At 66.0% G+C, this 114,048-nt stretch carries 113 protein-coding genes and 2 pseudogenes (1 of these 115 cut by a window edge); 35 read left to right on the top strand and 80 right to left on the bottom strand.

The annotated features are described in order from the left end of the window. Positions 1-853, bottom strand: the 5' portion of a protein-coding gene (locus tag ACLMAL_RS18965) for a cobyric acid synthase (protein WP_412000321.1). Its footprint begins 692 nt before the window's first position; only the first 853 of its 1,545 coding nucleotides appear in the window; it begins with the start codon at positions 851-853; its stop codon lies off the left edge, out of view. A gap of 67 nt (positions 854-920) precedes the next feature. Then, positions 921-1,784 (bottom strand): type I methionyl aminopeptidase, encoded by an 864-nt coding sequence (gene map / locus ACLMAL_RS18960; protein ID WP_412000265.1) that lies wholly within the window; start codon positions 1,782-1,784, stop codon positions 921-923. A 244-nt stretch (positions 1,785-2,028) separates the two neighbouring features. Here map and ACLMAL_RS18955 point away from each other — a divergent pair, with 244 nt between their 5' ends. Continuing rightward, positions 2,029-3,153: a CHAP domain-containing protein gene (locus ACLMAL_RS18955; protein ID WP_412000264.1), complete on the top strand. Its 1,125-nt coding sequence runs from the start codon at positions 2,029-2,031 to the stop codon at positions 3,151-3,153. 102 nt (positions 3,154-3,255) lie between these two features. Beyond that, positions 3,256-4,266: an LLM class flavin-dependent oxidoreductase gene (locus tag ACLMAL_RS18950; protein WP_412000320.1), complete on the top strand. Its 1,011-nt coding sequence runs from the start codon at positions 3,256-3,258 to the stop codon at positions 4,264-4,266. A gap of 74 nt (positions 4,267-4,340) precedes the next feature. Here the strand turns inward: ACLMAL_RS18950 and ACLMAL_RS18945 are convergent, their stop codons facing one another. Then, complete coding sequence (locus tag ACLMAL_RS18945) at positions 4,341-5,090, bottom strand: GntR family transcriptional regulator (RefSeq protein ID WP_412000319.1); 750 nt, start codon at positions 5,088-5,090, stop codon at positions 4,341-4,343. A gap of 138 nt (positions 5,091-5,228) precedes the next feature. Here ACLMAL_RS18945 and ACLMAL_RS18940 point away from each other — a divergent pair, with 138 nt between their 5' ends. From ACLMAL_RS18940 to ACLMAL_RS18910, 7 genes are all read left to right on the top strand, one after another. Then, positions 5,229-6,356, top strand: a complete 1,128-nt coding sequence (locus tag ACLMAL_RS18940; protein WP_412000263.1) for a TIGR03364 family FAD-dependent oxidoreductase — start codon at positions 5,229-5,231, stop codon at positions 6,354-6,356. Between the two features lie 8 nt (positions 6,357-6,364). Then, positions 6,365-7,054 (top strand): phosphonatase-like hydrolase, encoded by a 690-nt coding sequence (locus ACLMAL_RS18935; protein ID WP_412000318.1) that lies wholly within the window; start codon positions 6,365-6,367, stop codon positions 7,052-7,054. Between the two features lie 81 nt (positions 7,055-7,135). Beyond that, positions 7,136-8,206 (top strand): 2-aminoethylphosphonate ABC transporter substrate-binding protein, encoded by a 1,071-nt coding sequence (locus ACLMAL_RS18930; RefSeq protein ID WP_412000262.1) that lies wholly within the window; start codon positions 7,136-7,138, stop codon positions 8,204-8,206. Positions 8,207-8,231: 25 nt separating this feature from the next. Next, positions 8,232-9,476 carry an ABC transporter ATP-binding protein gene (locus tag ACLMAL_RS18925; protein ID WP_412000261.1) on the top strand — a complete coding sequence of 415 codons (1,245 nt, stop codon included), beginning with the start codon at positions 8,232-8,234 and terminating at the stop codon, positions 9,474-9,476. 169 nt (positions 9,477-9,645) lie between these two features. Continuing rightward, positions 9,646-10,551 (top strand): 2-aminoethylphosphonate ABC transporter permease subunit, encoded by a 906-nt coding sequence (locus ACLMAL_RS18920; RefSeq protein ID WP_412000260.1) that lies wholly within the window; start codon positions 9,646-9,648, stop codon positions 10,549-10,551. 3 nt (positions 10,552-10,554) lie between these two features. Beyond that, positions 10,555-11,352 (top strand): ABC transporter permease subunit, encoded by a 798-nt coding sequence (locus tag ACLMAL_RS18915; protein ID WP_412000259.1) that lies wholly within the window; start codon positions 10,555-10,557, stop codon positions 11,350-11,352. A 199-nt stretch (positions 11,353-11,551) separates the two neighbouring features. Beyond that, positions 11,552-12,148 (top strand): DUF4126 domain-containing protein, encoded by a 597-nt coding sequence (locus ACLMAL_RS18910; RefSeq protein ID WP_412000258.1) that lies wholly within the window; start codon positions 11,552-11,554, stop codon positions 12,146-12,148. Between the two features lie 255 nt (positions 12,149-12,403). On the opposite strand, the gene ACLMAL_RS18905 is transcribed toward ACLMAL_RS18910, so the two are convergent. Beyond that, a complete protein-coding gene (locus ACLMAL_RS18905; RefSeq protein WP_412000317.1) occupies positions 12,404-12,763 on the bottom strand; it encodes a DUF4254 domain-containing protein in 360 nt (119 codons plus the stop codon). A gap of 326 nt (positions 12,764-13,089) precedes the next feature. On the opposite strand from ACLMAL_RS18905, the gene ACLMAL_RS18900 reads away from it, so the two are divergent. Together ACLMAL_RS18900 and ACLMAL_RS18895 are read left to right on the top strand one after the other, a co-directional pair. Then, the gene (locus tag ACLMAL_RS18900; protein WP_412000257.1) at positions 13,090-13,290 is read left to right on the top strand and encodes a hypothetical protein; all 201 of its coding nucleotides are present in this window, start codon (positions 13,090-13,092) and stop codon (positions 13,288-13,290) included. Positions 13,291-14,024: 734 nt separating this feature from the next. Next, on the top strand, positions 14,025-14,411 hold the full coding sequence (locus ACLMAL_RS18895) for a VOC family protein (protein ID WP_412000256.1): 387 nt from the start codon (positions 14,025-14,027) through the stop codon (positions 14,409-14,411). A gap of 327 nt (positions 14,412-14,738) precedes the next feature. Here the strand turns inward: ACLMAL_RS18895 and ACLMAL_RS18890 are convergent, their stop codons facing one another. After that, entirely contained in the window at positions 14,739-15,323 is a 585-nt protein-coding gene (locus ACLMAL_RS18890; RefSeq protein WP_412000255.1) for a hypothetical protein, read from the bottom strand. Positions 15,324-15,330: 7 nt separating this feature from the next. On the opposite strand from ACLMAL_RS18890, the gene ACLMAL_RS18885 reads away from it, so the two are divergent. Beyond that, entirely contained in the window at positions 15,331-15,462 is a 132-nt protein-coding gene (locus ACLMAL_RS18885; protein WP_412000254.1) for a hypothetical protein, read from the top strand. 245 nt (positions 15,463-15,707) lie between these two features. Here the strand turns inward: ACLMAL_RS18885 and ACLMAL_RS18880 are convergent, their stop codons facing one another. Together ACLMAL_RS18880 and ACLMAL_RS18875 are read right to left on the bottom strand one after the other, a co-directional pair. Further along, on the bottom strand, positions 15,708-15,830 hold the full coding sequence (locus tag ACLMAL_RS18880; RefSeq protein WP_412000253.1) for a TetR-like C-terminal domain-containing protein: 123 nt from the start codon (positions 15,828-15,830) through the stop codon (positions 15,708-15,710). Positions 15,831-15,979: 149 nt separating this feature from the next. Next, a pseudogene (locus ACLMAL_RS18875) lies at positions 15,980-16,069 on the bottom strand (TetR-like C-terminal domain-containing protein); the annotation flags it as partial. Between ACLMAL_RS18875 and ACLMAL_RS18870 the strand changes: the two are divergent. Then, positions 16,040-16,789, top strand: coding sequence for an SRPBCC family protein (locus ACLMAL_RS18870; RefSeq protein ID WP_412000316.1), 750 nt, complete (start codon positions 16,040-16,042; stop codon positions 16,787-16,789). The pseudogene ACLMAL_RS18875 and the gene ACLMAL_RS18870 sit on opposite strands and share 30 nt — an antisense overlap. Before the next feature lie 325 nt (positions 16,790-17,114). On the opposite strand, the gene ACLMAL_RS18865 is transcribed toward ACLMAL_RS18870, so the two are convergent. Then, the gene (locus ACLMAL_RS18865) at positions 17,115-17,570 is read right to left on the bottom strand and encodes a hypothetical protein (RefSeq protein ID WP_412000252.1); all 456 of its coding nucleotides are present in this window, start codon (positions 17,568-17,570) and stop codon (positions 17,115-17,117) included. A gap of 673 nt (positions 17,571-18,243) precedes the next feature. Between ACLMAL_RS18865 and ACLMAL_RS18860 the strand changes: the two genes are divergently transcribed. Further along, positions 18,244-19,629: a flavin monoamine oxidase family protein gene (locus ACLMAL_RS18860; RefSeq protein WP_412000251.1), complete on the top strand. Its 1,386-nt coding sequence runs from the start codon at positions 18,244-18,246 to the stop codon at positions 19,627-19,629. 150 nt (positions 19,630-19,779) lie between these two features. On the opposite strand, the gene ACLMAL_RS18855 is transcribed toward ACLMAL_RS18860, so the two are convergent. Continuing rightward, positions 19,780-20,214, bottom strand: coding sequence for a hypothetical protein (locus ACLMAL_RS18855; protein WP_412000250.1), 435 nt, complete (start codon positions 20,212-20,214; stop codon positions 19,780-19,782). Positions 20,215-20,342: 128 nt separating this feature from the next. Between ACLMAL_RS18855 and ACLMAL_RS18850 the strand changes: the two genes are divergently transcribed. Together ACLMAL_RS18850 and ACLMAL_RS18845 are read left to right on the top strand one after the other, a co-directional pair. Beyond that, entirely contained in the window at positions 20,343-20,972 is a 630-nt protein-coding gene (locus tag ACLMAL_RS18850) for a TetR family transcriptional regulator (RefSeq protein ID WP_412000249.1), read from the top strand. Positions 20,973-21,106: 134 nt separating this feature from the next. Beyond that, a complete protein-coding gene (locus tag ACLMAL_RS18845; RefSeq protein ID WP_412000248.1) occupies positions 21,107-21,967 on the top strand; it encodes a helix-turn-helix domain-containing protein in 861 nt (286 codons plus the stop codon). Here the strand turns inward: ACLMAL_RS18845 and ACLMAL_RS18840 are convergent. Together ACLMAL_RS18840 and ACLMAL_RS18835 are read right to left on the bottom strand one after the other, a co-directional pair. Continuing rightward, complete coding sequence (locus ACLMAL_RS18840; protein ID WP_412000247.1) at positions 21,964-22,788, bottom strand: ABC transporter permease; 825 nt, start codon at positions 22,786-22,788, stop codon at positions 21,964-21,966. The two genes, ACLMAL_RS18845 and ACLMAL_RS18840, sit on opposite strands and share 4 nt — an antisense overlap. Further along, on the bottom strand, positions 22,785-23,606 hold the full coding sequence (locus ACLMAL_RS18835; RefSeq protein WP_412000246.1) for an ABC transporter permease: 822 nt from the start codon (positions 23,604-23,606) through the stop codon (positions 22,785-22,787). The genes ACLMAL_RS18840 and ACLMAL_RS18835 overlap by 4 nt, the downstream gene beginning before the upstream one ends. 98 nt (positions 23,607-23,704) lie before the next feature. On the opposite strand from ACLMAL_RS18835, the gene ACLMAL_RS18830 reads away from it, so the two are divergent. Both ACLMAL_RS18830 and ACLMAL_RS18825 read left to right on the top strand, forming a co-directional pair. Beyond that, entirely contained in the window at positions 23,705-25,216 is a 1,512-nt protein-coding gene (locus tag ACLMAL_RS18830; RefSeq protein ID WP_412000245.1) for an APC family permease, read from the top strand. Continuing rightward, positions 25,188-25,688 (top strand): hypothetical protein, encoded by a 501-nt coding sequence (locus tag ACLMAL_RS18825; protein WP_412000244.1) that lies wholly within the window; start codon positions 25,188-25,190, stop codon positions 25,686-25,688. Before ACLMAL_RS18830 ends, ACLMAL_RS18825 begins: the two co-directional genes overlap by 29 nt. A 477-nt stretch (positions 25,689-26,165) precedes the next feature. Here the strand turns inward: ACLMAL_RS18825 and ACLMAL_RS18820 are convergent, their stop codons facing one another. Next, positions 26,166-27,467 (bottom strand): TIGR03118 family protein, encoded by a 1,302-nt coding sequence (locus ACLMAL_RS18820; RefSeq protein ID WP_412000315.1) that lies wholly within the window; start codon positions 27,465-27,467, stop codon positions 26,166-26,168. Positions 27,468-27,648: 181 nt separating this feature from the next. On the opposite strand from ACLMAL_RS18820, the gene ACLMAL_RS18815 reads away from it, so the two are divergent. Together ACLMAL_RS18815 and ACLMAL_RS18810 are read left to right on the top strand one after the other, a co-directional pair. Continuing rightward, the gene (locus ACLMAL_RS18815; RefSeq protein WP_328403916.1) at positions 27,649-28,146 is read left to right on the top strand and encodes a peroxynitrite isomerase; all 498 of its coding nucleotides are present in this window, start codon (positions 27,649-27,651) and stop codon (positions 28,144-28,146) included. A gap of 225 nt (positions 28,147-28,371) precedes the next feature. After that, positions 28,372-29,490 carry a BTAD domain-containing putative transcriptional regulator gene (locus tag ACLMAL_RS18810; protein ID WP_412000243.1) on the top strand — a complete coding sequence of 373 codons (1,119 nt, stop codon included), beginning with the start codon at positions 28,372-28,374 and terminating at the stop codon, positions 29,488-29,490. A 71-nt stretch (positions 29,491-29,561) separates the two neighbouring features. On the opposite strand, the gene ACLMAL_RS18805 is transcribed toward ACLMAL_RS18810, so the two are convergent. The 5 genes from ACLMAL_RS18805 to dxr form a co-directional block, all read right to left on the bottom strand. Then, positions 29,562-31,349, bottom strand: a complete 1,788-nt coding sequence (locus ACLMAL_RS18805; RefSeq protein ID WP_412000242.1) for a penicillin-binding transpeptidase domain-containing protein — start codon at positions 31,347-31,349, stop codon at positions 29,562-29,564. A 64-nt stretch (positions 31,350-31,413) separates the two neighbouring features. Next, a complete protein-coding gene (locus ACLMAL_RS18800; RefSeq protein ID WP_412000241.1) occupies positions 31,414-32,277 on the bottom strand; it encodes a GNAT family N-acetyltransferase in 864 nt (287 codons plus the stop codon). Positions 32,278-32,335: 58 nt separating this feature from the next. Then, on the bottom strand, positions 32,336-33,493 hold the full coding sequence (gene ispG, locus ACLMAL_RS18795; protein WP_406231461.1) for a flavodoxin-dependent (E)-4-hydroxy-3-methylbut-2-enyl-diphosphate synthase: 1,158 nt from the start codon (positions 33,491-33,493) through the stop codon (positions 32,336-32,338). A 166-nt stretch (positions 33,494-33,659) separates the two neighbouring features. After that, positions 33,660-34,862 carry a M50 family metallopeptidase gene (locus ACLMAL_RS18790; RefSeq protein WP_412000240.1) on the bottom strand — a complete coding sequence of 401 codons (1,203 nt, stop codon included), beginning with the start codon at positions 34,860-34,862 and terminating at the stop codon, positions 33,660-33,662. A gap of 299 nt (positions 34,863-35,161) precedes the next feature. Beyond that, positions 35,162-36,301, bottom strand: a complete 1,140-nt coding sequence (dxr, locus tag ACLMAL_RS18785) for a 1-deoxy-D-xylulose-5-phosphate reductoisomerase (RefSeq protein ID WP_412000239.1) — start codon at positions 36,299-36,301, stop codon at positions 35,162-35,164. 86 nt (positions 36,302-36,387) lie between these two features. Here dxr and ACLMAL_RS18780 point away from each other — a divergent pair, with 86 nt between their 5' ends. Continuing rightward, entirely contained in the window at positions 36,388-36,657 is a 270-nt protein-coding gene (locus ACLMAL_RS18780; protein WP_412000238.1) for a DUF2631 domain-containing protein, read from the top strand. Between the two features lie 179 nt (positions 36,658-36,836). On the opposite strand, the gene ACLMAL_RS18775 is transcribed toward ACLMAL_RS18780, so the two are convergent. From ACLMAL_RS18775 to ACLMAL_RS18765, 3 genes are all read right to left on the bottom strand, one after another. Then, a complete protein-coding gene (locus ACLMAL_RS18775) occupies positions 36,837-37,130 on the bottom strand; it encodes a hypothetical protein (RefSeq protein ID WP_412000237.1) in 294 nt (97 codons plus the stop codon). Beyond that, positions 37,127-37,675, bottom strand: coding sequence for an RNA polymerase sigma factor (locus tag ACLMAL_RS18770; protein WP_412000236.1), 549 nt, complete (start codon positions 37,673-37,675; stop codon positions 37,127-37,129). Before ACLMAL_RS18770 ends, ACLMAL_RS18775 begins: the two co-directional genes overlap by 4 nt. Before the next feature lie 356 nt (positions 37,676-38,031). After that, the gene (locus ACLMAL_RS18765; RefSeq protein WP_412000235.1) at positions 38,032-38,961 is read right to left on the bottom strand and encodes a LysR family transcriptional regulator; all 930 of its coding nucleotides are present in this window, start codon (positions 38,959-38,961) and stop codon (positions 38,032-38,034) included. Positions 38,962-39,215: 254 nt separating this feature from the next. On the opposite strand from ACLMAL_RS18765, the gene ACLMAL_RS18760 reads away from it, so the two are divergent. After that, positions 39,216-39,629: a DUF5997 family protein gene (locus ACLMAL_RS18760; RefSeq protein ID WP_412000234.1), complete on the top strand. Its 414-nt coding sequence runs from the start codon at positions 39,216-39,218 to the stop codon at positions 39,627-39,629. Between the two features lie 314 nt (positions 39,630-39,943). Here ACLMAL_RS18760 and ACLMAL_RS18755 read toward each other — a convergent pair whose 3' ends face one another. Together ACLMAL_RS18755 and ACLMAL_RS18750 are read right to left on the bottom strand one after the other, a co-directional pair. Next, positions 39,944-41,527 (bottom strand): serine hydrolase, encoded by a 1,584-nt coding sequence (locus ACLMAL_RS18755; protein ID WP_412000233.1) that lies wholly within the window; start codon positions 41,525-41,527, stop codon positions 39,944-39,946. A 114-nt stretch (positions 41,528-41,641) separates the two neighbouring features. Next, positions 41,642-42,064: a TIGR02679 domain-containing protein gene (locus ACLMAL_RS18750; protein ID WP_412000314.1), complete on the bottom strand. Its 423-nt coding sequence runs from the start codon at positions 42,062-42,064 to the stop codon at positions 41,642-41,644. Between the two features lie 241 nt (positions 42,065-42,305). Here ACLMAL_RS18750 and ACLMAL_RS18745 point away from each other — a divergent pair, with 241 nt between their 5' ends. Both ACLMAL_RS18745 and ACLMAL_RS18740 read left to right on the top strand, forming a co-directional pair. Further along, the gene (locus ACLMAL_RS18745; protein WP_412000232.1) at positions 42,306-42,554 is read left to right on the top strand and encodes a CopG family transcriptional regulator; all 249 of its coding nucleotides are present in this window, start codon (positions 42,306-42,308) and stop codon (positions 42,552-42,554) included. After that, positions 42,551-43,012, top strand: coding sequence for a PIN domain-containing protein (locus ACLMAL_RS18740; protein WP_412000231.1), 462 nt, complete (start codon positions 42,551-42,553; stop codon positions 43,010-43,012). Before ACLMAL_RS18745 ends, ACLMAL_RS18740 begins: the two co-directional genes overlap by 4 nt. Before the next feature lie 352 nt (positions 43,013-43,364). Here the strand turns inward: ACLMAL_RS18740 and ACLMAL_RS18735 are convergent. The 3 genes and pseudogenes from ACLMAL_RS18735 to rlmN all read right to left on the bottom strand — a co-directional run. Continuing rightward, a pseudogene (locus ACLMAL_RS18735) lies at positions 43,365-43,676 on the bottom strand (uracil-DNA glycosylase); the annotation flags it as partial. A gap of 25 nt (positions 43,677-43,701) precedes the next feature. Next, complete coding sequence (locus ACLMAL_RS18730) at positions 43,702-44,646, bottom strand: flavodoxin family protein (RefSeq protein ID WP_412000230.1); 945 nt, start codon at positions 44,644-44,646, stop codon at positions 43,702-43,704. Positions 44,647-45,023: 377 nt separating this feature from the next. After that, the gene (rlmN, locus tag ACLMAL_RS18725) at positions 45,024-46,133 is read right to left on the bottom strand and encodes a 23S rRNA (adenine(2503)-C(2))-methyltransferase RlmN (RefSeq protein WP_412000229.1); all 1,110 of its coding nucleotides are present in this window, start codon (positions 46,131-46,133) and stop codon (positions 45,024-45,026) included. Between the two features lie 193 nt (positions 46,134-46,326). On the opposite strand from rlmN, the gene ACLMAL_RS18720 reads away from it, so the two are divergent. Beyond that, positions 46,327-46,665, top strand: a complete 339-nt coding sequence (locus ACLMAL_RS18720; protein WP_412000228.1) for a lipopolysaccharide assembly LapA domain-containing protein — start codon at positions 46,327-46,329, stop codon at positions 46,663-46,665. Positions 46,666-46,669: 4 nt separating this feature from the next. Here ACLMAL_RS18720 and ACLMAL_RS18715 read toward each other — a convergent pair whose 3' ends face one another. From ACLMAL_RS18715 to rpsB, 6 genes are all read right to left on the bottom strand, one after another. Further along, complete coding sequence (locus tag ACLMAL_RS18715) at positions 46,670-47,611, bottom strand: hypothetical protein (protein WP_412000227.1); 942 nt, start codon at positions 47,609-47,611, stop codon at positions 46,670-46,672. A 70-nt stretch (positions 47,612-47,681) separates the two neighbouring features. Continuing rightward, a complete protein-coding gene (locus tag ACLMAL_RS18710; RefSeq protein ID WP_412000226.1) occupies positions 47,682-48,704 on the bottom strand; it encodes a phosphatidate cytidylyltransferase in 1,023 nt (340 codons plus the stop codon). Between the two features lie 152 nt (positions 48,705-48,856). Next, positions 48,857-49,414 carry a ribosome recycling factor gene (gene frr, locus ACLMAL_RS18705; protein ID WP_328403954.1) on the bottom strand — a complete coding sequence of 186 codons (558 nt, stop codon included), beginning with the start codon at positions 49,412-49,414 and terminating at the stop codon, positions 48,857-48,859. A gap of 50 nt (positions 49,415-49,464) precedes the next feature. After that, positions 49,465-50,193, bottom strand: a complete 729-nt coding sequence (pyrH, locus tag ACLMAL_RS18700) for a UMP kinase (protein WP_328403956.1) — start codon at positions 50,191-50,193, stop codon at positions 49,465-49,467. Positions 50,194-50,419: 226 nt separating this feature from the next. Next, positions 50,420-51,244, bottom strand: a complete 825-nt coding sequence (gene tsf, locus ACLMAL_RS18695) for a translation elongation factor Ts (protein WP_412000225.1) — start codon at positions 51,242-51,244, stop codon at positions 50,420-50,422. Positions 51,245-51,348: 104 nt separating this feature from the next. Next, on the bottom strand, positions 51,349-52,221 hold the full coding sequence (gene rpsB, locus ACLMAL_RS18690) for a 30S ribosomal protein S2 (RefSeq protein ID WP_406231499.1): 873 nt from the start codon (positions 52,219-52,221) through the stop codon (positions 51,349-51,351). 390 nt (positions 52,222-52,611) lie between these two features. Here rpsB and ACLMAL_RS18685 point away from each other — a divergent pair, with 390 nt between their 5' ends. From ACLMAL_RS18685 to ACLMAL_RS18675, 3 genes are read left to right on the top strand one after another with little or no spacing between them, the layout of a single operon-like run. Beyond that, positions 52,612-53,004: a hypothetical protein gene (locus ACLMAL_RS18685; protein WP_412000224.1), complete on the top strand. Its 393-nt coding sequence runs from the start codon at positions 52,612-52,614 to the stop codon at positions 53,002-53,004. 7 nt (positions 53,005-53,011) lie between these two features. After that, positions 53,012-53,596, top strand: a complete 585-nt coding sequence (locus tag ACLMAL_RS18680) for a M23 family metallopeptidase (protein ID WP_412000223.1) — start codon at positions 53,012-53,014, stop codon at positions 53,594-53,596. A 54-nt stretch (positions 53,597-53,650) separates the two neighbouring features. Beyond that, positions 53,651-54,175 (top strand): DUF1990 domain-containing protein, encoded by a 525-nt coding sequence (locus tag ACLMAL_RS18675; protein ID WP_412000222.1) that lies wholly within the window; start codon positions 53,651-53,653, stop codon positions 54,173-54,175. Between the two features lie 113 nt (positions 54,176-54,288). Here the strand turns inward: ACLMAL_RS18675 and ACLMAL_RS18670 are convergent, their stop codons facing one another. The 16 genes from ACLMAL_RS18670 to ACLMAL_RS18595 form a co-directional block, all read right to left on the bottom strand. After that, complete coding sequence (locus ACLMAL_RS18670; protein WP_412000221.1) at positions 54,289-54,654, bottom strand: hypothetical protein; 366 nt, start codon at positions 54,652-54,654, stop codon at positions 54,289-54,291. A 349-nt stretch (positions 54,655-55,003) separates the two neighbouring features. Next, positions 55,004-56,905, bottom strand: a complete 1,902-nt coding sequence (locus ACLMAL_RS18665) for an alkyl/aryl-sulfatase (protein WP_412000220.1) — start codon at positions 56,903-56,905, stop codon at positions 55,004-55,006. 51 nt (positions 56,906-56,956) lie between these two features. Beyond that, positions 56,957-57,259 carry a DUF202 domain-containing protein gene (locus ACLMAL_RS18660; protein ID WP_412000219.1) on the bottom strand — a complete coding sequence of 101 codons (303 nt, stop codon included), beginning with the start codon at positions 57,257-57,259 and terminating at the stop codon, positions 56,957-56,959. After that, a complete protein-coding gene (locus ACLMAL_RS18655) occupies positions 57,256-57,621 on the bottom strand; it encodes a YidH family protein (RefSeq protein ID WP_412000218.1) in 366 nt (121 codons plus the stop codon). Before ACLMAL_RS18655 ends, ACLMAL_RS18660 begins: the two co-directional genes overlap by 4 nt. Then, the gene (locus ACLMAL_RS18650) at positions 57,618-58,298 is read right to left on the bottom strand and encodes a DUF3159 domain-containing protein (protein ID WP_412000217.1); all 681 of its coding nucleotides are present in this window, start codon (positions 58,296-58,298) and stop codon (positions 57,618-57,620) included. Before ACLMAL_RS18650 ends, ACLMAL_RS18655 begins: the two co-directional genes overlap by 4 nt. A gap of 130 nt (positions 58,299-58,428) precedes the next feature. Beyond that, positions 58,429-59,160 (bottom strand): acetoacetate decarboxylase family protein, encoded by a 732-nt coding sequence (locus ACLMAL_RS18645; protein ID WP_412000313.1) that lies wholly within the window; start codon positions 59,158-59,160, stop codon positions 58,429-58,431. Positions 59,161-59,357: 197 nt separating this feature from the next. Next, on the bottom strand, positions 59,358-60,278 hold the full coding sequence (locus ACLMAL_RS18640) for a tyrosine recombinase XerC (protein ID WP_412000216.1): 921 nt from the start codon (positions 60,276-60,278) through the stop codon (positions 59,358-59,360). A 327-nt stretch (positions 60,279-60,605) separates the two neighbouring features. Continuing rightward, entirely contained in the window at positions 60,606-61,724 is a 1,119-nt protein-coding gene (dprA, locus tag ACLMAL_RS18635; protein WP_412000312.1) for a DNA-processing protein DprA, read from the bottom strand. Positions 61,725-62,095: 371 nt separating this feature from the next. Further along, positions 62,096-63,604 (bottom strand): YifB family Mg chelatase-like AAA ATPase, encoded by a 1,509-nt coding sequence (locus ACLMAL_RS18630; RefSeq protein WP_412000215.1) that lies wholly within the window; start codon positions 63,602-63,604, stop codon positions 62,096-62,098. Next, the gene (locus ACLMAL_RS18625; RefSeq protein WP_412000214.1) at positions 63,604-63,960 is read right to left on the bottom strand and encodes a YraN family protein; all 357 of its coding nucleotides are present in this window, start codon (positions 63,958-63,960) and stop codon (positions 63,604-63,606) included. The genes ACLMAL_RS18630 and ACLMAL_RS18625 overlap by 1 nt, the downstream gene beginning before the upstream one ends. 136 nt (positions 63,961-64,096) lie before the next feature. Beyond that, positions 64,097-64,402 (bottom strand): DUF2469 domain-containing protein, encoded by a 306-nt coding sequence (locus ACLMAL_RS18620; RefSeq protein ID WP_011210678.1) that lies wholly within the window; start codon positions 64,400-64,402, stop codon positions 64,097-64,099. Positions 64,403-64,448: 46 nt separating this feature from the next. After that, positions 64,449-65,237, bottom strand: coding sequence for a ribonuclease HII (locus ACLMAL_RS18615; protein WP_412000311.1), 789 nt, complete (start codon positions 65,235-65,237; stop codon positions 64,449-64,451). 63 nt (positions 65,238-65,300) lie between these two features. Beyond that, positions 65,301-66,089 carry a signal peptidase I gene (lepB, locus tag ACLMAL_RS18610; RefSeq protein WP_412000213.1) on the bottom strand — a complete coding sequence of 263 codons (789 nt, stop codon included), beginning with the start codon at positions 66,087-66,089 and terminating at the stop codon, positions 65,301-65,303. Between the two features lie 812 nt (positions 66,090-66,901). Next, positions 66,902-67,642 (bottom strand): signal peptidase I, encoded by a 741-nt coding sequence (lepB, locus tag ACLMAL_RS18605; protein ID WP_328413261.1) that lies wholly within the window; start codon positions 67,640-67,642, stop codon positions 66,902-66,904. Between the two features lie 142 nt (positions 67,643-67,784). Continuing rightward, positions 67,785-68,126: a 50S ribosomal protein L19 gene (gene rplS / locus ACLMAL_RS18600; protein WP_029893064.1), complete on the bottom strand. Its 342-nt coding sequence runs from the start codon at positions 68,124-68,126 to the stop codon at positions 67,785-67,787. A gap of 228 nt (positions 68,127-68,354) precedes the next feature. Further along, positions 68,355-68,951, bottom strand: a complete 597-nt coding sequence (locus tag ACLMAL_RS18595) for a hypothetical protein (RefSeq protein WP_412000212.1) — start codon at positions 68,949-68,951, stop codon at positions 68,355-68,357. On the opposite strand from ACLMAL_RS18595, the gene ACLMAL_RS18590 reads away from it, so the two are divergent. Continuing rightward, complete coding sequence (locus tag ACLMAL_RS18590) at positions 68,943-69,455, top strand: RNA polymerase subunit sigma-24 (protein ID WP_412000211.1); 513 nt, start codon at positions 68,943-68,945, stop codon at positions 69,453-69,455. The genes ACLMAL_RS18595 and ACLMAL_RS18590 overlap by 9 nt on opposite strands. A gap of 69 nt (positions 69,456-69,524) precedes the next feature. On the opposite strand, the gene ACLMAL_RS18585 is transcribed toward ACLMAL_RS18590, so the two are convergent. The 4 genes from ACLMAL_RS18585 to ACLMAL_RS18570 all read right to left on the bottom strand — a co-directional run bounded on the left by ACLMAL_RS18585 (position 69,525) and on the right by ACLMAL_RS18570 (position 76,221). Next, entirely contained in the window at positions 69,525-70,403 is an 879-nt protein-coding gene (locus ACLMAL_RS18585; RefSeq protein ID WP_328403995.1) for a hypothetical protein, read from the bottom strand. A gap of 28 nt (positions 70,404-70,431) precedes the next feature. Then, positions 70,432-72,861 carry a Tex family protein gene (locus tag ACLMAL_RS18580; protein ID WP_412000210.1) on the bottom strand — a complete coding sequence of 810 codons (2,430 nt, stop codon included), beginning with the start codon at positions 72,859-72,861 and terminating at the stop codon, positions 70,432-70,434. 97 nt (positions 72,862-72,958) lie between these two features. Further along, a complete protein-coding gene (locus ACLMAL_RS18575; RefSeq protein WP_412000209.1) occupies positions 72,959-74,590 on the bottom strand; it encodes an AMP-binding protein in 1,632 nt (543 codons plus the stop codon). Further along, positions 74,590-76,221 carry an AMP-binding protein gene (locus ACLMAL_RS18570; protein WP_412000208.1) on the bottom strand — a complete coding sequence of 544 codons (1,632 nt, stop codon included), beginning with the start codon at positions 76,219-76,221 and terminating at the stop codon, positions 74,590-74,592. Before ACLMAL_RS18570 ends, ACLMAL_RS18575 begins: the two co-directional genes overlap by 1 nt. A 95-nt stretch (positions 76,222-76,316) precedes the next feature. Between ACLMAL_RS18570 and ACLMAL_RS18565 the strand changes: the two genes are divergently transcribed. Further along, on the top strand, positions 76,317-77,171 hold the full coding sequence (locus ACLMAL_RS18565) for a response regulator transcription factor (protein ID WP_412000207.1): 855 nt from the start codon (positions 76,317-76,319) through the stop codon (positions 77,169-77,171). Positions 77,172-77,283: 112 nt separating this feature from the next. On the opposite strand, the gene trmD is transcribed toward ACLMAL_RS18565, so the two are convergent. From trmD to ftsY, 13 genes are all read right to left on the bottom strand, one after another. Beyond that, positions 77,284-77,967 (bottom strand): tRNA (guanosine(37)-N1)-methyltransferase TrmD, encoded by a 684-nt coding sequence (trmD, locus tag ACLMAL_RS18560; protein ID WP_412000206.1) that lies wholly within the window; start codon positions 77,965-77,967, stop codon positions 77,284-77,286. A 72-nt stretch (positions 77,968-78,039) separates the two neighbouring features. Next, positions 78,040-78,564 carry a ribosome maturation factor RimM gene (gene rimM / locus ACLMAL_RS18555; RefSeq protein WP_412000205.1) on the bottom strand — a complete coding sequence of 175 codons (525 nt, stop codon included), beginning with the start codon at positions 78,562-78,564 and terminating at the stop codon, positions 78,040-78,042. Further along, a complete protein-coding gene (locus ACLMAL_RS18550) occupies positions 78,565-78,807 on the bottom strand; it encodes an RNA-binding protein (RefSeq protein WP_163822793.1) in 243 nt (80 codons plus the stop codon). It lies immediately after the preceding gene. Next, a complete protein-coding gene (gene rpsP / locus ACLMAL_RS18545; protein WP_366527328.1) occupies positions 78,807-79,241 on the bottom strand; it encodes a 30S ribosomal protein S16 in 435 nt (144 codons plus the stop codon). Before rpsP ends, ACLMAL_RS18550 begins: the two co-directional genes overlap by 1 nt. Positions 79,242-79,650: 409 nt before the next feature. Next, the gene (locus tag ACLMAL_RS18540; RefSeq protein ID WP_412000310.1) at positions 79,651-80,343 is read right to left on the bottom strand and encodes a class I SAM-dependent methyltransferase; all 693 of its coding nucleotides are present in this window, start codon (positions 80,341-80,343) and stop codon (positions 79,651-79,653) included. A 229-nt stretch (positions 80,344-80,572) separates the two neighbouring features. Further along, positions 80,573-81,556: an LLM class F420-dependent oxidoreductase gene (locus ACLMAL_RS18535; protein ID WP_412000309.1), complete on the bottom strand. Its 984-nt coding sequence runs from the start codon at positions 81,554-81,556 to the stop codon at positions 80,573-80,575. A 245-nt stretch (positions 81,557-81,801) separates the two neighbouring features. Then, positions 81,802-82,896 carry an amidohydrolase family protein gene (locus ACLMAL_RS18530; RefSeq protein ID WP_412000204.1) on the bottom strand — a complete coding sequence of 365 codons (1,095 nt, stop codon included), beginning with the start codon at positions 82,894-82,896 and terminating at the stop codon, positions 81,802-81,804. A 226-nt stretch (positions 82,897-83,122) separates the two neighbouring features. Further along, entirely contained in the window at positions 83,123-84,697 is a 1,575-nt protein-coding gene (ffh, locus tag ACLMAL_RS18525) for a signal recognition particle protein (RefSeq protein ID WP_328404020.1), read from the bottom strand. Positions 84,698-84,817: 120 nt separating this feature from the next. Further along, entirely contained in the window at positions 84,818-85,132 is a 315-nt protein-coding gene (locus ACLMAL_RS18520; RefSeq protein WP_406231542.1) for a hypothetical protein, read from the bottom strand. Between the two features lie 118 nt (positions 85,133-85,250). Further along, positions 85,251-87,698 (bottom strand): [protein-PII] uridylyltransferase, encoded by a 2,448-nt coding sequence (locus tag ACLMAL_RS18515; RefSeq protein WP_412000203.1) that lies wholly within the window; start codon positions 87,696-87,698, stop codon positions 85,251-85,253. Between the two features lie 88 nt (positions 87,699-87,786). Then, complete coding sequence (locus tag ACLMAL_RS18510; RefSeq protein ID WP_040780799.1) at positions 87,787-88,125, bottom strand: P-II family nitrogen regulator; 339 nt, start codon at positions 88,123-88,125, stop codon at positions 87,787-87,789. A gap of 5 nt (positions 88,126-88,130) precedes the next feature. Then, positions 88,131-89,510, bottom strand: a complete 1,380-nt coding sequence (locus tag ACLMAL_RS18505; protein ID WP_412000202.1) for an ammonium transporter — start codon at positions 89,508-89,510, stop codon at positions 88,131-88,133. 257 nt (positions 89,511-89,767) lie between these two features. Then, complete coding sequence (gene ftsY, locus ACLMAL_RS18500) at positions 89,768-91,291, bottom strand: signal recognition particle-docking protein FtsY (protein ID WP_412000201.1); 1,524 nt, start codon at positions 91,289-91,291, stop codon at positions 89,768-89,770. A 110-nt stretch (positions 91,292-91,401) separates the two neighbouring features. Between ftsY and ACLMAL_RS18495 the strand changes: the two genes are divergently transcribed. Then, a complete protein-coding gene (locus ACLMAL_RS18495; protein WP_328404030.1) occupies positions 91,402-91,791 on the top strand; it encodes a DUF2237 family protein in 390 nt (129 codons plus the stop codon). A gap of 303 nt (positions 91,792-92,094) precedes the next feature. Here ACLMAL_RS18495 and ACLMAL_RS18490 read toward each other — a convergent pair whose 3' ends face one another. Then, positions 92,095-92,895: a TetR/AcrR family transcriptional regulator gene (locus ACLMAL_RS18490; protein WP_412000200.1), complete on the bottom strand. Its 801-nt coding sequence runs from the start codon at positions 92,893-92,895 to the stop codon at positions 92,095-92,097. A gap of 118 nt (positions 92,896-93,013) precedes the next feature. Here ACLMAL_RS18490 and ACLMAL_RS18485 point away from each other — a divergent pair, with 118 nt between their 5' ends. Further along, positions 93,014-93,931, top strand: a complete 918-nt coding sequence (locus tag ACLMAL_RS18485) for an NmrA family NAD(P)-binding protein (protein ID WP_412000199.1) — start codon at positions 93,014-93,016, stop codon at positions 93,929-93,931. Positions 93,932-94,186: 255 nt separating this feature from the next. On the opposite strand, the gene ACLMAL_RS18480 is transcribed toward ACLMAL_RS18485, so the two are convergent. Beyond that, entirely contained in the window at positions 94,187-94,993 is an 807-nt protein-coding gene (locus ACLMAL_RS18480) for a hypothetical protein (protein WP_412000198.1), read from the bottom strand. 87 nt (positions 94,994-95,080) lie between these two features. Further along, positions 95,081-98,692, bottom strand: a complete 3,612-nt coding sequence (gene smc / locus ACLMAL_RS18475) for a chromosome segregation protein SMC (RefSeq protein ID WP_412000197.1) — start codon at positions 98,690-98,692, stop codon at positions 95,081-95,083. 822 nt (positions 98,693-99,514) lie between these two features. On the opposite strand from smc, the gene ACLMAL_RS18470 reads away from it, so the two are divergent. Both ACLMAL_RS18470 and ACLMAL_RS18465 read left to right on the top strand, forming a co-directional pair. Beyond that, the gene (locus tag ACLMAL_RS18470; protein ID WP_412000196.1) at positions 99,515-100,903 is read left to right on the top strand and encodes a hypothetical protein; all 1,389 of its coding nucleotides are present in this window, start codon (positions 99,515-99,517) and stop codon (positions 100,901-100,903) included. Positions 100,904-101,181: 278 nt separating this feature from the next. Further along, entirely contained in the window at positions 101,182-101,304 is a 123-nt protein-coding gene (locus ACLMAL_RS18465; protein ID WP_412000195.1) for a hypothetical protein, read from the top strand. 275 nt (positions 101,305-101,579) lie between these two features. On the opposite strand, the gene ACLMAL_RS18460 is transcribed toward ACLMAL_RS18465, so the two are convergent. Together ACLMAL_RS18460 and ACLMAL_RS18455 are read right to left on the bottom strand one after the other, a co-directional pair. Beyond that, positions 101,580-101,726, bottom strand: coding sequence for a hypothetical protein (locus ACLMAL_RS18460; protein ID WP_412000194.1), 147 nt, complete (start codon positions 101,724-101,726; stop codon positions 101,580-101,582). A 9-nt stretch (positions 101,727-101,735) separates the two neighbouring features. After that, positions 101,736-102,161 carry a DUF1707 domain-containing protein gene (locus ACLMAL_RS18455; RefSeq protein ID WP_328404046.1) on the bottom strand — a complete coding sequence of 142 codons (426 nt, stop codon included), beginning with the start codon at positions 102,159-102,161 and terminating at the stop codon, positions 101,736-101,738. Positions 102,162-102,493: 332 nt separating this feature from the next. Here ACLMAL_RS18455 and ACLMAL_RS18450 point away from each other — a divergent pair, with 332 nt between their 5' ends. Continuing rightward, positions 102,494-104,041, top strand: coding sequence for a long-chain-fatty-acid--CoA ligase (locus tag ACLMAL_RS18450; RefSeq protein WP_412000308.1), 1,548 nt, complete (start codon positions 102,494-102,496; stop codon positions 104,039-104,041). A gap of 73 nt (positions 104,042-104,114) precedes the next feature. Here the strand turns inward: ACLMAL_RS18450 and ACLMAL_RS18445 are convergent, their stop codons facing one another. From ACLMAL_RS18445 to ACLMAL_RS18395, 11 genes are all read right to left on the bottom strand, one after another. Next, positions 104,115-104,564 (bottom strand): DUF350 domain-containing protein, encoded by a 450-nt coding sequence (locus ACLMAL_RS18445; protein ID WP_412000193.1) that lies wholly within the window; start codon positions 104,562-104,564, stop codon positions 104,115-104,117. A 28-nt stretch (positions 104,565-104,592) separates the two neighbouring features. Continuing rightward, entirely contained in the window at positions 104,593-105,756 is a 1,164-nt protein-coding gene (locus ACLMAL_RS18440; RefSeq protein ID WP_412000192.1) for a glutathionylspermidine synthase family protein, read from the bottom strand. Then, on the bottom strand, positions 105,756-106,721 hold the full coding sequence (locus ACLMAL_RS18435; protein ID WP_412000191.1) for a hypothetical protein: 966 nt from the start codon (positions 106,719-106,721) through the stop codon (positions 105,756-105,758). The genes ACLMAL_RS18440 and ACLMAL_RS18435 overlap by 1 nt, the downstream gene beginning before the upstream one ends. A 32-nt stretch (positions 106,722-106,753) precedes the next feature. Next, complete coding sequence (locus tag ACLMAL_RS18430) at positions 106,754-107,059, bottom strand: acylphosphatase (RefSeq protein ID WP_406231563.1); 306 nt, start codon at positions 107,057-107,059, stop codon at positions 106,754-106,756. A 178-nt stretch (positions 107,060-107,237) separates the two neighbouring features. Next, entirely contained in the window at positions 107,238-107,705 is a 468-nt protein-coding gene (locus ACLMAL_RS18425; RefSeq protein WP_328404054.1) for an OsmC family protein, read from the bottom strand. A gap of 262 nt (positions 107,706-107,967) precedes the next feature. Beyond that, positions 107,968-108,675 (bottom strand): response regulator, encoded by a 708-nt coding sequence (locus ACLMAL_RS18420; RefSeq protein ID WP_328404056.1) that lies wholly within the window; start codon positions 108,673-108,675, stop codon positions 107,968-107,970. A gap of 74 nt (positions 108,676-108,749) precedes the next feature. Further along, positions 108,750-111,578, bottom strand: a complete 2,829-nt coding sequence (locus ACLMAL_RS18415) for an ATP-binding protein (RefSeq protein WP_412000190.1) — start codon at positions 111,576-111,578, stop codon at positions 108,750-108,752. Beyond that, positions 111,575-111,745: a hypothetical protein gene (locus tag ACLMAL_RS18410; protein ID WP_412000189.1), complete on the bottom strand. Its 171-nt coding sequence runs from the start codon at positions 111,743-111,745 to the stop codon at positions 111,575-111,577. Before ACLMAL_RS18410 ends, ACLMAL_RS18415 begins: the two co-directional genes overlap by 4 nt. Positions 111,746-112,064: 319 nt before the next feature. Beyond that, positions 112,065-112,502, bottom strand: a complete 438-nt coding sequence (locus ACLMAL_RS18405) for a YbaB/EbfC family nucleoid-associated protein (protein WP_412000188.1) — start codon at positions 112,500-112,502, stop codon at positions 112,065-112,067. A gap of 153 nt (positions 112,503-112,655) precedes the next feature. Then, entirely contained in the window at positions 112,656-112,877 is a 222-nt protein-coding gene (locus ACLMAL_RS18400; RefSeq protein WP_412000187.1) for a hypothetical protein, read from the bottom strand. Between the two features lie 16 nt (positions 112,878-112,893). Continuing rightward, complete coding sequence (locus tag ACLMAL_RS18395) at positions 112,894-113,772, bottom strand: FHA domain-containing protein (RefSeq protein ID WP_412000186.1); 879 nt, start codon at positions 113,770-113,772, stop codon at positions 112,894-112,896. Positions 113,773-114,048 lie beyond the last annotated feature (276 nt).

Below are 114,048 nucleotides of genomic sequence, written 5' to 3'. Positions count from 1 at the left end.
CGGCTACTCCCGGCTCACAAGCGAGAGCCTCGACATCGGTGGAGTTGGAGATGCGCGGCAGCCTGATGGCGGCAACGGTCAGCCATTCGGCGCCGACGGGCGGGCGGGGACGACCGACCGGAGCATCGGCGACGGTGCCGAGTGAGTCCTCGGCGTCGATCCAGAGATCGTCGGCGAAGGGGATCACGCCCAGTGTGGGACGGCCGGTGAGTTCGGAGAGCCGTTCGAGTCCGGGCCGCAGCAGTTCGACATCGCCGCGGAACTTATTGATCACGAAGCCCGAAATCAGTTGCTGGTCTTCGGGATCGAGCACTGCGACGGTTCCGAAGAGGTGGGCGAGCACCCCGCCGCGATCGATGTCGCCGACCACGAGCACCGGCAGCCGAGCCGGCTGAGCCAGTCCCATGTTCGCCAGATCGGTGGCCCGCAGGTTGATCTCCGCGGGCGAACCCGCCCCCTCGCAGATCACCACGTCGAATTCCGCACGCAGAGAGGCGAGTTCGGCCGCAACGACCTCCCGCAGATCCTGTCGGTGCCGGAAGTAGTCGCGCGCTCCCACCGTGCCGACCGCTTGTCCGCGCACCACCAGCTGAGAACGGCGGTCGCTGCCCGGCTTGAGCAGCACCGGATTGAACCGCACGCTCGGTTCCAGCCCGCACGCCTGCGCCTGTAGCGCCTGTGCCCGCCCGATCTCCCCGCCGTCGAGGGTGACGACGGAGTTGTTGGACATGTTCTGCGCCTTGAACGGCGCGACGCGCACGCCGCGGCGCGCCAGCATTCGGCAAAGCCCCGCCACCACAACGCTTTTGCCCGCATCCGAGGTGGTGCCCGCGACGAGCAGTGCGCCTTTCACGCCGCTACCGCGCCGCCCGGGTGTACGCACACCCGCATCGAACCGCGCGGCCCAGCGCAGCCACCTGTCACGGCAGGGTCAGGATTTCAGCGCCCGTGTCCGTGACCACCAGGGTGTGCTCGAACTGTGCGGTCCACTTACGATCCTTGGTGACCACGGTCCATTTGTCGTCCCAGATCTCGTAGTCGATGCCGCCGAGGTTGATCATCGGCTCGATGGTGAAGGTCATGCCCGGCTCGATGATGGAGTCGACGGCAGGCTGGTCGTAGTGCAGGATGACCAGGCCGCTGTGGAAGGTGGGGCCGACGCCGTGACCGGTGAAGTCCCGGACCACGCCGTAGCCGAAGCGGTTGGCGTAGGATTCGATCACCCTGCCGATCACATTCAGGGCACGACCGGGCCGAACAGCCTTGATGGCCCGCGCGGTCGCTTCCTCGGTCCGCTCGACCAACAGCCGAACCTCCTCGTCAACATTGCCCGCCAGGAAGGTCTTGTTGGTATCGCCGTGCACCCCGTCGATGTAGGCGGTGACGTCGATATTCACGATGTCGCCGTCCTCGATCACGGTCGAGTCCGGAATCCCGTGGCAGATCACCTCATTGAGCGAGGTGCAGCACGACTTCGGAAATCCCTTGTATCCGAGGGTCGATGGATAGGCCCCGTGATCACACATGTACTCGTGTGCGATCCGGTCCAGTTCGTCGGTCGTAACGCCGGGCGCGACGGCCTTGCCCGCCTCTTCCAGCGCCTGCGCCGCAATCTTTCCCGCGATCCGCATTTTTTCGATGGTTTCGGCCGTCTGCACCCAGGGTTCGTTGCCCTCGTCGACGGTCTTTTTCCACGCGTACTCCGGACGCTCGATCGAGCGCGGAACTTCCCGAGTCGGCGAGAGGGTCCCGGGAACAAGCGGCTGACGGGTGCGCACTGACATGGCACCAGACTATCTGCCATGCTCTGCGGCCACCTCGCGGCGGTTGACGTGCCGATCGCAGTCGCGAACGATGCCGCCCGAGCCGGATATGGAACGTTACCAATGTCGGGAATGACCGATAATCTGCCGAAGAGAGGGATCCAGCCGCCGGAGCATCCGGCGGTACCGGCCGAGCGAGGTTACAGATGGTGCTCTTAAACCCGATAGCACGCGATATCAGGACAATCGCAGGATCGGAGCAGCAATGAGCACTACCCGCGATGAACTGGTCGGCTTCGTCGACACCCTGTACATTCCCAAGATCGCCAGCGGCTTCACGACGTCGGCCATTCGCGCATCACAGGAGGCCATCGAGACGTCGATTCTGCTGTTCGCTTCGGGCCAGGGTGACAAACAACCCGATCTGGTCGGTTGGATGGAGAAGCAGAAGCTACTCGACACCGCCGCATTCGACAACGCCAAATCCGAGGGACTGATGGTCGACGGCTACAGCACTCGGCAGACCGACGTCGATACGAAGAAAGCCGAGATGGATCAGCAAGGCATGAACGTCAAGGACACCACCTTTTCTACCTTCAACCTCTCGAACGCAACGTATGTGTCGGTCAAGGAACGATTCGGTCAACTCGATCGGGATCTCCGCAGTATCAACGAGCGTCAAGACAAGGACGGAGTGCAACTGCCGCTGACGGTCGGTGAGGAGATCCGCACGCTGCGCTTCGTCCTGCACGCCGTAGACGACGTACACGGCAAGGTCGAGGGCGCGTGGGCCCAGTCCGAAAGTCATGCGCGCACCATCGCCGCCTCGCACCCGAGTCCTTCTGGCGGTTACTCATCCTCGCCGTCCTATTCGACGGCGTTGCCCGCGAGTACGGCCAGCTACAACCCCAAGGGGCATGGCACCGTCGCCGACATCCTCACGCAGGCACAGCGCGAACTGGCGCTCGGGGTCCACGAGCAGGGCGGCAACAACGTCGCAGCGGCCTACGATAAGAACGGCAACCTGGTCAAGAGGCCATACGACATCAACGGGCCGTGGTGTGCCGCCTTTTCCACCTATGTCTGGGATCAGGCCGGGTATGAGGTCAAATGGACCAACCCGAATTTCGTGCCAAGTCTCTGGTCCGACGCCCATAAGATGAATTTGTGGGGGTACACCTCGGCCGCACAGCCAGGCGACATGATCGTCTTCGACTGGAAGAACGACGGGGAACTGGACCATGTGGGCATCGTGGAGTCCATCAACGGCAACAAGATCACCACCATCGAAGGCAACTCCGGCGACGAGCTGAAACGCAACACCTACGACATGGGAGATCGAAGATTGATCGGCGTCATCAAGCCGCCTGCGCAGAGTATCGCGGTCTAGCCCGACCGAAGGCTGTTCCACTGCCCGACGGAATAGTCACGGACCGCGGTCCGTTTACCGTAGTAGTTGACACTGAAACTACTCATGGACGGGACTCCAGCCGTGGAATTGGGACTGACGACGTTTGCCGAGTTGTACGCGGTCGGTGAGCGCCCCGCGCCGAGCGCCGGCGAACGGTTGCGCGAGGTGGTCGAGGAAGCGGTGGCGACCGAGACATCCGGACTCGACGTCTACGGCGTCGGCGAGCATCACCGCAAGGATTTCGCGGCATCCTCGCCCGCGGTGGTATTGGCAGCGATCGCCGCACGAACCGAGCGCATCCAACTGACCAGCGCGGTAACCGTGCTGAGTTCGGACGACCCGGTCCGGGTGTACCAGGACTTCGCGACCCTCGACGGACTGTCCGAGGGCCGAGCCGAGCTGATGGCCGGTCGCGGCTCGTTCACCGAGTCGTTCCCGTTGTTCGGCTACGACCTCGCCGACTACGACGAACTGTTCGAGGAGAAGTTGGCACTGCTGCTGCATCTTCGCGAGGGCCAGCCGGTGAACTGGGCGGGCAAGTTCCGGGCTCCACTGCGGGACGCGGTCGCGTATCCGCGCACCGACAACCGGCCGTTGCCGGTGTGGATTGCCGTGGGCGGCAGTCCCGAGTCGGTCATCCGAGCCGGGTTGCTCGGACTGCCGTTGGCGATCGCTATCATCGGCGGCGAGCCCGCACGGTTCAAGCCGCTGGTCGATCTCTACCACCGCGCTCTCGCAGAAGGCGGACACGATAAGCAACCGGTGGCGGTGCACGCGCACGGCTACATCGCCGACACCGATGAGCAAGCCGTCGCGGATTTCTACGAGCCGTATGCACTCGCGATGAGCACCATCGGTCGCGAACGCGGCTGGGGTCCGATGACAAAGACCCAGTTCGACGGTCTGCGCTCGCAAAGCGGCTCACTGTTCGTCGGCACGCCGGATTACGTGGCGGCCAAGGTCGCCGATATTCGCGACACCCTTGGACTGGATCGGTTCATGCTGCACACCAGCGTCGGCACACTGCCGCACGAGAAGGTGCTGCACAACATCCAACTCCTCGGCGAGAAGGTGGCACCGCAGGTCCGCTGATAGGCGGGAAGCCGCACACCACGCCGGGTGACCAGCATCGCCGGGCACGGCGTTCGATCTCCCGCGGCCGCTGTCTACCTGGAGAGCTGGGCTTCGAAAGCGATCCGGTCGCCGCGATACAGCGACCGGACTCGCTCGATCGGCTCTCCCTTCCCGTCGACACTGCGGCGGTTCAGCAGCAAAAGCGGTAGGGCCGTGGTGCATTCGAGCAGAGCGGCTTCGCGCGGGGAGGCGAGAACCGTCTCGATGCGTTCGGTCGCCCTGCCCAACTCGATACCCGACGCGCGCACTGCCGCGTATAGGGACGTGGTCGGGTCATAGGTGTCGTACAAAGCACGGAAGCGGGCGAGCGGCAGGAAGGTGCTCTCCAATCCGATGCGCTCACCATCGGCGAGCAGCACTCGCTCGAGGTGCATCACCGGAGTGCCGAGCGCGAGCCCGAGCACGTCGGCGGTGTCGGCGTCGGCGGGCACATCCTCCCAATTGACCAGCAGTCGACCAGGCACCCGACCGAAGCTGATCGCGCCTTCGGTATAGGAACGCAACGACAACGGCTGCACCATCTTCGGCCGCGACACCACCGTGCCCCGGCCCTGGCGTCGAATCCTGCCTTCCACCAATAGATCTCGCAGCGCTTGCCGGACGGTTTCGCGGGCGACCTCGAACCGGACAGCCAGGTCGCGTTCAGAAGGGACCGGGTCACCCTCGGACATGTCGCTCAGAATTTCTTCGAGTTCCGTGCGTACCAGATACGACTTGGGCAATCGACTCGGCTGCGCAGAATCAATGCGCCCGCCGTACCTTTCATCGCTGCCGGCTGTCATCGCCGCTGGGGCGTCGACCCCCGCCACGTCCACTCCGTCCATACCGACAGCGTACCCGTGATTGGTCTATACCAATTATTAACCTAGCGTTTGCGCAAGAAACACCCATCGGTCTAGACCATTGCTCACTATGTGTCCATGCGATTGGTCATCATCGGAGGCGGAATCCTCGGCACCGCACACGCCCTGGCCGCGATCGGCCGTGGGCACGAGGTCGTGCAGTTGGAGCGGGAGCCCGAAGCCCGCGGCGCCACGGTACGAAACTTCGGTCTGGTGTGGGTCTCCGGGCGCTCGGCCACGGAGCTCGATCTCACCCTGCGGTCCCGGCAGCTGTGGGAGGAGATCGGCGGCCGGGTCCCCGGCGTCGGGTTCCGCCCCGCGGGATCGATCACGCTGGTGCGCACACCCGCGGAACTCGCCGTCGCCGAGGCCGCCGCCGCAGACCCGAGCGCGCAGGCCCGCGGCTTCGAATTGCTCGAGCCGGAGCAGGTGCGCGCAATCAACCCCGCCCTGCGCGGCAAATTCCTTGCGGGACTGCATTGTTCGACCGACGCCGCAGTGGAGTCGCGCCAGACGCTGCCCGCGCTGCGTGCGCATATGGCGGCCTCGGGCCGCTACACCTTCCACCCGGGCACCGAGGCCAGGTCGGTCACCGACACCGGTTCCGGCGCCACCGTAATCGACGACCAGGGCCGCAACCACGACGCAGATCTGGTGCTCGACTGCCCCGGCGCGGCACACTCCGGCCTGACCCGCGAACTGGTCGGGACCATCCCGGTCCGCCGCGTCCGGCTGCAGATGATGCAGACCGCGCCGCTGGGCGAGCCGCTTACCACCGCCATCGCCGACGGCGACAGCTTCAGGTACTACCCGGGATTCGCGGGCGCCGAGACCGACGCACTGAACCGGGAGCAGTCCCAGACCGCCACCGCCGCCGAGCACAAGATGCAACTGCTGTGCGTGCAGCGTCTGCACGGCGGCCTCACCATCGGCGACACCCATGAATACGAGGAGCCTTTCGCCTTCGACGTGGACGAGGCGCCCTACGAACATCTCACCGCCATCGCCGAGGAAATGCTCGGACGCAAACTGCCGCAGGTGGTTCGGCGCTGGGCCGGTGTCTACAGCCAGAGCATCGACCCCACCGCCATCGTCACCCGAGCCGAGGCCGACGAGCACATCTGGGTGATCACCGGCCCCGGCGGCCGCGGCATGACCCTCGGCCCCGTCCTCGGCGAGGAAACCGCCGACCTACTCAATTTGTGAGGAACGCTGTGCCGGACAAGAACATCCGACTGGCCGTGCTCGACATGGCAGGCACCACTGTCACCGACGGCGGCCTGGTGCTGCGCGCCTTCGACATCGCCGCCACCGCCGCGGGCATCGAAACCGAAGGCCCCGAACGGGACACAGCGCGCAAGTACGTACTCGACACCATGGGCCAGTCGAAGATCGCGGTGTTTCGCGCCCTGCTCGGCGACGAAGACCGCGCCGAGCAGGGCAACCGCGCCTTCGAGGCTGCCTACGAGGCACTGATCGACGAGGCCGACATCACACCGATTCCCGGTGCGGCCGAGGCGATCCGCGCGCTGCGCGCTGGGGGTGTGAAGGTCGCGCTCACTACGGGCTTCAGCCGCAGCACCCAGGACCGGCTACTGAATGCCCTCGGCTGGAACGACATTGCCGATCTGACCCTGGCGCCGTCCGATGCCGGGCGCGGACGCCCCTACCCCGACATGGTCCTCACCGCACTGCTGCGCCTCGGCGTCGACGCCGTCGATCAGGTTGCGGTGCTCGGCGATACGACCAGCGATATCGGCACCGGCCTCGCCGCCGGCGCCCGGATCGTGGCGGGCACCCTGACCGGCGCGCACGACGAAGACCAGCTGCGCGCCGCAGGCGCCACCCACGTGGTGGCGTCGGTCACCGAGTTCGCCGAGCTGGTGCTCGCCGACCGAACCTGATCCGTCACCCCCCACGGAGCCGAGGAAACCACCCGCCCCCTTCGACACCTCACTCGACACGAACCGAAAGTTGCAGCAATCGTGCGTACTTCGAACACACAGGGCCGCCTGACACGCACCATCTCCCGAACCGCGCTGATCATCGCGTCCGTCTCTGCTGTCGCACTCACCGCAGGATGCAGTGGCACCGGCACCGACAGCGGCGACGGCAAGACCGTCACCGTGTACTCCGCCGACGGCGTCGGCAGCTGGTACACCACCCAGTTCGCCGAATTCGAGAAGCAGACCGGCATCTCGGTCAACCTGGTCGAGGCGGGCTCCGGCGAAGTCGTCAACCGGGTGGACAAGGAACAGTCCAACCCGCAGGCCGACGTGCTCGTCACGCTGCCGCCATTCATTCAGAAGGCGAAAAGCGCTGGGCTGCTGCAGGACAGCGGTGTCGACACCACCGCGGTCGCGGCCGCCGACAAGGATCCGGAAGGCAAGTACGTCACCCTCGCGGGCAACTACTCGAGCTTCATCGCCAACCCCTCCGTGGACACCACCAACATCACCTGGGACGACCTGCTGAAGCCGGAGTACAAGGGCAAGCTGCAGTACTCGACCCCCGGCCAGGCCGGCGACGGCACCGCGGTGCTGATCCTGCTGCAGAACCTGCTCGGCAAGCAGGGTGCGCTGGACTACCTCGGCAAGCTGCAGGCCAACAATGTCGGCCCCTCGTCCTCCACGGGCAAGCTGCAAGCCAAGGTCGACAAGGGTGAGCTGGTCGTCGCCAATGGCGATGTCCAGATGAACCTGGCCAACATCAAGGACAAGGGTTCCAAGTTCACCCTCTTCTTCCCCGCCGCTGCCGACGGAAAGCGCTCCACCGTTGCCGTGCCGTACGTGATGGGCATGACCAAGGGCGCCCCGCACAAGCCCGCGGCCGAGAAGCTGATGGAGTTCCTGCTGTCGGCCGATGCGCAGAAGACGCTGCCCGATGCCTTCGCGGTGCCTGCTCGCACCGAGCTGCGCGACGCGCCCGCGACCGGCACCGGACCTTCGGCAGCCGCGACGCTCAAAGGTGTCGAGATCGTGAATGTCGATTGGAACAGGGTGCTTCGAGAACTGGACGGTGACGTTGCCACGTACCAGCAGGCCACCGGTAGCTAGTTCGCCAGAAGTGAGGAGCCGCAACATGTCCGACGGTGACGCGCCCCCGAAATCGTCCCCCATGACCACCACCGCGATCGCAACCGCACCGGCCACCGCGCCCACCGGCGGCGAACCCGCCATCGTGTTCGACCGGGTCGGGGTCAGCTACGGCCGCGGTCGCAAGACCACTGTCGCACTGACCGATTTCACACTGCGCGTCGCCGCCGGGGAGACGGTCGCGCTCCTCGGACCCAGCGGCTCGGGCAAGTCGACCGCGCTCAAGGCACTGGCCGGGTTCGTCCGGCCCACCTCGGGTGCGGTACGGCTATCCGGCCGCGACGTCACCGACCTCTCCCCCGCCAAGCGCGGGATCGGCGTCGTGGTGCAATCCTACGCACTGTTTCCGCATATGAGCGTGCACAGCAATGTCGCTTTCGGCTTGAAGTCACATCGCGTGCCGCGCAAATACATTGATGGGCGGGTAGCCGAGTCACTTGCCATGGTCGGCATGACCGCCTACGCCGAGCGCCTGCCCCGTGAGCTGTCTGGTGGCCAGCAGCAGCGCGTCGCGATCGCTCGGGCACTTGCGATCCGACCGAAGGTACTTCTGCTGGACGAACCACTGGCCGCGCTCGACGCCCAGCTGCGGCAGTCGATGCTCGGCGAGCTCCAGGAGTTGCGAAAGGCGTTGCCGGACACGGCGATGCTGTATGTCACCCATGATCAGTCCGAAGCGTTGGCGCTGGCGGATCGGATCGCGGTGATGCGCGATGCGCGGCTTGTCGATATCGACACCGCCGAGAACCTGTGGCAGCGCCCGCCCACCGGGTTCACCGCCGGCTTCCTCGGCGGCGCAAACCTGTTGCCGTGCACTGTCAATCGAGTGTCCGGCACCTCGGCTCTCGTCACCGTCGGCACGCACACGCTACGCGCCGATGCGCCGCAGCCGGGTGTCGGACGCCCCGGTTGGGCAGTGGATTCGGCTGCACTGCTGTGCATTCGGCCGCACACTGTGCAGATCGGCGCGACTTCGGAGCGCAATGCCGTGCGCGGCACTGTGGTTTCCAGCGTCTGGCGCGGCGCGCTCACGCGCGTGCATCTGACGATCGACGGACTCACCGACGAGATCAGCGTCGACGTACCCGGCCACTTCGATACCGAGGCCGCAGCGGTGCTCGGCGTCCGGTTCTCGGACCCGGCCGGCGTGCTGGTCCCACCGACACTCGGATCCGAATTCGACAGTTCCGCAACCGATTCCGTTGCTGATGTGCTGGGAGCGCAATTATGAGGGGCTGTGCGCTCCCGGACCGGCCGGTCGGCGCGCCCGCGTCCGACCCGGCCGGTGCCCCGACTCTGGCCGGACCGAGCTCGGACTCGCGACGATGCAGTGGACCGGATCTCGGACTCGCGGCGACTGCCGCCATGAACTGGGTCACCGCGGGCGTCCGGTGGCGACCATGAGCGCCTCCGCGATGCTCGAATCCCCTGCCGAGACCGTCGTCGCCACACCGTCGCCTACACAGGGGCGCACCTGGCGGCCGGTGCTCTGGAGCCTGCCGCCGCTGCTGGTGGTCCTGGTCATCGCGGTGTACCCGATCGTGCGAGTGCTCGCCGAATCGACGGTGACCCCGGAAGGCCGCGGCACGGCCGTCTGGTCGCGGGTGCTCGGCTCGGAGTCGTTCCGTGATGCGTTGTGGCGCACCATTTCCATTGCGGTCTTCTCGACGGCCGGGTGCCTGACCCTCGGCATCGTCCTGGCGATCGTGCTGGCGTTCGTCCCTTTCCCTGGTTCCACGCTGGTCGGCCGTCTGATCGACACGATCCTGACCATGCCGTCATTCCTCATCACGCTCGCCTTCACCTTCCTATACGGCACGGCGGGCGCGGTGAACGCACTTGCCACCGAGATCACCGGCCGCACCACACCGCTGCTGGACTTCCTGAGCACCCCGCTCGGGGTGATCCTCGCCGAAATCACCTTCTTCACACCGTTCGTGGTGCGACCGCTGCTGGCCGGTTTCGCCCAGCTGCCGCGCGAGCAACTGGACGTCGCTGCCAGCCTCGGTGCATCGCCATGGCGAGTGTTGCGTCAGGTGGTCATGCCCGAAGCGTGGCCCGCGGTGGCCGCGGGCGGCAGTCTCGTACTTCTGCTGACGCTCAACGAGTTCGGCATCGTGCTGTTCACCGGCGCGAAGGGCGTGACAACGCTGCCCGCCTTGATCTACACCCGCGGCATCGTGACCTTCGATCTGCCGGGCGCGGCGGTGCTCGCCACCGTGCAGGTGCTGCTGTCGCTGAGTCTGTACATCGGTTCTCGGTTGATCTTCGCCCGAGTCACCGGACCGACGAGAAAGGAGCGCTGACCCATGCTGGTGTGGACACGACGCGGACGGGCCATGGTGCTCACAGTCTTCGCACTCATCGTGCTCGTGGTGTTCCTCGCCCCGATTGCCACCGTGGCCGCCGCGGCGCTGGCCGGTAGCTGGACCGGTCCGCTGCCCTCGGATCCGGGTCTGTCGAACTTCCGGCAGGCCTTGTCCGGCCAGGAGGCGGCCAGCTTGTCGGTGAGCCTGCAGACCGCTCTGTTGGCGGGCGGACTCGCCCTGGTGCTGGGCACCTGGGCGGCGCTCGCCGCGCGCGAGGCGCCCGACTGGTGGCGAAAGTTCACCGATGCGGTGTTCCATCTACCGGTCGCGGTGCCCTCCGTCGCCATCGGTCTCGGGGTGCTGATCGCGTTCAACGAGCGGCCGCTGCTGTTGGGGGGCACCAAATGGATTGTCATCGTGGCCCATTCGGTGCTAGTGCTCGCCTACGCCTTCAGTGCCGTCACCGCGGCGCTCGATCGCCTCGATCCCGCCTACCGACAGGCCGCGGAGTCGCTCGGCGCGGGACCGTTGCGGGTGCTAGTGCTGGTGACACTGCCCTTGTTGCTCCCGGCCCTCGGCGCGGCAGCCGGTCTGGCAGTCGCCTTGTCCATGGGCGAGCTGGGCGCGACGATCATGGTCTACCCCGCAACCTGGAAGACATTGCCGGTCACCATCTTCGGGCTCACCGACCGCGGCGAGGTGTTCGACGCAGCCGCCAGCACCTGCTTGCTGCTGCTGGTGACGCTGGTCGCCTTGGTCGCCCTCGGTCGCTTGAAGGGCCGTGCCGCACTGCGCTGAGCATGAGCCGCACAGCGTTATTCCCGATCTGTACAGCGTTGAGCCCAGTCGGCACGGTGTCGAGCAGAACTGCGCGGCATCCGGGGCGGCGGTGAACTTGTCCGGCATCGAACCCCGAACGCGCAGTGTTGACCCCGAGCTGCGCGGCATCGGCCCCAGGCTGTGCGGCATCGAGCCCGAATCGCCCTACGATGACCAAGTGGAAGCACTTCCTCTGATCTTTACCGCAGGCTGGGCGAGCGGGGTCAATGCCTATGCCGTGATCTTCCTGTTGGGCATATTCGGCGCCACCGGCCTCTCCGACGACGTGCCGGAGGCGCTGCAGCGGACCGATGTGCTGATCGCCGCTGCTGTCCTGTTTCTCATCGAGGCCGTGGCCGACAAGATCCCGTACCTGGATTCCTTCTGGGACGCGCTGCACACCATCGTCCGGCCCGCATCGGGCGCCGTCGTTGCCGCGCTGCTGGCCGGCCAGGACGGCTCGCTCCCCCAGCTAGCCGCGGGCGCGGTGGGTGGAACCACCGCGTTGGTAAGCCATTTGGTCAAGGCAGGCACGCGAATGGCGATCAATACCTCGCCGGAGCCTGCGAGCAATATCGTGATGAGCGTGGTCGAGGACACCACCGTCGCCGGCATCGTCACCCTCGCCATCTTCTACCCGATCGCGGCCGCTGTCTGCGCGGGCATCCTGCTGCTGATCGGCGTGATTCTGGTGGCCTTGCTCGCCAGTAGAATCCGTCGCTACCTCGTTCGCCGCAGGCAGCGCCGAGCCGCGAGGCACGCCGCGACGGCTTGAGCACAGGCAGCACTGCAACGAGAGTGGCAGCAGCGAACACAGATCCACAGCGGGCGTGCCGCGCCAGTCGACCACGCGGCACGCCGGGCGGGGCGCCCCGTTGCGCCCGCCGTCACTGCCGGCGACATGAACATCCGAATGGACGCACTGGTCGGATGAATCGACATCCGGGACGTCGCCTTTATGTCAGTGACGCTGTTGGGGCAGTGTCACCAATTCGCTGTGTCGCAAGAACGAGACCGTTGGTCGCGCGGTTCACTGCTCGGGTAAACGGCGGCGGCCCCCGGCCACGTCGGTCACGAGATCAGTGTACCCGTCAACTAGTTCGGCTAGGTGGTACCAATGTTTATGGGTATTGTCGCTGCGCGCACCGTCGACATCGATCGCCTGGTTCGCATCCACCCAGCTGCGAGCCATCCTGTCGACCACCGCACCCAGACTCTCGGTATGCAGTGCTGCGCCGTTGCGATGCTGCGGGATCTCCTGCGCGATCCAATCATTGATGTCGTCAACGAGTTCGCCTCGACGACAATCGATTTCAAATATCAGATGCGCATCGCGCACTTGCCCGCGTCGCGCGTGCAACTCCGCGAGCGCATGCGCGGAGCGGAGCAATTCACGATCTTGGAAACGTCGTCCTTGGAAGGCACACAATATTTGCGGAGCAGTCGGCAGCACCCCTACCGTCGGCGCGCTCATCCCCATACCCCGAATTCACCCGACACCAACGCGCTTTGTACCAACATAATTGGCTCTCGATTCGGTTGTCCCGGTCATCGGATCGGTTGTTCAAAACTAGGCTAGCTGGATCATGCTCTTACAGATGCAAGAACGCAAGAGTGCGTCTGCATTGCTGCGCCTAGCGTGTGCCTACACCTTTCTGATGCCCGTATCCACAGCAGCGCAACAACTTCAACACACCCCGAACGGAGGTGGCGTCCATGGGCGCAAGCGACGTGAACCCGCTGGTCCTGCGGCAAATAACACCCCAGCGCACCCGCGCACGGAACCGTTCAACCCTGCCGATCCCGACGCTGGAACCGCCTCCGGCGAAGGCTGATCCGAGGTTCGTCTACGGCGCGCACACCCTCGACACGCCGGGACGAATCGTCGATCGGGCGATCCTCGATGTCCTCGGATGAGTATCTGGGGACCGGTTGGGCCGGCACGCCGGTAACGCTCGGATCACGCTGCACCGAGCCGAGAACGGCGCGGGGCGCGTCGGGGCGGCCGGCGGTTCCGGCTTCCGCTACAAGTACGCACCCTCGCGGACTGACTGTTGGCACCAAGTGCTCCTACACCGCCCACACCGTGTTGGACATCCTCGGGCCCACCACCCTCGACGAGATAGCCATTCAATTGCCATCTCTGCGCGCATGCGAAGACGAGGTGGTGTCGTGAACGTGTCCCTGACATCGACGCCCGCAGCGTCGGAAGCTGATATCGCGGCAGTGAAGGCGGTCCTGGATCGGTTCAACGTGACCGTCACCGATCTGGTCGCGACTCCGCAATCACGCTCACCGGCACCGACTTTCACCAAGTACACGATGAAGGTGTTCGAGGCGATGAAACCCACCCGTACCCGCGACACCTACAGCTCATACTGGCGCAAGCTCGTCAAGCATTGGCCCGATAAACGCATCGATGAACCCACCGTCACCGACTTGGAGTGGTTGGTCGACACCCCCGCCGCCGAACGCAAAATCCGCCGCAGCGACCGCGGCGGCCACGGCGTGGCCTACGCGGTTGTCAGCTCCCTGCGCTGCCTCTACAAGCACGCGGTCCGTGACGACATCATTGACCGCTTCGCCGCGCTGACAAGGAGAATCGTTGTTCGGAACAATCCCGAACAACCCGCACACGTAATGTCGCATGCATGGCCTGCAGGATCACCGAACTCGTCATCAACTGTGCCGACCCACAACGGCTGGCGGACTTCTGGTGCGAAGTCCTCGGCTACGTCGAACTCGGCTGGGAGGACGGCGCCCTGGAGATCGGCCCGCCCGGAACCGGCTTCGGCGGGCCACAGCCCACACTGGTGTTCAGCCGCGGCACCGAGCCGAAGCGCGGGAAGCTGCCGCTGCACATCGACGTGAACCCCACCGACCGCGATCAGGACGCGGAATTGGAGCGGCTGCTCGCCGCGGGTGCGCGGAAGATCGACATCGGCCAGACCGGCGCCGAAACGTGGCACGTGCTGGCCGACCCGGAGGGGAACGAATTCTGCCTGCTCCGACGCCGAGTCGAGGCGGCGGAGAGCTGAAGGGCGGTCAGCTCACGTCGTCCAGCTGATGGTCTTGGTGAACACCGCTCTTACCGAGGGACACTCGCACGCTACGGCCGGTCTCGATGTTTGGTGATGGTGAAGTTACCGTTCGAAAATCAGCCATCAGTCTATTGTGTTGCCGCACAGTCGATCTTGGACCGAGTGGCGGGTTTTGCCGCGATAAAGACTTGAACCCGCCGATCCGGAAGCACGACGATATTGCGGTGGCCGACAACTAGGCTGACAGTTGGATGTTCGCGGGTTGTCGCCTGGGATCGGCGGGCAGGGCGGGTGAGCAGCCCCGACTGGGCTGGGCTGGATTGTTCAGACGCGTTGAAATCGAGTCGGACCGAGGCGCAGATTTTCGCCTACCCATTGTTCGAGCTCGCTGAGCAGGTGTCGATGCGGCTCGTTGTCGTGGTAAACCTTGGCAATGAGATCGGCCCCGGCAGCCATGTGATGGGCAACGTCACGGACCCCGGAGTCATGGGCAGGGTCGTTTCCGACGGCGGTCAGCAACCTGTAGATCCGCAGCGCCGTAGCGTGAGCGGCTCGTCGCAGCTCGGTGGCGGCGTGATCGTCGAGGTCGGTCGGGGTCAGGAATTCATACAGCGTCTCACCACGGTCGGTGATGACATTGACGGTCCCTTCACCGGCGGCGTCGGTCAGCCACATTTCGGCGTCAGCGGCAATTTCGTAGACCAGGTCGTGCTCACGAACGCAATCAGGTCCGCGCGTGGTGGTGAGCAAGGCCAGGCTGGCTCGCCCGACCGCAAGAAAACCACTCAGTGCGTGTGCGAGCAACTGCTCGGCAGGACCGGATGAGCGGCACGGAAGTCGTTGCCCCACCATCGAAACCCAGCAGGTCAGATGCTCGGCGCCAGTGTCTGTCGCCCGGAATGGCGTCATACCCGGCATGCTACCCCGGACCTACACCGCAACCTGGCAGCAAAACGCGCTGGTGTTCCAGGATCAGCGCTCCCCGAACTCGGCGAAGAAGCCCATCACCCTCAGCAGCAGGTTCGCCATCGGCGAATCATTGCGGTGAAAGCCAGTGCCTCCTTGACGAATTCGACCCGCACGCCGGGCAACCACGGCCATCCGGACCTGGCTCGGGCCATCGCCGATACGGGTTAGCCCAGGTGCCCAGCCGACACCCCCGACGCGCCGCTGGTGACCGGACAGCGAGGCATTTCGTCGACGCCATGAGATTGCGACGTGGCAACTCGCGTGCGCGACCGAATTCGCGGCGATCACGCAGATACAGCCGCTGCGGGCGCTGCTCGGTCGCGGTCAGCGCGCCAGAAGGGTGTTCAGTTCGTCAGCGAACAGGAGGGCCGGGTCGAACTCCATTCCGGAGAAGTGGCCGGCGAGTTCGAGCGAGAGTGCGCCGTGCAATCGGGTCCAAAAAGACACGGCACGGTGCAGGGTCGCGGCCGGCACCGAGTCGCCGTTGGCCAGCGGCGGTGGTTCTCGAGGTGGGCGTCGAACGGCGTCGCTCGCCCTTCCAGGGACAGCGCAGAGAAAGCTTCGATCAGCACCGTCATGATTTCGGATGAGATCTCGGTGGTGTCCTCGGGTGCGTGGTAGCCGGGGACAGGTGTGCCGTAGATGAGGAAGTATCGCTGCGGGTCGCGCAGGGCCCAGTCCCGCACGGTGTAGGCCAGCTTGGCTACGTCGGCACCGGAGTCGAACGCTGCCCGCAGAGTGTCGGCAAGGCTTCGGTAGGCGTCGCGGATAAGTTCGGTGATCAACTCGTCGCGACCGCGGTCGCGCTGACCGCCGTCACCGCGTGCAGCGGCGACAACAACGACATCAGTAGCGGCGGAACCGGTCAGGTCACAACGACCGCCGCCCGCGCCACGGCTCCGCTGACCTGCCACGGAGCAGGCATCGACGATGCTGCTCAGATCAGGTACCGCACCGAGACCTTGATCAACGCGCCGCTGAGCACCATCTGGGAACTGCACACCGACGTGGAACACTGGCCCTCCTGGCAGCAGCCCGTCACGAGCATCAAGCGCGTGGACCAGGGACCACTGCGGGAAGGCTCGCAGTTTCAATGGACAACTCCGGCGCCCGCTACTTCCACAACCCCTGCCACCACCCTGGTCATCACTTCCTCCGTCCAGCAACTGCAGCCGAACAATTGCATCCGCTGGAGCGGTCCCGCGATCGGCGACGGACTGCGCATCGACAACGGCATCCACGTCTGGAACTTCACTGAGGTCGATGGTGGCGTCCTGGTGCGCACCGAAGAGAACTGGACCGGCGCACAGGTCGAGGCCGACGTACCCACCTCCACAGGCTTCCTCGGAACCGGGCTCGAAGCCTGGTCGAAGGACCTGAAGGCCACCGCCGAAGCCGGCCACTGAAGGTCAGGTACGCCAATGAATTCCTCTGCGCCCCATTTTGATCCACCGATTCTCGCCTAACTGGTCGTGAGGCGATGTCTGCGGTACTCGGCAACTGATATGGGTCGTCCTTGCCCGCGCGGCGCCGACCCGGATCAGGCCCGCGCGTGATCGACTGCACGACACCGTGGCCCCATCAGCGGCACGTCTCGCGGCCTCCCGCACCGTCAGGATGCGGGATCGAATCGTAGGTGTGGTTCTACGTGCCGAGCTCATCGCGCGCCACCGGCACGACCGCGCACCCTGGATCAGCACGCCAGCCAAATGGACCGGCGTGCGGGCATTTTCAGGATACGAAAGTCGCGGAGGTGACAGCGACATCGGCGGAGCTGAAATACCACCCGATCCAGTTGTCGACATCCACCTGGATCCCATGACCACTTGCCGGACCGTTGGTGATCAACCACAGCCCGTTTCCGTACCCGGTCGCCGTGCTTACGCTGCCATCCGACCATGCGAACTCGGCCGCACTGGGCGCACCGGGCGCGTTCCACGGAATGGTCACACTGAACCGTCCGGCGCCGATACCCGGGAGCAGCGAACTGACGCACTCTCGCAGGGTGGCCTCCCGCCAGATGTTCCGCCCCGCGCTACCAGTGCCGGGGATCAATCGGCCACTCATCAGGCTGCCCTGCCGACAGCCCCCACTGCCGCCGCCCGGCTGAGCCTGCCCCTGCGGCGCACCCAGCACCGATACCGCACACAGAACCGCCGCCACCAGCACGGCCCGACGAACAGACACGGCAACACCTCCCTGCGACAGGGACAGTAACCCACCACGGCGAGGCAGGACGGACGGACGCCGATGACCTCGCGACGCGCAGCACTGCTTACTTGATCAGCAGTTTAGCGGTCTCGGCGCGGACTCGTGGTTATCGTCGGATGGCCCGCCTTGGCGAAGACCTGAGCGCATCGCCCCGATCGCGAGACACTCGGCATCGGCCGTCATATGCGACACCGATGCCGGCGTGTAGTGCGAGAGCGGACGCGGATGCTCGCGGGAACTTCCAATGCTGAACTGAGATCGTCTGGACCGTTCGGCATGGACTCGGTAGACGTTTTCTGCGACGGCAGCGCGTAATTGATGCATGTCAAGAACTGATGAGTTGCTGCTCGCTCGGTGGCTCGCGATGGATGGCCACCCATATTTCTGTCCGGCGACCAACGGGACTCGAGCCGGGCGCGGATACCGGATGTCTCCGCATCATGAGGAAGCGGATGTGCACCTTGCGATGCACCCCGGTGATGCGCTCTTCGGTTAACGGTCTGTGGCACTGCGGCTTTGCTATAGAATTGCCAGATTCGAGAGTAGGCCGAATCGAAGGCGATTTCGCGCCCGTTGTGTCGAGGGTGCGGCCAGTCGTGCGCCCGGAACAGCGGCCGGGCGCAGAACTCCAACACGAGGACGGCTCTCCATGACAGACGTCGACTATTGCGTGGTTGGTGGGGGATTCGCGGGATTGACGGCCGCCCTGCGGCTGAAACAGGCGGGTCGATCGGTGGCGGTGCTGGAAGCTAGGGACCGACTCGGCGGGCGCACGTTCACCGAAGTGCGCGAGGACGGGTCCTGGATCGATCGCGGTGGCGCCTGGATAGGGCCGGGGCAGGACCGGATCTATGCATTGATGAATGAGTTCGGCGTACCGAGCTACAAGCAGTACACCGACGGTGAGGCCATGATGGTGGTCGATGGCAAGCAGTACCGCTATACGGGCACGATCCCGTGGACGATGAGCCCCTGGGCAGCGCTGAACCTCGGTGCGGTTTTTATCGAGCTGGGACGTATGTGCAAGTCCATTCCCCTCGAAGCTCCATGGACAGCGAAGAATGCCGACAAGTGGGATCAGATCACCCTGGCGCATTGGCTGGATAGCAATATTCTGTCCAAGCCCGCCCATGAGCTGCTCGAGACCGCCATCGCCGGCTGCTACACCTCGGCCGCCTCGGAGGTGTCGTTGCTCTTCGTGCTGTACCAGATGGCGTCGGGGGGTGGGCCGAGCTTCGTCCTCGGAGTCAAGGACGCGGCCGAGGATGCTCGACCCGTCGGCGGCATGGGTGCCATCTACCGGCCGATGGCTGCCGAGATCGGTGACTCGATCCACCTGTCGCAGCCGGTCCGGGACATCCATCAGGATGCCGACGGGGTGACGGTGCGCTCCGAGAAGTTGACCGTGCGCGCACGCCGGGCGATCGTGGCAGTTCCCTTGGCGATTGCAAGCCAGATCCGGTACGAACCGATGCTGCCGGTCGATCGATCGTTCCTGCATCAGCGGATGCCGAGCGGTGCGATCTTCAAGATTGCCGCCGTCTACGACGAGCCGTTCTGGCGTCGCGACGGGTTGTCGGGGCAGTCGGCCGCACCAGGATCGCCCGCAACCGTCACCATTGATGCCTGCACGGACACCGGGCGACCCGGGGTCATGTGCGTCATCACCGAGGGGCCTATCGCGCGGCAGATCGGACAACTCGACGAGGCCGAGCGGAGGGCGGCGATCCTCGATGCCCTCGCCGAGCGGTTCGGCGACACGGCCCGCTCCCCCGTCGACTACATCGAGCAGAACTGGAGTGCCGAGCGCTATTCCGGTGGCGGGATGCTCAGTCACGCACCAACCGGTGTACTTACACAGTTCGGTCATGCCCTGCGCGAACCTTGCGGGCGCATCCACTGGGCCGGAACCGAGAGCTCTGCCGTCATGTGCGGTTGGGTCGACGGAGCTATTCGCTCGGGTGAACGGGTGGCGAGCGAAGTGCTGGAACACGAAACCGTGACCGCACTCGGAGGCAGGCCAACTCATCTTTGAAAGCTGTCGGGCAGGTTTGCTCGTAGGCAGCGAGGCGTTGCTCAGCGCCGCGACGTTCACAGCGGCGCTGGTGGACCGAATCCAGGCGGGTCGATGTCGCCATGAACGGCCCGGTGGATCCCGCGGACCCACCGAGCCGTAAGGATTCCTTCAGGCGGGAGCCAATTCTTCCGAGAGCCGACTGGTGATGGTGGTCAGCACACGGGCCGCGGTGGCCAGATCCTCGGCCGAAACGACACCATAGGCACGGGAGACGATCGCACCGGATTCGGCGCGCACCTTGGCGACCAGTGCGCGCCCTGCCTCGGTGACCTCGACCCGCGCATCGGGCAATTCAGCGACAAGTCCCGTCTCGACCAGTGCGTTCAATGCCGCCTCGACCGCGGCAGGCATCCACTGCGTCATACCGGCGATGCGGACAATGTGCGCGGCCCGCTCGACGGGAGCACCCGCGGCCGCCGCCTGATTCAGAGTGATCCACCGCTTCTCGTCGAGCGTGGTGCCTGCCAGCACACGGTTCAGGATCGCTGTGTGGTGCTTCTCGACCTGGCCGATGATCGACGGGGTCAGTGTGGTTGCGGTCATGTCGAGCTCCTTGATCGGATGGTTCCTCGTTGCAACGCTATTCTGACACTGAGTTCCATTCGTGCGCAAGTCCTATATGGAACTCAGCTTGTTTCGTGTAGGAGAACCAATTGCGGTAGCATTCGAGCATGACCACGACCGGCGACCGCGCACTGCCTCTTCGCGAGCGCAAGCGACTACGCACCCGCCGCGCGCTCGCCGACGCAGCGCTGCGGTTGTTCACCGACAAAGGTTTCGACGCAACCACATTGGAGGAATTGGTCGACGAGGCCGAAGTGTCGCGCAGCACGTTCTTCCGCGCTTTTCCTGCCAAAGAAGCGGTGGCGATCGAGGCGGAAACCGAGATCTGGTCGAATTACCTTGCGGCACTGGCGGATCGCGAGTTGTCAGGCATCCTCATCAGCGATCTGCGTGATGCGCTGACCGAGGCGGCCACCACGCTCGAGCCGGACTGGGACCGTCGCTATATCGCCACTCGGCGGCTGGTCCGGACCGCGCCCGCCCTGCTCGCCTATGTGGAGTACTACCGCACCGGCGTCCAGCAGGAGGTAATCAACTGCCTGGCAAGCAAACTCGAACTGGACTCCGATGACCTGCGACTCCACATCCTCGCCGAGCTGACCACCTCCGCATGGAGCGTCGCGGGCAGGGACTGGGTCCGCAACGACGGGGAAGGCGGGCGTAAGACCCTCATCGAGCGTCTGCACGGCGCGTTCGCGGCAATACCTGCCAGCCTGGAACTGTCGGCACACGACTAGCAGGATCGGTGACGGTAAGCTCAGCCGAAATGACCACACTTTCGGTGTGGATCTGCTGGACTGGGTGGACTCTTACCAATGTGCGAACGCAGTAGTGCGTTCCGAGTAGGACGCCCGGCGAAAGGGTAGATGTCATGGCAGGCAAGCGGACGGTCCTAACTGCGGGACTGCGCCGACTCTCGGTGCTGCTGTTCGATATGCGCGAACAGTCCGGTCTCAGCAAAGAGGAAGTCAGCAGCAAGACCGGGATCAACATCACCACGCTGTACCGCATCGAGACCGCTCAGGCTCGCCCGCAGCGACGCACGCTGATGGCGATGCTCGACCTGTACGGCGTCACCGAGCAGCAGCGCGAGGACGCGCTGGAGTTGCTGTCGGACGCGCTCAAGCCCGGCATGTCGCGGCCGTACGAGGCCAGCCTGACCGACGTGTACGCCGCCTATATCAACTTCGAATCCGAGGCGCTCTCGGCCAGGCACTACCAAACCTCGTTCATCCCAGGGCTTTTGCAGACCGAGCAATACGCCATCGCGGTCATCGATACCTCCATGCCGAAGCTGGAGGCATCGGCATTGGAACGCCGCGCCAGGGCCAGGCTGGACCGGGCCGCGGTACTGACCAAGACCGATCCGCTCGAACTATGGGTGGTCCTCGACGAAGCCGCTATCCGCCGGATGGTCGGTGGACCCGAGGTCATGAACGGCCAGCTCATGCGACTGCTCGAGGAGATCAAGAAGAAGAACGTGATCTTGCAGATCCTGCCGTTCGAAGCGGGCGCGCACCCCGGCATGGCCGGATCCTTCACGCTGCTGGACTTCCCCAACCCGGCCGACCCGGAGCTGGTGTACGTGGAAGGCATCGCGGGCGACGAGCTGATCGAGGGTCACACCGAAATCCGCCGCTTCGGCGTGATCTTCGACCAGTTGCGCGCCATGGCCCTGAGCCCGCGCGACTCTATCGCCCTCATCAACGAGGCCGCGGCGCACATGCGCTAGGCGCGGCTGGCGCGCCGGTAGCCGAGCGCGGCCGGGATCGCGAACACCACGATCGCGCCGACCGACCAGGCAATGGTCGCCAGTAACGGCGTGCGCACGGGGCCGCCGAGCGACAGTCCGCGCATCGCATCGATGGCGTAGGTCATCGGTTGGTGCTCGACGATCGGTTGCGCCCACGCCGGATAGGCGGTCAGCGGCACGAACCCGGTGCAGAAGAACATCATGAGCGATGATCCCAGCGAAACCGCCTCCACCAGAGCGGCTTTCGCACTGAACACCGCTACGGCGGTAACCACCGTCGCGAACGCGAGCCCGAACAGCATCGGTACACCGAACAGCGCGAAACCGGCCGCCACCCCGCGCTCGAACCGGAACCCGAGCGCCACACCGACCGCGAACAACACCAGCGTGCACGACAGGATGCGCACGCCCTCGGCCACGATCCGTGCCGCAAGCCCCGAGGCGCGGTGCACCGGCAGCACCCAGAACCGGGCCAGCAGTCCTTGGTCTCTTTCCCTGCCGAGGGTGATGGCGCCGGCCACCGACCCCGACATCACACCGACCAGCGCGACCATCGGCACCGATCCGTACAGCGCACTGGAGCCGGCGAACGACGAAATCTGACGACCGAGAACAGTGTTGAGCATGATCAGCAGCAGCGCGGGGAAGACAAGCGACTGGACGACGGTCAGCGGATCTCGCCGCCATCGCATCAGCAGCCGTTTGGTCTGAATCATCGTCTGCGGCAGAAACAGTCGCCAGGTCTCGGTGGCGCCTGTCACCTCCGTCAAGGCCACTACCCGCGTCGGCGCGGTTGTCATACCGACCTCCGCATCGCCACGATCGTGGCCGCACCACCGAACACCACGGCAAGACCGAGCGCCCACGCCAGCGGCGGCCCGAGCGTCGACCAGTCCACCGCGCCCGCATTGGGTGTCGAGTCACCCGCCAGCGCGCGCAACCCGTTGACGAACTGCGACACCGGCTGGTTACGCGCGAAACCCTGTATCCAGGCCGGGAATTGGTAGGCGGGCGCAAAGCCCGTCGACACCATGCCGAGGATCAGCTGCGGGAGGATCAGCGCCTGGGCGGTCGCCTCCGGGCTCTTGACGAGGCTGCCGAGCAGGTCGGCGCCGAGACACAGCGCCAAGGAGATCAACAACGCGTAGCCGAGGAAACCCATTGTGTGCCACCACCCTCCATAGAATCTGAACCCGATGACATGTCCGGAGACCAGCGCCGCCGACAAAGCGATCAACGCCCGATACAGCGCCGCGGTGACCCGCGCCGCCAGCGGCGTCACCGCAGGCATCGGCATCGACCCGAACCGCTCATCGAGGCCGTCCTCGGCATCGGTGGCTGAGCGGAAGGCGGCCGAGATCGCACAGAAGGCGACCGCCTGCATCACGATCATCGGCATCAGGAACTGTGCATAGCTGCTCAGCCCGTGGCCGTAGACGGACATCACCAGATTCAGCGGCGTGTAGAAGCCGAGGGTGAACAGCGTCGGCGCCAGCACCGCGGTGAACAGTTCACCGTTGCGCCACAAGGGCCTGATCACCCGCCGAGTCAGCACCCACCACTGCGCTACCGGTGCGGTATGCGGTCGCGGCGCGCCGACCAGCCGATCGCTGCTCATCTGCACACTTCCATCGTGCGTGACACTCGTCCCTCGCGACGGCCAACACGACGCATAACCGCCGACTAATTTGCCGGCCCAACGGGTACATATCAGACATGGCCGGCACCGACGCCCAATCCGGTACGACACAGGAACCCAGTCTGAAGCGGGTGATGGGACCGGGATTGCTGCTGTTGTTCGTCGTCGGAGACATCCTCGGCACCGGGATCTACGCGCTCACCGGCAAAGTCGCGAACGAGGTCGGCGGCGCGGTGTGGGTGCCATTCCTCGTCGCCTTCCTGATCGCGCTCCTGACCGGCATGAGCTACCTGGAGCTGGTCACCAAGTATCCGCACGCCGCGGGCGCCGCGCTCTATACCCACAAGGCCTTCGGCATCCAGTTCCTCACCTTCATGGTCGCGTTCACCGTGATGAGTTCCGGAATCACCTCGGCCGCCACCGCCTCGCGCGCCTTCGCCGCAAACTTCGCCGAAGCCTTCGAACTCGACCTCGGCACCGGTATCGGCATCACCCTGATCGCGCTGGCTTTCATGGCCGTGGTCGCGGCCATCAATCTGCGTGGCGTGAGCGAGAGCGTGAAACTGAACGTCCTGCTCACCTGCGTCGAACTGACCGGACTGCTGATCGTCATCGGCATCGGACTGTGGGCCCTCGGGTTCGGCAACGGCGACTTCGGGCGCATCACCGAGTTCGAGACGGGCAACCGCACCGCACTGGGCGGCGTCATCGTGGCCACTACGCTGGCCTTCTACGCGATGGTCGGCTTCGAGGACTCGGTCAATATGGCCGAGGAGTGCAAGGAACCGAGCCGCATATTTCCAAAGGTCCTGCTCAGTGGTCTGATCATCACCGGGACGATCTATGTGCTGGTCTCGATCACGGCGGTCGCGCTGGTCCCCACCGACCAACTCGGCGCGGGCGATACTCCGCTGCTGAAGGTCGTCGAGATGGGCGCGCCCGGCTTCCCCACCGATATCTTCGCGTTCATCACAATGTTCGCGGTTGCCAATTCGGCGCTGATCAATATGTTGATGGCCAGCCGACTGCTCTACGGGATGGCCCGCCAAGGTGTGCTACCGCCTCCGCTCGGCCGCGTGCACCAACGGCGGCGAACGCCCTACATCGCCATTGCTTTCACCACCGTGCTCGCCCTCGGGCTGATCGCGTTCGTCGGCGAGGTGCCCGAACTCGGGGGCACCACAGCGCTGTTGCTGCTCGCCGTCTTCACGGTTGTCAATGTGGCGGTGCTGGTGTTGCGCCGAGACACTGTATCGCACAAGCATTTCCACACGCCCACCGCGCTGCCGGTCATCGGCGCGGTGGCCTGCGGATTCCTGGTCACCCCGTGGACCGACCGCAACCCGCAGCAGTACACGATCGCTGGCGTACTGCTCGCCATCGGCGTCGGACTGTGGGCGCTCAACCACTTTGCGATCCGGCGCCTGCACACCGAGCTCCCGGCCGAGGGCGCCCGAGGCCCGACGACGATCGAATTGTGTGACGTTCGAGTCGATCACGACAGGTCTGTCCGAAATCGTAAGATGACGACCGACCAGGGTATCGGTAATGTGAGCCGCGATGACCAGCATGGAAGCCCGATTCCGTGACGCTGCCCGGACCGTGCCCCTCCCCAGCCCATGGAACCTGTCCGCCTATCTGGCGAGTGTCGCCGCACACCGCGGCCGTTCGATCTCGCTACACCCCGCACCGGCCGGGATACTCGCGGAGACCGGCTGCCGTGGCAGCGGACTGTGGGTCGCACGCAAGCACGACGACATCATCGTTTACGACGCCGACACCTCGCAGCGCGATACCGATCACATCATCCTGCACGAGGTGGGGCACATGCTGTTCGGGCACGGCAAGGACGACTCCGATCCCACAACACCGCTGCCACCGACCCTGGCCACGCTACTGCCCTCGCTGTCGCCGGTATCGATTCGGCATATCCTCGGCCACAGCGACTTCGGCGCCGAACGCGAACGTGACGCAGAGGTGTTCGCGGATATGACAATGGTGTACGCCACGCTGCCACAGCGAAAGAATCGGTCTTTCCGGCTGTTCGGCGGCAACCGCTGAGCGGCGGCCTCGCCAACGTCACCCACAGATCGATCGACCGCACCAACTTCGCCCGCCGCCGCTCGAGCTTGTCCATCTCGGACACCGGCGTCCGCTCACGAATCTCGTGTAGCTGAGCCAACTCTCCGGCCGCGTCCAACATCTGATGGTCGTCATGCGGCAGCCCACGGCACGCTGCGATCAGCCGATCCCGACCGGGGAGCGTCCGATCACTGTCCGGAAATCCCATCACGGCCTCCTGCCGACACCGAACCACGGCACTGCCGGGACACTCGGCAGCAACGCCTAACCCGCACCTCCCGACCACACGCCACCCCCGATAGTCCTCCCCCATCGCCTGTACCCGTACCGAACTGAACACCATGGCAAACATTGAGTAACTCACGTCACCGCGTCCAGTTCGCCGAAGCTTTGAGCGGATGGCCCGGTACGACAAAGGCGGCTCCCGTCCATGGTCGGGAGCCGCCTTGTAGTGGGCTACTTCAGGCGGAGTTTGCCGAAGAGGCCGTCTTTTTCGTCGTCGGGGCCTGCCGTGAAGTACAGGGAGTTGGCATCACCGAGGCTTTCACCGTTGCCGAACATCAGGGCCCACAGACCCTCGATTTCGACGGGCTTGCCGGTGGCGTCGCGCAGGTAGTCGACGAACTTGCCGGTGGTGTCGTCGTAGGCGAGGACGTGGCCCGCGCCGCCGAAATTGCCGACGAGGAGCTTACCGCTGAGCGGGCCGAAGTCCGCGGGGGCCACGGTGACGGCCCACGGGGCGTTGAGGCGGCTGCCGTCGTCGAGGATGCGGACCAGCTTGCCGGTCTCGTCGAACTCGGCGACCTTACCCTTGGCCGGCTTGCCCTTGGCGTCCTTCTCCTGGTCCTTGTCGAGCGAATCCTCTTCGCCCGCATCGAATTTGGTCGCGTCCTGCTCGTCGGGCTTGGTGGCGGCGTAGGAGACGAACACCCGCTTGCCGACGGTGGTTACATTGAACGGGGCCGGGTCGCCCGGCTTGGCCTTCTTGCCCTGGTCGGGGGCGGCCGGGTTGATCTGGTCGCCGGTGGCGAACGGGTTGGCGAAACCTACGGTCGGGATCAGCTGCCAGTTCTGGTCGAACGTGCGCACCTGCGGGTCGGCGCCGAAGTCGGCGGCGAGCAGCTTGTCACCGGAGGGTGTGAGCGCGATGCCGAAGAACTGCATGCCCTGCGGCTGGCCGTCGAACATCAGGTTGGCCGGGCCATCGGCTCGGATGATCTGGCCCTCCGGGCCGAGTTCGGTCCAGGCCGCGATCTTGCCGGAGTCGGTGGCGAAGATGAACCGCGACGAACCGGTCAGCAGCTGCGGTGCGCCGTCCACCTCGACCGGCTGGTCGCGCACGACGAACAGATCGGAGGTGATCGGAGCGCCGTTGAAGACGACACCGGTGGTCTTGCCGATGCTGTTGTCGGAAGTGTCGGAATCCGCGCCGGGAATGGTGACGATCTTGAGCGGATCCTGGAACAGCTTCTGCACTTTGGGGTCCGAGGATACGGTCACATCGCCGACGAACTGGAACGATTTACCGCCGCCACCGACCCAGAAGTGACCGCCCGCGCCCTTCGGGCGGTCGGCAAGCCCCCACGCGTTCACCATGTCGGAGAAGGTGAACTCGGCCTTGTACTCGGCGTTGTTGGCGGCCAGGTTCGTCTGCGTGTAGTGATTGCCATCGAGGGCAGGCACTTCGTCGTTCGACTTCGAATCCGAGCATGCGGCCGCGACGACCAGCGCGGCGCCGAGTACGGATACGCGCAACAGACCTTCACGGGTCCGCGATCGCCACGCACCGTTTCGGCGCAATTCACTCCAGCGTCTGTTCAACTTATTGTCCTTTCAGCCGCACGCCACCCTCTTGGCGATTAGGCGATGCTAACCTTAGCCTGACGGAATTTGGGGAGTATCGGAACACCCCGCCATTCGCAGGTTTAGGCTGTCCGCCGTGGTCGAACCCCAAACCCCCGTCGCCCCTCATCCCGATATCGCACCATTGGCCCCGCTACTCGGCACATGGCGCGGCCCGGGGCACGGTGAATATCCGACCATCGAGCCGTTCGACTATGTGGAGGAAATCAAATTCGGCCACCTCGGCCGGCCATTCCTCACCTATCGCCAACGCACCCGCTCCGCCGACGGCAGCAGGCCGATGCACGCCGAAACCGGTTATCTGCGCTGTCCGCAACCGGACCGGGTGGAGTTGATCCTCGCCCACCCGACCGGCATCACCGAAATCTGCGAGGGCGCGCTGTCGGTTACCGACGGCGAGGTACACATAGAACTGGACTCGACGAGCATCGGCCGTAGCAGCACCGCGAAACTCGTGACCGCGCTCGGCCGCTCGATCCGGCTGTCCGGTGACACCATCGACTACACGCTGCGGATGGCCGCCGTCGGCCAAGACTTCCAGCACCACCTGGCCGCAACGCTGCACCGGGCCTGAGGCGCGGTCCGGTTCCGGGTGACATGCGGCCGCGGGTCGATCACGGAACGCTGCCCGCTTCAATACTTAACATGATTGGCACACAACAGATTTCGGATGCACGAGGACCGTTTCCGGGTCAATGCGTATGCTGGGACCGATCGCACGGCGCTCGATGCGTGCGAAACAGCTTCGCGCACTGAGTGATTCGGAGGGGAGAACGTGGCGGCTGCGGGTATCGGACGAGTGACACTCGATCTACGGGTGCTCGGACCGGTGCGCCTGCTCGTCGACGGTCGCGCGATTGCGCTACGCGGCGCCAAACTCCGCGCCCTGCTCGCAATGCTGGTCATCAATCGGCGCAAGGCCGTGGCGAAAACAACTCTGGCCAAGGGAATTTGGGGCGAAGGTCCACCGAGCCGGTCGGTCGAAGGCCTCTACGCCTACGTGTCGAATCTGCGCGCCATACTGCGCGGAGCCGGGGTGGACGACCGCACCGTCTTGCGCACGGCCGGCGACGGATACCTACTCGACATCAGCGAAGACCAGTGTGATGTCGGCCGATTCGAACGCGCGCGCAACCAAGGGACGCTGGCCCTCGGCACCGGTGACCTGGAGACCGCGGCGCAGTTTTTCGCTCGCGCGCTGTCGGAATGGAGCGGCGAAGCCGTCGCCGGACTGCGCGTGCTGCGCTTCGCCGACAATTTCGCCACCGATATGGACGAGCGCAGACTGAATGCGATGGCCGACCGCCTCGACGCCGACATCGGTTGCGGGCGTGAGGGCGCGATCCTGGGCGAGCTCGCCGCGCTGACCGCCGAACACGCCGTGAACGAACGACTATGGCGGCTATTGATCACCGCGCTGTACCGCAGCGGGCGCCAGGCCGACGCGCTGGCCGCTTGTCTGCGCATTCGCCGCAATCTCGCCGACCAGCAGGGTATCGACCCCGACCCGAAAACGGTCGCGCTGGAGGAGGCGGTCCGCAGCCAGCAGGCACTGCCGACGCTCCCCTCGTCGCCTGGCGCGACGACCCGGGACCTGCCCGATCTCCGCCGCCAGGCGTGGCTGCGGGTCGGTGACGACGAGCCGATCGCCGTCCCGGCAGCGGGGCTGCGCATCGGCCGCGATCCGGACAACGACATCGTGCTCGACGACTCGTGGGTCAGCCGCAAGCACGCACGCATCCTGGCCAGGCCGGACGGCATGTTCATCAGGGACCGGGATTCGGCCAACGGGGTTTACCTGAACGGTTCCCCGATCGGCGCCGACACCGCCCTCTCCGACGGCGATGTGATCAGGATCGGATCCACCATGATCCAGTACGAGATGCCCGACCGCAGGACCCCGAAACCACCTCGATAAATGTGAGCTCCGGCACATATCAAGCCCTGATGTGGGGCCGGGCCACAGCTATCGGTGTCGGCCAACGAGTGTCAGTACCCCGCGGGCAGCACCGTGAACATATCGCGGGTGACCGCTACCGCATGGTCGGAGCTGCCGCCCCTGACCAGCAACGTGGCGAAGGCGATATCGCCTCGGTAGCCGACGAACCACGAGTGCGACCCACCGTCGACCTCGGCCTCTCCCGTCTTGCCGAACACCTCGCCCTGGTCGGCGATCCGTTCGGCGGTGCCGCCGGTGACCACCTTGCGCATCATCGTCCGCAACCCGTCGATCACCTCGGGTGCGATGGCCGGGCGTTCGCCCTCGATCGTGGTGGTGCGACCGGCGATCAAGTACGGCACCGGCGCCGACCCGTGCGCGATCGTCGCTGCCATCACCGCCATCCCGAACGGGCTCACCACTACCTTGCCCTGGCCGATTCCATCCTCGCTGCGCTGGATCAGGTCGTCCGACAGCGGCACCGAACCCGAGGTGGTCGGCAGCCCGGCGATCGTATAGCCGGGTCCGACGCCCAGTTTCGCGGCCGTCGTGTGCAGTGCGTCACTCGGCAGCTCGCTGGCCACCTTCGCGAACGAGGTGTTGCAGGAACGCTCGTACGCGGTCGCCATCGGCACCTCGCCGAGGGTGAACAGGTTGTAGTTGGGAATCGTACGCTCCCCGACCACAATTCGGCTCGGACAGGGCAGCAGTGTGTCCGGCGTGGCCTTTCCACTCGACATTGCGGCGGCCGCGGTGACCGTCTTGAAAACCGAGCCGGGCGGATACTGCCCCATGGTCGCGACCGGGCCGTCCTGGTCGGCGGCCTTGTTCTGCGCGACCGCGAGAATCGCGCCGGTGGAGGGGCGCAGCACCACCATCATGGTCTGCTCGGTGCGCGCATCCACCGCGCGCTGCGCGGCATTCTGCACGAACCGGTCGACGCTCAGCGAGAACGACGGCGCCGGCTGCGAGGCCACCTCGGTGAGCACGTCGGTGTCGGCACCGTTGGCGTTCATCGTGACGACGCTCCACCCCGCCTTGCCGTCCACCTCGGCGATCACCGTCTTGCGCACCTGCGCGAGCAGATCCGGCGCGAAATTCCGGTCGATGGCGACCATGTCCCATTGCTGGGTCACCGTCACACCGGGCAATCCGATCAGGTCCGCGCTCACCTCGTCGAATTCGTTCTCGCTCAACAGCGCAACGGTATAGGCGCCGTTGGCGGATCTCGCCGCACCCAGGATGGCCGCCGGGGTGAGCCGCTCGTCGAACCGGTGCAGCGCCGTGGCCAGTGACGTCGCCACGAAGTCCTGGTCAGAGCTGGCAGTCGCGGTGAACAGGACACGGGAGACTTTGCCGGGCACCAGCACGTCGCTGCCGGACTGCTCGTTGACCCTGGCGCGGGGCGCGGGGTTGGCACGCAGGGCCATGGTCTGGGTGTTGCCGAGCTTCGGATGGATATCCGAGGAAGTCCAGCGCACCATCCAGCGCCCGTCGCTGCGCCCCATCTGCAGCTGGCCGGTGTAGCGCCAGGTCCGGTTCTTGGGCAGCAGCCACTCGTAGGTGTAGTCGACAGTCGCGGTGTCGCCGGTGACCCTGGCCGCGCCGGTGTGCGCGATCAACTGCTCGGCTTGGAGCTGATCCCATGCGGAACTCAGTGCGGCGGTTGCCTTCTCGGGTTGGCTGGTGAGCTGTGCCGCCGTGTCGAGGTCGCGGCTCGAGAAAGCCGAGACGAAAGCATCGGCCGCGGCGACCGGCCCCTGCGGGCGCGCCGAACAGCCGGTTCCCGCAGCGGCGAGCACCGCGACGGCCAGCGAGATGAGCATGCGAGTCGACATCGGCACCGATGGTAATAGCCAATTGCGAGCAAACGCCTGTGGCGCACCGACGTTCGGCCGAAGTTCAATCGAGCAGCACCGTGGCGAAGGTAGCGATCTGGCGGAAGCCGACCCGGCTGTAGGCCCGGCGGGCAATGTTGTTGTAGTCGTTCACATACAGGCTTGCGGTCCGCCCGGAGGCGACCACCGCATTGGCGACCGTTGCCGTGCCGCCGGTGCCGAGCCCCGCGCCGCGGCGTTCTGGATGCACCCATACGCCCTGGATCTGGCCGGTGCGCCGAGACAGCGAGCCGACCTCGGCCTTGAAGACGACCTCGCCGTCCTCGAACCGCGCCCACGCCCGACCGGAGCCGATCAGACTCGCGATCCGGCGACGGTAGCCACGACCGCCATCGCCCGCACGCGGGTCGACGCCGACCTCCTCGATGAACATGGCGATGGCCGCGTTGAGATAGCGGTCCAATTCGTCGGGCCGGACCCGGCGGACCTCGAGGTCAGCGGTCGCGATCGCGGGCTGGCCGAGTGCGAGCAGCGGCTGCTCACCACGCACCTCCCGCTCCGGTCCCCAATGCGAGGCGAGCATCTCCCACAGCGGCAGCGCCAGCTCTCGACGCCCGACCACCGAGGAGCACACGCGTGGCCAGCGCACTGCCCGATCGGCGAAGGCGCGCAACGCGTCCTGATCGCCACGCAGCGGCACCATGTTCGCCCCGGAGAAGCACAGCGACTCCGACGGGCCGCCACGACTCCATAGCTCGCCCAGCCCGCTACCGGTTTCCAGCCCGAACTCCTGCAACCGCGCGGCGACCATGCACGAGGCGACCGGATCGGTATCGAGCACTCTCAGGACCTGTGCCAGATCCCGGTTCGCGAGCTGACGCGCGGGGGCAAATTTCGCCCGTCGCGTCGGCTCCAGCAGACTCCGCACGAATGACAGCCTGCCACGAATCGGGCAGATGTGGTATGCCGATGCCGAATAGCAACACCTAGCCGACCGTGACGACCGGTTCCCCCGCACCCGCGTCCTCGCCCATCTGCTCGGCCAAGCGCATGGCCTCCTCGATCAGCGTCTCCACGATCAATGCCTCCGGCACCGTCTTGATGACCTCACCCTTGACGAAGATCTGGCCCTTGCCGTTGCCGGATGCGACGCCGAGGTCGGCTTCACGGGCCTCACCGGGACCGTTCACCACACAGCCCATCACTGCGACGCGCAGCGGCACTTCCATGCCCTCCAGCCCGGCGGTCACCTCGTTGGCCAGGGTGTACACATCCACTTGGGCGCGGCCGCAGGACGGGCACGACACGATCTCCAGCTTGCGCGGGCGCAGGTTCAGCGACTGCAGGATCTGCCCGCCGACCTTGACCTCTTCCGCGGGCGGTGCGGACAGCGACACCCGGATCGTGTCACCGATGCCCTCCGACAGCAGTGCACCGAACGCCACCGCCGACTTGATCGTGCCCTGGAATGCCGGGCCTGCCTCGGTCACACCGAGGTGCAACGGGTAGTCGGACTGCGCGGCGAGCTGCCGGTATGCCTCGACCATGATCACCGGGTCGTTGTGCTTGACCGAGATCTTGATATCGCCGAAGCCGTGCTCCTCGAACAGGCTCGCTTCCCACAGCGCCGACTCGACGAGCGCCTCCGGGGTCGCCTTGCCGTACTTCTCCAGCATCCGCTTGTCCAGCGAACCGGCGTTCACCCCGATGCGAATCGGAATGCCCGCGGCGCCTGCGGCTTTCGCGACCTCGCCGACGCGACCGTCGAACTCTTTGATGTTGCCGGGGTTGACACGCACCGCCGCACAGCCCGCGTCTATCGCAGCGAAGATGTAGCGCGGCTGGAAGTGGATGTCGGCGATGACCGGGATCTGGCTCTTGCGCGCGATGGTGGCGAGCGCGTCGGCATCCTCCTGGCGGGGACAAGCCACACGCACGATGTCGCACCCCGAGGCGGTCAGCTCCGCGATCTGCTGCAGGGTCGCGTTGATGTCGTGGGTCTTGGTGGTGGTCATCGACTGCACCGAGATCGGATGATCGCTGCCGACTCCGACGCCGCCAACCACCAGCTGGCGGGTCTTGCGACGTGGCGCGAGGACGGCCGCAGGTGCGGTCGGCATCCCCAATCCGATTGTGCTGGTCACTTCCGGCTGCCTACTTTCGTGCGTTCTGGTGAGCCGTTCGCCTACCGAGCTTAGTCGCGCGGCAGCCGCTGCCCCTGTGACGACCATGACATGTTGCTGTCCCCCGGTGCCCGCGACAGGGTACCGCGTCAGGGCGAACAGCTGAAGTGGGTCGGCGGTGTCGACGTCAGGGGAACAACTTGATGGGGTTGATGATGTCGGCGACCAGGGTGAGCACCATGTACGCACCCCCGATCACCACTGCGACGTAGGTCGCCGGTAGCAGCTTCATGTAGTCGACAGGGGCACCGGGCGCGAGACCCTTCAGGCCGCGGATGGAATTACGAAGCTTCTCGTACAGCACGACGGCGATATGCCCGCCGTCCAGCGGCAGCAGCGGCAGGATGTTGAATGCGCCGAGGAAGAAATTCAGACTGGCCAAGACCAGAATGAACAGGTTCCAGAGCCCACGCTCGGCGGTCTCGCCGCCGATCTTGCTCGCACCGTAGACGCTGACCGGGGTTTCCGGGTCACGCTCGCCGCCGGTCACCGCGGTCCACAGCGCCGTCACCTTCTGCGGCATCTGAGCCAGCGACTGGAGCGTGCGCACGAACATGTCGCCGGTGAATGCACCTGCGGCCGGAATCGCAGCCAGCACATTGTATTTCACGGGTTCGTAGTACTCGGAGCCGACGCCGACCGCGCTTACCTCACGTCCGGGCCCGCCATCGGCCGGATAGCGCGTCACCCGCTCCGGGTTGACCGGAATGGTGAGAGTCTGCCCGTCACGTTCGACGGTGTAGGCGAACGGTCCGTTCTGCTTCTGGGTTTCGGCCTGGAACTCCGGCCAGGTCTTTACCTTCACCCCGTTGACCGCGGACACCACATCGCCGGTCTGCAGGCCGGCCTGCTGTGCCGGGCCGGCGCCGCTGCACGCCTGCAGCGTGCCGTCCACATTCTGCTGCGCGACGCAGCTCATCTTGCCGATGGTGGTGGCGGGCGGCTGATCGAAGCGCGGCAGACCCCAGCCGATAGCGAGGATGACCACCAGGATGAAGCCGAGCAGGAAGTTCATCGCAATGCCGCCGGACATCACCACCAGGCGCTTCCAGGTGGCCTGCCGGTACATCGCCCGGTCGAGATCCTCCGGCGCCAGCTCATCCAGCGCGGTCATGCCCGCGATATCGCAGAAACCACCCAGCGGCAGCGCCTTGAGGCCGTACTCGGTCTCACCGCGCCGGAAGGAGAAGATCTTCGGGCCGAAGCCGACAAAGTAGCGACGCACCTTCATGCCGGTCGCCTGCGCGGCCCACATGTGCCCGCATTCGTGCAACGCGACCGATATCGTGATGCAGAGGGCGAACAGCACGAACCCCAACGCGAACACCATGTGGTTTACAGCCCTCCTGCATTGCGCAGCTCGCCTCGATGAAATGCGACCGCAGCCGCGAGTACCGCACGCACGCGGCCGGTGGTGGTCGCGAGCACTCCGACAACAGTAACCGGACCTCGACCGACCCTCACGGCTCAGTCTGCCAGGCCGCCGTAACGCGGCGCGCCCGATCCCGTCGAACCTGCGCCCATTGCGGATGCACCGACCTGCCTGCGCATCCCGAGTTGTCCCGCGTCGGCCCGCGTGCCGGACCGCTCGGCGCGGAGCGCGTCGGCGATTGCCTGGAAGTGTGTCGGTCAGGCGTTGACGAGCGCCCTGGCATAGTCCCGTGCCCAGGTGTCGGCAGCCAGCACCTCGTGCAGCGTTTCGGGTTCGGCGCGCCACTGTTGCGCCGCGTCGACCGCGCGCGCAACGGTGCGCACGATGTCGGGGAAGCGAATGGCGCCGTCCAGGAAGGCTTGCACCGCAACCTCATTGGCCGCGTTGTAGACCGCCGTGACGCTGCCGCCCGCCATGCCCGCCTGCCTGGCCAGCTCGACAGCAGGGAACACCGCGTTGTCGACCGGCTCGAATTCCCACGTCGATGCGGTGCTGAAATCGCAGGCCGCGGCGGCGCCGGGCACCCGATCCGGCCAGCCGAGCGCCAGTGCGATGGGCAGCTTCATGTCCGGCGGGCTGGCCTGCGCCAGGGTGGAGCCGTCGGTGAAGGTGACCATGGAGTGCACGATCGACTGCGGATGCACAGTGACGTCGATGCGGTCGTAGGCAATGCCGAACAGCAGATGGGTTTCGATCAGTTCCAGACCCTTGTTCACCAGCGACGCCGAATTCAACGTGTTCATCAAACCCATCGACCAGGTCGGATGTGCCTTCGCCTCGGCGGGGTTCACCGATTCGAGCATTTCGGCGGTCCAGCCGCGGAACGGACCGCCCGACGCGGTCAAGATCAGGCGGTCGACCTCGTCGGCCCGACCTCCGCGCAGGCACTGCGCGAGCGCCGAATGCTCCGAATCGACCGGAACGATCTGGCCGGGGGCCGCCGCACGCGTCACCAGCGAGCCACCAGCAACCAGCGACTCCTTGTTCGCCAACGCGAGCCTGGTGCCCGACTGCAACGTGGCGAGGGTCGGCTCCAGGCCGAGCGAGCCGACCAATGCGTTGAGCACCACATCGGCCTCGGTGCGGCGCACCAGCTCGGTCACCGCACCTGGACCACCGAGGGCGAGGTCGAGCTGCTGTGCCGCGGTCGGGTCGGCGACAGCGACATTGCGAGTGTTGGTCGCAGCCATCTGCGCGGCAAGCAACTCGGTGTTGCCACCGCGGGCGGCCAAGCCGACCACCTCGAACTTGTCGGGATTGGCCGCGATCACCTCGAGCGCTTGGGTCCCGATGGAACCGGTGCTGCCGAGCAGTAGGACTCTCACAATGTCGGACACGGCCCCATTGTGGCAGGGCCTGCTGGCTACGACGACCGGTCGTATGCCACGATATCGACAAGTATTCGACCCACCAAGGAGCGATCGTGGCCGCCACGGAACTCGAAACCACCCACAGTGACAGCGGCGTCCTCACCCGTGTGGATACCGCCGAGGTTCCGTCCGCCGCCTGGGGTTGGAGCGGCGAGTCCCGCCGGACCTTCCGTGCCGCAGGCTGGATCGTCGCGTTGATCCTGCTGGCCATGACCATCGGCAACCACAAAGGTCGGGTCGAAGACGTCTTCCTCGTCGGCTTCGCTGTTGCCATCGCGGGCATTCTGATCCGCGACACGATTCTGCGTCGCAAGCCGCGCTAGTTCCGCGCCGAGGCTGTTGCCGTCGTCGCCAACTGCGACGACGCGCCATAGTGACATTGCACCGAGGTGCAGGCGGCCACGGTGCCCCCCATCGAAATGCTCTGCCCCGCAGAGCAATAGGAGCCGGAACCGGCAGCCGCTACCCCGACACGGACAACCCGCGTCGGGGTCCGGCTGGATCATTGCGATGCAGGACCCTCGCCGCCCGCGCGGGAACCCGCGACCGTCAGTTCACAGCGGCCGTCGACGCAGGACCGTTCCAAACGGCCCATCGAGATGGTTTGAGCCAACCCGATCGCCCAGCAGGTCGGGCAACCGCGCAACGCAACCAAACCGACCGGTGCCAGTAGCAAGCTGATCGGTCCGGTCAGCGGTAGCAACGCCACCGAGCCGATCAAGGCACCGAATCCCATAGCCCCGCGGGCCAAGTGACGGGGCACCGACCTGCTGGAATAGCTCGGCTCGGCGGTCATTCTCGGCCTCCGAACATCGGATCCTGCAATGTGTGATGCACGGCGGACCTGGCGCGGTGCAGCCGCGATTTCATCGCCGCGGTGCTGAGGCCGAGTAGATCGGCGACCATGCGGCCGCTGTAGCCCTGTATGTCACGCATGATCAGCACGCGTCGTTGGTCGCCCGGCAGCGCCGCAATGGCCGCCGCGACCCGCTCGGCTTCCAGGCGATGCATCGCCGCGTCCTCCGCAGACACCGTGCCTTCGTCGAAGACCGGTTCGGAGCGGCGCGACATCAGCCGCAACTGGCGCAGACATTCGTTGCGAACGATCCGAAACATCCACGACGCCAGAGCCCCCGACGCGCGCAACGTCCCGATCTTGCGATACAGGATGATCAGCGCCTCCTGCGCAGCATCCTCGGCGTCCTCCGGCGTAGCACACAGCGAGTAGGCGAACCGCCGGACATGCGGATGCGCCCCTGACACCAGGGCGGTAATCGATTCGGTATCCCCCGACTGCGCCGCAGCAACCAGATGCTCATCCGGCCAGCGCACGTCAGCCACGGGACCGCCCCCGCCTCCGCAGCACGGCAACACTGCACGCACAGACCGCAAGCACACCAACGACAATGGCGGCAATAATCACGACAACCTCCCGATCTCGTGCCGACGGTGTTGCCGACACAAGTATGAGAGACATAAGCGGTCGGAAAGGATTCTCATCCGATCACCGGCTCGGTGCTGATCAGTACATGGGTATCGCTGGAACAACGCATGGGGGCGGCCATGACCGCGGCTGTTCGAGCACTCGGGCGATGGCACAATGGGCGAGTTCGACTGTGTCGCAGGCCAACTGCTCGACCACCGTAGAAACCCCCGCCGGGCGACCTCGTACTCGGCAACCGACTGCACCGAGCGCGTCAGCGCCCCCGGCGCTTGGCGGGCTTCTTCTTGGAGGGGGTAGGGCGCCCACCGGTGGCTCGTTTCGGTGGTGTCCGTTTGGATTGCTGCGCCGGCTTGCTGCGCGCGGCAGGCGATCGCGAGCTTCGTTCCGAGCGGCCGCGGACGATCCCCACGAACTCTTCGACCGGTTCGGTGGTCCGATCGGTAGGCCAGGCCAACACGATCTCGGTAACGGGGACGTCGGTGACTGTTCGGTATACGAGGTCGCGGCGGGCATGCAGGCGGGCAATCGAATGCGGGACGATAGCGAAGCCGCCCACTGCCGCAACGAGCTCGATGGTGCTTCCTGCCGCATCGATATCGGTGGCGTCGTGCTGCTGTTCGTCGGCCAGGTCCGGCGTGCTCACCTGCTCGAACACCGAGAGCGGATGGTCTTTGGACACCACGGCGACGGGTAGCTCGCGGTAGAGCGAAATCGCGCTCATGCCGTCCCGGTCGAAGGGCAGGCGAACGAAGCAGAGATCGACGCGCCCGTCATGCAGCGCCGCCGACTGCTCGGCCGCCGCGATCGCGACCACTTCGAGCGGAGTATGCGGGAATCGCTCACCCCAGATCCGGGTCCATTTGGACACCGTGACGCCAGGCACGAAACCGACACGCAGGCCAGGCACATCCGTGGTGACCGGCGCTGCGGCGCGCTCATCGGCGCGAGCGATCAGCTCCCGCGCCTCCTGCAGCAGTTCATGTCCGTCGTCGGTCAGCTGCGTCGGCTGTGCCCCCGGCACGAACAGCTTGGTCCCGAGTTCGTGTTCCAGATCGATGACCGTCTGGCTCAACTTTTGGCGCGCGATGTTCAGCGACTTCGCCGCCCGCGCGAAGTGCAGTTCTTCGGCAACCGCAACAAACCAGCGCAGCCGCGCTACGTCGATGGACTCGAACCGGCTCATTCGGTCAAGGGTATTGCCCGACCTGGTCACGACCTGCGAGCGGGGGCAGACACACGGCTGTCCGGCGTACCCTCCCGCGCGCCACGGACTCCGGACGAACTGCTCCCAGTGGCGCGCATCGGGCGATTGCCGAGGGACCGGCGCAGGTTCCAGACGAACCGCACCGCCTGCCGACCTTCGGACAGCCACCTCACCTTCGCTCCGGAGCAGACTCCGAACGAACTACCTCCGACGACGCCCATTAGGCTGTATCGGTGAGCCCGGACAAGAAACCGCAGACCATGAAGCCGCTGACCGCGGCGAACAAGCTCGGCATCTATCTTCCGGCGGCGCCCGAAGAATTCCGGAACTCGCCGATCTCACGTGCCGACCTCGAAGAGCTCCGCACCAATCCCCCGGAATGGCTGACCGAACTCCGCCGCACCGGCCCCTTCCCCCGCGACGTGGTCGCCCGCAAACTCGGCGTCTCCAACACCGGCCTCGCCCGCGCCGACGTCTCCGATGCCCTCACCACCGATGAAATCGCCGCCCTGCTCGCTGACCCGCCGGAGTGGCTGATCCGCGAGCGCGAAAGCTACGCCGCGGTGCTGAAGGAAAACGAGCGCATCAAGGCGCAGCAGGCCGAGCGGCGTGCGGCGACGAACCGGCCTGCGAAGAATTACCGCTAGAGCGTCGGTCGGACTCAGCCGACTCCTCTGCCTGCGGGCTGCCCCTTGCAGGTCCCTTGGTGACCAGACCAGACTTGCGCCATCTAACGTTGCGCACGTGCCGGTCACAGGAAAGATGGGAGAATTCAAGCTGCGCAAACTCCACCCAGGCCGCTCTTATTTGAGTTTGAATGAAGAAGCTCAACTACGTTCGCCAGTAATTGAGCTTCCCGCCGCAAGCAGGGCTGGGCACCGACCTGCACCTAACCTAAGAACGCGTCCGTAACCTCCCGACCAGAGATTCTCACGCCGCGCGTACCCAGAACAGCCGAACATCATCGCTTGAACGTCCCGAGTCCGTCCTCGTCGAAATACTCGAGTGTGAGCGCGTCGGCCGTGAACGTCGCCTTGGATATGGTCCCTGGCGGGGCGTTCTCGTCACTCAGCGTGAAGACGAATGTGTCTCCGTCCCAGTGTTTCAACGGATAAGTCCGTCCAGCAGGACCCAGTGCGAGCACCAGCGTCCCGCCGGCATCCGACACCACGGCCGGTCCCCAATAGTCGTTCGCATAAGTCCCGCCATAAGACGCAAGTGGTTGCGGCGCTGCCGGATTCGCAGGCGGCTGTTTGCCGAACAACTCCCCCTCCGGCTCAGCCATCCCCGCGAAAACATGCTGGTAGAGCGCACGCCAGTCTTCGCGCACCTTGCCGTATTGCACGAGGTCGGCGAACTCGGCGGTCAGGGTTTCCGGAACTCCGATCGGCGCGGTATTGGTCAGCGCGACAATGGCCACCTCCGCCGACGGTATCACCAGAAAGTTGGTAGCCGCCCCCAACGAGAAAGCGCCCGAGTGACTATAAGTGACGCGACCAGCCGAGGTACTGGACACGTTGAACCCATACCCGTAGAAACCCGCCCGCGCATCGGGCGCGGTCGGCGGGCCCGAGATCACTTGCGGTGTGATCGCAGGCAATAGCGCCGACTCGGGCGCGATCACCTTCCCGCCGATCGCACCAGTGCCGAGCATCATGGCAAGCCACTGCGCCATATCGCGCACCGAAGAGCTGGCTCCGCCCGCAGGTGCCTGCGCATCCGGATTTCGCACCGCCTGCGCGACCCACTCCCCATCGACCGACATATGCCCCACCGCCCGATTAGATCTCGCTTTGTAATCATCGAATCGTGAACTGGTGGAGCTCATTCCGAGTGGGGTGTAGAGGACGTCGGCCGACAGCTGGGCCCACTCGGCGCCTGCGGCCTCCGCGACGGCCTCGGCTGCGGCAGTCAAGCCGAAGTTGGTGTAGTGGTAGGTAATTCGAAACGGATCGAGCGGGTCCATACGCAGTTTGTCGAGCACTTGCCTGCGGTCGTAACCCAGATCCTCCAAGCGATCACCCGCATGGTCGGGCAGCCCGCTGCGATGCGCGAAAAGGTCACCGATCGTGACATTCGCAGTGACATATGGATCGCGCAACGCAAACCATGGCAGCTTCGACACGACCGGCGTATCCCACCCGACCGATCCCGCCCCCACCTGATGCGCCACCACGGTCGCCGCAAGCGACTTGGACACCGAAGCAAGCTGAAACACCGTGTCGGAATCCACTTTATCGTCGCGTCCGACTTCACGGACGCCGAAACCCTTGCTGTACACCGCCTTCCCGCCATGCACGACAGCGACTGCCATACCCGGAATCTTCGTGTCCGCCATCAACGAATCGACCAGGCCGTCCAGTTTCTCGACGGCAACTTCTATGGCACGGTCTGGCAGCGCGAGGCCGACAACCTGGTTGGGCGCGAGATTCGCCGTCGTCAACGTGGCACCGCCTGCCCCATCGATGGCCGGCGAGCTGCAGCTCACAAGGAGCGCGACCGCGGGAAGAGCGATCGCTCCGAACCACCGGCTACGACGCGTCATGGATCATGACGGTAGTCCGCGAAAGCCGCCTATGTGAGTCGTTCGCGGCACACCGCAGCACAGCTCCAGCAAACACACGATGAGCCCAACCCCAGAGACCCCCGCGCACGTGGTCTAAGCGATGGCGGCTGGGTCTTCTCGAGGTAGATCGGCAGGGCCTCTTCGCTCACATGGAGATCTACGAACGCTCGAACTCGCCATACCGAGCCCCACCAACGATCTTTCGATTAGTCCATTCCGCCGCGTCGATGCGACCCAGGTCTCCAGAGCGGGCGATGCTCGCACGACATTATGTCCGGACAGCCACGCCCACAAGCGGTTTCGCTCTGCGGCCGCGCTTCGACGTTCGGCGGCACGATCGCCGATCGGCCCCACCAGTTGCTCGACGACTTCGTAGGCGGCGCAGCCGATTACATCGTTGAGTACAGCATCAAGGTCGGTCAGCGAGACGGTGGCATATTCGCCCGGCAGTCGCACAGCGCCGAACAGATCCGCGATTGTGCCTTGCTGCTCGGCGTCCAGCGGTCCCACCCGCATGCGCTGCACCGACCGCCCCGCCGAGAATCTTTCATGCAGCGCCGGCCACAGAGGTGCCAACGTAGGTGAGAGCTGCCGAACCGGACTCCGGACAGTTACCCGCAGCCTGCCCATTTCCGTTGCCGGATGACGCAGCTCCTCGGCGCTCATCCGCCGATCCTAGTTCCTGGACGGCGGCGATTTCCTGGCCGCTGAATCCCGCGAGCAGGGACCGCCTACACATATATGCCACAATACTCATATGGCTCTAAAACGTACGATGGTCTACGCCGATGCCAACGACCTGGCCATCATCAAAGAGGCTGCCGCACAGAGCAACGTCAGTGAGGCGGAGATCATCCGCAATGCGATACATCTTGCCGCGCTGCGGATGCAACGGCGATCGGAACCGCTCCGCCTGAGGCGTTTCGCCAGCGGCGATCCGACCCTCGCCGAGCGTGTCGACGAGTACCTCGCCGATGATTTCGGCGACAACCCGGAACGCCCGTGACAGTCGATATCGAGGGGCCCGGAATCGTCATAGCCGACACATCCGGGCTGATTGCCGCATTCGACACCTCGTCACCGGACAGCGATGGGGCCTTTCATACCCTCGACCAGGCCGGTCTGGTCGTGCTGTCACCACTCGCACTCGCCGAGGTCGACCATGTCGCCCGCCGGGTACTGGGGCGACGGATCGCAACGGAGATGATCGAGGATCTCAGCGCTCAGGCTCGCACGGGGCGTTTCGAGATCGCCACCGTGACACCTGATGTGTTGGATCAGGCCAATGCCGTCCGCAGGCTCTACCCCGACTTGCGTCTTGACCTCGCGGACGCAGTCATGGTCGCCTTAGCCGCTGACTACGAAACCGACGCGGTGCTCACCCTCGACCGACGAGACTTCCGAGCCCTGACGCCACTCACCGAACACAAGTCATTCCGCGTGCTGCCCGACGACCTTCGCTGACTGCGTAACGCCTTCCTGCTGACCCAACTCACCGTGGCCGACTTCGCCGATGTCGGCGTGCCATCGGTGCGCACACCGGAGGCGGAACAGGTCTCGCTGACCGCTGCCTGCAAGCGCACACCATCTACGACCCGGGCTGGACCCTACCGAACACCCCCGCCCCCTGGGAGAAGATCCGACACCCGCCACCGGCCGGCCTGCGCCTATGCCCCTGGGCTTGGCGAGATACCTTCTCGCCAAGCCCATTAGTCAGTGTCCGTCCAGCACCGCCCGCATGAATTCGCGGGTTCGGTCGTGCTCTGGATCGGTGAAAATCTGCGAAGGCAACGGCTGGCGCACAACTGTGGTGAACTCACCCGAGCATCCGCTTCATATCTTGGATCGCCTTGTCGAAAGCGGCGCGTCCACCTGGCTGGTTCAACTACGCGGACTGCAGCGCGGAACCTTCCGGCCCTCGAAGTCGTACACGTCGGGACACGCAATCCCCGTCCGCTTCCAGCATCACGCGCTGCGGCCCCAGTGGCAGAACCCTGTACTCGGCGTACGCCTCCCCGCAGGCTTTTGCTGTCCGGTCGTTGTTGTCCGAGCTGAGTAGACCGGATCCGGTACCTGCCTCCGCCATCGTGCTCGAATTGTCGAGTAAGACGAGCGCTCGGATCGGTATCAGGGAAACCTGGCAGAGTTCACTGCTACCGCTCAGGGCGGACGGTGAATGCAGACGGCTCATAAATCTTTGCGCGCCGAGCTATCTCGTCCGCCTGCGCACCCTGGCCTGCCGCGGTCTGCTGGATCTCGAAGAAGTGGTCGCGCAGCTCCTCCATCGACGTCACGGAGCCACGAGCCTCGCCGCCAGGGAAGCGCACAGTGACCGCGCCGTCGACCACGACGAGTTCGCCGCTCGCCCCGCAGGTCGCGCACTCGGCTTCCTGGCCGCGTAGTACGAAAACATCCAGGTGGCACGAGGGGCACAGGCCGGGCTTGTCACCGAGGTACTTCGCGTCCTCGAAATGCACGCCGATCTGCCCCGTCACATTGCGGCCGAGCTGGGTTGCCCGCGCGATTGCGCTGTCGTCGAGCACGATGGATCGAGGCATGCCTGCGCCCGCGAACTGCACCTGATCGACCACTGCGATCCGCATGGAGAAGGTCAGCGTGTGCAGGAGCGGCAGTGCCAATGTGGTCCAGCGCGGCGTCAAAGACCCTCCGACAGCGATGAATCCGGCTACTCGTGGCCTGAGGACACGTTCGTCCACGCGGAAGGACACTGCGGGAGTTACACCGGAGGCCTGCAGGCGCAGCAGCTCGGTGGTGATGGCGGCGTCGGCGTTGGGGCCGAGGATACGGTCGGCGAGCAGTTTGAGGCGGCCGGGGATGGTCCTGGTCAGCACCGGGACCGCGACGATCAGAGCATCACACTCGATGAGCTGCTCCCAGAACCACGCCGTGTCGTCGGCTGTTCCGGTGTTCGGACCGGGTGCGATCTCCAGGTCGTCGAGCCTGACGAGCCGCGCGTCCATCCCGCCTTCCCTGGCGGCGGACAGCGCGGCTGTCAGCAGGAGCTCCGCGCTGCCGCCGGGCTGTCCGCAAGACAGCCCGAGCACGATTCCACCATCCGACCGGGTCGAGAGCGTCATGCTGCGGAGCGTAACCGGAAATCGGAAACATCGCCCGTCCACAGCGGTGCAGGAAACCGGGTTGCCCGCCCGATCAATCAGCTCCCTCGTACAGAACTGCTGTCGCACCGATCCCACAGGTCTGGCAGTACTCCGGCTCTGGCATGCCGGCTACACGCTCGCTGACCGCGGTTCCCACGCCGCGTTGGTTCCTGCGACGATTCTGCGACCGGGCGTCGTTCATGGAGAACTACCTCGTCGAGCGCCGCGGCGTCGTCCTGGCGCCCACCGACGCACGTTCACTAACGCACGTCGCGGTTCACCGGCACGGCACAGGGCCCTGCGACCCCCGCACTGCGAAACAACCGACTCCGGCTCGATCCGAAGCGCCGCGCAGACTATCCTTCGGCAGCCAATTGCCCACAGGCAGCGGCGATTTCCTGGCCACGGGTATCGCGCACGGTACACGGAACGCCCTGGGCGTTGACGCGCCGGACGAACTCGGCTTCAACAGGCTTGGGGCTCGCGTCCCACTTGCTACCCGGGGTCGGGTTCAGCGGGATGACATTGACGTGCACGCGCGAACCGAGTGCCTTGTGCAGCTTCTGACCCAACATGTCCGCACGCCACGGCTGATCATTGATATCGCGGATCAACGCGTACTCGATCGAGACGCGGCGGCCGCTCTTGTCGGCGTAGTAACGCGCGGCATCGAGGACCTCGGCCACCGGCCAGCGGTTGTTGACCGGAACCAGGGTGTCGCGCAGCTCGTCGTCGGGAGTGTGCAGCGAGACCGCCAGGGTCACCGAGAGGTCCTCGTCGGCGAGCTTGCGGATGGCGGGAGCCAGGCCGACGGTGGAGACAACGACGTTGCGCTGGGAGATGCCGAAGCCGTCCGGGGCCGGAGAGGTGATCCGGCGGACGGCGGCGACCACGCGCTTGTAGTTGGCCAGGGGTTCACCCATGCCCATGAACACGATGTTGGAGAGTCGACCGGGTCCGCCCGCAACCTCGCCGTCGCGCATGGCCGCGGCAGCTGCGCGGACCTGATCGACGATCTCGGCTGTGGACAGGTTGCGGTTCAGGCCGCCCTGGCCGGTGGCGCAGAACGGGCAGGCCATGCCGCAACCTGCTTGGCTGGAGATGCAGAGGGTGGCGCGGTCCGGGTAGCGCATGAGGACGCTCTCGAGGAGGGTGCCGTCGCCTGCTCGCCACAAGGTCTTTCGCGTCTCGCCCGCGTCACATCCCACGTGCTTCACGACCGACATGAGCGGAGGGAAGAGTGCCTCGCCGATTTTCTCGCGCACCGGCGCGGGCAGATCCGTCATCTGCTCGGGGTCGGCTTGCAGGCGGCCGTAGTACTGCCTGGCGATCTGGTCCGCTCGGAACTTCGGCAGTCCCAGTTCCTCGACCGCCGCGCGACGGCCGTCGGCATCGAGGTCGGCGAGGTGCCGAGGGGGCATACCACGGCGCGGAGCATCGAAGACAAGCGGAAGGGAGACGGTCATAATTTCTCCAGTGTCCCATCCCTTGGGCTCGCTGCCGACCGAAGGTGACGATCGCGACGCCCGACGCGACGAAGGTCACTGCTCGAGGCTCGGATCACAGTGCCGAAAGGCAGGCAGATTCCGATCCGGCGACATACGGATCCCCCGCGCACAAATACGTGCGCGGATCATAGCGATCGACAATGATCGGACCATGACGAGCCACGCTGAGGAGCCGTCCGAACCGCAGCTCGGTCGGCCGACAGAACCTGTTGTCCCTCCCACACCGCCGAAGCCCGTCGCCAGGACCTTGGCGAAGTCCCGGACCGGATACACCTGGATCGGCCTCATCGTCGCGGCGCTGATCGGCATCCTGGTGCTGACCTTCATCCTGCAGAACCTCGAACAGCAAAGAGTGGACCTGCTGTTCTGGGATTTCTCGCTGCCGGTCGGAATCCTGGTGCTCTTGTCGGTGATCGCGGGCGCCTTGGTGATGGCGCTCGTCGGCGGCGTCCGCATCGTGCAGCTCAGGCGGGTCGCCAAGCGCCCGTGAGTGGCTAGTGGCCGACCATGCGCTCCAGCACCTCGTGAAACTCTTCGTCGACGACGATGGCCAGACCTTCGTCCTCGATCCGGGTGAGCTGAGTCCACCGTCCCAGACGCCACCAGAACACATAGGGGCTGATCGCGCCGGGCTGGTCCGCGTATTCGGCGGCCGCGAATCCAGCCATAGCGTTCAGTGACGGGATCAGCTGAGGACCCTCGATGACGTGGAAGGCGACCAGGTGACGGAAGGGTACCGCCACCAGCGCACCGTCGTCGCCGAGCGGCGTACCGACGAGCTTCGCCACCAGTTCGTCCAGTAGTAGCGCCCAGGACGCGGTCAGGTACGAGTCGCCTGCGACCACATCGAATCGCGTGCCGTCCTCGTCTTCGATGACATCGTGCTGCTCGATGGGTAGCTCGCGCAGGTTGTCCATCGCCCGCGCCCGCAGCTGATCCAGATCGCCGAGGTCGGTCAGCGACTGCCACGGCAACGTCTGGACGCTGTCGGGCAGATCGAGTGCGAGCGCCGCGTGCAGACCGGGAGCCAGTTCGGCGGCATAGCCGTAGTCCCCGCCGGTGGCCAGTTGATGCTCGCCCGCCACTTTGGGATAGAGCAGCGACCACACCTCGGCGGTCGGCATCGCAGACGTATCGGTCGCCCCATCGATGCTGTGCAGTACGAGATCGACGTGGCGTTCGATCAGCGCGGACCAGATCTCGGGACCTTCGGCAGCGTTGTGGCATGCGGCCGCGATATTGTACAAACCGAACTCGTTACCCGAGTCATCGGTGACGTGCGTGCCGAAAACCGTTACCTCGAAGCCACGTTCGGCGAAGGCGCGGTACACCGTCTCACGTAGCCTGCTGCCCTCGCCCTCCGACAGGAACTCGAACTCGGCGTCACGCGGCAAAACTGCCGAATCACGCTGGGGCACATGACGAAACAATCCCACTGCAGCCACTCCGTCCGAAGATCAACGCGCCGAGCGTATCCGGACGCTCCCGGCACGCACGCGTCGGGCGTCAGAGGAACGTGGAAAGCACCAGCCAGGACACGAAAGCCGAGGGCAGCATCGAATCGAGGCGGTCCATGATGCCGCCGTGACCGGGCAGCAGAGTGCCCATGTCCTTGATGCCGAGTTCCCGTTTGATCTGCGACTCGATGAGGTCGCCGACCGTCGCGACCAGGACGAGGCCGATGCCGAGCACCACACCGATCATCGAGTTTGCATCCAGCAGTAGGGTGACCGTCAGCAGACCGCCGATGACGCTGAATACCAGTGAGCCGCCGAAGCCTTCCCACGACTTCTTCGGGCTGATCGACGGCACCATCGGATGGCGGCCGAACAGCACGCCCGCCACGTAGCCGCCGACGTCGGAGCACACCACCAGGATCATGAAGGTCAGCACCCGCAGGTTGCCGTCCGGTTCCAGCAGCAGCAGGGTGGCGAAGGAGGCGAGCAGCGGGATCCACGCCAGCGTGAAGATCGCGATCGCGGTGTCACGCAGGAAGTTTCGTGGCGCGGTCTGTAGTCCGTGATCGAACAGGCGCCACACCATGCAGACCAATGTGGTGGCGGCGAAAGCGCCCGTGACGCCGCTGGCGCCCCATGGCCAGCCGAGCCAGAACACCGCCTGGCCGCCGACGATCAGCGGGATCCTCGGCACCAGCACGTCGGCCTCGCGCAGCCGCTTGGCGACCTCCCAGGTGGCGACGCCGACGCCGGCGGCCGCAACGCCGATGAACACCTTCGGTACGAAGAGCAGGATCGCGATGAGCGATAACCCGAGGCCGAAGCCGACGGCCAGCGCGGCGGGCAGGTTCCGGCCCGCCCGTGACTTCGCCGCTGCCGGAACGGCCTCAGAAGTCGTCGCGTCGGCCGGGCCGGCACCCTGGTCGATGGTCGCACCACCGGAGGCATTGTCGGCGGTCGCGGCGTCACGCACGTCCCCGTGCTTTGCATCAGGTGTGCCGTTCGCCGGCGGCGGCGTTGCGGCCGCACCGGTCGCGGCGGCGTTCTCGGCCACGATTGTCCCGTCGCTCACTCGTCGTTCCGTTCGTTCCCCGCCCGGAGGCGGGCGCTCGGCTGTCTTCCATTGGCGGCATTCCCGGTGCCCTACGTGGTTACGCAAGCTGCCGCCTCCGGGCCCATCGCTCATGCCGGCACGTCCGATGACATCGGCATACGCCGAGGGCGTCAGACCTCGAGCAGTTCAGATTCCTTGTGCTTGACCAGCTCGTCGATCTGGCCGACGTACTTCGCGGTGGTCTTGTCGAGCTCTTTTTCGGCGCGCCCGACCTCATCCTCACCCGCCTCGCCATCTTTCTGGATGCGCGACAGTTCGTCCATGGCCTTGCGGCGGACATTTCGGATCGACACCTTGGCGTCTTCACCCTTGCTCTTGGCCTGCTTGGCCAGTTCCCTGCGGCGCTCCTCGGTGAGCTGCGGGATCGAGATGCGGATGATGTCACCGTTATTGGTCGGGTTCACCCCGAGGTCGGAATTGCGGATCGCGGTCTCGATCGGACCCATCTGCGCCTGCTCATAGGGCTTGATCACCACCATCCGCGGCTCCGGCACCGTGATGCTCGACATCTGGGTGATCGGAGTCAGCGACCCGTAGTAGTCGACGACAATCCGGGAGAACATGCCCGGGTTCGCGCGACCGGTCCGGATGGCACCTAGATCGTCCTTCGCAACCGAGACAGCCTTCTCCATTTTCTCCTCGGCATCGAAGAGCGCTTCATCAATCACGACCGTTTCCTCCACAGCGTCGTCAGCGTCATGATCCGCAGGTCGCGGGGTCAGGACCGAACCAATGTGCCGATCTTCTCACCGGCGACCGCCCGGGCAATATTGCCCTTCGTCAATAAATTGAACACCAGGATTGGCATCTGGTTATCCATACACAAGCTGAAAGCCGTCGCGTCGGCGACCTTCAGATCGCGCTCGATGACTTCCTTATGGGTGATCTCGGTATACATGGTGGCGCTCGTGTCCACCCGAGGGTCGGCGGTGAACACCCCGTCGACCGCCTTCGCCATCAGCACCACATCGGCGCCGATCTCCAAGGCGCGCTGGGCGGCGGTGGTGTCGGTGGAGAAATACGGCATGCCCATCCCCGCGCCGAAGATGACCACGCGCCCCTTCTCCAGATGCCGCTTGGCCCGCAACGGCAGGTACGGCTCGGCGACCTGGCCCATGGTGATCGCGGTCTGCACCCGGGTGTCAACCCCCTGCTGCTGCAGAAAGTCTTGCAGCGCAAGGCTGTTCATCACGGTGCCGAGCATGCCCATGTAGTCCGAACGGGCCCGCTCCATACCGCGTTCCTCGAGCTCGGCGCCACGGAAGAAGTTGCCGCCGCCGATCACCACGGCCACCTGGACACCGGAGGCGACGACCTCGGCGATCTGCTCGGCGACCGCCTGCACGACGTCGGGATCAAGCCCGACCGTGCCGCCGCCGAACATCTCCCCACCTAGTTTGAGCAGCACCCGGCGATATCCTGGGCGGTCGATCCCCGGGTCCGTCATGGGTGTACTTCTCCTTCGGCGATGGATTCGGTCTCACGGCAAGCAAGTCGGCCGGACAGCAACGTAGAGCGAACCTATCCTGCCTTATCCGGATTCCCCGGCGGCAAAAGGCCCCCTCCGAACCGCCGGGCTCGCCCGGTCAGACCAAGGAATCGGGGGCAAGCAAGCCCGGACAGCCGAAACCCCTCGCACACCGATGCGGAGCGCGAGGGGTCTCGAAGGTAGATCAGGCCTGTCCGACCTCGAAGCGGGCGAAGCGGGTCACGGTGACACCGGCCTCTTCCAGCAGGGCCTTGACGGTCTTCTTGGAGTCGGTGACCGACGACTGCTCGAGCAGCACGACATCCTTGAAGAAGCCGTTGACGCGGCCCTCGGTGATCTTCGGCAGCGCGGCCTCGGGCTTGCCCTCTTCGCGGGCGGTCTCCTCGGCGATGCGACGCTCGTTGTCCACGACCTCGGCCGGAACCTCGTCGCGGGTCAGGTACTTGGCCTTGAGCGCGGCGACCTGCATGCCGACGGCACGCGCGGCCTCGGCGGCAGCGTCGCCCTCACCCTGGAACTCGACCAGCACGCCGACGGCCGGCGGCAGGTCGGTGGCCCGCTTGTGCAGGTAAGTGGCGACCGGGCCGTCGAAGGAAGCGACGCGACGCAGCTCGAGCTTCTCGCCGATCTTGGCGGCCAGCGCCTGCAGGGCGTCGTCGGCGGTCTGGCCACCGAGGTCGAGGGCCTTGAGCGCGTCCAGGTCGGCCGGCTTCGCGGCCGCGGCAGCGGTCACGATCTTGTCGGCCAGACCCTGGAACTCATCGTTCTTGGCGACGAAGTCGGTCTCGGAGTTGATCTCGACCAGCACGCCACCCTTGGCAGCGATCAGGCCTTCGGCGGTGGCGCGCTCGGCACGCTTGCCGACGTCCTTGGCGCCCTTGATGCGCAGCACCTCGACGGCCTTGTCGAAATCACCCTCGGTCTCGACCAGCGCGTTCTTGCAGTCCATCATCCCGGAGCCGGTGAGCTCCCGCAGCCGCTTCACGTCAGCGGCGGTGTAGTTCGCCATCGGTGGCGATCCTCCTGTGTGTTGTCAATGGGTGGTAACACCACCTTGCCGACCTCTCCCGTACTGGAAGAGGCCGGCAAGGTGAACAAAAGCCGTCGAGAGGCTCAGAAGTCGGCCGGAGTGGTGGCCGGCGGAACCTCGGCGACCGCGGCGTCAGCAGCGGTCTCGACCTCGGCGGGGGCCTCGGCCTCGGCAGCGGCGGGGGCAGCCTGCGCGAGCAGCTCCTGCTCCCACTCGGCGAGCGGCTCGCCCGCGCCGGCTTCCGGCTTCTCGTCACCGGAGGAGACGCCGGCCCGCGCCTGCACACCCTCGGCCACCGCGGAGGCGACGACCTTGGTGAGCAGAGCGGCGGAACGGATCGCGTCGTCGTTACCCGGGATCGGGTAGTCGACCAGGTCGGGATCGCAGTTGGTGTCCAGGATCGCGATGACCGGGATGTTCAGCTTGCGGGCCTCGCCGACGGCGATGTGCTCCTTGTTGGTGTCGACGACCCAGATGGCCGAAGGCACCTTGGCCATGTCGCGGATACCACCGAGGGTGCGCTCGAGCTTGTTCATCTCACGCGTGAGCATGAGGATTTCCTTCTTGGTGCGACCCTCGAAGCCACCGGTCTGCTCCATGGCCTCGAGCTCCTTGAGGCGCTGCAGGCGCTTGTGCACGGTGGAGAAGTTGGTGAGCATGCCACCCAGCCAGCGCTGGTTGACGTAGGGCATCCCGACGCGAGTCGCCTCGGCCGCGATCGACTCCTGGGCCTGCTTCTTGGTGCCGACGAAGAGAACGGTGCCACCGTGGGCGACGGTCTCCTTGACGAACTCGTAGGCCTTGTCGATGTAGGTCAGCGTCTGCTGCAGGTCGATGATGTAGATGCCGTTGCGGTCGGTGAAGATGAACCGCTTCATCTTCGGGTTCCAGCGTCGAGTCTGGTGTCCGAAGTGCGCGCCGCTGTCGAGCAGCTGCTTCATTGTTACGACAGCCATAGCTCCCGTATCTCTCTTTCATTGCCGGTTGACGCAGCAGATCGGCGATCTACTGCCCTGGCGCCTCCGAATCGTCGGACCCGACCACGAAGATCAGGACCAGCCGACGATTCCCTGCTCCGCAAATACACTGCCGCGAACGAATTGAGCTCCGGTTCGAACAGCGCCGTTGCGAACAAGCACGGGGTGGCGCGCGAAGTCGGCCCATGCACGCACAGACCGCTCGATCAGTCTACGTCTTGGGCGGCCCACGGCTAAATCGGCCTTCGAAGAAGGTTCCCCGAATGGTTCCTGCGCAGGAGAAATGCGGGATGTCCACAGTTGCGGATGTTGTCCACAATCGGCGGATCGGGGGTACTGCCGGGGGTGTGGGCGAGTGAGGGTTGAGGAATGAATCGCATCAGCATTTTCCTGACAATGTTCATTCCCCTGTTGTTCGCAGGCTCACTGGTCATGGCTCCGAACGCTGCGGCTACGCCGCCGGAAACGTTCGGGCCGTTTACGCCTGTTCCCGCCGATATCCACGCGTCCTTGCCACCACGCCCTGCACCGAGCAGTTGGGAGGCCGTGCTCGCCGCGGGCACGGGCTCGGTGGGCGCCTCGGCTCAGCCGGTCCCGGGCCTGGGAACTTTGCCGGGCTTGCTGCGTCCTGATCCGTTGCGGTCGGGAGCTCTGCTCGGGGTGGGGACCGGTTCGGCGGGTGACTTGCCACGCATTGTCGGTGATCTGCTCCGGCTGTTGGATCTTGTCCGGCAGGTACCGCTTCCGCTGCCTCCGCACTGAATCTCGGATGTATCGCTTCAGCAGGGCGGGCACGGGTGGCACGGGACAGTGCGCGCCGGCCGGTCGACGCAGCGGACGGCGGGCGGTGTTCGTCGTCATCGGTGCAGCCGCTCTGCTGGGTGCGGCGGAGCGGCCGGTTGCGGCGGCTCCGGCCGGGCAGTTCGGGTGGCCGTTGCAGCCGCGGCCATCGATCGAGCGGCGGTTCGACAAGCTCGAGCACGATTGGTTACCCGGGCACCGCGGAGTCGATCTAGCAGGTATGGCCGGTCAGGTGGTGTTGGCGGCCGGGGACGGGATCGTCGTGTTCGCCGGGAAGGTCGCGGATAAGCCGGTGGTGTCGATCGACCATCCCGGTGGGTTGCGAACCACCTACGAGCCGGTCGAGGCAGCGGTCTCGGCGGGAAGCCGGGTCGGGCGTGGGACGCCGATCGGGAAGTTGGAGGCCGGTCATGAGGGCTGCGCCGCGGCGGCGTGCCTGCATTGGGGTGCCCGGCGGGAGGCGGGCGGACGTAACCGGCGTGAGTATGTGGATCCGCTCGGGTTGTTGCATGCGGTTCCGCTTCGACTCAAGCCTGTACTCAACTATGGCTGAGGCGTTTATCGACGATCACTTCCGAACCTCGGTTCCGACGGCGAAGATCGACGTATGGACAACGCGCTCGGCGACCCTTCGTTCACCTACTCCGAGGTCGGCGCCACCAAGGGGCCGCTGCCCGACGGCTACCACCGGTTCCGGCTGCGGCAACGAATCGGGCACGGACGAGCACTGTTCGTGCACGCGGGCGCGGAGATCCTGGCGTATCGAATGCAGAAGGGCACCGGCATCTTTCGAGAGGCGAGCACACCGACCGCCGAGCCCGGCACTCGGCTGACAGTGCGACTGGGCTTCGGCCCCTTGGCAATAACGGCGCCCTGCCGCGTGGTGTACGTGCTCGACGAGTCCGATCGGTGCGGCTTCGCCTATGGCACGCTGCCCGGCCACCCGGAAATCGGCGAGGAACTCTTCGCTGTGGAGTACGACCCCGCCGATGACACCGTGTACGGGTTGGTTACCGCGTTCTCCCGCAATGCAGCCTGGTACGCGCGCATCGGCGGGCCGGTCGTCCGGCTCGTCCAGCGCTTAATCGCCGGCAAGTACATCGACGCGCTACCGATTGAGGCGCAGACCTAGCGGCAGTTGTACTAGCTCGTTTGCAACAGGGCGTCCAGCGCGACGGCCGGGTACGCGCCTCGGGGACCCATCCATAGAGCGCCAGGTCGTGGTTGCGTCTCGAATCGCTGTGGTTACAGCAGCGCGTCCAAGGTCGCGGCCTCAGCGCGCAGAGAATCGCCACGGTCCGTACGACCCAGGCTGTCGTATTCGTCTGCGGCGGTGCGTCGGTCGGCGATTTCCAGCCGGACGATCTGTTCGATATCGGCTTCGGTGAGGTCGCGGCGACGGGCCTCGGCCGCACCGAGGCCGACGGCGCCGTTCTCGATGGCGCCTGCGCGAACGTCGACGGTGTCGATGGCCTCGGCATTGTCGATCGCGCCGAGGGCGGACCGCAGCGCGGCAATAGCGTTGCGGTCACGGACCTTCATCGCGACGGGCAGGGCGGCACGCAGGCGCTCACGCAGCGGCACAGACTTGTCGACGGTTCCGATGGACATGGTCGCCGACCGTATGCGTCGCGACCGCGCCCGTCGAGGCAATTACTGGCGCGACACACGAGACCTGAGCGTTGGGTGATGGTTGCTGCCACACGGTCACCAACAAACGACGCGCACGGTCACCGCACAACAGCTGCGCGCACGACGAACGAACCGCTGCACACCACCAAGCAGCTCTCACAGACCAGCACCGAGAGGCCCTCACGCACCACCGCTGCCAGCCCTTACACACCACACCAACCACGATCACCGACAGCCACCACTCAATCGCTGCGCACCACCATTGTGCGACGGCTGCGCACCGCCCACGAACGACGATTGCGCGGTTGAGGTGTGGCGTCGCTCGCAATCACGGGGTGACGATGGCGAAGTTCGGGTCGGGGTTGTCGAAGACGCCGACGATCTCGGTGAGCTTGGTCGGGTCGCCGCTCAGGCTGATGTCGCCTGCGGCGGCGGCGGCGCCGAAATCCCCGCCCGCCACCAGCACCCGGATGAGGGTTGCGCGGGACAGGGTGAACGCGGCCGATGGGTCGGGCATGGTTACGCCGATGGGCAGGTCGTAGTGGGTGAGCAAGCCGTTGCGCAACTCCAGGCGGTGGATCCGGTTCTCGTCGCTGATGTGCCAGTCGACGACCGCGCGCCGGTCCCATGCCTTCGGCCCGTCCACGCGTAAAGCCCATACGTCGAAGATCTGCTCGACGGTCAATGCGGCGAGCACGCTGGGTGAGTCGGGTTTGCTCGGGGTGCCGAAAGTTCCGTTGCGCAGTTCGTAGGCACCGCTGAGGTAGAAGTTTCGCCAAGTGGCATTTTCCGAGCCATAGCCGAGTTGCTCGAAGGTATTGGCCTGCAATGCTTTAGCCGCCGTGTTGGTGGGATCGGCGAAGATGACGTAGTTGACCACCTGCGCAACCCAGCGGTAGTCGCCCGCATCGTAGGAGACCTGCGCCTTGCGCAGCACTTCGTCGGCACCGCCCATGAATTCCACATGGCGCTGCGCGGATTCGACCGGCGAGTGTTCCCAGAGATGGGCCGGATTGCCATCGAACCAGCCCATGTACCGCTGATAGATGGCCTTGACATTGTGGCTGACCGAACCGTAGTACCCGTGTGTGTGCCAGGCATTCTCGGTGGCCGGTGGCAGCGCAATCATCTCCGCGATCTCGTCGCCGACATAACCCTGGTTCAGCAGCCGCAGCGTCTGATCGTGCAGGTATCCGTACAGATCCCGTTGCAGCGCAAGGAATTCCACGAGACGATCGGTGCCCCAGGTCGGCCAGTGGTGCGAGGCGAACACCACATCGGAATCGCGGGCGAACAGGTTGATCGCCTCGGTGAGGTATTTCGCCCAGACGTGCGGATCACGCACCAGCGCACCGCGCAGGGTGAGCAGATTGTGCATTGTGTGCGTGGCATTTTCGGCCATACACAGCGCCCGATGATCGGGAAAGTGAAAGTTCATTTCGGCGGGCGCCTCGGTGCCCGGAGTCATCTGGAAGACGATCCGAACTCCGTCGAGGATCTCCTCCTGGCCGGTGGCGATGATGTCGACGGTTGGCGGGATCAGGGTCACGGTGCCGAGGGAGGTGGTCTGGCCGAGTCCGGCGCCGACCTGTCCGAGCGGACCACGCGGCAGCGCAGCACCGTACATGTAGGCAGCCCGGCGCGCCATGGCGGTGCCGGCGTAGACATTCTCGGCCACCGCGTGCTCCAGGAATCCGGTGGGAGCCATCACCGGGCAGCGCCCTGCCGCAACATCTTCAGTGGTCGTCACGCCGAGCGAGCCGCCGAAATGGTCGGCGTGGGAGTGGGTGTAAATGAGCCCGGTCACGGGCCGGTCGCCACGATGCGCGCGATACAGCGCCAGCCCGGCGGCGGCGGTTTCCGCGGAGATCAGCGGATCAATGACGATCACACCGGTATCGCCTTCGACCAGTGTCATATTCGACAGATCGAGGCCGCGGATCTGGTAGATCCCCTCGGTGACTTCGTACAGACCCTGCCGGCCGGCCAACCCGGACTGCCGCCACAGGCTCGGATGGACCGAGGCAGGGCAGGGCTCACGCAGGAAGCCATAGGAGTCGTTGTCCCACACCACAGTTCCATCCGAGGCGGTGACCACACCCGGTTCCAGCGCGGCAATGAACCCGCGATCGACATCCGCGAGATCGGCGGAGTCCGCGAACGGCAACGCCGCGGCGGCGCGCTGCTGTCCGGCGATGACGAAGTCGCTCGGCTCGGTCGCTGTGCTCATGTCCATCCTCCTGGTTGGTAGCCGAATTGCCTGGGCCGGAACGCATTAGAGTCATGGATCCGTGAACCCGATTACGGCAGCTACGCATGCGACGGCGACAACGGCCACCACTGTCGCGGCGATGACGCGGGCTCCGTAACCGAATCGGCCCTCGTGCAGACTGCGATTGCGCGAATAGCAGATTCCCGCCAAAGCGGTCAGCGTGACCGCCGCACCGATCGGTCCGATCGCCGACGCCCGCCAGCCACTGGTCGCCGCGTGGTTGAGGAACAACACGGCAATGACCATCGCGGCGATCGCGGTGCGTCGCCACGCCAATGCGGTGCGCTCCGCGGCAAGACTTGCCGGGCTCATCGCAGCAACACCGCCACGCACGCCAGCACCGACACCAGCGCGATGCCTACCGACAGGATCGGCACCATGACGGTGACGGGCAGCGGGTCGCCGCGGCGCATCGCGGTGCCGACGCGTCGCCAGTGCGTATAGGCGCCGATCGCGATGATCACCGCGAGCACGATGCAGCTCAGCGCGAGGGCCCGTCGCAACCCGGACATCCGCAACGGCTGGACCAGGGTGTGCACGGCGACACCGCCTGCGAGCAAACCGAGCGAGGTGCGTATCCAGGCCAGAAAGGTGCGCTCGTTCGCGAGAGTGAAGCGGTAGTCGATTTCCTCTTCATCATCGCCGGACTCTTCGGCCGGGCTCGGGAGCGTCACATCGCCTCGGCTCGACTCGTCGGCTGACCCGATTTGTTGCGGACCCACGGCCAGGTCACGGCAAGCATGATGACCAGCGCTGGTTTGCCGAGAACGAGAGCAACGGTGCCGGGAATGGCGACTTTGTCGGCCAGGTAGAGCGGCAACACCACCAGCACAGGCGCCGCCCAGAATACGAACCAGGCCAACGTGATTCGCTGATGTAGCCGCAGCCGCGTGGCCGGATCGGCGGGCTCGGCCGGTTCGAGCCGGGTCCGGCGGCGGACGGTGTAACTCAGAGGCTTGCCGGTGAGCAGGGTCGCACTGAACAGCGCAGTCATCACCACACACAGCGCGACTTCGGGGAGGTAGAAGTAGTGTCCCTGGCCCGTGACGTCGACGAACAGCGAGAACACCAGGACGACCAGCACCGACACTGCGACGGCACGCACCGAATCGCCTTGGACGAGCCGGACGGCAGCCAAGGCGACGGCGATCAGAACGGCGACGAAAACACCGGCCTCGGCACCGGCGACGGAATAGCCGAGAAGAAACCCGATGGCGGGCGCCGCACCGTCGAGGATGTGCCGGGGGCCGCGCATCGCGCGGAAACTATCCCATATATCAGCGTCGACGCCGCGATATTTCTCCAGATCACGAGATTCTTGTGCGGTGCGATGCCGATCGTCGGGGTTCACGGGCGCCACTCCATCTCTGGTCGGGTTTCGTGCCGTAAGCAAACAATCCGCAACGTCAGCGTAACCGCCACCAGGATGACCGTCCACGAACCTCGCTGCGCGCCAGCGAACCCGGGACGGCTCGATTGCCTCAGACGGGCACGGCGTCCTGGAAGGTCATGGCGAGGTGATCGACGACAGAGGTCATGAGCGCACGCTTGGGCAATCCCAACGAGCTCAGCTCGGCCGCCCAGGCATGGTCGCCGAGGGCGAGGTCGGCCCCGCCGACGCGGGCGCGCATGCCGGAAGGCTCCATATGCCACGGCGTGCAGCGCGTGACGCCATCGATGTGCGAGTAGGCGTCGAACGACGATGCGGTGTTGCGCCACGAAGGCAGCGCGATGCCAGGACGGACCGCAAGGTCGACGACGAGCTTGCCGCCCTGGTGCAACACACCGCGGCGCGAACCGCCGTCGCGATGCACGGTGAAGTCGGCGAGTTCCTTGGGGAATCCCCAGATGCCGCGACCCGCCGCGAGGGTGAATTCGCCGTCGACGGGGAGCCGGTGGATGAAGACACCGGCGCCACCGGTCAGCATGGCACGCAGGTCACCGAAGCGCGCAGTGGTGGTGGCGCGGTGGTGGCGGACCATGAAAGAGACGCCGAATTCGTTGTAGGGGCCGAGATCACCGTCGAGATAGTCGACGAAGACGAGCGTGCAGACGGCACGGCCACCGGGCAGGCGCAGGATGTCCATACCCGAGTAGTCGATGAGCCGCTGCGCGGCGTCGGCGGGCACCGTATAGGTGGCCATGAAGGTGCGCGCGAGCCGGATCCGCACCGGCATGTGGATGTCCTTGCCAAGAATGGTGTGGGTGGTCATCGCCGCGCCCGCCTGCGCGCGACGATACGGGCTCCCTGACATGGGGCGACCGGCTGCTGATCACCCGATGGTGCGGCGTCCACGAATCCTCCAATACTAGAACTCGTGTCAGAATAGCGGCATTAAGACGCTACAAAATGGCTTCCGCAGATAAGAACACGTTTCAGAAATGATCACCGCTCATGGGATACGCCCGCCTATGCCCGCGGATGAGCTTGGTCGTGCACCTTCTTCAGCCGCTCGATGGAAACGTGCGTGTACAGCTGGGTCGTGGCCATGCTGGCGTGGCCGAGCAGTTCCTGCACCACCCGCAGGTCGGCGCCGCCCTCCAGCAGATGCGTGGCAGCCGAATGACGCAGCCCGTGCGGACCCATGTCGGGCGCGCCGGGTATCGCCGAAACCACCTCGTGCACAACAGCTCTGGCCTGGCGCTGATCGAGGCGCTTGCCCCGACGGCCCAGCAGCAGCGCACGCCCCGAGTCCGTGGTGACCAATGCAGGTCGGCCATACCGCAGCCAATTCCCGATGGCATCGTCGGCAGGCACACCGAATGGCACCGACCGTTCCTTGTTTCCCTTACCCAGCACTCGAACCAGATGTCGCTCCCGATCGACGTCGTCGATGTCGAGCCCGCACAGCTCGCTCACTCGAATCCCGGTCGAGTACAACAGCTCCACGATCAGCCGATCGCGCAGCGCCATGGGATCACGTTGCACCGCACCGGATTCCGCCGCATCCATCGCCGCGACGGCCTGCTGGGCGCCGAGCACCGCAGGCAGCACCCGATGCGCCTTCGTCGACCCCAGTCGCAACCCCGGATCGGTTTCCAACCGGCCGGTGCCGGTCAGCCAGGCGGTGAAGGTCCGAGCCGACGATGCACGCCGCGCCATCGTCGTGCGCGCGACGCCCGCACTCGCCTGTTGCGCGAGCCAGGATCGCAGCAATGCCAGATCCAGTTCGCGAACCGCGGAATCGGCCGACCGCTCGTACAGATGCGCCAACAGCGACCGCGCATCACCCAGATAAGCACGCGCGGTATGCGCCGACCGGTTCCGCCCGAGCCGCAGGTGCCGCCCGAACTCCCCCAGCAACGCCTCGAGATCCTCCGGCAACTCCATCCACCCACCGTCGCCCGCATCAGCCCACTTGGCAAGCCAGCGCGCCGACCCGCACCCGATCGCCATCTCCTCGAGTGACCGAACCCACGCCCGTCCAACTACATCCACCCACCGAGTGGGTCCCCACGGACCCCGCACAGCGCACTGCTCGACGAGTCGCACGTGGTGGCGACGCCTACTCGGCATTTGCCTGAGCCATATACCGCGCGCCAACTTTCGGCTCAGCGTTGGCTACTTGCCGACAAGTGAGTCGACCGCCGGGCCGGTTGTGGGGCAAGGCTTGGGGGAGCTGTCGGCTGACCAGCGGCTCACGCAGTGAGCGAGCTCTCAAGATTTCGGTGTCCTTTCTATTCGGTACCAACCGTTTTCATCCATGCCGACCAGCCCCGACAGCTCGAGTGCTGGTAGGACGGCGCGGACGATGGCCAGTGCCAGACCGGATCGGTCGGCAAGATCTCGGGGTAGTCGGGAACCGATCTTCGGTAGGGCGGCGAAGACCGCGGATTCGTCGCCGGACAGGCGATCTCCCGGATCGGGTCTCTGATCGGTCGACAGCGATAGTCGCAGCGGGCCTGCCTCATCGATCACCTCCTCCGAGCAGGTGACGAGCACCGCCTCTCCTTCTCGGATCATCCGGTGGCAGCCGATCGAGGACGCGGAGGTGATCGGGCCGGGGACCGCCAACGCCGGGCGACCGAGGCGGCGGGCCCATTTCGCGGTATTGCGAGAGCCGCTGCGCAGACCCGCTTCCACCACGAGAACGCCGTCGGCCAATGCCGCGATCAGACGATTGCGAGCCAGGAACTGGTGCTTGTGCGCGACCGTGCCGGGTGGATATTCGCTGACGACCAGTCCGCACTCGGCGATCTCCGCGAGCAGTCGTGCGTGCTGAGCCGGGTACGGCCGGTCGACGCCACAGGCGAGGACCGCGATAGTCGGACCGCCGACGGCCAGCGCTGCCCGGTGCGCCGTACCGTCGATCCCGAACGCCGCACCCGACACGATCGTCCACCCCTGTGCCGCAAGATCGCCGACGATCTCCCCGGTGACACGATCACCGTAGCCACTGCTGCATCGAGCACCGACCAGTGCCAGCGCCCGCTCACTCGACTCCAACAGCGAGCGCGGCCCCCGCACCCACAACGCCAGCGGCACCGCACCATCCCGGTCGCGCCCCGGGTCGAGCTGACTCAACCCCAACATCCGCCAGGCGGGCCACTCCGGATCATCAGGTGTCACCAATCGCCCACCGATCCGACACATCAGGTCCAAATCCTTTGCGGCACTGTCAATTCCACGCCGCTGCTCGGTCGGCGCCCGTAACGACTCCGGTAGCGCGCACCCCCGCACAGCATGCGCCGCCCCGACCACCCCTACGGACTCGATCAACGCCGAAAGTGCTGCACAAGGCCCCTGGACAACCCGAGACAAATAGGCCCACGCCAACCTTCGCTCCTCGACCTCATCCGCCCCGCCGCGGGCGCCCCCGACTACAGCCACCGACGCGCTCCCACCCACACCCATATCCGCAGGCCCCGAATACTGCTTCCCAGGCCCGGTTTCCATGTCCTGCATCGACGTACGCCCACCCACCCTCAGCTTTGCAGCGAACGCATCACCTCGTCCACCAACCAGTACAGACGGCACCGCCGCCGCACTCTGCTCCCCAACCACACCGCCGCTTGAATCCACAGGTACAGAGGCGGACCCCGCACCCTCCACTACCGTCTCATCGCCACCCACAGCCAACGGGCCGGACGTAGGTGTCTCACCTCTGCCACCGCGCACACCCGGCGGCTCGCCGGCCATCACCGCGCTCATTGTGCGCCGCGCTGGCGAAAGTTCAATGCGGCCATGACGTCTCGAGCGGTGGGCTGGTCGGCGCCGCGTAGGTCGCTGATGGTCCACGCGACTCGGATGGCGCGATCCGCACCGCGGGCGGACAGTCGGCCGAGACGGAGGGCGGCTTCTACCGGGGCCACCGCCTCGCGTGGGAGGCGGAATTGTTGGCGCAGTACATGTCCGGGGACTTCGGCATTGGTGCCCCAGCCGTATTCGCGCCATCGTTGCACAGCCACTCCGCGGGCTGCGGCCACGCGGTCACGGACGGTTGCACTGCTTTCGGCGGCCTCGGTGCTGAAGCCTGCCCCGACGTGACCGTGCATCTGCACCCAGATGTCGATGCGGTCCATCAGCGGACCGGAGAGTTTGCCGAGGTATCTGCGGCGTGCGAGGGGAGCACAGATGCAGTCGATATCGCGGGCCGGCGCGCATGGGCACGGGTTCGCCGCCAGGATGAGCTGGAAGCGGGCCGGATAACGGGCGACGCCGTCGCGGCGGGCGATGCGCACTTCGCCTTCCTCCAGCGGAGTTCGCATCGCTTCGAGCACTTTCGTGCCGATCTCGGCGCATTCGTCGAGGAACAACACGCCGCGATGGGCGCGACTGACCGCGCCGGGCCGGGCCGAGCCCGAGCCGCCACCGATCATCGCGGCCGCCGAGGTGGAGTGGTGTGGTGCGACGAAGGGTGGCATCGTGATCAGCGGCTGGTCGCAGGACAGCGCGCCCGCCACCGAGTGGATGGCCGTCACCTCGAGTGCCTCGGATTCCGACAGCGGCGGCAGCAGGCTCGGAAGGCGTTGCGCCAGCATTGTTTTACCGATGCCAGGTGGACCGGTCAGCAGGAGGTGGTGACCACCGGCCGCGGCCACCTCCAATGCCCACCTGGCTTCCTCCTGGCCGACGACCTCGCTCAGGTCGCCACCGGAACGAACGACGTCGGGCAGCGCACCATCGGGCTCGGCCAGCACCCCTTCACCGCGCAGCCACGCGACCAGGGTGCGCAGGCTGGCTGCTCCGTACACCGTGATCCCATCCACCAAACCTGCCTCGGCCATGGCAGATTCGGGCACGATTACCGTCTGCCTGCCCGCGTTGCGTGCGGCGATCACCGCAGGCAGGATGCCGCGCACCCGTCGAACCCGACCGTCGAGCGCGAGTTCGCCGAGCAGTACGGTCTTCGCGAGCCGGTCCGACGGGATCACCCCTGCCGCATCCAAAACGGCTGTGGCCAAAGCCATGTCGTACACACTGCCGACCTTCGGCAGGGTCGCGGGTGACAACGCCAGGATGACTCGGCCGTCGGGCCACTTCTCCCCCGAGTTGGCCACCGCGGAGCGCACTCGGTCGCGGGATTCCTGCAGTGCGGTGTCCGGCAACCCGACCAGATGCACCGAGGGCAGCCCCTGCCCGATATCCGCCTCGATCTCGACCAGCAGGCCGTCCACTCCGGTAACGGCAACAGAATGCGCTCTCCCCAGGGCCATCAGAAGGCCGCCTTCAGATGGTCGATGACGGGGCCGTGCTCGCGAGTGACCAGGACCGACACGACATCGAACCGAATGCGCCGCCACGGGCCGTCTTGTTCGGCGAGCCACATCAGGGCCAGCCGCCGGATCCGCTGTCGTTTGGTGAAGGTGACCGCTTCCGCGGGTGCGCCGAACTGCAGTCCGGATCGGGTCTTCACTTCGATGAAGGCGGTGATGCGGGCGTCCTGGGCGATCAGATCGAGTTCGCCGTACCTGCATCGCCAGTTCCTGCCGACGATATCCATTCCGGCGGCTTGCAGGAACCGTGCCGCCAGTTCTTCCCCGTGCGCGCCGAGCGCCTGTTTGTCAGTCACCGAACCAGCGTGCGCCGAGCCGTCCCCGGCTCGGCTGCGCCGACCTGCGCGCACTGCGTCCCTGTTGATAGCCGCTCGGCTGTGGACAACCCTCCGCGATATCGGCTGGTCCGCCCCGGACGGTCAGTGCACCGTGCTACTCGGGCAGGCGCAGGTCCGGCTTCTCCAATTCTTCGATATTGACGTCCTTGAAGGTGATCACTCGAACGTGCTTCACGAAGCGGGCGGGGCGGTACATGTCCCAGACCCACGCGTCGCTCATACGCACCTCGAAATACACCTCGCCGTCGGCGTTCTGCGGCCGCAGCTCGACGGAATTGGCCAGGTAGAAGCGGCGCTCGGTCTCCACCACGTACGAGAACTGACCGACGATGTCCTTGTACTCGCGATATAGCGAGAGCTCCATCTCGGTTTCGTACTTCTCGAGGTCCTCGGCACTCATCGGGTGGGACGTCCTCCTTCTCGCCGCACTGCTGCGTGTGCTGACATCATCGCGCATGGGCAGCGTCGGTAGCCACTCGGCTATCCCCACCCAAGACCTGAAGACCTTCGGAAGCCACGTCGTCGCTGCCCGCAACGAGCACCGCATCGGCGTAGGTAGACGCGCTGACGGCGGGGCGAAGGCCAGCGGCCTCGCGCACATTGCGCCACGACCGCCGGTGCTCGTTGCTCGGTCCGAGCCGCTCGAGCGCGGCCGTGTGCTCGGGCGTGTTGTAACCCTTGTGGGCAGCAAAACCGTACCCGGGCAGCCGCTCGTCCAGTTCGATCATCATTCGGTCCCTGGTGACTTTGGCCAGGATGCTGGCCGCCGCGATGCAGGCCGCGGCGGCATCGCCGCCGATCACCGGAAGTGACGGCACCGGAATGCCCGGCACCCGGAATCCATCGGTGAGCACGTATCCGGGCGTCTGCCCAAGCCCCGCGACGGCCCGGCGCATGCCCTCGATATTGGCGACGTGGATGCCGATCGAATCGATCTCCCAGGCCGGGATCACGACGACCTTCCACGCCAGCGCCAGCCGGGTGATCACCGGATAGAGCTCCTCGCGCACCGACTCGGTGAGCTTCTTGGAATCGTCGAGCCCGGCCAGCTTGTCGTACGCCTTGGGCGCGAGCAGGCACGCGGCGACCACCAACGGTCCCGCACACGGCCCACGGCCCGCCTCGTCGACGCCGGCGACCGGACCTAGTCCGCTGCGGATCAGCGCCGCCTCGAGCGTGCGCAATCCGCCTGACCTACGCATCACCACACGCGGTGGCCAACCACTGCTCTGCATCGTCACCTGGCTGCCAGTCACTCGACCTTGCCCCACCGTCCGATTATCCCGCAGCCGCGCCGATCACTTCGTTCGAGGATGCTCGGCCCGCACCGGCCCGATCCGGCCAGGCGGCCAGATCTTGAACACCGCTTTGCCGCGGACGTTGTCCACCGGGACGGTGCCGTGGAGCTCGTCAGCGAGGTGGTACCGCGAATCTGCAGAGTGGTCACGATTGTCCCCCATCACCCAAAGATTGCCGTCGGGCACCTGCACCGGATTGAACTCTCGCGCCCCTTTGCCGGTACCGAACCGCAGACCAGGAACATACGGAAAGTCATACTTGGCGTAAGGCTCATCGAGCGGCTTGCCGTCCACGAGGATGCGCCCCTGCGCATCACAGCACTGCACGGTCTGACCGCCGACCGCAATCACCCGCTTTACCAGATCGTTCTCATCCGGCGGCACCAACCCGAAGAACGAGAAGAAGTTCTGCACGCTACGCACGACGGCGTTGTCAGAGCGGATCGACCGGTAGTCGCGATTCCATGACGGCGGACCGACGAACACCACGACATCGCCCGGCTCGGGATCTCCCCAGTAATAGCTCAGCTTCTGCACGTAGATACGGTCGCCGGTGCACCCTGCGCATCCGTGCAGGGTCGGCTCCATCGATTCGGAGGGAATCACATATGGGCGGCCGACGAAACTGACCGTCAGAGCAGCGATCACTGCGGCGATCGTGATGAGGATCGGCAGTTCCTGCCAGAACGGCCGCTGCTTGCGTTTTTCACCCCTCGACTTCCTACGCCCTCGCGAGGTCTCGTCATCGCCAGGCTCGGACTCCGCCACCGACCCACCTTCGTCTGCCACGCCGAACAGATTAACCCCACGGCTGGAAGTGTCGCTCGGGAGTGCATCTCGACACCTGCCATCTTTGTATTCGTTATCGCCATGTGAGCGGCATGAGGACCCGAAAGAACTCCGTGTGAAGCGTGCACTCACACTTCACACGGAGGTCCACTGTCTCTGGGCGACGTCCGCTACCTCATGCAATTAATGGCTGAAGCTCACGATCGGTGCCACATCGCAATGAAATAGTATTTACCGGAAATGGTTCCATTCGTTCCATCTCCGACAGAGCAGGGATATACAACTCCATTGACCTCTGAATCAGCCTGCTGCCTGACCGAGTCGCATGCGACGAAATCTTCGTACGGCCCATGGGGTTTATTCCCGCCGGGATAGGCGGATGCCAATCCCGGCAACCCCAGGCATTAGCACCAAAGCTCCCGCAATCGCTGCGCAGCCGATGAATTTCGACAGCATAGTCACCCCCCTTCTCGAGTCAGGTTCGGCAAATGATGCAGCCGATTCCCAACCCGCTACTTGAACTGTCAATTCACGGGAGACAGCTGAATTGCGGGTACGACGCACTGGAATCGCAACCCAGACGTCGTGAATTCTTGCGACATGATCGCACCCCCATGACTGGCTCAGTCCGACTGTGCCAGAAGACATTTCATCATAGGTCATGACAACTGGTCAACCGATCCGATGAGCAGCGGAGTCGAAGCCCGGCAGCTGAACCAACCCGCGAAGACAACCGACTCGTCCTGGCATGCCGAACTCCGGACCTGCCAGGACGATTCATCACATCAGCGTGCAGTTTGCGGATCCCGAGATCACACGGGTCCGATCCGGCTCGGCGGCCAGATCTTGAAAACCGCTTGGCCACGGATGTTGTCGACCGGAACCGTGCCCTGCAGTTCGTCACCGACATGCGCCCGAGAGTCCCGGGAGTGGTTGCGGTTGTCGCCCATCACCCATACGTTGCCGTCCGGCACCTTGATCGGGCCGAATACCCGGCCGGAAGGGTAGGTCGCGTTCTGCTGGCCGGGCACCCAGGCGAAGTCGCTCTTGACGTACGGCTCGTCCAACGGCTTGCCGTCCACCAGGATGCGCCCCTGCGCATCACAGCACTGCACGGTCTGACCGCCGACCGCAATCACCCGCTTCACCAGATCGTTCTCATCCGGCGGCACCAACCCGAAGAACGAGAAGAAGTTCTGCACACCGCGGACAACGGCATTGCCCGAGCGGATCGACTGGTACCGGTCGTTCCACGACGGCGGACCGACGAACACCACGACTTCGCCTGGCGTCGGATCGCCCCAGTAGTAACTCAGCTTCTCCACGTAGATGCGGTCGCCGGTGCAACCGCTACAACCGTGCAGCGTGGGCTCCATCGACTCCGACGGGATCACATACGGGCGTCCGACGAAACTGACCGTCAGGGCCGCGATGACCGCCGCGATCACGATCAGGATCGGCAGCTCCTGCCAGAAGGGACGCTGCTTTTTCTTGGCGCGCCGCTTACCGCGGCGGCTACCCGATCCTTCTTCGCCCGACTCGGAAACCGTCATCGCCCCACTTTCGTCTGTCACGCGGAACAGATTAGCCCGGCACCGCAACGAACCGCGTAGTGCCGGGCTAACCGAGTATTCAATTCGATTCGCGGCTAACTGCGACCGCGAACCCGCCGTGCCGAAGGCTCGGCGGAAAGATTCAGCGCTTTTCCTTGATCTTGGCAGCCTTGCCACGCAGATCGCGCAGGTAGTACAGCTTGGCGCGGCGAACGTCACCGCGGGTCACGACCTCGATGTGGTCGATGTTCGGGGTGTGCACCGGGAAGGTGCGCTCCACGCCGACACCGAACGACACCTTGCGGACGGTGAAGGTCTCGCGGATGCCGCCGCCCTGGCGCCGAATGACGACGCCCTTGAAGACCTGGATGCGCTCCTTCGAGCCTTCGATGACCTTCACGTGCACATTGAGGGTGTCACCCGGCCGGAAGTCGGGGACGTCGCTGCGCAGCGACTTTTCGTCGACGAAGTCAAGGGTGTTCATGTCCATCCTTCTGATGTTTGCGCGAACAGAGGACCCTGGCGGCACTGGAGGTGCTCGACCGGTTCATGCTCCGAATAAGGGGGTGCGCTGGGTCGACAACCACCCAGGGCAACCTGAGCATTGTGCCAGATCAGCGGGTCGCGACGAAAATCGGCCCCTGCTGGCGGCTGATCCGCGCCCTGTCCACAACGGAATCGGTCCGCGGTATCCGGGGCACCGCCGTCGAGTTTACCCGCGGGCGCAGCGGAGCAATATCGCCGTCAACCTCTCGTTCTCGGGCGCGGTGAAGCCGAACGCGGCGCGGCGCCTCGTGTAGCCGTAGGCCAGGCCACTGTGCGGATCGGCGAACCCGTCGGCGCCCGCATGACCGAAGGCGCTCGCGCCGAGGAGTGGATGGATCAGTCCCTTGGCCTCGAACCCGACCAGATACGGCGCGCGGTCACTGCGCACCAGGTCGTGACCGGTCGTCTGCAGGGTGGTGAACGCGGCGAGGGTATCGGGCTCGAGCAAGGGGGCCCGTCCACCGATCTCCGAGATCGCGGCGGCGTACATGCTCGCCAGGCCGCGGGCGCTGCCGACGGCGCCCGCAGAGGCCTGGCCCTGCGCCCGCACCAGCGCGTCGTTCGGGAGCCCGAGCACATCGTCCGGGGCGAAGCCCGGCGCATTCAGGTTATAGGCGATGCCGGGAATGCTGTGCGAACCGGGCGAATTCGCCTCGAACGCCGCCTGCATCTGCGGTGTCGCGAGCCAGGGCAGGATCGGCAGGTACCGATCCTCCAGCGTGGCAGGCAATCCCAGATACAAGTCCAATCCGTCGTGCTGCACGACATGTTCACCGTGCCGTTCGACCAGATCGCGCCGGTCGTCGGCAAATCCGCGGCCGCTGCGAAGATGATCGCCAGCCGCGCGCGGCGACGCGTCCAGGGCCGGACGCCACAACCCGATCGCGACCTACCCCGCCAGCGCCGACTGGTCGACGCGTTCCTGACCGCAGCGCGCAACGGCGAATTCGAGTCACTGCTGGCCATCCTCGACCCCGAGGTGGTTCTGCGTGCCGACGCCGGGGCCCTGCTGCCCGGTGGGATCCGGGTGCTCCGCGGTGCGGCCGCAGTGGCCGGTCAGCTGGAGGTCTTCCGGCGTGCCGCCAATGCGTTCGCCTCCCACCCGGTTCTGATCAACGGATTCGCGGGCCTGCTCAACACCGACGGGGACAAGACGATCTCCCTGATCGCCTTCACCACCAGCAACGGCAAAATCACCGCAATCGACTTGCTGTCGGACCCGGCCCGCCTCCCCCGCCTCGACACCATCGCCCACGGCAACCAGTAGATCCGAACCCGGCCGCGGCGAGCGGCACCCGACCGCGACAGAGCGCCGACGATCGCCGTGGGATGCCGCTCAGTGCGGGGTCTCGTGCTCCGATGACCACGGGAGGTGGTGGCGGTGGGGATGGTGCGGTGCCGGTGGGGCGGGGACAACCGTCCTGGTCAACTCCGCCTCGGCGGCAGTACGGACGTGCTCTACGTCGGGTTTACCCGCTATCAGGTCTTGCACGAAGATCTTGGCTCGGATCATCGGGCGTCGATAACGCCGTTCCCGCACTATCGATCGGTACATCATCCGGCGTCGGTCGCCGTAGCGCCACCGCGCCCACGGCGCACCCGGCCTGCTCAGCCGGAACGCACCGACGAAGAGCAACGGCAGGAAGAACATGCCGAACAGGCCGGTCCAGATCTTGCCCTTGGCGATGACGATCGCCGCGAGCGCTAGGTTCACCACCGAGAACGCGACGACGAAGATGCGCATCTCGATGCTGGGATCGCGGCGAAAGTCGTTGATGTCCAACAACCACAGCGGGTGGAACCCGAGCAGGAGCAGCCCGGTCACGGCCAGCGCGACGAACACCGCGTCCACCGAGGTGCGGCCCTGCTCTTCCCAGTACACGTCGCGCAGGTAGAAGATCAGCGCGAATTCGTCGAGGGTCAAGGCCGCACCGACACCGAAAGCGGCTGCGAGCAGGCTCGCGGTCAGGGTGTCTACGTTCTGGTACATGGTGACCATCCCGATGCCCGACAGCAGCACCAGGATGACCCCGAACACCATGTGGTGGATGTGCACCCCACCGGAGCGCAGATTGCCCGGCCACCAGCGCACCTGCTTGCGGATCAGCCGGACACTGAGCCTGATCAACAGGAACCCGACGATGAACCCGAGCAAAAAGCACAGCAGCGGAAGCCTGCCCTGCGCGATCACATCGTCTTCGAGCCACCGTCGCATGGCCGCCTACATACCTCCGCCTGTGGTCCTACTGTCCGAAACCGGCCCGGCGCAGGGCGTCTGCCATCGAGCCGGTCGGCGCGGGCGCATTTCGGCGCTGATTGCCACCCTGACCCTGGCTGCGGCCCTGTCCCTGCGACCGACCCTGACCATTCTGCCGCTGTCCGCCACCGGCGGACCCGCCACGGCCGGGATTACCGGGACCACGATCGCCCTGACCGCGGCTGCGACCGTCACCGCGCTCGCCCTTGGCCGGGGTGCCCGGCTCGTCGTCCAGGCGCAATGACAGCCCGATACGCTGGCGTGCCACATCGACCTCGAGCACCTTCACCTTGACCACGTCACCGGACTTGACCACCTCGCGCGGGTCCTTGACGAAGTTGTGCGACATCGCCGACACGTGCACGAGACCGTCCTGGTGCACGCCGACATCGACGAATGCGCCGAAGGCGGCCACATTGGTGACTACGCCCTCCAGCACCATGCCCGGCTTCAGATCCGCGACCTTCTCCACACCCGCCGCGAATTCGGCCGTCTTGAACTCGGGGCGCGGGTCACGGCCGGGCTTCTCGAGCTCGGTGATGATGTCGGTGACGGTGGGCACGCCGAACTTCTCGTTGGTGAACTCGGCGGGCCGCAGCGCACGCAGCGTCCCGGTATTGCCGATCAGCTCGGTCATGCCCTTACCGGTCGATTCCAGGATGCGCCGCACCACCGGGTACGCCTCGGGGTGCACCGCGGAGGTGTCGAGCGGGTCGTCGCCGCCGCGGATGCGCAGGAAGCCCGCGCACTGTTCGAACGCCTTCGGCCCCAGCCGCGGCACGTCGAGCAATGCGGTGCGGCTGCGGAACGGGCCGTTCTGATCCCGATGCGCCACAATGCTTTCCGCGACCGAACCGGCAATGCCGGAAACCCGCGACAACAGCGGCACCGAAGCGGTGTTGACGTCGACGCCGACCGCGTTCACCGCATCTTCGACCACCGCGCCCAGCGAGCGGGCCAGCAGCGTCTCGGACACGTCGTGCTGGTACTGACCGACGCCGATGGATTTCGGGTCGATCTTCACCAGTTCTGCGAGCGGGTCCTGCAGGCGGCGCGCGATCGACACCGCGCCGCGCAGCGACACATCCATATCGGGTAGTTCCTGCGTGGCGTATGCCGACGCGGAGTACACCGAGGCGCCCGCCTCGGACACCACGATCTTGGTCGGCTTGTTCTCCGGAATACGCGAAATCAGTTCGACGGCAAGCGCATCCGTCTCGCGGGAGGCGGTGCCGTTACCGATGGCGATCAGCTCGACGCCGAACCGGGCAATCAGCGCACCCAGCACAGCGAGCGATTTCTCGGTCTGGCCGTGCGGCTTGTGCGGGTAGATGACCTCGGTGGCAACAGCCTTTCCGGTGGCGTCGACGACGGCGACCTTCACCCCGGTGCGGTAGCCCGGATCGAGGCCCATGGTGGTCCTGGTGCCCGCAGGCGCGGCGAGTAACAGGTCGCGCAGGTTGGCGGCGAACACGTCGACGGCATCCTTCTCGGCGGCCTGCCGCAACCGCATCCTGGTGTCGATGCCAAGGCTCACTTGAAGTTTGGTGCGCCATGCCCAGCGCACGGTGTCCAGCAACCAGCTGTCGGCCGCGCGACCGCGATCGGCGATATCGAACTGCACGGCGATCCGGCCCTCGAAGATGCTGCGCTCACCCGGCGCGAGTTCCTCGGTGTCCGGCTCCAGTTGCAGCGAAAGCACATCTTCCTTCTCGCCGCGCAGCAACGCGAGAATCCGGTGCGAGGGCAGCTTGGTGAACGGCTCGCTGAACTCGAAGTAGTCGGCGAACTTGGCGCCCGCCTCCTCCTTGCCCGGGCGCACCGCCGAGGTGATCCGACCGCGGTTCCACATCAGCTCACGCAGCTCACCAACCAGGTCGGCGTCCTCGGCGAATCGTTCGACCAGGATGGCGCGGGCGCCGTCGAGCTGCTCGGCGGTGTACTGCGCGGGGTCGGTGCCGGGATCGGTGATCAGCGCATCGGCGACCGGTTCGTGGCCTGCCTCGCGCGCGATTTGCGCCTTGGTGCGGCGCTTCGGCTTGAACGGCAGGTAGATATCCTCGAGCCTGGCCTTGGTCTCGGCAAGCATGATCTGCTGGTGCAGTGCGGGCTCGAGCTTGCCCTGACTCCGGATCGACTCGACGATCGCGGCCCGGCGCTCGTCGAGTTCGCGCAGGTAGTGCAGGCGTTCGTCGAGCTGGCGCAGCTGCGCGTCGTCGAGACCGCCGGTCACCTCCTTGCGGTAACGCGCGATGAAGGGCACGGTCGAGCCTGCGTCGATCAGCTCGACGGCCGCGCGGACCTGGCTCTCGCGCACCTCCAGCTCGTCGGCGATGCGACGGTTGACGCTGGCATGGTTCGCACTGTCGGAACTGGGGCTGGACTCTGCACTGGCGGTCTCGGGCGCTGTCGTCACGTCCGCAGACACTACCGTCGTCTGCTGACAACGAGGCCGCACCCAGGTGAACCGACGTGTATGTGGCGTCGACCCGGTCGGTTCGGCATGGCTGTGATCACCCCAGCAAGTCCTTCGCCAGCTCCCGCATCTCGGCCTTGCGCACCTTCCCGGTGACGGTCATCGGGAACTCGTCGACGATGTGCACATACCGCGGAATCTTGAAGTGCGCCAATCTGCCTGTGCAGAACGCGCGTACCGCCTCGGCGTCCAACGGCGCCGCGCCCGCACGCATCCTGATCCAGACCATCAGCTCCTCACCGTATTTCGGGTCGGGGACACCGATCACCTGGGCGTCCAGAATGTCGGGATGGGCGTAGAGAAACTCCTCGATTTCCCTGGGATAGATGTTCTCGCCACCGCGGATCACCATGTCCTTGATCCGGCCGGTGATCGCCAGATAGCCGTCGGAGTCCATTACGCCGATATCGCCGGTGTGCATCCAGCGGGCGGCATCGATCACCTCGGCGGTCTTCTCGGCCTGCTCCCAATAGCCGAGCATCACCGAGTAGCCGCGGGTGCACAGTTCGCCGGGTTCGCCGCGCGGCACCGTCGAACCCGTTGCCGGATCGACGATCTTGACCTCCAGATGCGGCCCGACCCGGCCGACGGTCGCGGTCCGACGCTCGATGCTGTCGTCGCGGCGGGTCTGGGTGGACACCGGCGATGTTTCCGTCATGCCGTAACAGATGCAGACCTCACGCATGCCCATGCGGTCGATCACCCGCTTCATCACCTCGACCGGGCACGGCGAGCCGGCCATGATGCCGGTGCGCAGGCTCGAGAGGTCCGGCGCGAGGTCAGCGGGCGCACTGTCCAGTGCGGTGAGCAGGTCGATGAACATGGTCGGCACCCCGTACAGGGAGGTGCACCGCTCCTCGGCCACCGCCTGCAGGGTCGCGATCGGGTCGAACGACGGCGCCGGAATCACCACCGCCGCACCGTGGCTCGTGCTCGCGAGATTGCCCATGACCATGCCGAAGCAGTGGTAGAACGGGACCGGAACGCAGATCCGGTCCTGCTCGGTGTAGCCGCAGAGCTCGCCGACGGAGTAGCCGTTGTTCAGGATGTTGTGATGACTGAGCGTCGCGCCCTTCGGGAATCCTGTTGTGCCAGAGGTATATTGAATGTTGATCGGGTCGTCGGTGGACAGTGTCGCCGCAATCCGGGCAAGACCATCGACGTCGATATCCCCCTGCACCAACGCATCCCATTCCGGCATGCCGAACACGAGTACCTGCTCCAGCCCTTCGCATTTCGGCCGGACCTGCTCGATCATCGCGACGTAGTCCGACGATTTGAAGGCGCGCGCGGCAATCAGCATTCGCACCCCGGCTTGGTGCAGCACATACTCCAATTCGCTGGTGCGGTAGGCCGGATTGATATTCACCAGGATCGCGCCGAGCTTCGCCGTCGCGTACTGCACCATGAACCACTCCGGGCAGTTGGGCGCCCAGATACCGACTCGGTCACCCTTGCCGATGCCGCGCGCCGCCAGGCCGGTGGCCAGCGTGTCGATCGCGTCGGCGAGCAGACGATAGGTCCAGCGGCGACCGGATACGTAGTCCACCAACGCCTCCCGGTCGGGATGGGCGGCCACCGTCCGATCGAAATCGGCGCCGATGGTGTCACCGAGCAGGGGCGTGTCCGAGATGCCCGACGCATAGCTGGGCAGCGGTACCGACAACATCACTTGCTCCCCTGCTGCCGCAGCACGAACCGCTGCACCTTGCCGCTCGGCGTCTTGGGCAACTCTGCCACGAAATGCACTCGGCGCGGATACGCGTGCGCGGCGAACTTCTCCTTGACCAACCGCTGCAGTTCCTCGGCGAGGTCCTCATCGCCCGCGGAGCCGTTGCGCAGCACCACGAATGCCTCGAGCACCTCACCGCGCAGCTCGTCCGGCATGCCGACCACCGCTGCCTCCGCGACCTGCTCGTGCAGCACAAGCACGCTCTCCACCTCGAACGGGCCGATTCGGTAGCCCGCCATGATGATCACGTCGTCGTCGCGGGAGGAGAAGCGGAAAAAGCCGTCGGCATCCCGCGAGCCCGCATCGCCGGTGAGATACCAGCGCCCGTCCGCGGTGTAGCGCTGCGCGGTGCGCTCGGGGGCGTCGAGGTAGCCGAGGAACCACAGCAGCGGGCTGCGTTCGGTGTCGATGGCGACACGGCCGAGCTGTCCCGGCGCCGCCTCGAGGTCGGCGTCGTCCGCGAGCACCGCGCAGGTCCAGCCGGGCAGCTGCCTGCCCATCGAGCCGATCGGCACCGTGGTGTCCAGTTCGTCGTGCCAGGCGTTGCAGATGACCATGCCGTGCTCGGTCTGCCCGTAGTGGTCGCGCACGGCCACCCCGAGATGCTGCGCAGACCATGCGACGACCTCGGGGGTGAGGGGCTCACCGGCCGAGGAGGCCCGACGCAGCGACACTCCCGCGGGCACCGGGGTGTCGTCGGCCCGCAGTGCTCGATACACCGTCGGTGCGGCGGCGAAGTTGGTGACGCCGAAGCGCGCGAGCACCTGCCAGGTGAGCGCGGGCGAGAAGCCCGCGTGCAGCAGCAAACTGCGCGTGCCCGCGGCCAGCGGGCCGAGGATCGCGTAATACAGCCCGTAGGCCCAACCCGGATCAGCGGCATTCCAGAACACGTCCTCCGGACGGACATCCAGCGCGAACTCTTGATACGCGTGGAAGGAGGCCAGCGCGCGGACCGGGATCGGGACGCCCTTCGGCGTACCAGTGGTGCCGCTGGTGAACAGCTGCACGAGCGGACCCTCGCCGCCGACGGCGACCGCCATGGCCCGTGGATCATCGGCGGAGTGCGTGGCAAGCAGATCGGCGAACCGCAGCTGCGCGGTCACCTCGTCGCCGGCGACCACGACCGTCCACGGCGCATCGGCCGGAATGTCCGCACCCGGGGCCAGCTTTCCCGCTTGATCGGCATCGACGATGACGAGCACCGCGCCGCTGGCAGCCAATCGGAATGCAATGGCGGGCGGCGCGAACGCGGTGAACAGCGGTACGTGCACCGCACCGCGCCGCCAGATACCGAGCAGGGCAACCACCAGATCCACCGACTTGGCCATCAGCGTCGCGACCCGGTCCCCCGGCCCGACACCCTGCTCGGCCAGCGCCGCGGCGAACCGTGCCGAGCGCTCGCGGAGCTCACCGTAGGTGAGGTCGATCGAGCCGAGGTCGGCATCGACAACGGTGAACGCGACCTTGGCCTCCGAATGCCGGTCGCACAACAGCTCCGCCGCACACGCGTCGGGCCCGTCGTAACGCTCCAGCAGCTCGCGCACCCGCGCATTCAGGTCCGTGCTCATGTCGCCTCTCCTCATCCGTGATCCACCTCACCCCCCGTCTAATAGGATGTGGGTCACATCATGTTCGCCACTACCCCCGAAAAGGGGTGAGTCGTTTGACCCACACCACCCCCCTGCTGCGCCCACGCGACGGTGACGCATTGCGCGCCGAAATCCGCTGGGTGGCGAACAAGGCCGGGGTCCCGGTGGTGTTCGGCGGCGAGGTGCACAACGACGCACTGTTGTTGACGGAGTTCGTCGGCACCATGACCAACGGGCTGCGCGGACTGTCGGTACTACGTACCTCCGGCCTCGGCGGTCGGGTCATGGACATGCGGCGACCAGCGTCGGTCGCCGATTACCGCAACGCGTCCTCGATCACCCATCACTACGACGCGCCGGTCTCGGGCGAGCACATCCGCTCCGTTGTCGCGGTCCCGGTGGTCGTGGACGACCACTCCCGCGCAGTCATCTACGCCGCCAATCGCGGTGGCTCACCGCTCGGTGACCGCACCGCCGATCTCGTGGTCGAGGCCGGTCGGCGGCTCGCCGCCGAGATCGCCATCCGCGACGAGGTGGATCGGCGCATCCGACTGCTCGAGCTGGCCGCGCCGACCCTGGACACCGCACCCGCGGTCACCGAGGAATTGCGCGATATCCATGCCGAACTGCGCGGCATGGCGCGCACGGCCGAGGACGAGAAGCTGCGCACGCGTCTGCACGATGTGTGCGAACGGCTGACCCGCGTCATGACCGGGGCACCGACGTCGGATGCGCCGCGACTATCGCGCCGTGAACTGGACGTGCTTTCTCAGATCGCACTCGGTTGCACCAATCAGGAAGCCGCACAACGCCTTTCCCTCGGCCCCGAAACGGTGAAGAGCTACCTGCGCAATGCGATGAGCAAGCTCGATACCCATTCACGGCACGAGGCCGTCGTAATCGCCCGCCGCCATGGTCTGCTGCCGTAGATCGACCGGGCGCACCGATCGCCGGTGACCGACCCCGATCACCTGCACCGGCGCGGTAGTCGACCTGTTGCCGGGTCGACGCACCGACACCGCGGCAGCAAGGGGCGCGAAATCAGTCCGGCGGCAACAGATCCGGGCGCCGCGCGCGAGTTCGTTCGAGTGACTGCTCATGGCGCCACGCCGCAACCTTGGCGTGGTCGCCGGACAGCAGGATCGGCGGGACTTCCAGTCCGCGCCAGCTCACCGGGCGGGTGTAGCTCGGGCCTTCCAGGAGTCCGTCGGAGAACGAATCCTCTTGGTGTGATTGCTGATTGCCCAGAACGCCGGGCAGCAGACGCACGACCGCCTCGGTCATGACGAGGACGGCGGCCTCGCCGCCGATCAGGACGTAGTCGCCGATGCTGACCTCCTCGACGCGCACCCGGCGGGCCGCGTCATCGAAGACGCGTTGGTCGATGCCTTCATAACGGCCACAGGCGAAGACGAGGTGCTGCTCGGTGGCCCAGCGCTGCGCGGTCGCCTGAGTGAACGGGACACCGGCGGGAGTAGGCACGACCAGCAGCGCGTCGTCGGGGCAGACCTCGTCCAGGGCGTCGCCCCAGATGGTCGGCTTCATGACCATGCCGGGCCCACCGCCGTAGGGGGAATCGTCGACGGACTTGTGCACGTCGTGCGTCCAGCGGCGCAGATCGTGCACACCGAGGGAGATCAGGCCCTTGTCGATCGCCTTGCCGAGCAATGCGGTGCGCAACGGCTCCAGATACTCCGGAAAGATCGTGACGACATCGAGTTTCATGCTGACCCCACGGCACGGGAGTTTCCACACCGCGGCGGCATGAGCACTGGGTGACTGTGTCTCATCCCGCCTTCATTCCGGATCGAGGAGACCTTCGGGTGGATCGATGACGACGAGACCGTCGGCCAGCGACACCGTGGGCACGATGGCATTGACGAACGGGATCAGGATCTCCCTGCCGTCTTCGGCGGCGCGCACCGAAAGCAGTTCTCCCGCAGCGGAATGCAGCACCTCGGTGACCTTGCCGACGACGGTGCCGTCGGTGAGCTGGACGGTCAGCCCCTCCAGCTCGTGGTCGTAGTACTCGTCCGGATCCTCCGACGGCGGCAGGTCGGCGCTGTCGACGAAGAACAGCGTGCCGCGCAGCGCGTCGGCGGCGGTGCGGTCGGCGACCCCGGCGACATGCACGAGAAGCCGGCCCGAATGCTCTCGGGCCGACTCCACGGTGAAGTCACGGACTTCTTTGGATCGCGCCGAGCGGCCACGCAGTGTGGTGCCCGGCGCGAAACGTGCCTCGGGTTCGTCGGTGCGAACCTCGACGACGAGTTCGCCACGCACACCGTGCGACTTGGCGACCCGCCCTACGACGAGTTCCATCTAGGCGTCGGTGTCGACCACGTCGACCCGGATACCCCGCCCGCCGATACCGGCGACAAGGGTGCGCAGCGCGGTTGCGGTACGACCACCGCGCCCGATCACCTTGCCGAGATCCTCGGGATGGACATGCACCTCGACGGTGCGTCCGCGACGGCCGGTGATCAGCTCGACACGGACGTCATCGGGATTGGCGACAATGCCGCGAACCAGATGTTCGACGGCATCGGCGACGACTGCACTCATTACTCGGCGGCCTCGGTGGCGGGCGCCTCAGCGGCCTCGTCCTTCTTGGCGGCCTTCTTCTTGGGGGTGACGGCGTCGGCGACCGGCTCGTTGTCGGCAGCGGCCAGCGCGGCGTTGAACAGGTCCAGCTTGGAGGTCTTCGGAGCCTTGACCTTCAGCGTGCCCTCGGCGCCGGGCAGGCCCTTGAACTTCTGCCAGTCACCGGTGATCTCCAGCAGACGCTGCACGGCCTCGGTCGGCTGCGCGCCGACACCGAGCCAGTACTGCACGCGCTCGGAGTCGATCTCGATCAGCGACGGCTCTTCCTTCGGGTGGTACTTGCCGACGTTCTCGATGGCGCGACCGTCACGACGGGTGCGGGCGTCCGCGATGACCACGCGGTACTGCGGGTTGCGGATCTTGCCGAGGCGGGTGAGCTTGATGCGAACAGCCATGTGCTGATTGCCTTTCATAGTGTGGTCACGGCGCAATTCAGCGACCCGCATGGTCTGCGAGCCCGGTTTTGCGCATGGAGTGTGTGACCGCCGCGCGGCACGTAACCGGAGACGGGCTGACACTGTCCAGGAAGGACGGTGGTCCATTGTGCCAGACACCCCCACCTCCCCCGAAATCGCCTCCCGAGCCCCGACACCGCGGTGGGCGGCACGTGGTGGGCAGCCGGTCTCGGCGTTTGCCGCAGCCAGGTGCCGCTCACGGGCGGTTCAGTGGGTTCGGTAGCGGAGGAGGACGACGCCGGAGCGGAAGGGACGGGCTGCTACGCGGCGGAGGTCTGCTATCCCCGCATCTTCCGGCTTCCCGTTCGGCACTACGTCTGCGAACGTAGACACAGCCGGCCGCCGGAATTCATCGCTGGGTCACCTGGGGGGCGGTGGCGGTGACAGCGCGTGTGGACATCCACGGCCCGCCCCACCACATCCGCCAGCCGAGCGGCACGACACCGACCCCCACCGCACCGAGGTCGGTGAGTACCGCCGCGTATTCGCGGGCCTTGGCGATGTCGGCGATAACGAGGCGGCCACCGGGGCGCAGGACTCTGAACGCCTCGCGAACCGCGGCGGCGCGGCCTGCGGCGGTTTTGATGTTGTGGATGGCCAGGCTGGAGACCACCACGTCGAAGTCACCGTCCGCGAACGGCAGCTCGGTCATGTCACCGGTGTGCAGCTGGACGCGATCGGCAACACCTTCGGCTGCCGCGTTCCATTCGGTGGTGGCCGCGCTGTTCCCGGACTGATCGACCAATCGCCACAGGTCGACGCCGACGGCATGACCGTCGGGCAGTCGGCGGGCCCCGGCGAGCAGCACCGCGCCGCGGCCGCAGCCCATATCGAGCAGCAACTCGTCACCACGTAGGTCGAGCTCGTCGAGCAGCCGATCCCAGACCTGGAATTTGCCGCGCCGAGTCGCGTGCAGATACAGCGCGAATTGCGCGGCCATCGCGGCGGTGATCAGCAGCCAGACCCAGATCCAGCCCACATGCTGGGCGTATCCGACAACGACCGTCGTGACGGCGTACACACCCGCGATCGCGGCCAGCATGAACAACACAAACGGCGCATCGACACCGTAGGACGCCCGCTTCACCGCCACCGACCAATCCTTTCGAGGCACAGCACCAGTGATGACCCGAGGGTTTCGCGGCGACGATCCTCGGGATGGCGAGCACCTGCAACACACCACATCGTCACGCGCCGAGGGTATTCCCGCGACGCGCTCGTCGGCCGTCGTTCGCACCGATCGGCGCGTCGGCCGCCCGGTGGCGAAGTGGTCAGTCGACCAGTGGCGCCAAGGTGCGCCCGGCGAGAGCGACCGCGCCGGGCTCGTGGCCGTTGGTGACCATATTGACAATGAGTCCCTGGACACCGTGATCGAGCACCCTCGATTGCAGTTGTTCGGCGACTTCGGCTGGTGTGCCTACGAATTGGCGGTCGGCGGGAGTTTGCCTGCGCTCCTGCTCGGAGAGGGTCGATAGGTCGACACCCATCCCGCGCATCATGTCCTGCTGCTGTTTGCGCACCCGATCGCCGTCCTCATCGATCATCAGGAAGCACAGGTAGCTGACTTCCAATGTCTTCGGGTCACGTCCGATTTCGGTGCAGCGTTCGTGCAATGCCGCAATCTTGCGGGGCAACTCGGAGGCATTGCAGATGATGTTGAGGTGATCGGCGTAGCGAGCGGCGAGACCGAAGGTCTTCTTCTCACCGCCGCCACCGAGCAGGATCGGCAGATCGTCGCGAATCCTCGGCTCGTTCATGGCCTTCTCGGTGTGATACCACCTGCCCTCGAAGGTCGGGTGTTCGCCGCGCAGCATCGGGTGGATGATCTGCAGCGCTTCATCGAGCCGCTCGAAACGTTCGGTGAAGGTACCGAATTCGAAACCGTAGGACTGGTGCTCGAGCTCGAACCAACCCGCGCCGATCCCGAGCACCGCCCGCCCACCGCTCACGACGTCGAGCGTCGTGACGGTCTTCGCGAGCAGCGCAGGATTGCGATAGGTGTTGCCGGTGACCAACGCCGACAACTGAATTCGCTCGGTCGCCGTGGCCAGCGCACCCAGCGCGGTGTAGGACTCGAGCATCGGCGCATCCGGCGCGCCGAGACCGGGGAGCTGATAGAAGTGGTCCATCACGAAGACGGTGTCGAAGCCCGCTGCTTCGGCCTCCCTGGCCTGCGCGATAACGGTCGGGAACAACTCCCGCACCGACCGACCATAACTGAAGTTGGGCATCTGATAACCGAGGCGAATGGTCACATCGATCGACCCTACGCCCTCGACCTCTCGTTTTCCGGTTGATCGCCCGACCGCGGCCGCATCGAAGCCCGCCCTTGCCACCACCGTCCGGGCCGCCACGAGAGACTCCGTTGGAACGCAAACCCAGCAAAGCGCCGACCTGGCGGGACGCTCCGACCTGGCGGGACGTACTAATCCGTCGGACCGCACCAACTCGGTGAGAACGCGGATTGGGCGCTGGGTTGCGACCTACCTCGGGTCGACGTTCAACGATGTCCGGTCACTGGATTCCGGGTCTTCACGACCCGTCCACGCAGGACCACTGCGTAGGGCTCGGTGAGGGCAGCCGGGGTGACGCGAGGGTCGTCCGGATAGACAACAAAGTCCGCGGGCGCACCGTGCTCGATGCCGGGGCGGCGCAGCCACGCACGCGCATTCCAGGAGGCGGCGCCGAGGGCATCGTGGGTGGAGAGCCCGGCCCCGGACAGGGCCGCGATTTCGTCGGCGATGCGGCCGTGCCGGATGGAACCGCCCGCGTCGGTGCCCGCGAAGATCGGAACGCCCGCATCGTGCGCATTGGCGACGGTGGTGCGGACGCGGCGGTGGAGATCGCGCATGTGGGCGGCATAGGTAGGGAATTTGGCCGCGTTGTCGGCGATCTCCGGGAAGGTGTCGATGTTGACGAGGGTGGGGACGAGGGCGGTGCCGTGCTCGACCATCAGCGCGATGGTGTCGTCGGTGAGGCCGGTGCCGTGTTCGAGGCAGTCGATGCCCGCATTGATCAGGCCGGGCAGAGCGTCCTCGCCGAAGACATGTGCGGTGACGCGGGCGCCGTTGGCGTGCGCGGCATCGATGGCTTCCTTCAGGATGGCGTCGCTCCACAGTGGCCGCAGGTCGCCGACGGAGCGATCGATCCAGTCGCCGACGATCTTCACCCAACCGTCACCGAATCGGGCCTGCTCGGCGATGATCTCGGGCAGGTCGCGCTCGTCGTCGAGTTCGATGCCGAGTTCACGGACGTAGCGGCGCGGGCGGGCGATGTGGCGACCCGCTCGGATGATCCGCGGCAAGTCCTCGTGGTCGTCGATGAAATGGGTGTCGATCGGCGACCCGGCATCGCGCAGCAGCAGCGCACCGACATCGCGTTCGGTCTCGGCCTGCGCGATCGCGCCGTCCCGGTCCTCCTCTCCCCCGCCGTACCGGATACCGACGTGGCAGTGCGCGTCGACCAGCCCCGGCACGATCCATCCTGAGCCGCACAGTGTTTCGGCACCGGGCACCGGTTCGAACGACACCAGCCCGTCGCGCACCCACAGATCGCGCACCACATCATCGGGGAGAACCACACCTCGCAGATGCACAGCTACCTCCTGGACGTCGCCGGCTGCCTCCAACCTACTGTCCAGGCCCCAGGACAGTCACCCTCGAGCGAGGGGACTCTTTCTGCGTACAGTCCGGTCGGGTGTACGTCGAGCCCACCCTCGCAAGGCAGCCACCGCAGTGCAGCAGTGCGGTCGAGCACCCCGAAACAGCAGTGCGCCGCACGCGAAATCGCATGCGGCGCACCAAGACCTGCAGCCTGGTTGCCTACTTCTTGGGGAACTTGAGCTGCGAAAGGTCGATGCCCTCCAGGCCCGGAGGCAGCTGGTCGAGTCCGGCGGGCATGCCCGACAGATCCGGCATCCCGGGTGGCATGCCGGGCATTCCCGGCATGCCTGCGGGCAGGCCGGGGAAACCGCCGCGCATCTTCGGCGGCGTCGGTCCGCGGCCGCCCTTCTTGCCCTTTTTGCCCTTCTTGGCATTGGCGCGCCGCGCTCCGGGCATGCCCATCTGACGGCCCATCGCGGCCATCATCTTCCTGGCCTCGAAGAAACGGTCGACGAGCTGGTTGACCTCGGAGACCTGGACACCCGAGCCGTTGGCGATGCGCAGTCTGCGGGAGGCGTTGATGATCTTCGGGTTGTCCCGCTCGGCGGGGGTCATGCCACGGATGATCGCCTGGACCCGGTCGAGCTGCTTGTCGTCGATCTGGGCCAGCGCGTCCTTCATCTGGCCCGCGCCCGGCAGCATCCCGAGCAGGTTGCCGATAGGACCCATCTTGCGGATGGCCAGCATCTGGTCGAGGAAGTCCTCGAGGGTCAGCTCACCGCTGCCGATCTTGCGGGCGGCGTCTTCGGCCTGCTGCGCGTCGTAGACCTGCTCGGCCTGCTCGATCAGGGTGAGCACATCGCCCATACCGAGGATGCGGCTGGCCATCCGGTCGGGATGGAAAACGTCGAAGTCTTCGAGCTTCTCACCGGTGGAGGCGAACATGATCGGCGCGCCGGTCACATTGCGCACCGACAGTGCCGCACCACCGCGGGCGTCGCCGTCGAGCTTGGTGAGCACGACGCCGGTGAAGCCGACGCCGTCGCGGAAGGCCTCCGCCGTATTGACCGCGTCCTGGCCGATCATGGCGTCGAGCACGAACAGCGTCTCGTCCGGCTGCACCGCGTCCCGGATACCTGCCGCCTGCGCCATCAGCTCGGCATCGATACCGAGACGGCCCGCGGTGTCGACGATGACGACGTCGTACTGCTTGCTGCGCGCCTCCGCGATACCGGACTCGGCCACCGCCACAGGATCGGCGGCCGAGACACCGAGCGCGTTCTCGCCGCCCCCGATCGAGGTGCCGGGGTGTGGCGCGAACACGGGCACGCCCGCACGCTCGCCGACCACCTGCAACTGGGTGACAGCGCCGGGGCGCTGTAGGTCGCAGGCCACCAGCAACGGCTGATGCCCTTGGCCCTTCAGCCATTTCGCGAGCTTGCCCGCAAGGGTCGTCTTACCGGCACCCTGCAGACCGGCGAGCATGATCACCGTCGGCGGATTCTTGGCGAGGGTCAGCCGGCGGGTCTCACCGCCGAGGATGCCGACGAGCTCCTCGTTGACGATCTTGACGACCTGCTGCGCGGGATTGAGCGCCGCGGACACCTCAGCGCCCTTGGCCCGTTCCTTGATCTTCGCGATGAAACCGCGAACGACGGGCAGCGCGACGTCCGCTTCGAGCAGAGCAAGACGGATCTCGCGAGCGGTGGCGTCGATGTCGGCCGGTGACAGACGCCCCTTACCGCGAAGATCCTTGAGGGCACCGGTAAGCCGGTCGGACAGGGATTCGAACACCGATCGCGCTCCTGATCTCGAGGGACGTCACTTTGGTATCCCAGGGTAATGGGGCCGCCCACGTGTTCGCGCAGGCGGTGTGTCCTTCGAGGTAGAAGAGCTCTGCTATTCGAGGAACGGTTATTCGAGAGTACGGCGCCGCGGTTTGGCCGTCTTGCGATAGTCGTGATTCTCGATGGCCACCATGTAGACCGCCTCGCGGGCCGTCAGACCCAGGTCGAGGGCCAGATCGTCGAGCATGGCCCATGCGGCGTCGGTCGGCTCGTCGTGCGCCTCGACCGTGGTGGCAATCGTCATCGCGGTCACCGCCTGCTGGCCGGTGAGCGTCCGGCCGGGCAGCCAGGAGACGACCCACCGGTCGCCGCCGACACACCGTGCCATGTGCGTGGTCTCGTCACTCGTCATCATCGACGCTGAAACGACTTCAATTGCCACCGACCTGCTCCCCTCATGCTCGTGACAGCCAGACGCTCTGATATTAGGGCTCAGCAACCGCCCCGCATACAACTTCCAGCAAATCGCGCGCAACAGTTTAGTTATTCGGTCGATCGTGTCAGGAGCCGCTCCCGGAACCAGGCGGACCAACGCCCTCGGGCGGCTTCGGCGCAGGCCGGGGAACGACGCCCATGATGGCCTTTTCGATGGCTTCGCGACGGCCGGGACCATCATCGGGGCCGAGGTCGAGGCAGAAGGCATCAACCACCGCGGAACCCATCGTGACCACCTTTGCCCAGCGTACCTCGGCCCCGCAACCGGACAGCGCGGCGGCCAGCCGGCTCAGCAGGCCGATCCGGTCCTCGGCACGCAACTCGAGGATTACCTGGCCAGGCGCCGAAGTCTCCGACCAGATCAGCCGCGGTTGGGCCTGCGCGTACCGGCTCGGGCCCACTCCAGTGGCTTCGCGTTCCCGTTTGGCAAGCAGCGCAGGCAAGTCGAGATCGCCCGCAATGGCGCGGATCAGCTCCTGCCGCAACAGCCCCGCATCCGGCGGGTCACCGAACTTGGGCGACACCACGAAAGTGTTGACGGCCGAAGCACCTTCACCGCCGAGAGCCGCCGAGAGCACCCGCAGCGAGTGCAACGCCAGCACACCGGCGGCATCCGAAAGCAGGCCGGAAGCGTCGGGCGCGATGACAGTAACGGTGTAGGTGTATTTGCCCTCGCCTGGCCGCAGATCGACGTGCACCCCGCCCGCCGCGGCCTTGGCGAGCAGCTCCGACGCGATCGGCTCTGGTGTCGGCAGCTGTTCACCCGCCATGACGAGGCGGCAGCGGCGAACGAGTTCGCCGATCAGCGAGGCCTTCCAGTCACCCCAGACACCGGGTCCGGTGGCCAGCGAGTCGGCCTCGGCAAGGGTGTGCAGCAGCTCGAGCAGCTGCACATCACCACCGAGCGCATCGACAACGAACTGCACCGTGTCCGGATCGGCGAGATCGCGGCGGGTCGCGGTGTCGGGCAACAGCAGGTGGTTACGCACGATGGCGCTGAGTGTCCGCACGTCGGAGGGCCACAGGCCCAGCCTGCGGCCGATGTGGGTGGCCAGTTCGGCGCCGACGACACTGTGATCGCCTGCGCGGCCCTTGCCGATGTCGTGCAGCAGCGCACCGAGCAAAAGCAGGTCGGGGCGAGCAACCCTGGTGCTGAGCGCGCTCGAGTAGGCGACCGTCTCCATCAGGTGTCGATCGACGGTCCAGGTGTGCATGGCGTCGCGCGGCGGCAGGTCGCGCACGGCACCCCATTCGGGAAGTAGCCTGCCCCACAAGCCCGTTCGGTCCAGCGCCTCGATCGCGTCGATGACACCACGCCCAGTGCCCAGCAGGACGAGCAGGTCGTTGAGCGCGTCCTTGGGCCATGGCTCGCGCAGTTCCGGCGCGTCTTCGGAGAGCCGGTTCAGCGTGGTGGCCGACATCGGCAGCATCGTCTGCGCCGAGGCCGCGGCCACCCGCAGAATGAGCCCGGGATCGCGCTGCGGCCGCGCGTCCCGGGCCAGCACGACCTCGCCCGCGTGCTCGACCACCCCCTCATCGAGTGGTCGCCGCACCGGCATCCGCCGCAATCGGGCGAGGCCGCGCCGTGGCAGCGCATTGGCGGCGGTCCGCAGCCCGACATCGACGGAGTAACTCACCGTCCGCGCGGAATCGCTCAGTGTGCGAGCAAGATCGAAGCGATCACCGATCCGCAGCGCGCCGCCGATCTCGTCGGCGTCCTGCGCACGCAGCTGGTCGCGAGCCCGACCCGCCACCCGATGCAGCTCCGTGCGAACATCCAGCAAACGACGATGCGCCTGTTCGAATCCACCACCTGGCACCTCGGGACCGAGCCCCGGCATGGCGTCGGTCAGTTGGGCGATCGACAACGCGTCGAGCAGTTGGATGTCGCGGAGGCCACCGCGGCCGTTCTTCAGGTCGGGCTCGGCACGATGCGCGATTTCGCCGCTGCGCTGCCATCTGGCTTCGGCCTGCGCGATCAATTCGTCGAACCGGGAACGGATCCCGGTCCGCCATTCGCGGCGCACCCCGCCGATGAGTAGGTTGCTCAATTCCGCGTCGCCGACAATGTGCCTGGCCTCGAGCATGCCGAGCGCGGCGATCAGATCATCGGAGGCGACCCGCAGTGCCTGCGGGACGGTCCGCACGCTGTGGTCGAGCTTGATGTGGGCGTCCCACAACGGATACCAGAGTTTATCGGCGACCTCGGCGACCCGGGCCGGGTCGACATCATCGTGCAAGAGCACCAGATCCAGGTCGGAATACGGCAGCATTTCCTTACGGCCGAGGCCGCCGACCGCCACAACGGCCAGTCCACTATCCGCGGTGATACCGAGTTCGGCGCCTTTACTCGAAAGCCAGAGTTCGAACAAGTCGACCAATGCCAGCCGCAGTGATTCGGCATCGAGTCGGGGATTGCGGGGCAGCCCGCCGTCGAGCAATTGGGTCCGAGCGCGGACCAGATCTGCCGCACCGTTGGAAACTCTTCCGTCTTTGGCGTCCTGACTAGCCACAAACCCACCGCCCATTCAATACGTGCGGCCCCGCCCCGACCGGGCAATCCGGTGGGAGCGGGGCCGCCGCTCGATTCGATTTTCCGTTTTACAGAGCGTCGGTACCGCGTTCGCCGGTCCTGACCCGGATGATCGATTCCACCGGCGTGACCCAGACCTTGCCGTCGCCGATCTTTCCGGTGCGAGAGGCCTCGACGATCACCTCGACTACCTTGTCGACCGAGGCGTCGTCCACAACGACCTCGACCCGAACCTTCGGAACGAAATCCACGGAGTACTCGGCGCCGCGGTAGACCTCGGTGTGGCCCTTCTGGCGGCCGTAGCCCTGCACCTCGCTGACGGTCATCCCGAGGACACCCGCCTGCTCGAGTCCGGTCTTGACGTCCTCGAGAGTGAACGGTTTGACAATTGCGGTGATCAGTTTCATTGTCGTCATGCCTCCTTGACGGCCGTACGTGCCGTGCCACCCACAGCAGCGAAATCGTATGCCGTTTCAGCGTGCTCGGACTCGTCCATGCCCACCGCCTCGGCTTCCTCGCTGGCGCGCAGCCCAATGGTGAACTTCACGATATAGGCAATGACCAGCGTCGCGATGAAGGAGAAGGCCAACACAACGCCCGCGCCCACCGCCTGCCGCCACAGCTGATCGAGACCGCCGCCGTAGAACAGGCCGGTCTTGGCCGCGCCGGCCTCCGGGGCGGCGACCAGGCCGATCATCAGGGTGCCGACAATGCCGCCGACCAGGTGGACACCGACCACGTCGAGCGAGTCGTCGAAGCCGAACTTGAACTTCAGGCCGACCGCCAGTGCACACAGTGCACCCGCGACCGCACCGATGATCAGCGCGCCGAGCACGTTGACCGAGGAGCAGGACGGGGTAATGGCGACCAGACCGGCCACGATGCCCGAGGCCGCGCCCAGCGAGGTGGGCTTGCCGTCGCGGAACTTCTCCACGAGCAGCCAGGCCAGCATCGCAGCACAGGTGGCGAAGGTGGTGGTGATGAAGGTGGAACCGGCGAGACCACCCGAGGTGACCGCGGAGCCCGCGTTGAAGCCGAACCAGCCGAACCACAGCAGACCGGCGCCGAGCATGACGAACGGCAGGTTGTGCGGACGGAACGGCGTGGTCGGCCAGCCCTTGCGCTTACCGAGCACGAGGACCAGCGCCAGGCCGGCCGCACCGGCATTGATGTGGACCGCGGTGCCACCGGCAAAGTCGACCGCGAGGAGTTTATTGGCAATCCAGCCGCCTTCGTGCACAACAGTGCCGTCGGCGTCCTTCACATCGAAATCGAATACCCAGTGCGCGACCGGGAAGTACACGACCGTCACCCAGATACCCGCGAACAAAAGCCAGGCACCGAACTTCAGCCGGTCAGCAACTGCACCCGAGATGAGGGCAACCGTGATGATCGCGAACATCAACTGGAACGCAACGAACACGCTCATCGGAATCGTGCCCGCGAGCGGAATGTTCACGGCCGCGGTGGTGACCGCGCCACCGGCGTCCTTGACCTCGGCAACGGCGTTGCCGCCGATCAGGCCCTTCAGTCCGAAGAACTGTGCGGGATCACCGATCACGCCGAATTTGTTGTCGCCGAAGGCCGTCGAGTATCCGTACAGCGACCACAACACGCCGACGAGCCCCATTGCGCTGATGCTCATCATGATCATGTTCAGCACGTTCTTGGAACGCACCATGCCGCCGTAGAAAAATGCCAGACCCGGCGTCATCAACAGCACGAGTGCTGAACTTGCCAGCATCCATGCGGTGTCACCGGTGTCCGGTGCACCGGTAAGGGGAAATGCCACCTTAATGTCCTCCTCATCTCGGGCCCAGCCGACTCCGGCAAATGGACCTGAACGAAAGGGTCCTCATTCGGTGTTTCATTCGCGGCGCTGTCGTGTTTCGCCAAGGTGAACGCATGACGCAGTTGTGTTGCTAACACGTTTCGCGATGCAAACCGGACGTTTTGCCCTGTTGTGAGATGCGTGTCGGAGGATCAGGACATTCGGTTACCGATGGGTAGGTCTGGCAAATCTTCCGCTCGGCCGAGTTGATTCGCCGCTCAGCCGAGCAGTGCGTCGACGAAAGCGCCCGGTTCGAAGGGAGCCAAGTCGTCGGCGCCCTCGCCGAGTCCGACCAGCTTCACCGGCACACCGAGTTCGTGCTGCACCTGGAAGACGATGCCGCCCTTGGCCGTTCCGTCCAGCTTGGTGAGCACGACACCGCTGATGTCGACCACCTCGGCGAAGACCCTTGCCTGCATCAGCCCGTTCTGCCCGACGGTGGAGTCGAGCACCAGCAACACCTCGTCGACTGCCGCCTTCTTCTCCACCACACGCTTGACCTTGCCCAGCTCGTCCATCAGGCCGGTCTTGGTGTGCAGCCGTCCCGCGGTGTCGATCATCACCACGTCGACGCCGCGGTCGATGCCCGCGCTGACCGCATCGAACGCGACCGCCGCCGGATCGGCGCCCTCGCGCCCGCGCACGGTGTCTGCGCCGACCCGCTCACCCCAGGTCTGCAACTGGTCGGCGGCCGCGGCACGGAAGGTGTCGGCGGCGCCGAGCAGTACGCGCCGGCCGTCGGCGACGAGCACTCGCGCGAGTTTGCCGGTAGTGGTGGTCTTTCCGGTGCCATTGACCCCGACGACGAGCAGGATCGACGGATGATCGTCGTGCGGCAGCACGCGGATCGAACGGTCCAGTTCCGGGCGCAGCGCCTCGATCAGCACCTCACGCAGTACAGCACGGGCTTCGTCGGTGGTGCGGACGCTGCGCGCGGCCATCTCTTCGCGCAACCGCGTGACGATCGCCGCGGTGCTCGCGGTGCCGAGATCGGCGAGCACGAGGGTGTCCTCGACCTCTTCCCACGAGTCGTCGTCGAGGTCGCCGCCACCGAGCAGGCCGAGCAGGCTCTTGCCGACGGCGTTCTGCGACCGCGACAGCCGTCCGCGCAGCCGGACGAGGCGGCCTTCGGTGGGCTCGATCTCGTCGAGGGTGGGAGCCGGGGCCGCCGGGGCGGCAGCGTCGGGCTGGGCCGTGGTTACGGCAGGCGCTGCGGTGTCGGTGGGTGCGACAGTCTCGGTCGGCGCAGTCTCGGTCGGTGCGGTCTCGGTCGGCGCCTCTACCTCAGGCGCTGCGATGGCGGTATCCGATTCGACCGATGTCGTCGCGACCACCGCAGGAGCCGAGTCGTCCTCGACGGCAGTCTGCTCGGCCGTCGCGGCCGATTCGGGCTCTAGTAGGTCGACATCGCCCTCGGGCAGCGGAACATTGGTGATGCCGCGCTTGGGCGCGTCGCGCGGAATCGCCGCATCGTCACCGACATGCGGCTGCCCGTCGGTGTCGGTGCGCTCGATCGGCACAGGTTCGGGGCGTGTCGCGGTGGCCGTGCCGCCCTGGCTGAAGTTGAAGCCGCCCGACGCCGAATAGCCCCCGGACCGATCGGTCAGTTCTTTCTCGGGGGTGGGCGGCGTCAGTGTGATGCGACGGCGTTTGTACAGGACGAATCCGGCGACAAACACCACCAGCAGCAGGGCGGCAACCGCGGCGATCAGGATCCAGGCTTCGGAACTCACGCGGACCATCCTTGCAGAACACCTGGTCTGCATTACCACGCCGCCCAGGCGCCGACACACAACCCCCGAGATTTCTTGTCCTGCGGAACTTCTCGCGAACTGACAATAGGATCGTCGACGTGACCGATCGAAACGTGCTTGGGGGGCCGCTGGAAGAGTGCGGCACCGATCCTCTCACCGGCTTCTACCGGGATGGCTGCTGCAGTACCGGGCCGGAGGATCTGGGCAGCCACACGGTGTGCACTGTCGTCACGGCCGAGTTCCTCGAACACCAGGCGTCCATCGGCAACGATCTGAGTACGCCGCGCCCGGAGAACAACTTCCCGGGCCTGCAACCCGGAGACCGGTGGTGCGTGGTGGCCGTGCGCTGGCTGCACGCCCACGAGGACGGTGTCGCCGCACCCATCGTGCTGGCCGCCACCCATGAGAACGCGCTGGAAGTGATCTCCATGGATATCCTGCGCAAATACGCCGTCGACGTGCCTGACGACGTCAGCGACCTACTCTGAGGTCCGTTGCCGTCACGCGACAATCCGAGTGCGGGCTCGGATAGTCCGTGAGCGAGCGTCCACCTCGTCGCTTTCGGCGTCCGGGACCGGCTCGAGCAGAATCTCGACGTCGCCTCACCACGCGTGTGACGAAGATCGCCGCCGACAAGTGGCCGAAACCGCATACTTCGATTGTGATGATGCACACAGCACGGTGGCAGCAGTATGACGGCGGCGAGGATCCGGCTGTCGCGGCCGACCCGGAGGGGCGGTGATGTTCGGCCATGTCGTCGCTGCGGCCGTACCGAGCGGGCTCGGAACAGGTCAGCGCGCGGCCCCGGCCCGAATCGATGCCGCGCGGGTAGCGCGTAGGCGGTGTGCCTTCTGGCGACAAGCCGGGGAGCAGTAGCGGGCCGGCCGGCCGGTGCCGGTGTGCCGCACGACCGCGTCGCAGATCGGGCACCGGGAGGCGTCGACAGTTTCGTTACGTTCCACAATTTCGTTACGACGACCCGGCTCGATGTCGAGTTTCGTTACGGGCGTTCCGGGGTGTGCGCGCATCGCGTCCAACACGAGCACAGCAGCGCGGACCAAGCTCCCCTCCGGGCGCTGATGTCGTTGGATGGCAACACATGCGGTGAAGATGTCGAGCACGTCGGCGAGGGTGATGTCGGCACGGACCGCGCCCTGCCGTTGCGCGGCGGCCAACAACGCGCCGAGTGACTGATGGAACCGCTCTCCCGCGCTGCGCACCAGGGCTTTCGGCCAGCCGTCGCCGGACTGGACCATGTCGCATAATGCCTGGCTGCCCGGGGCGCTGGAGACCACCTCGGTGCATACCGTGAAGAAGGCAGCACCCGGGTCCGGCGCGTCGATATGTTCGGCCGCCAACGTGGCGAGCCGGTCGATGCGCTGCTGCATTACCGCTTCCAGCAGATCAGTTTTCGTAGGGAAATGTCGGTACACCGTGCCCGCGCCGACCCCGGCCCTGCGTGCGACCTCGGCCAGCGACACCGCGGCGCCCTGCTCGGCGAAGGCCCGTTGCGCGGCGGCCAGCACGAGCGCGCGATTGCGTCGGGCGTCGGCCCGCGCCGCACTGCTGAGCGGTGATATCGGAGCAGACATTCGTTACGACCTTCCATTCCTGACCTGGCCAACCGGGTCGGTGCACCCGTATGGTCCGAATACGGGTCGTCCGACCCGATTCTATCGAGCAGAGTTCGATCGAGCAGAGAAGGCACGAATGTCCCCTCAGCAGTACCCCATTCTTGTCACCGGCGGCACCGGCAGCCAGGGCGGCGCCACCGCCCGTCGACTGCTGGCCGACGGCGTCCCGGTGCGTGCACTGGTGCGCGATCCCGCGGCACCCGCGGCCCGCGCCCTTGCGGACGCGGGCGCCGAACTGGTAGTCGCGGACTTCGACACTCCGAGCACGTTGAACGCCGCCGTCGCGGGCGTTCGTGGCGTATTCCTCATCCCCCCTGCGGCTTTCGGTCCGAACGGATGGAATGTCGATATGGAGGCCGAACGCGGCCTCGCGGTCGTGGACGCGGCGAAGCGCGCCAATGTCGAGCAGATCGTGTTCACCGGCGTCGCCTCGATGGGTACAGCCTCCACCTGGGGCCAAGGCGGAAAACGAGTCATCGAGGACGCCATCGCAGCCAGCGGCCTGCGATACACCCTGTTGCGACCGGTCCGGTTCATGGAGAACTACCTGCTGCGTACCTCACCGGTAGACGGCATCATCAAGGGTGTGCACAAGCACATCTTCCCTGCCTATCAGCCGCTGCAGGTGGTGGCACTGGCCGATATCGCGGCCTTCGCCGCGCTCGCTTTTGCCGACCCGGACCGCCTGCACGGCCGCACCATCGAACTGGCCAGCGACGCAGTCCCGCCCTCGAAAGCGGTTGCGCTGATCAGCGCAGCCATCGGATACCAGGTCAGCTACCACGAGCTCGACGAATCCGAGGCCGACGCCATCGGCGAACAGATCGGCAATACGTGGCGGCTGGTCCGCGAGACCGGCGGCTGGCACGCCGACCTTACCCAGCTGCGGCACATCTACCCCGAGCTGACAACCTTCGAATCCTGGCTTGCCACAACCGGAGCCGCGAAAATCAAGGCGCAGCTGGACAGCGACCAGGTGGGTTCGACGCACTGACGCCCACGCCATCGGCCGGGAGGTGGCGCAGCCGGGCTGGTGGCGCCAGCCGAAGGCCGGCCGACCGAGTCGATCGTTCGAGCGGCACGGCGGGGCGTGCGCATCGAGCAGGTTTCGGCCGGACGCGATTCGCTCCGTGGGTTGAAACCCGTCTCGTGCCTTCGGTCCTGAAGACGTTGATGTTACACGAGATATTCATCCTGACAACAGGTTTCGTGCATCACTGGGTTGCGCCCGGGCGCGGCATCGCCGGGGTCAGCCGCTGATGTCGTTGATGCAGAAACCCTCCGGACCGATGTTCAGCGTGAAGACCGTGGCCTGGGTGACGCCGGACGAATTCGTCACCGGCACCGATACCTCGACGTCGGTGATGCCCGTCGACCTCGAGGTCAGCTGGTTGTCGGCGAATGCGGTGGTGCCCGTGAGCCTTCCCGGGTTGGCGGCCTGCACCGACCCCGGGCAGACCAGCGGGTACTTGCCCTCGGTGTCGTCCGGATGCACCGGCTTGCCGATCCATCGGGACAGGTAGCGCTGGACGGCGTAGCGGGCGTCGCCTTCGTTGAGGCTGGTATCGGACCCGGTCGGAGCCACTCTCGGGCACGCGTACCCAGAGGCGACCTCGCTGCGCTTCACGCTGACCGTCTCGGTCGGCCCCTTCCAGATGATCGCGAACTGGCCGTCGATGCCGGGTTGCGCAATCGCGGCGAGGATCCCGTCCTTGTCGGCGTACATGTCCCTGGCATTCTTCGGGTCGATGGTCCAGCACTTGCCGACCAGCCGGCCGACATCACCGGCGACCAGGTCCCGCGCCCACGGTTGCAGCGCCGTCGCGGCGTTCGCGTTGCCGGGGACCTCACCGATCGGCACATTCGAGGTCGGGGCCGACGGAGCAGTGCCCGCTGTCGAACTCGATTGCGACAGTGCAGATGTCGCCGTCCCCGGCGCATGCGACGTCGTCGCCGAGTGGCCCGCTTGCTGATCGTCCGAGCTGCAGCCGGTCAGCAAGACGCACCCGACGATGGCCGCGAGGCCACCCATTTCCCACCCGCGGCTGTTGATCATGAGCACGACGATAGCGATAAAACATCCCAGGACAGCAGCTTTCGACCTGGACGTCCCACCGGCGGCACAATTGTCCGATTCTTCGGGCTAGCCCGCCGGTGCCAGGTTCTCCCGGCTCAATCGCTGGCTGATCACCTGGGTGATGCCGTCGCCGCGCATGCTGACGCCGTAGAGGGCATCGGCGATTTCCATGGTCGGCTTCTGGTGGGTGATGACGATCAGCTGGCTCTTCTCGCGCAGCTGCTCGAACAAACCGATCAGCCGGCGCAAGTTGGTGTCGTCGAGCGCCGCCTCGACCTCGTCCATCACGTAGAAGGGTGAGGGGCGGGCCCGGAAAATGGCCACCAGCAGGGCGACTGCGGTCAGCGACTTCTCGCCACCGGACAGCAGCGAGAGGCGCTTGACCTTCTTGCCGGGCGGGCGGGCCTCCACTTCGATGCCGGTGGTGAGCATGTCCGAAGGATCCGTGAGCAGCAGCCTGCCCTCGCCGCCCGGGAACAGCTTGGCGAACACACCGACGAATTCCCGTTCGACGTCCTCCCACGCCTCGGTGAAGACCTGCAGGATGCGGGCATCCACCTCAGCGACCACATCGAGCAGGTCCTTGCGGGCGCTCTTGACGTCTTCGAGCTGTGTGGACAGGAAGTTGTAGCGCTCCTCCAGCGCCGCGAACTCCTCGAGCGCAAGGGGATTCACCTTGCCGAGGGTGGTGAGGTCCTTCTCGGCGCGTTTGGCACGGCGCTCCTGGGTCTGCCGATCGTATGGCATGGGCGCGGGCGCGGAGACCTGCTCACCGCGTTCCTTGGCCTGCTCGTATTCCAGCCATTCCAGATCCGACGGCGGCGTCGGCACATCGGGGCCGTACTCGGCGACCAGGTCGTTCAGCGCGATGCCGAACTGTTCGGAGATTGTCGCCTCGATCTGTTCGATACGCAAGGCCGCCTGCGCTTTTGCCACCTCGTCGCGGTGCACCGCGTCGGTGAGCTGAGCCAGCTGGGTCGTGAGGGCGCGGGAGCGCTCCTTCACCTGATCGACCTGCGCGGCGCATTCGGTGCGCCGTCGCACCAGATCGTCACGGCGCGTGGCGGCCTCGGCGACCACGATCTCCAGTTCGGCGGCGATACGGGCGCCGGATTCAGCGACGGCGGCCGCCACTTCGGCAGCCTTGCGCCGTGCTGCGTGGGCGCGTTCGGCGCGTTCGCGGGCCTCGCGCTCGGCACGGGCGGCTCGACGCAGCGAGTCCGCTTTACCGCGAACCGATTCCGCGCGTTCCTCCGCGGTGCGCACCGCAAGCCGTGCCTCGACCTCCATCGAGCGGGCCTCGGCCAGCGCGGCGGCGGCTTCCTCGCGGTCCCGGCCCGCGGATTCGGTGCCTGCCGCGCCGATGCCGTCGGCGTCGATGTCTGCGTGCTCGAGTTCGGCGTTGCGCAGCCTGGTCTCGAGGTCGGCGAGCGAGGCAAGCGATTCCTCGCGACTGGCCTCGGTGTCGGCCCGCTGGCCGGTCAGCTTTTCGAAGTCGGTCTGTGCGATGCGCGCGACCTGCCCGAGCCTGCCGAGCCGGTCGTAGATCGCCACCAGGGCTTGATCGGATTCGTGCAGCGCGAGCAGCGCGTGGTCGACGGCGTCCTTGCGATCGGTTTGTTCGGCGAGCGCGCCCGACAGCGCGGCTTCCAATTCCTCCGCGCGGCGCTGGGCGGCGACGAGGTCGGCCTTGGCTGCGTCGATATCGGCCTGGATCTCCAGCTGGCTCGGCGCACGATCGGATCCGCCGAGCACCCAACCCGTTCCCGTGAGGTCGCCGTCGCGGGTGACCACCCGCAACTCCGGCCGGATCGCCAGCAGTTCGACAGCGGCGGCCAGGTCATCGACTACCGCGACACCGGCGGTCAACGCCACGATGGCACCACGCACGGTGTCCGGGCCGTCCACGACATCCGACAGCCAACGGGCACCGCCTGGCAGCGCGCCGCGCTGCGCGATCGAGACATCGGTCGCGCCGAATACCAGCGCGGCGCGACCGCCGTCGGCTTCTTTCAACGCCCGCACCGCTGCATGCGCGCTGGCACCGGTATCGGCCGCCACCGCATCGGCGAGCGGACCGAGCGTTGCCGCAACTGCGGCCTCGAATCCGCCGTGCACCCGGATCAAGCCCGACAACGGACCGAGCAGACCTTCGGCACGATGCTCGACCAGCCAGGCCGCGCCGTCACGGCGGGCAAGACCCATGCCGAGCGCTTCGATGCGGGCACTGAGGGAGGCGACCCGTTTGGTTGCGTCGCGGTCCTGTTCGCGCAGTTCGGCGACGCGCTGATCGGCCAGCGTCAGCGCCTGCACCGCATGCTCATGCTGCGCGTCCAGACCCGCCTCACCCGCGTCGAGTTCACTGAGTTCACCCTGCACCGTGTCGTATTCGGCCTGCGCGGCATCCCCGCGAAACCTGGCTTCGGTGATCGCTACCGAGAGCCTGGCGATCTCCGCGTCCACCGATTGTGCCCTGGTCCGCAGGGTGTCGACCTGTCCGGACAGCCTGGCCAGACCCTCGCGCCGATCGGCGATGGCCCGTACCGCAGCCAAGTGCGCCTGCTCGGCGGCCTTGGCAGCCTGCTCGCGTTCGCCGAGCTGGTCACGTGCGGCCTCCAATGTCTCGACCGCGATCTCCACCGCCTCACGCAGCTCGGCCTCCTCGGCCTCCACCCGCTGTGCCTCGGCTTCGAGCTGATCGGGGTCGCGACCGGTACCGACCGGGGTTTCGGTGTCCAGGTGACGGGCCCGGTCGCCTGCGATGCGGATGGTGGCGTTCACCCGCTCGGCCAGCGCGGAAAGCTGGAACCAGATCTGACCTGCGGCCTCGGCGCTCGGCGTCAGCCGGGAGAGCTGGAATTCCTGCTGCGCCAGTGCGGCGTTCGCGGCATCGAGTTCGGTTTGCACAGTGATGTGCTGCTCACGCGCGTAAGCCTCTTTGCTCTGCTGACTTTCCAGCTCGCCGCGCCTGGTGACCAGGTCGTCTGCGGCAAGGCGCAGTCGTGCGTCGCGCAGATCTGCCTGCACGGTCTGCGCGCGCCGCGCCACCTCGGCCTGCCTGCCGAGCGGCTTGAGCTGGCGGCGCAGTTCGGTGGTGAGGTCGGTGAGCCTGGCGAGGTTGGCCTGCATCGCCTCCAGCTTGCGGACCGCCTTCTCCTTGCGCTTGCGATGCTTGAGCACGCCTGCAGCCTCTTCGATGAAGGCACGACGGTCCTCGGGGCGCGATTCCAGGATGGCCGAGAGCTGGCCCTGCCCGACGATCACGTGCATTTCCCGACCGATACCGGAGTCGCTGAGCAGTTCCTGCACGTCCATCAAGCGGCAGGAGCTGCCGTTGATCTCGTATTCGCCCGCACCGTCGCGGAACATGCGGCGAGTGATGGACACCTCGGCATAGTCGATCGGCAGCGCACCGTCGGAATTGTCGATGGTCAGTGTGACCTCGGCGCGGCCGAGCGGCGCGCGGCCGGAGGTGCCCGCGAAGATGACATCCTGCATTTTGCCGCCGCGCAGTGCCTTCGCGCCCTGCTCCCCCATCACCCAGGTGAGCGCGTCGACGACATTGGACTTGCCCGAGCCGTTCGGGCCGACCACACAGGTGATGCCCGGCTCGAAGCGCAGCGTCGTCGCGGACGCGAAGGACTTGAAGCCCTTCAACGTCAGGCTCTTCAGGTGCAAGTTCGACGACCCTTCCGTGCGGTGGCCGGAGATTCGGACTGGTCGCCCAGCCCTGCGGAGCGACCAGTCATGGTATCCGTCGCCGGCCGGTTACCCCGTCAGCGGGCGGGTACCACGCGGACGCGGCACACTCCGGTGCACGAGTTCTCCCCGATGCTGCAACCACAGACACAGGTAGGTTATCGAGTCGTCCCGGGATTTCCAGCATTTGGGTGTGCTCCAGGTTTGCCACGCAGGCGCGCCGACCGGTGGCGCTCGTCAGGCACGAGCGGTCACGGTAGTTCTGAATGCGGCCGGGTTTGGCCCGCACGCTGCTGGAATACTTCGAGAAGTTCGAGGCATCGTCGAAACCGAGCCGGTCGGCGATCTGCGCGACCGAATCCGACGCACGGGTCAGCAAGCGTCTGGCTTCGAGGACGACGGGTTCATCGATCAGCTGTTCGACGACAGGTGCAGCGCAACGTTCAGCCGGGTCCATCGTGATCCACTAGCGTCCCCCTGGTCGAAAACCTGAGGGCGCGCGCAACAAGGCGACCGGTGCGCCGTTGAATGTCCTTGTCACACACCATTTCACCGTCCGCGGCGGGCTCATCGTCCGCTCCGAACAGTCCGTCGACACCGCCCTTGTCGGCGATGGCGCGACAGTTCGGGAGAAGATCCGTCGAGCGGCACTCTCGACGGCGCGTTCCTCGACCTCGACGCCACTCTTACACCGGGCGCGTGACCGGCCGTCCGCAGTTCCGGCTTGTCCTGTCGCGATGCCCGGGCGACGCATACGATCCACTCTGATCGCCCGCCGGAATCTATTTGGGAGCACAGAGGATGCCAGCCCCCTCGGCCGCAACCATCGTGGTGCTACGGCTTGCCCGGATCACCGCGCTGGTGCTCGGCAGCCTGCTGTTCCTCTATGCGTGCGAGTTCGGCGACAGCTCGGAATCGACGAGCTGGTGGGTGCAAGTCGGCATTGCGACCGGGTTGGGGATCACGGGCCTTGTCGCAGGATATTTCCAGATCACGGTGGCGCAGCGGGTCGGGGAGCACGAGTTCCTGATCACCTCCGGGGGACGGTCCGTGCGCGCCAGTATCGTCACCTCGGGAAATCTGGTCTTCCACGGACACGACCGCGGTGGCCCGGATCCGGAATACGAATGGACCTGGACCTTCCGCCCCACCTCCTTCCCCGCCATTCGGGCGGCACTCGGCGGCGGCAACGGCGATCTGCTCGCCCTCCTCGAGGACACCATCCCCGAACTCGACCACCACTGCCGCCAGGATCCAGGAGCCTGGTTACGCCACCACGGCATCCCGGCCCGCTACCGCGAGAAGGGCGTCGACCCCGCGCATGCCACTCGTAAACTGCCGGTCATCAAACCCGTGCTGCCCCAGCCCATTTCGTCCAGTCACGATCGGTCGTCGGCAGCACGACGCGACAATTGGACAACCGCGGCCCGTCCCACCTCGGTAGCATCCCACCGCGACAACGCCGCCGCCGCACACCGCGACAAAGCGTCGACATCGCACCGCGATCGTTCATCGATGTCCCGCCGCAGCAAGACAGCACCGGCACGTCAGGACGAGTCGCCGACTTCGCACCGCGCCCAAGCATCTCCGTCACACCGCAATCAACATGCGCCGTCGGACGACGACCAACCCGCACCGGTACACCCCGACCGACCGCCGACTCGCCGCAGCCTGCCATCGCCCGCTATTCGCGAGCAGTCACCATCGTTGTACGAGCCGCCCCCGCGATCGCATCGCGATCGGCGGTCATCGCCGCACCGCGACCTACCTCCGCCGCCCCCGCACAGTCGAGCATCTCGATCACACCGCGACGTACCACGGCCGTCATGGGACGACGAGCCGTCGGGCGCGCACGACATCGACGTACCGCACGTATTCCCGCACGAACCGCCGGACAGACGCTGGAACGAATCGCAGGCCCGACACCGTGGCGAGCCATCGAACCAACAGTGGGACGAGCCTTCCGACACATACGGACGCGCACCTTCCGACGCACAGTGGACCGAATCGCCACCGCCGAACCAGCCCCGAGCATTTGACCGACACTGGAACGAACCGCAGGCCGCACGCTGGAGCGAGTCGCCGAGCCGACACTGGGACGAACCATCCGACACATACCGACACCCACCCTCCGACGCACAATGGACCGAACCGCACCCGAACCAGCCCCGAGACCGTCCAGCCCGGTAGCCCGCTGCTACCCGACATCCTGCCCGCCGTGACCGAATCGCCACGCATGACCGTCGGTGTGCTCGCGTGGTCTGCGGCCGCGGCAACGCCGCCCGCAATCAGGGTGCCGGTGCCGGACTGGATGTCGGTGCCGGTGCCGGACCCGGTATCGGTGCGGCGGACGGCGATGTCGGTGTCCCGGGTGCGGGAACGTTGCGACCGGGCGGGCCGGGGCGGTCGGGCGGCGGGTTTCCGCGCTCGAACCTATGCCTGCCCGGTTGGTCACCTCGCTCGGAACGATGACCGGCAGCCATGTGGTGTCCGCCGTGGTGATGATCCCGGTGGCCGCCGACAGCCAGCCCCGCACCGAATCCGACACCCCCGATCAGGACTGCCGCGACCACGGCGGTCGCAGCCTGTAGCGGCCGTGCTGCCCGCCGGCCTCCCGCGAGCCGTATCGGCCACTTGCGATTCGCTGCCGGAGCCGCCGCTGCGACTGCTGGATTCGTCTGCCGCTCCGAGCTGCTGTGCTCGGCACTCTCATCTTGTGTCATGACTGCGCCCTCAGTGTGAAGCTTCCCGACCTGGCACTCGACGCTACGAGCGAACGGTGGGACAGCCCTGGGGATCAGGTGGGCAAGTGCTGTGAGTTCGGCTCGCGACCGACACGCGGCGAATCAGCCGGGGCCGCGACCGTTCAGACCTGCGCGTGCGTTGTTCCGACGGTGACCGCGCGAGTCGCGAGCCGGACGCCGATGGGCCCGAGCAGCAGACCGAGGACGCCGAACACGATGTGCACGGTCAGCAGCGCCGGATGGCACGGCGCTGTCGGATCGCCGGGCATGGCGGCGTCTCAGCTCGTTCGGCGACCGAAGCGGCCGGACTCGAAACCGGCCAACACGCGAAAGGCGAGGACCGCGCCCCACGGACCGATCACCCATATGGGCCAGGGGTAGGTGAACTCGCCAACGCTGAGCGAGATAGCACCCCAGATGGCCAGGACGAGCACGCTGACCCCGAGCCAGGAGGTGCCCTCGATCTGCTGCCAGATCGGGAACCTGGCCGGCGCCTGGGCCCGAGCCGATGACTCTTTCGAGAGCTTGGGCAGGTCCGACAGCACCAACTGCAGGTCGTCGCGGGTGGCGGTGGCGTAGACGCGCGCGACTCGCTGGTCGTACTCGACCAGGTCGATGCGGCCGTCCGCCAGATGCCTGCTGAGCAGCTTCACGACCTTGTCACGCTCCGCGTCGGAAGCCCGAGTTCCAGGTGAGATTTCCATTTCCAGGTCCTAACGACGAGTTCCATACTCCACAGTGGAAGGTGACATAAGAATGCACCCTCCAATGTGGAATGTCAAGGGTGTCGAAGGCGCGAGAGCGACAACAAGCTCACACCGAAGTGGCCCGACCACGCGACGTGCGGAAGTTCCGCCCGTTTCGGCGTGCACAGCACCGCCCACCAGGGCAGACGGCCGCCGCCGCGACAGCCGAGTCGACTATTGCGCCAGTGGCCTGGGTCACGTTAGACTCCCGCCACCTAAGTGAATATCGATTAACCATCTCCGGGATGCGGCCACGCCGTAAGGCCGCGCAATCGGCAAGTAAGGAAACGATGTATCTCACCCAGTCGCTGCATCGCGCGATGCAGCAGCGCCCGGATTCGATCGCCACCATCTTCGGTGATCGGGTTCGCACGGTGGCCGAATCCCACAACCGCATTGCCCGGTTCGCCGGCGCGCTCCGCAATCTCGGTGTGCGGCAGGGCGATCGGGTCGCCATCCTGGCGTTGAACTCCGACCGCTATCACGAATACTTCTTCGCGGTGCCGTGGCTCGGCGCGGTGGTCAACCCGGTCAATATTCGCTGGAGTCCCGCGGAAATCGTGTACTCCCTACGGGATTCGGACACCAGGGTGCTGCTTGTCGACGACGCGTTCGCGCAGGCGATCGGGCCGATCCTGGCGGAGTTCCCGGAGTTGCGCACGGTGATCTTTATCGGCGACGGCGTGCAACCGGCGGGAACCCTCGATTACGAAACGCTGATCGCGGAAAGCGAGCCGGTCGAAGACGTTCGGGTCGGCGGTGACGAACTGCTCGGTGTGTTCTACACCGGCGGGACGACCGGCTTCCCCAAGGGCGTCATGTTGAGTCATGCCAACGTCGTCACCTCGGCGCTCGGCTCGCTCGCCACCAACCATGTCATCTCCATCGGCGGTCGATTGCTGCACGCCGCCCCTATGTTCCACCTCGCCGACTTCGCGGTCTGGGGGTGCGGCAACTTGGCGGGCTCGACGCACGTCATCGTCCCGATGTTCACGCCCGCCGGTGTGCTGCAGGCCATCTCGGAGCACCAGGTCACCGACGGACTGCTGGTGCCGACGATGATCCAGATGCTTGTCGACGACCCTGCGGCGGCGGATGTCGATCTCAGCAGCGTCGAGCACCTCGTCTACGGTGCGTCCCCGATCTCCGAATCGGTCCTCGCCAAAGCGCGCAAGACCTTCCCGGCCGCCGAGTTCACCCAGGCATACGGCATGACCGAGTTGTCGCCGATCGCGACCCTGCTCTCCCCCGCCGACCACGACGATCCGGTGCTGGCCAAAACAACGGGCCGCGCCGCACCGCACGTGGAGATCCGGATCGTGGACGTTGACGACAACGAAGTTCCGCGCGGCACCGTCGGTGAGGTTGTCGTCAAGGGCGCCAACGTGATGCTCGGCTACTGGAACAAGCCGGAGGACACCACCGAGGCGATCCGCGATGGCTGGATGCACACCGGCGACGGCGGCCGCATGGACGACAACGGCTACATCTCCGTCGTCGACCGCCTCAAGGACATGATCATCACCGGCGGCGAGAACGTCTACAGCATCGAGGTCGAGAACGCACTGGCCAAGCACCCCGCCGTCGCGACGTGCGCGGTCATCGGCATCCCCGACGACCAGTGGGGCGAACGCGTCCACGCGGTCGTCGTCCTCCTACCCGACCGGCAAACAACCCCCGACGAACTCACCATCCACTGCAAACAATTGATCGCCAACTACAAAATCCCCCGCAGCATCGAATTCGCCGACGCCCTCCCCATGTCCGGCGCCGGCAAAATCCTCAAACGCGACCTCCGCCAGCGCTACTGGGACGCCGACGGCAGCCAAGTCTCGTAAAGACTTCCGACGAGTGGCACATGGCGGCGCGAAAGGCCGAGAAGGCCCTCCCTCGGTGTGCCACTCGTCATGGCTAGAGGATGGCGAACGCGACGACCAGGCCGAGGGCGAGGTGGGCGGCGGCTACGACGAGCACTTCGGTGGTGTAGGTGTCGGCGTGCAGGGCTGCGCCGATGTCGATGCCGAGGGCACGTTCGATGACGCGGACCGAGATGACCTGCGCGATGATGCCGACAAGCCCGTAGACGAGGGCGGCGATCAGGCCCTCGGACAGTTTGCCCGCCGAGGCGTAGGTGGCCAGAACCACGATGAGGGCCATGCTGACCATGCCGGCGGCGGTGACGATGATGGCGTTGGGCTTACCCTCGGCCACCAGCGTGCGCAGTTTGCCGGGGGTGGTCAGGTCGATGGCGTAGAAGCCGACGAGCATGAGGGCCAGCCCGACAATGGCATAGAGGACGATCGCCCCTACGCCCTCGCCGAGCGAGTTCCAGTACCCCGATTCGAGGGCAACTGCGGTCATCATGGTCCTTCCGAGGTGAAGTGAATGGTCAGCTGATGATGCGGTGCGGGACGAACGCCGAGCCGTCGTCGGTGATAAGACCGGCCGTTTCACGGATGCCGAGCCCCGCGGCGGTGTCACCGACGATCCACGCGCCGAGCACCGGACGCATATCGTCGAATTCCGGGAGCGGGTCGAGCAATTGGTAGACGAAGCCTTCTTCGCCGTAAACACCACCGGTGGCCGTCTCAAGGCCGGCGCCGACGATCGTCATATTCGCGCCTTCGCGGCCGAGCTTCGGTTTGCGGATGTATTCGGTGAGCTCGTTGGGTTGATCGAGGTAGGCGGGCAACAGGTTCGGGTGACCGGGGTACATCTCCCACAGCACAGCGAGGATCGCTTTATTGCTGAGCAGCGTCTTCCACAGTGGTTCGATCCACATGGTCTGCGGCAGGCTCTCGACGACCCGCTTGCCGAAATCGTCGTCGAGCACCCACTCCCACGGGTAGAGCTTGAAGATCGCATCGATGGGGGACTCGGCCAGATCCACGAAGCGGTCGAGGTCGGTGTCGACACCGACCTCTTCGATCGGCAGCGCGATGGTGTCGAATCCGGCCTCCGCGGCAGTCTCCTGCATGTAGGCCGTGGTGACATTGTCCTCACCGGTGGCGTCCGCGGAGGACCAGGTGAAATGCAGTTGCGGTGATGGCAGGGTGTCACGCAACTCGGTCCAGCGCTCGACGAGTTTCTCGTGCAAGGAGTTCCACTGGTCGCCACCCGGGTACAGCGCGGTCAGCCAGTGCCACTGCACAATTGCCGCCTCCAGTAGCGAGGTCGGCGTATCGGCGTTGTACTCCAACAGTTTTGCCGGACGTCGTGCGTCATAGCGCAGGTCGAAGCGGCCGTAGACGTGCGGGTCGCTGCGCCGCCAGGATTCGGCGATCGGACCCCAACTCCATTCGGGCAGACCGAAATCCTTGAACCGCTCGGTGAGCACAATGTGCTCGACCGCGTTCAGACACATCGAATGCAGCAGCTCGACATCGGCCTCCAGCGCGAGGATCTCCGACATCTCGAACTCGTAGTGCACCGATTCGTCCCAGTAGGGCCGAGGCTGGCCACTGGCATCGCGCCCCGGCGAGCCGTAGACCAGCCCCTGCTCCTCGGTGATCTGCCGCCAGCCCTGCCGTGGCGTACTGCGCACGCGCCGCATTACGATCCGCTTCCGCTCTTGCTGCTGCTGCCGAGGCCGCCGCGCTGAATGCTGGCGCCGCTCTTGGTCTTGATGTCGGCGCCCTTGGGCTGAATGGTGGTGCCGCCCGTCGGCGGCTTGCCGACCGAGTTGTTGCCGCCGTAGTAGTACCGGTACTGGCTGCCGTTGTAGATGAAGATGCCGTTGAGACCACTGTGACCGCCGCTGGAACTGGCCGACGCTTTGTCGCAGAGATCATCGTCGACGACGACCTCTTTGCCGTTCTGATCGATCTGAGTACAGTACGCGGTCACCTGATCGGGCTTGGTGAGCGCACGGTAGGCGAGATAACCACCGCCGACCAGTCCTGCGACACCGACAATCGCGACACCACCGATCAGCATCCGCTTGCGTGTGCGCTTCTTGGCCTCCTCGGCGGCCGCGGCAGCACGCTGCTCTTCCTCGGCCCGCTTGCGCGCTTTGTCCCGCGCTCGCGCCTCGGCCACCGTCGGCGGACGCGGCTGGGTGACGCCCGGCTCCTGCCGCTGAATGCTGCCGGGCCGCGGCGGTGTCGAGAAACGACGCTGCCCCTGGTCGGCCGGCGGGTAGCCGGGCGAGGGCGAACCCGCTTCCTGGGCTCCGGAATCCGATCCCGTCGGCGTCGCGGCGGCAGGATCGGGTCCTGAATATTCCGCGAGTGTCGGTGTATCCCCTTGCGGCACAGCCGTTTCCGGCGAATACTCGGCTAGCGTCGGAGGCTGCGGCTCGGGCTCGATGTGCTCTGCGAGCGTCGGCACGTCCGGTTGCGACTCAGAGGTATCCGGCGTCTCCGATCGGGATCCATGCACAGATTCGGAATCGGCGGGTGGGCGAGTGGGATCCGGTGTCGCGGGTGGGGTGGGCGCGGGCGTACCAGAGGTCGGATCGGGGTCGCCGGAAGCAGGCCGGTCGCCGCGGTGACCGCTGCCCGGATCCTGCGTACTCAACGATCACTCCCCTTGGTCGCCGCTAGCACCACTCAACGCTCCTCGAATCCGGTCAAATCGCCCCGCGGGGCGTCCCAGCTTTCCACAACGAGGTCCACCCGGCCAGGCGTATCCCCGGAACGCAGCAAATCGAGCAGTCGCACGCAGTCGCGCCGTGGCCCCTCGGCCACCACGTGCACGCGGCCGTCGCGGGCGTTGGTCGCATGCCCGACCAGGCCGAGTTCCAGCGCGCGTGCCCGGGTCCACCAGCGGAATCCGACACCCTGCACCCAGCCGTGCACCCAGGCGCTGAGTCGAGCGACCTCGGACGCTGCGTCGACATGCGATGTTTCGCTCATCGGGCTTCAGGTGTCGGTGCAACAGCCAGGACAGACACCCGAACCCGGCGGGCGCGGATCCGCATTGCCCGATCGAATCTCATCCAGCCTCCAGCATCTCCTCGCCGATACCCGCACCGGACGATACCGATAGTCGTCGCGCAATCGCCTGACCGGACATCGAGGGGCCCGGCGCGGCTCACCCCTCGACGTCGAAGGACAACGTCACCTTGGTGCCTGCCTTCAAGGTCCGGCCGACGGTGCACACCTTGTCGATGGCGCGCTGCACGGTCACCAGCAGCCGCTCGCGGGCCTGCTCGTCGAGCTCGCTGAGGTCGAGTTCGAAGATCTCGTCCAGTTGCGGGTACACCTCGTTTTCGCGATCGGCGTCGCCGGAGACCCGAATGGTCGCGTCGAAGTTGTCGCCGAGCTTGCGCGAGAGCGGGAAGTCCGCGCTCAGACCCGAGCACGCGGCCAAGGCGATCTTCAGCAGCTCGCCAGGAGTGAAGGCGCCGGGCACACCCTGTGAGGCGATCAACACCTCGGCGCCGCGCGAGCTACGGCCGGTGTAGGCCCGGGTCCCGGTGCGCTCGACCCACAGGGCGGTCTCCCCTGGCGCGGTCGGTGCGGTGATCTGGGGCGCGGGTGCAACGGTCTGCTCAGACATGGTTTCGATCCTGCCATCCTCGTCGGAAACGGAGCACGCCTGGCAACGCCCCGACGCCCGCCCGCATTCCACACCGCGTGCCCGTCACACCACGCTGCGGCGTCTTGTGTCGAGTTGCGCCCCGCCGCGGCCGCCCGGAAATATGCGGATCCGTGTCCGGGGTGTGCGACGCGGGACACAGCCCGCGCCCAGGACGCGCATCCTTCCCAGGGCGTCGGGTGCGGGCCCCCGAGCTGGGTGCCGCGGTCCCTGGACGCGGTGGCTACTCCTGGAAACGGTAGCCCATACCCGCTTCGGTCAGCAGATGTTTGGGGTGCGAGGGGTCTACTTCCAGTTTGCGGCGCAGCTGCGCCAAATAGACACGGAGGTAATGGGTTTCGGTGGCATAGGACGGACCCCAGACCTCACGCAGCAGCTCCTTGCGGCCGACGAGTTTGCCGCGATTGCGGACGAGCATTTCGAGCATGCCCCATTCGGTGGGCGTGAGGTGCACGGTCTCGCCGTTCTTGGTGACCTTCTTGGCGGCGAGGTCGACGGTGAACGAGGACGTCACCACCACCGGGTCGCCCGTTTCGCCGTCGGTGGCGCCGCGGCGGACGGCGGCGCGCAGCCTGGCCAGCAGTTCATCCATCCCGAACGGCTTGGTGACGTAATCGTCAGCGCCCGCGTCCAGCGCCTCCACCTTGTCCGCCGAATCGGTGCGCGCGGACAGCACGATCACCGGCGTCTGGGTCCAGCCACGCAGACCCGCCAGCACCTCGATGCCATCCATATCCGGCAGCCCGAGATCCAGGATCACCACATCGGGATGTTTGTCGGCCGCCGCGCGCAAGGCCGCAGCACCCGTCGGCGCGGTGATCACTTCATATCCGCGCACCGACAGGTTGATCCGCAGCGCACGCACGATCTGCGGTTCGTCGTCGACCACCAGCACCCTGGTCGCAGGCGCTTCCTGCTTCTTGTCGGTCATTGCGGCTTCCTGTGTCGTGTGGGCTGCGGCGCCGGCGTCGACCACAGTGCCACCGTCGATTACGTTCGCTGTCATCATCGGCCCCCGGCCTCATGATCGTCGGCAGGTACATCAATACGTGTCGCAAGTCGGTGATCCGTAGTCCGGTCTGCGGGCGGATCACCCGGCCCGCGATCGTCGGTCACCGGATCGACACGCACGCCCGAGCCGACATTCATCGCAGGCTCGGCATGCAAGGGATCGCATCTCGGCACGCCGACCTCGGATGTCGAATCGGCATCCGCAGATCGCCCAACCACTGCTCGATCGGCGGACGCACCCGGCCCGGGCGGCGAGGTCGGTTGGGCGGGTCGGGAATCCGAGTGCTCGACCGCGGTGCGCCCAGCAGACGCGGCGTCCTGCGGCGGCCCAGTGGTGTCGGCGTCGGCAGATAGGTCGACGACCATCGTCAATCCGCCGCCCGGAGTCGGTTCGGCGTGCACTGTGCCGCCCATGGCCTCCACGAATCCGCGTACCACCGAAAGGCCGAGGCCGACACCGGTGGTGTTGTCCCGATCGCCGAGGCGTTGGAACGGTTCGAACAGCTGCTCCTCGGTGCCGGCCGGCACACCGGGACCGGCGTCGATCACCGCGATCGAGACACCGTCACCGGTGCTTTCGGCGGTCACTCGCACGGGGGTGTCGCGCGGCGAATGGCGCAGCGCGTTGTCGATCAGATTGGCAAGGACCCGTTCCAGCAGACCGCTGTCCGCCAGCACCGAGACCTCGCCGACCTCCACCTTCACCCGATCCATCGCCGCGCGCCGCAGCCCGCGTGTCCCCATCCCGACGCTCACCAGCGCCCGGTGCGCCACCTCGTCCATATACACCCGCCGCATTTGCGGGGTGATCACACCGACCGCCAGTCGCGACGAGTCGAGCAGATTGCCGACCAGCGCGGTCAGCTGGTCTACCGATTCCTCGATGGTTTCCAGCAATTCGGTGGTGTCCTCCGGAGAGAACTCGATGTCGTCACTACGCAGGCTGGAGACGGCGGCTTTGGCCCCGGCCAGCGGCGTACGCAGGTCGTGACTGACCGCGGACAGTAGCGCTCGCCGCAATCGATCGGCCTCCAGCAGCGCAGCCGACGCACTCGCCTCCTCGGCGAGCCGGGACTGGCGGACCAATCCCGCGGCCTGGTTGGCGACCGCATGCAGCACCGGCCGGTCGCCCGCGTCGAGCGTTCTGCCTGCGAGCAGCAACCAACTGGTGGTGTCGCCCGCCTCGATCGCGGTCTCGGCATCGGCAACCCGCTGTGGCGGCTCGACGCCGACCGCGGCGACCACCTGGCCGCCGGAGACCATGCTGACCGCGCGCAGGCCGAAGGTCTCCCGGACCTGCTCGAGCAGGTTGGGCAGATCCGCGCCGTGCAGGACAGCGCCCGCAAACATCGTCAGCAGCTGGGCCTGCCGGGAAGCCTTACGCGCCTGCCGGGTTCGCTTCGCCGCCACATCGACGAGTGCCGCCACCGCGACCGCGACGATGAGCAGCACCACCACGGTGACGAAACTGTCGGGTTCGGCGATGGTGAGGCTGTAGCGGGGATCGGCGAAGAACCAGTTCAACAGCAAACCGGAGAACAGCGCCGAAAATGCCGCTGGGACAACGCCTCCCAACAGCGCAACGGCGACGACGCCGATGAAGAACATCGCGCTCAGACCACCGAGCTCGAGCACGCCGTCGAGGAACGCGGCGCTGACCCCACACACGATGGCGGGCACCAGCACCGCGGCGAGCCAGGCGAGGACCGGTTGACGCGGCCAGAACGAGCGCCAGCGCAGGCCACGATTGGCCTCCTCGTGCGTCACCATGTGCACGTCGATCCGGCCCGACTGCTGCACCACCGACGACCCGATGCCTTCGTCGAAGATGCGCGCCCACCGCGAACGCCGGGAGGTACCGAGCACCAACTGGGTTGCGTTCACCTCGCGCGCGAATTCCAGCAGTGCCGTCGGCACGTTGTCACCGGTCACGGTGTGCAGACTGGCGTCGAGACTGGCGGCAAGCTCGCGCAACCGTGCCATCCGCTCGGTCGAAACCCCCACCAACCCATCGCCGCGCACGACGTGCACGAGCACGAGTTCGGCGCTCGACTTGGTGGCAATGCGACTTGCCCGGCGCACCACGGTCTCCGACTCCGGACCACCGGTCACCGCGACGACGACGCGTTCGCGGGCCTCCCACAATTCGGTGATCTTGTGATCGGCGCGGTATTTCGCGAGCGCCGAGTCGACCTGGTCGGCGAGCCACAGCAGCGCGAGTTCGCGCAGTGCGGTGAGGTTGCCGGGACGGAAGTAATTGCGCAACGCCGCGTCCACCTTCTCCGCGGCATAGACGTTGCCGTGAGACAGCCTGCGCCGCAGTGCCTCTGGCGTAATATCCACAAGTTCGACCTGGTCTGCGCTCCGCACCACCGCATCGGGCACCGTTTCGCGCTGCTGGATGCCGGTGATCTGTTCGACGACATCGTTGAGGCTCTCCAAGTGCTGAACATTGACCGTCGAGATGACGTCCATGCCGGCATCGAGCAACTCCTCGATGTCCTGCCAGCGCTTTTCGTGCTTGCTGCCCGGTGCATTGGTGTGCGCCAACTCGTCGACCAGCACCACCGCGGGATGCCTGCGCAGCACCGCCGCCACATCGAGTTCTGGGAAGCTCGACCCGCGATATTCGATCATCAAGGGCGGTATCCGCTCGATGCCCGCCAGCAACTCCGCGGTCTTGGCCCGACCATGGGTCTCGACTACCGCAGCTACCACGTCGCGACCGCGTTCGAGCCGCCGGTGAGCCTCGCCGAGCATGGCGAAGGTTTTGCCGACTCCCGGTGCCGCACCGAGGTAGATGCGAAGTTGCCCGCGTTTCACTCGTCCATCATCGCGCGCGACGGCGTACCACCGGTAACCCGTATTCGGCCCGTCGCCAGGTCGGTTTCCCACGAGCGGGCTTCGCGCCCGTTCGCCGTCCCCAGCGCGCGGATGGCCAACGCGCAACACACGAATCCGACGATCACCGCAACCGTGACAGCCGACATGAGTAAATCCTCTCCACAACCCGAACAAAGACCGGTTGCGCTGGATTGGTCCGCCTGGCCGGTGTTGTCGTTTCTACCTCGCGATCGCGCGATGAACTGGATCTTTACGGTGTGTTGACGGTATTGCGGCGCACCTTGACGGCATTCCTTCAGCTATCCCGGGCCGCAGCGTAAATGAATAGCGAAGGCGGGTGTGGTCGCCCAAGGAGTTGTAAGCAGCAGCGAACATCCGTGGTAGCACCTGCGCTTCGAGCGCATAGGCCGCGCCGATGTCGTTGTGCGTGGTCGGCGTCGATTTGCTGGGATATTCGCCGGTTCGTCAGTCGTCCGCTCGGGTTTCGGCGGCTTCGCGGAAGGCCGCACGGATGTCGCGCAGGCTCGGTGCGTCCGGGACGATATCGGGGAGATCCGCCATGCCGTCGACTTTGGCGGAGGTCTCGGCGATCAGCGCCTCGGCCCGCTGTTGCGCAGCACGCGCCGCCGCCTGTGTCGCTTCGGTGATGGACCGGCCGAGCTGCTCGGGTGTAGTGCGCATCGCCGCCATCGTCAGCTGTAGGTCACTGAGGACGCCCTGTGCATCCACTGTCACCACCACCAGCTGGTCGGGTGAAGTCGCTTGCACGCGCATGGTTTCCAGCTGACGATACGCTTCGACTACCCGAGCCTGGTGCTGTTCGTAGGCATCGAGGATGTCGTTGACCTGGTTGCGCAATCCATCGTTGACCGAGCGCAGGCCATCATGCGTCCACTCATCCATGGGGCGTCCTCCCTCGACCTCGGTGGCTTACCCGGCCCCGGTGGGGTTGGTGGCGACGATCCTCTCACGATCCTGCGCACCATGGCGCGGTCGACCGAAGTAGCCTTCGACCACTGAGTTCGCCGATACGCATCTGATTTGCACGGCGGCCACCTATTCGAGCCCGAGGGCACGCTGTATCCGGGCGGCCGTGTCCGGATCGACAGGACCGCTCGGCCGTGTGCGGCGCGGCTGTGGGTTCTGCTCGGCGAGCGGAAGAAGCTCTGCGTAGCGCGGGTCGTCGGGCCTGATTTGCGAGACACCGTCGTAGTAGACGCCCTCTTCGGTCCGTCCGCTGAACGGCAAAAGAATCGTTACGCCGTCCTCGGAAAGCATAGGTGTACCGGTCTTGTCATAGTGCGCTGTCAAAGTAAATTCTCACTTGTACGGCCAGATCTGGGCGGTTCACTGTAAATGTCCGCAACGCCTCCTCGCCGTAGCGCCATGCCTGAAATGCCTCGGCGAACGCTTCTTCTGGAGCGTCGAAATACGAGTTCCAACCATCCTTTCCGCGGAGGGCGGCCAGCAAAGCATCGTGCACGGCTTTCCACTCCTCACGATGACTGAGTGGAGGGCCTTCCCCAGCGTACGCGGCGTCAACAGCGTGGCCGAACTCGTGGAGAATCACACTGCTCGACGTATGGGGACCAGCGTTCACGAAGATCTTCCGCAATCCGGGAAAGTGCACACCGAGCATCTCATCCCAACTTCGGCCATCTTTAAAGGTGTCCATTGTCCTCGTGAACTCGATGCCAGGAAGCTGCGTCATCAGTCTGTCACCGATGATGATGCCACCACCGGTTACTTCCGTCAGATGGGCCATGACCTTGTCGTATATACGCTGAGGCACGAACCCCAAGTCGTGGAGCGCCGCCTGCACCGCAGGAGTGTTGTCGTACGCCGCAATCCCGTCGACAACCGGTCGCATTTCGAAATGTGCGACAGTCCCGAAATTGGAACCAAGCTCTATCGTGTCGCGGTGGCGCAGCGTCACTTTCTGATAAGGATCGATCGGACGGCCGTTGACCCTGGTTCCCTGCGCGAAGCCGTTGTCACGAATCCAAGTCCTCCCGTCGTGATCCACCCCAATGCTGGCGTGACCACCCGAGACACCTCGGGATCGGAGCTTGATCGAAAGTGCCGGATCCGCGGCCCCGATCAGTATTTCGGTGCCGCGCGGCACGGTAAGCAATGTCTCGCCCGCCAGCCACATCTTGACGGGCTCGCCCACGTTGCGCCTCTTGGGCACGGTATCGGGCTCCCGGTCACCGACACTGTCGTCCTCGCCGTCCGACTCGTCCCTCGGACTCTGCATACGCCGCAAACCCGCAGTATCGGGATCCTCCGAACCCGACCTACGCCGCAAACCCGCAGTGTCCGGATCCTCCGAACCCGACCTACGCCGCAAACCCGCAGTGTCCGGATCCTCCGAACCCGACCTACGCCGCAAACCCGCAGTGTCCGGATCCTCCGAACCCGACCTACGCCGCAAACCCGCAGTGTCCGG

Origin of the sequence: Nocardia sp. CWNU-33 (assembly GCF_046764895.1) — a bacterium.
Lineage (GTDB): Bacteria > Actinomycetota > Actinomycetes > Mycobacteriales > Mycobacteriaceae > Nocardia.
The sequence above is the reverse complement of the archived record's forward strand: the minus strand, read 5'-3'. Positions and strand labels throughout refer to the sequence as shown.

Bases quoted from the DNA above. Each gene is read 5' to 3' on its own strand.
- map (WP_412000265.1), bottom strand. From the start codon at position 1,784: ATGTCAGTGCGCACCCGTCAGCCGCTTGTTCCCGGGACCCTCTCGCCG.
- ACLMAL_RS18955 (WP_412000264.1), top strand. From the start codon at position 2,029: ATGAGCACTACCCGCGATGAACTGGTCGGCTTCGTCGACACCCTGTAC.
- ACLMAL_RS18945 (WP_412000319.1), bottom strand. From the start codon at position 5,090: ATGACAGCCGGCAGCGATGAAAGGTACGGCGGGCGCATTGATTCTGCG.
- ACLMAL_RS18940 (WP_412000263.1), top strand. From the start codon at position 5,229: ATGCGATTGGTCATCATCGGAGGCGGAATCCTCGGCACCGCACACGCC.
- ACLMAL_RS18925 (WP_412000261.1), top strand. From the start codon at position 8,232: ATGTCCGACGGTGACGCGCCCCCGAAATCGTCCCCCATGACCACCACC.
- ACLMAL_RS18920 (WP_412000260.1), top strand. From the start codon at position 9,646: ATGAGCGCCTCCGCGATGCTCGAATCCCCTGCCGAGACCGTCGTCGCC.
- ACLMAL_RS18915 (WP_412000259.1), top strand. From the start codon at position 10,555: ATGCTGGTGTGGACACGACGCGGACGGGCCATGGTGCTCACAGTCTTC.
- ACLMAL_RS18900 (WP_412000257.1), top strand. From the start codon at position 13,090: ATGGGCGCAAGCGACGTGAACCCGCTGGTCCTGCGGCAAATAACACCC.
- ACLMAL_RS18895 (WP_412000256.1), top strand. From the start codon at position 14,025: ATGGCCTGCAGGATCACCGAACTCGTCATCAACTGTGCCGACCCACAA.
- ACLMAL_RS18890 (WP_412000255.1), bottom strand. From the start codon at position 15,323: ATGACGCCATTCCGGGCGACAGACACTGGCGCCGAGCATCTGACCTGC.
- ACLMAL_RS18885 (WP_412000254.1), top strand. From the start codon at position 15,331: ATGCTACCCCGGACCTACACCGCAACCTGGCAGCAAAACGCGCTGGTG.
- ACLMAL_RS18860 (WP_412000251.1), top strand. From the start codon at position 18,244: ATGACAGACGTCGACTATTGCGTGGTTGGTGGGGGATTCGCGGGATTG.
- ACLMAL_RS18855 (WP_412000250.1), bottom strand. From the start codon at position 20,214: ATGACCGCAACCACACTGACCCCGTCGATCATCGGCCAGGTCGAGAAG.
- ACLMAL_RS18850 (WP_412000249.1), top strand. From the start codon at position 20,343: ATGACCACGACCGGCGACCGCGCACTGCCTCTTCGCGAGCGCAAGCGA.
- ACLMAL_RS18845 (WP_412000248.1), top strand. From the start codon at position 21,107: ATGGCAGGCAAGCGGACGGTCCTAACTGCGGGACTGCGCCGACTCTCG.
- ACLMAL_RS18840 (WP_412000247.1), bottom strand. From the start codon at position 22,788: ATGACAACCGCGCCGACGCGGGTAGTGGCCTTGACGGAGGTGACAGGC.
- ACLMAL_RS18835 (WP_412000246.1), bottom strand. From the start codon at position 23,606: ATGAGCAGCGATCGGCTGGTCGGCGCGCCGCGACCGCATACCGCACCG.
- ACLMAL_RS18830 (WP_412000245.1), top strand. From the start codon at position 23,705: ATGGCCGGCACCGACGCCCAATCCGGTACGACACAGGAACCCAGTCTG.
- ACLMAL_RS18825 (WP_412000244.1), top strand. From the start codon at position 25,188: ATGACCAGCATGGAAGCCCGATTCCGTGACGCTGCCCGGACCGTGCCC.
- ACLMAL_RS18805 (WP_412000242.1), bottom strand. From the start codon at position 31,349: ATGTCGACTCGCATGCTCATCTCGCTGGCCGTCGCGGTGCTCGCCGCT.
- ACLMAL_RS18790 (WP_412000240.1), bottom strand. From the start codon at position 34,862: ATGGTGTTCGCGTTGGGGTTCGTGCTGTTCGCCCTCTGCATCACGATA.
- ACLMAL_RS18775 (WP_412000237.1), bottom strand. From the start codon at position 37,130: ATGACCGCCGAGCCGAGCTATTCCAGCAGGTCGGTGCCCCGTCACTTG.
- ACLMAL_RS18765 (WP_412000235.1), bottom strand. From the start codon at position 38,961: ATGAGCCGGTTCGAGTCCATCGACGTAGCGCGGCTGCGCTGGTTTGTT.
- ACLMAL_RS18755 (WP_412000233.1), bottom strand. From the start codon at position 41,527: ATGACGCGTCGTAGCCGGTGGTTCGGAGCGATCGCTCTTCCCGCGGTC.
- ACLMAL_RS18750 (WP_412000314.1), bottom strand. From the start codon at position 42,064: ATGCGGGTGGGACCGCTGGACGCCGAGCAGCAAGGCACAATCGCGGAT.
- ACLMAL_RS18745 (WP_412000232.1), top strand. From the start codon at position 42,306: ATGGCTCTAAAACGTACGATGGTCTACGCCGATGCCAACGACCTGGCC.
- ACLMAL_RS18730 (WP_412000230.1), bottom strand. From the start codon at position 44,646: ATGACGCTCTCGACCCGGTCGGATGGTGGAATCGTGCTCGGGCTGTCT.
- rlmN (WP_412000229.1), bottom strand. From the start codon at position 46,133: ATGACCGTCTCCCTTCCGCTTGTCTTCGATGCTCCGCGCCGTGGTATG.
- ACLMAL_RS18720 (WP_412000228.1), top strand. From the start codon at position 46,327: ATGACGAGCCACGCTGAGGAGCCGTCCGAACCGCAGCTCGGTCGGCCG.
- pyrH (WP_328403956.1), bottom strand. From the start codon at position 50,193: ATGACGGACCCGGGGATCGACCGCCCAGGATATCGCCGGGTGCTGCTC.
- tsf (WP_412000225.1), bottom strand. From the start codon at position 51,244: ATGGCGAACTACACCGCCGCTGACGTGAAGCGGCTGCGGGAGCTCACC.
- rpsB (WP_406231499.1), bottom strand. From the start codon at position 52,221: ATGGCTGTCGTAACAATGAAGCAGCTGCTCGACAGCGGCGCGCACTTC.
- ACLMAL_RS18685 (WP_412000224.1), top strand. From the start codon at position 52,612: ATGAATCGCATCAGCATTTTCCTGACAATGTTCATTCCCCTGTTGTTC.
- ACLMAL_RS18680 (WP_412000223.1), top strand. From the start codon at position 53,012: ATGTATCGCTTCAGCAGGGCGGGCACGGGTGGCACGGGACAGTGCGCG.
- ACLMAL_RS18675 (WP_412000222.1), top strand. From the start codon at position 53,651: ATGGACAACGCGCTCGGCGACCCTTCGTTCACCTACTCCGAGGTCGGC.
- ACLMAL_RS18670 (WP_412000221.1), bottom strand. From the start codon at position 54,654: ATGTCCATCGGAACCGTCGACAAGTCTGTGCCGCTGCGTGAGCGCCTG.
- ACLMAL_RS18665 (WP_412000220.1), bottom strand. From the start codon at position 56,905: ATGAGCACAGCGACCGAGCCGAGCGACTTCGTCATCGCCGGACAGCAG.
- ACLMAL_RS18660 (WP_412000219.1), bottom strand. From the start codon at position 57,259: ATGAGCCCGGCAAGTCTTGCCGCGGAGCGCACCGCATTGGCGTGGCGA.
- ACLMAL_RS18645 (WP_412000313.1), bottom strand. From the start codon at position 59,160: ATGACCACCCACACCATTCTTGGCAAGGACATCCACATGCCGGTGCGG.
- ACLMAL_RS18640 (WP_412000216.1), bottom strand. From the start codon at position 60,278: ATGGAGTTGCCGGAGGATCTCGAGGCGTTGCTGGGGGAGTTCGGGCGG.
- ACLMAL_RS18630 (WP_412000215.1), bottom strand. From the start codon at position 63,604: ATGGCCCTGGGGAGAGCGCATTCTGTTGCCGTTACCGGAGTGGACGGC.
- ACLMAL_RS18620 (WP_011210678.1), bottom strand. From the start codon at position 64,402: ATGAGTGCCGAGGACCTCGAGAAGTACGAAACCGAGATGGAGCTCTCG.
- ACLMAL_RS18615 (WP_412000311.1), bottom strand. From the start codon at position 65,237: ATGCAGAGCAGTGGTTGGCCACCGCGTGTGGTGATGCGTAGGTCAGGC.
- lepB (WP_328413261.1), bottom strand. From the start codon at position 67,642: ATGACGGTTTCCGAGTCGGGCGAAGAAGGATCGGGTAGCCGCCGCGGT.
- rplS (WP_029893064.1), bottom strand. From the start codon at position 68,126: ATGAACACCCTTGACTTCGTCGACGAAAAGTCGCTGCGCAGCGACGTC.
- ACLMAL_RS18585 (WP_328403995.1), bottom strand. From the start codon at position 70,403: ATGCGACGGTGGCTCGAAGACGATGTGATCGCGCAGGGCAGGCTTCCG.
- ACLMAL_RS18575 (WP_412000209.1), bottom strand. From the start codon at position 74,590: ATGTTGTCGGTACCGCTGCCCAGCTATGCGTCGGGCATCTCGGACACG.
- ACLMAL_RS18570 (WP_412000208.1), bottom strand. From the start codon at position 76,221: ATGAGCACGGACCTGAATGCGCGGGTGCGCGAGCTGCTGGAGCGTTAC.
- trmD (WP_412000206.1), bottom strand. From the start codon at position 77,967: ATGAAACTCGATGTCGTCACGATCTTTCCGGAGTATCTGGAGCCGTTG.
- rimM (WP_412000205.1), bottom strand. From the start codon at position 78,564: ATGGAACTCGTCGTAGGGCGGGTCGCCAAGTCGCACGGTGTGCGTGGC.
- ACLMAL_RS18550 (WP_163822793.1), bottom strand. From the start codon at position 78,807: ATGAGTGCAGTCGTCGCCGATGCCGTCGAACATCTGGTTCGCGGCATT.
- rpsP (WP_366527328.1), bottom strand. From the start codon at position 79,241: ATGGCTGTTCGCATCAAGCTCACCCGCCTCGGCAAGATCCGCAACCCG.
- ACLMAL_RS18540 (WP_412000310.1), bottom strand. From the start codon at position 80,343: ATGCTGGCCGCGATCGCGGGTGTGTACGCCGTCACGACGGTCGTTGTC.
- ACLMAL_RS18510 (WP_040780799.1), bottom strand. From the start codon at position 88,125: ATGAAACTGATCACCGCAATTGTCAAACCGTTCACTCTCGAGGACGTC.
- ftsY (WP_412000201.1), bottom strand. From the start codon at position 91,291: ATGGTCCGCGTGAGTTCCGAAGCCTGGATCCTGATCGCCGCGGTTGCC.
- ACLMAL_RS18490 (WP_412000200.1), bottom strand. From the start codon at position 92,895: ATGTCTGCTCCGATATCACCGCTCAGCAGTGCGGCGCGGGCCGACGCC.
- ACLMAL_RS18485 (WP_412000199.1), top strand. From the start codon at position 93,014: ATGTCCCCTCAGCAGTACCCCATTCTTGTCACCGGCGGCACCGGCAGC.
- ACLMAL_RS18480 (WP_412000198.1), bottom strand. From the start codon at position 94,993: ATGATCAACAGCCGCGGGTGGGAAATGGGTGGCCTCGCGGCCATCGTC.
- ACLMAL_RS18470 (WP_412000196.1), top strand. From the start codon at position 99,515: ATGCCAGCCCCCTCGGCCGCAACCATCGTGGTGCTACGGCTTGCCCGG.
- ACLMAL_RS18465 (WP_412000195.1), top strand. From the start codon at position 101,182: ATGACCGGCAGCCATGTGGTGTCCGCCGTGGTGATGATCCCGGTGGCC.
- ACLMAL_RS18460 (WP_412000194.1), bottom strand. From the start codon at position 101,726: ATGCCCGGCGATCCGACAGCGCCGTGCCATCCGGCGCTGCTGACCGTG.
- ACLMAL_RS18455 (WP_328404046.1), bottom strand. From the start codon at position 102,161: ATGGAAATCTCACCTGGAACTCGGGCTTCCGACGCGGAGCGTGACAAG.
- ACLMAL_RS18450 (WP_412000308.1), top strand. From the start codon at position 102,494: ATGTATCTCACCCAGTCGCTGCATCGCGCGATGCAGCAGCGCCCGGAT.
- ACLMAL_RS18445 (WP_412000193.1), bottom strand. From the start codon at position 104,564: ATGACCGCAGTTGCCCTCGAATCGGGGTACTGGAACTCGCTCGGCGAG.
- ACLMAL_RS18440 (WP_412000192.1), bottom strand. From the start codon at position 105,756: ATGCGGCGCGTGCGCAGTACGCCACGGCAGGGCTGGCGGCAGATCACC.
- ACLMAL_RS18430 (WP_406231563.1), bottom strand. From the start codon at position 107,059: ATGAGCGAAACATCGCATGTCGACGCAGCGTCCGAGGTCGCTCGACTC.
- ACLMAL_RS18425 (WP_328404054.1), bottom strand. From the start codon at position 107,705: ATGTCTGAGCAGACCGTTGCACCCGCGCCCCAGATCACCGCACCGACC.
- ACLMAL_RS18420 (WP_328404056.1), bottom strand. From the start codon at position 108,675: ATGACCGACAAGAAGCAGGAAGCGCCTGCGACCAGGGTGCTGGTGGTC.
- ACLMAL_RS18410 (WP_412000189.1), bottom strand. From the start codon at position 111,745: ATGTCGGCTGTCACGGTTGCGGTGATCGTCGGATTCGTGTGTTGCGCG.
- ACLMAL_RS18405 (WP_412000188.1), bottom strand. From the start codon at position 112,502: ATGGATGAGTGGACGCATGATGGCCTGCGCTCGGTCAACGATGGATTG.
- ACLMAL_RS18400 (WP_412000187.1), bottom strand. From the start codon at position 112,877: ATGCTTTCCGAGGACGGCGTAACGATTCTTTTGCCGTTCAGCGGACGG.